Annotated in this window: 100 protein-coding genes and 1 pseudogene (1 of these 101 running past the window's edge); 37 read left to right on the top strand and 64 right to left on the bottom strand. The window is 62.2% G+C overall.

Annotation, left to right across the window (positions count from 1 at the left end):
* The 3 genes in view from ACW4TB_RS07690 to ACW4TB_RS07680 are tightly spaced (at most 18 nt apart) and all read left to right on the top strand, a layout consistent with a single transcriptional unit that may run on beyond the window.
* Positions 1–2,150 carry the 3' portion of a xanthine dehydrogenase family protein molybdopterin-binding subunit gene (locus tag ACW4TB_RS07690; RefSeq protein ID WP_012314684.1) on the top strand. 100 nt of this gene lie to the left of the window's left edge, so 2,150 of the gene's 2,250 nt are visible here — the last part of the coding sequence; its start codon lies off the left edge, out of view; its stop codon occupies positions 2,148–2,150.
* Between the two features lie 18 nt (positions 2,151–2,168).
* Complete coding sequence (locus ACW4TB_RS07685; protein ID WP_012314685.1) at positions 2,169–3,515, top strand: c-type cytochrome; 1,347 nt, start codon at positions 2,169–2,171, stop codon at positions 3,513–3,515.
* Between the two features lie 13 nt (positions 3,516–3,528).
* Positions 3,529–4,542 carry an XdhC family protein gene (locus tag ACW4TB_RS07680; protein ID WP_279931164.1) on the top strand — a complete coding sequence of 338 codons (1,014 nt, stop codon included), beginning with the start codon at positions 3,529–3,531 and terminating at the stop codon, positions 4,540–4,542.
* 33 nt (positions 4,543–4,575) lie between these two features.
* Here ACW4TB_RS07680 and ACW4TB_RS07675 read toward each other — a convergent pair whose 3' ends face one another.
* The 5 genes from ACW4TB_RS07675 to ACW4TB_RS07655 all read right to left on the bottom strand — a co-directional run bounded on the left by ACW4TB_RS07675 (position 4,576) and on the right by ACW4TB_RS07655 (position 9,024).
* Positions 4,576–5,391, bottom strand: coding sequence for a substrate-binding periplasmic protein (locus ACW4TB_RS07675; protein WP_012314687.1), 816 nt, complete (start codon positions 5,389–5,391; stop codon positions 4,576–4,578).
* A gap of 135 nt (positions 5,392–5,526) precedes the next feature.
* Complete coding sequence (locus ACW4TB_RS07670; RefSeq protein ID WP_012314688.1) at positions 5,527–5,847, bottom strand: hypothetical protein; 321 nt, start codon at positions 5,845–5,847, stop codon at positions 5,527–5,529.
* 291 nt (positions 5,848–6,138) lie between these two features.
* A complete protein-coding gene (gene ttdB / locus ACW4TB_RS07665; protein ID WP_254465867.1) occupies positions 6,139–6,747 on the bottom strand; it encodes a L(+)-tartrate dehydratase subunit beta in 609 nt (202 codons plus the stop codon).
* The gene (ttdA, locus tag ACW4TB_RS07660; RefSeq protein ID WP_042112009.1) at positions 6,744–7,604 is read right to left on the bottom strand and encodes a L(+)-tartrate dehydratase subunit alpha; all 861 of its coding nucleotides are present in this window, start codon (positions 7,602–7,604) and stop codon (positions 6,744–6,746) included. The genes ttdB and ttdA overlap by 4 nt, the downstream gene beginning before the upstream one ends.
* 88 nt (positions 7,605–7,692) lie before the next feature.
* Positions 7,693–9,024 (bottom strand): dicarboxylate/amino acid:cation symporter, encoded by a 1,332-nt coding sequence (locus ACW4TB_RS07655; RefSeq protein ID WP_012314691.1) that lies wholly within the window; start codon positions 9,022–9,024, stop codon positions 7,693–7,695.
* Positions 9,025–9,285: 261 nt separating this feature from the next.
* On the opposite strand from ACW4TB_RS07655, the gene ACW4TB_RS07650 reads away from it, so the two are divergent.
* The gene (locus ACW4TB_RS07650; protein ID WP_254465868.1) at positions 9,286–9,759 is read left to right on the top strand and encodes a YMGG-like glycine zipper-containing protein; all 474 of its coding nucleotides are present in this window, start codon (positions 9,286–9,288) and stop codon (positions 9,757–9,759) included.
* 6 nt (positions 9,760–9,765) lie between these two features.
* On the opposite strand, the gene ACW4TB_RS07645 is transcribed toward ACW4TB_RS07650, so the two are convergent.
* From ACW4TB_RS07645 to ACW4TB_RS07630, 4 genes and pseudogenes are all read right to left on the bottom strand, one after another.
* The gene (locus ACW4TB_RS07645) at positions 9,766–10,575 is read right to left on the bottom strand and encodes a sugar phosphate isomerase/epimerase family protein (RefSeq protein WP_279931157.1); all 810 of its coding nucleotides are present in this window, start codon (positions 10,573–10,575) and stop codon (positions 9,766–9,768) included.
* Entirely contained in the window at positions 10,572–11,312 is a 741-nt protein-coding gene (locus ACW4TB_RS07640; protein ID WP_279931155.1) for an SDR family NAD(P)-dependent oxidoreductase, read from the bottom strand. The genes ACW4TB_RS07645 and ACW4TB_RS07640 overlap by 4 nt, the downstream gene beginning before the upstream one ends.
* Positions 11,309–12,102: pseudogene (locus tag ACW4TB_RS07635) on the bottom strand (MFS transporter). Before ACW4TB_RS07635 ends, ACW4TB_RS07640 begins: the two are co-directional and overlap by 4 nt.
* A gap of 42 nt (positions 12,103–12,144) precedes the next feature.
* Positions 12,145–12,972, bottom strand: a complete 828-nt coding sequence (locus tag ACW4TB_RS07630) for an amidohydrolase family protein (protein WP_012314696.1) — start codon at positions 12,970–12,972, stop codon at positions 12,145–12,147.
* Between the two features lie 147 nt (positions 12,973–13,119).
* Here ACW4TB_RS07630 and ACW4TB_RS07625 point away from each other — a divergent pair, with 147 nt between their 5' ends.
* Both ACW4TB_RS07625 and ACW4TB_RS07620 read left to right on the top strand, forming a co-directional pair.
* A complete protein-coding gene (locus tag ACW4TB_RS07625; protein ID WP_279931152.1) occupies positions 13,120–14,073 on the top strand; it encodes a LysR family transcriptional regulator in 954 nt (317 codons plus the stop codon).
* Positions 14,074–14,200: 127 nt separating this feature from the next.
* Positions 14,201–14,902, top strand: coding sequence for a DUF3053 domain-containing protein (locus tag ACW4TB_RS07620; RefSeq protein WP_012314698.1), 702 nt, complete (start codon positions 14,201–14,203; stop codon positions 14,900–14,902).
* A 65-nt stretch (positions 14,903–14,967) separates the two neighbouring features.
* Here ACW4TB_RS07620 and ACW4TB_RS07615 read toward each other — a convergent pair whose 3' ends face one another.
* Positions 14,968–15,447, bottom strand: a complete 480-nt coding sequence (locus ACW4TB_RS07615) for an isochorismatase family protein (RefSeq protein ID WP_012314699.1) — start codon at positions 15,445–15,447, stop codon at positions 14,968–14,970.
* A 323-nt stretch (positions 15,448–15,770) separates the two neighbouring features.
* On the opposite strand from ACW4TB_RS07615, the gene ACW4TB_RS07610 reads away from it, so the two are divergent.
* The gene (locus ACW4TB_RS07610; protein ID WP_233100401.1) at positions 15,771–16,079 is read left to right on the top strand and encodes a hypothetical protein; all 309 of its coding nucleotides are present in this window, start codon (positions 15,771–15,773) and stop codon (positions 16,077–16,079) included.
* Positions 16,080–16,099: 20 nt separating this feature from the next.
* Here the strand turns inward: ACW4TB_RS07610 and ACW4TB_RS07605 are convergent, their stop codons facing one another.
* From ACW4TB_RS07605 to ACW4TB_RS07595, 3 genes are all read right to left on the bottom strand, one after another.
* Complete coding sequence (locus tag ACW4TB_RS07605) at positions 16,100–16,846, bottom strand: HvfC family RiPP maturation protein (RefSeq protein ID WP_012314701.1); 747 nt, start codon at positions 16,844–16,846, stop codon at positions 16,100–16,102.
* Positions 16,839–17,684 carry an HvfB family MNIO-type RiPP peptide maturase gene (locus tag ACW4TB_RS07600; RefSeq protein ID WP_279931148.1) on the bottom strand — a complete coding sequence of 282 codons (846 nt, stop codon included), beginning with the start codon at positions 17,682–17,684 and terminating at the stop codon, positions 16,839–16,841. Before ACW4TB_RS07600 ends, ACW4TB_RS07605 begins: the two co-directional genes overlap by 8 nt.
* A gap of 62 nt (positions 17,685–17,746) precedes the next feature.
* Positions 17,747–18,268 carry an HvfA family oxazolone/thioamide-modified RiPP metallophore gene (locus ACW4TB_RS07595; RefSeq protein ID WP_279931146.1) on the bottom strand — a complete coding sequence of 174 codons (522 nt, stop codon included), beginning with the start codon at positions 18,266–18,268 and terminating at the stop codon, positions 17,747–17,749.
* Between the two features lie 318 nt (positions 18,269–18,586).
* On the opposite strand from ACW4TB_RS07595, the gene ACW4TB_RS07590 reads away from it, so the two are divergent.
* The 3 genes from ACW4TB_RS07590 to ACW4TB_RS07580 are packed head-to-tail and all read left to right on the top strand — an operon-like array spanning position 18,587 to position 22,310.
* Positions 18,587–19,114: a (2Fe-2S)-binding protein gene (locus ACW4TB_RS07590; protein WP_012314704.1), complete on the top strand. Its 528-nt coding sequence runs from the start codon at positions 18,587–18,589 to the stop codon at positions 19,112–19,114.
* Positions 19,111–20,112, top strand: coding sequence for an FAD binding domain-containing protein (locus ACW4TB_RS07585; RefSeq protein ID WP_279931142.1), 1,002 nt, complete (start codon positions 19,111–19,113; stop codon positions 20,110–20,112). Before ACW4TB_RS07590 ends, ACW4TB_RS07585 begins: the two co-directional genes overlap by 4 nt.
* Complete coding sequence (locus ACW4TB_RS07580) at positions 20,109–22,310, top strand: xanthine dehydrogenase family protein molybdopterin-binding subunit (protein WP_279931140.1); 2,202 nt, start codon at positions 20,109–20,111, stop codon at positions 22,308–22,310. The genes ACW4TB_RS07585 and ACW4TB_RS07580 overlap by 4 nt, the downstream gene beginning before the upstream one ends.
* Positions 22,311–22,405: 95 nt before the next feature.
* Here ACW4TB_RS07580 and ACW4TB_RS07575 read toward each other — a convergent pair whose 3' ends face one another.
* Complete coding sequence (locus tag ACW4TB_RS07575) at positions 22,406–23,953, bottom strand: sensor histidine kinase (RefSeq protein ID WP_279931138.1); 1,548 nt, start codon at positions 23,951–23,953, stop codon at positions 22,406–22,408.
* Between the two features lie 150 nt (positions 23,954–24,103).
* Positions 24,104–24,568: a hypothetical protein gene (locus ACW4TB_RS07570; protein WP_455842935.1), complete on the bottom strand. Its 465-nt coding sequence runs from the start codon at positions 24,566–24,568 to the stop codon at positions 24,104–24,106.
* 256 nt (positions 24,569–24,824) lie between these two features.
* Here ACW4TB_RS07570 and ACW4TB_RS07565 point away from each other — a divergent pair, with 256 nt between their 5' ends.
* Together ACW4TB_RS07565 and ACW4TB_RS07560 are read left to right on the top strand one after the other, a co-directional pair.
* A complete protein-coding gene (locus ACW4TB_RS07565) occupies positions 24,825–25,682 on the top strand; it encodes an SDR family oxidoreductase (protein WP_254465876.1) in 858 nt (285 codons plus the stop codon).
* Between the two features lie 39 nt (positions 25,683–25,721).
* Positions 25,722–26,186 carry a hemerythrin domain-containing protein gene (locus ACW4TB_RS07560; protein WP_046786038.1) on the top strand — a complete coding sequence of 155 codons (465 nt, stop codon included), beginning with the start codon at positions 25,722–25,724 and terminating at the stop codon, positions 26,184–26,186.
* Between the two features lie 94 nt (positions 26,187–26,280).
* Here ACW4TB_RS07560 and ACW4TB_RS07555 read toward each other — a convergent pair whose 3' ends face one another.
* The 6 genes from ACW4TB_RS07555 to ACW4TB_RS07530 form a co-directional block, all read right to left on the bottom strand.
* On the bottom strand, positions 26,281–27,045 hold the full coding sequence (locus tag ACW4TB_RS07555; RefSeq protein WP_279931134.1) for a hypothetical protein: 765 nt from the start codon (positions 27,043–27,045) through the stop codon (positions 26,281–26,283).
* Positions 27,046–27,150: 105 nt separating this feature from the next.
* Positions 27,151–27,534: a fluoride efflux transporter CrcB gene (gene crcB, locus ACW4TB_RS07550; RefSeq protein ID WP_012314712.1), complete on the bottom strand. Its 384-nt coding sequence runs from the start codon at positions 27,532–27,534 to the stop codon at positions 27,151–27,153.
* The gene (locus ACW4TB_RS07545) at positions 27,528–27,707 is read right to left on the bottom strand and encodes a DUF2986 domain-containing protein (protein WP_012314713.1); all 180 of its coding nucleotides are present in this window, start codon (positions 27,705–27,707) and stop codon (positions 27,528–27,530) included. The genes crcB and ACW4TB_RS07545 overlap by 7 nt, the downstream gene beginning before the upstream one ends.
* Before the next feature lie 76 nt (positions 27,708–27,783).
* Positions 27,784–27,984: a DUF1289 domain-containing protein gene (locus ACW4TB_RS07540; RefSeq protein WP_012314714.1), complete on the bottom strand. Its 201-nt coding sequence runs from the start codon at positions 27,982–27,984 to the stop codon at positions 27,784–27,786.
* Between the two features lie 113 nt (positions 27,985–28,097).
* Entirely contained in the window at positions 28,098–30,266 is a 2,169-nt protein-coding gene (locus tag ACW4TB_RS07535) for a methyl-accepting chemotaxis protein (protein ID WP_279931130.1), read from the bottom strand.
* 178 nt (positions 30,267–30,444) lie between these two features.
* Entirely contained in the window at positions 30,445–31,371 is a 927-nt protein-coding gene (locus ACW4TB_RS07530; protein WP_455842949.1) for a LysR family transcriptional regulator, read from the bottom strand.
* Positions 31,372–31,502: 131 nt separating this feature from the next.
* Between ACW4TB_RS07530 and ACW4TB_RS07525 the strand changes: the two genes are divergently transcribed.
* Positions 31,503–31,778 (top strand): DUF2790 domain-containing protein, encoded by a 276-nt coding sequence (locus ACW4TB_RS07525; protein ID WP_455842934.1) that lies wholly within the window; start codon positions 31,503–31,505, stop codon positions 31,776–31,778.
* A gap of 1 nt (position 31,779) precedes the next feature.
* Here ACW4TB_RS07525 and ACW4TB_RS07520 read toward each other — a convergent pair whose 3' ends face one another.
* Positions 31,780–32,475 carry a tRNA (adenine(22)-N(1))-methyltransferase gene (locus ACW4TB_RS07520; RefSeq protein WP_012314718.1) on the bottom strand — a complete coding sequence of 232 codons (696 nt, stop codon included), beginning with the start codon at positions 32,473–32,475 and terminating at the stop codon, positions 31,780–31,782.
* 151 nt (positions 32,476–32,626) lie between these two features.
* On the opposite strand from ACW4TB_RS07520, the gene ACW4TB_RS07515 reads away from it, so the two are divergent.
* Together ACW4TB_RS07515 and ACW4TB_RS07510 are read left to right on the top strand one after the other, a co-directional pair.
* Positions 32,627–32,986, top strand: a complete 360-nt coding sequence (locus tag ACW4TB_RS07515; protein ID WP_012314719.1) for a RidA family protein — start codon at positions 32,627–32,629, stop codon at positions 32,984–32,986.
* A 154-nt stretch (positions 32,987–33,140) separates the two neighbouring features.
* Complete coding sequence (locus ACW4TB_RS07510) at positions 33,141–35,141, top strand: peptidase U32 family protein (RefSeq protein ID WP_279931125.1); 2,001 nt, start codon at positions 33,141–33,143, stop codon at positions 35,139–35,141.
* 116 nt (positions 35,142–35,257) lie between these two features.
* On the opposite strand, the gene ACW4TB_RS07505 is transcribed toward ACW4TB_RS07510, so the two are convergent.
* The 3 genes from ACW4TB_RS07505 to ACW4TB_RS07495 all read right to left on the bottom strand — a co-directional run bounded on the left by ACW4TB_RS07505 (position 35,258) and on the right by ACW4TB_RS07495 (position 39,071).
* Positions 35,258–36,640: an aspartate aminotransferase family protein gene (locus ACW4TB_RS07505; protein WP_012314721.1), complete on the bottom strand. Its 1,383-nt coding sequence runs from the start codon at positions 36,638–36,640 to the stop codon at positions 35,258–35,260.
* A gap of 22 nt (positions 36,641–36,662) precedes the next feature.
* A complete protein-coding gene (locus ACW4TB_RS07500) occupies positions 36,663–38,153 on the bottom strand; it encodes an aldehyde dehydrogenase (protein ID WP_279931123.1) in 1,491 nt (496 codons plus the stop codon).
* A 69-nt stretch (positions 38,154–38,222) separates the two neighbouring features.
* Positions 38,223–39,071 carry a helix-turn-helix transcriptional regulator gene (locus tag ACW4TB_RS07495; RefSeq protein ID WP_119687137.1) on the bottom strand — a complete coding sequence of 283 codons (849 nt, stop codon included), beginning with the start codon at positions 39,069–39,071 and terminating at the stop codon, positions 38,223–38,225.
* A gap of 123 nt (positions 39,072–39,194) precedes the next feature.
* Between ACW4TB_RS07495 and ACW4TB_RS07490 the strand changes: the two genes are divergently transcribed.
* On the top strand, positions 39,195–40,106 hold the full coding sequence (locus tag ACW4TB_RS07490; protein ID WP_012314724.1) for a LysR family transcriptional regulator: 912 nt from the start codon (positions 39,195–39,197) through the stop codon (positions 40,104–40,106).
* A gap of 48 nt (positions 40,107–40,154) precedes the next feature.
* On the opposite strand, the gene madM is transcribed toward ACW4TB_RS07490, so the two are convergent.
* Genes madM through mdcA form a run of 9 tightly spaced genes read right to left on the bottom strand, consistent with a single transcriptional unit; the run spans position 40,155 to position 47,449 of the window.
* The gene (madM, locus tag ACW4TB_RS07485) at positions 40,155–40,919 is read right to left on the bottom strand and encodes a malonate transporter subunit MadM (RefSeq protein ID WP_012314725.1); all 765 of its coding nucleotides are present in this window, start codon (positions 40,917–40,919) and stop codon (positions 40,155–40,157) included.
* Positions 40,920–40,924: 5 nt separating this feature from the next.
* Positions 40,925–41,326 carry a malonate transporter subunit MadL gene (gene madL / locus ACW4TB_RS07480; protein WP_254465883.1) on the bottom strand — a complete coding sequence of 134 codons (402 nt, stop codon included), beginning with the start codon at positions 41,324–41,326 and terminating at the stop codon, positions 40,925–40,927.
* 60 nt (positions 41,327–41,386) lie between these two features.
* Entirely contained in the window at positions 41,387–42,307 is a 921-nt protein-coding gene (gene mdcH, locus ACW4TB_RS07475) for a malonate decarboxylase subunit epsilon (protein ID WP_254465884.1), read from the bottom strand.
* Positions 42,304–42,918 carry a malonate decarboxylase holo-ACP synthase gene (locus tag ACW4TB_RS07470; protein WP_279931119.1) on the bottom strand — a complete coding sequence of 205 codons (615 nt, stop codon included), beginning with the start codon at positions 42,916–42,918 and terminating at the stop codon, positions 42,304–42,306. Before ACW4TB_RS07470 ends, mdcH begins: the two co-directional genes overlap by 4 nt.
* A 1-nt stretch (position 42,919) precedes the next feature.
* Positions 42,920–43,711 (bottom strand): biotin-independent malonate decarboxylase subunit gamma, encoded by a 792-nt coding sequence (gene mdcE / locus ACW4TB_RS07465; RefSeq protein WP_012314729.1) that lies wholly within the window; start codon positions 43,709–43,711, stop codon positions 42,920–42,922.
* Entirely contained in the window at positions 43,708–44,538 is an 831-nt protein-coding gene (locus ACW4TB_RS07460) for a biotin-independent malonate decarboxylase subunit beta (RefSeq protein ID WP_455842948.1), read from the bottom strand. The genes mdcE and ACW4TB_RS07460 overlap by 4 nt, the downstream gene beginning before the upstream one ends.
* Positions 44,539–44,548: 10 nt before the next feature.
* Complete coding sequence (locus tag ACW4TB_RS07455) at positions 44,549–44,848, bottom strand: malonate decarboxylase subunit delta (protein WP_012314731.1); 300 nt, start codon at positions 44,846–44,848, stop codon at positions 44,549–44,551.
* 1 nt (position 44,849) lies between these two features.
* Positions 44,850–45,788, bottom strand: coding sequence for a triphosphoribosyl-dephospho-CoA synthase (locus ACW4TB_RS07450; protein ID WP_279931114.1), 939 nt, complete (start codon positions 45,786–45,788; stop codon positions 44,850–44,852).
* The gene (gene mdcA / locus ACW4TB_RS07445) at positions 45,788–47,449 is read right to left on the bottom strand and encodes a malonate decarboxylase subunit alpha (protein ID WP_012314733.1); all 1,662 of its coding nucleotides are present in this window, start codon (positions 47,447–47,449) and stop codon (positions 45,788–45,790) included. The genes ACW4TB_RS07450 and mdcA overlap by 1 nt, the downstream gene beginning before the upstream one ends.
* A gap of 283 nt (positions 47,450–47,732) precedes the next feature.
* Here mdcA and ACW4TB_RS07440 point away from each other — a divergent pair, with 283 nt between their 5' ends.
* Together ACW4TB_RS07440 and ACW4TB_RS07435 are read left to right on the top strand one after the other, a co-directional pair.
* Entirely contained in the window at positions 47,733–48,803 is a 1,071-nt protein-coding gene (locus ACW4TB_RS07440; RefSeq protein WP_254465888.1) for an enoyl-CoA hydratase/isomerase family protein, read from the top strand.
* 16 nt (positions 48,804–48,819) lie between these two features.
* Complete coding sequence (locus ACW4TB_RS07435) at positions 48,820–49,971, top strand: acyl-CoA dehydrogenase family protein (protein WP_254465889.1); 1,152 nt, start codon at positions 48,820–48,822, stop codon at positions 49,969–49,971.
* A 94-nt stretch (positions 49,972–50,065) separates the two neighbouring features.
* Here the strand turns inward: ACW4TB_RS07435 and ACW4TB_RS07430 are convergent, their stop codons facing one another.
* A complete protein-coding gene (locus ACW4TB_RS07430) occupies positions 50,066–51,022 on the bottom strand; it encodes a helix-turn-helix transcriptional regulator (RefSeq protein WP_012314736.1) in 957 nt (318 codons plus the stop codon).
* Between the two features lie 314 nt (positions 51,023–51,336).
* Here ACW4TB_RS07430 and ACW4TB_RS07425 point away from each other — a divergent pair, with 314 nt between their 5' ends.
* Positions 51,337–52,221 carry an alpha/beta hydrolase gene (locus ACW4TB_RS07425; protein WP_279931109.1) on the top strand — a complete coding sequence of 295 codons (885 nt, stop codon included), beginning with the start codon at positions 51,337–51,339 and terminating at the stop codon, positions 52,219–52,221.
* A gap of 6 nt (positions 52,222–52,227) precedes the next feature.
* On the opposite strand, the gene ACW4TB_RS07420 is transcribed toward ACW4TB_RS07425, so the two are convergent.
* Together ACW4TB_RS07420 and hisN are read right to left on the bottom strand one after the other, a co-directional pair.
* Complete coding sequence (locus ACW4TB_RS07420) at positions 52,228–53,016, bottom strand: hypothetical protein (RefSeq protein ID WP_455842933.1); 789 nt, start codon at positions 53,014–53,016, stop codon at positions 52,228–52,230.
* Between the two features lie 115 nt (positions 53,017–53,131).
* Entirely contained in the window at positions 53,132–53,923 is a 792-nt protein-coding gene (gene hisN, locus ACW4TB_RS07415) for a histidinol-phosphatase (protein ID WP_046786399.1), read from the bottom strand.
* Between the two features lie 158 nt (positions 53,924–54,081).
* Between hisN and ACW4TB_RS07410 the strand changes: the two genes are divergently transcribed.
* Complete coding sequence (locus ACW4TB_RS07410; RefSeq protein ID WP_279931106.1) at positions 54,082–54,972, top strand: universal stress protein; 891 nt, start codon at positions 54,082–54,084, stop codon at positions 54,970–54,972.
* 200 nt (positions 54,973–55,172) lie between these two features.
* Positions 55,173–57,308, top strand: a complete 2,136-nt coding sequence (locus ACW4TB_RS07405) for a TonB-dependent siderophore receptor (RefSeq protein ID WP_279931104.1) — start codon at positions 55,173–55,175, stop codon at positions 57,306–57,308.
* Between the two features lie 31 nt (positions 57,309–57,339).
* Here the strand turns inward: ACW4TB_RS07405 and ACW4TB_RS07400 are convergent, their stop codons facing one another.
* Positions 57,340–57,861 carry an acyloxyacyl hydrolase gene (locus tag ACW4TB_RS07400; protein WP_254465891.1) on the bottom strand — a complete coding sequence of 174 codons (522 nt, stop codon included), beginning with the start codon at positions 57,859–57,861 and terminating at the stop codon, positions 57,340–57,342.
* 154 nt (positions 57,862–58,015) lie between these two features.
* A complete protein-coding gene (ptrR, locus tag ACW4TB_RS07395) occupies positions 58,016–58,900 on the bottom strand; it encodes a putrescine utilization regulator PtrR (RefSeq protein ID WP_039602520.1) in 885 nt (294 codons plus the stop codon).
* A gap of 105 nt (positions 58,901–59,005) precedes the next feature.
* Here ptrR and ACW4TB_RS07390 point away from each other — a divergent pair, with 105 nt between their 5' ends.
* On the top strand, positions 59,006–60,391 hold the full coding sequence (locus ACW4TB_RS07390; protein ID WP_279931101.1) for an aldehyde dehydrogenase family protein: 1,386 nt from the start codon (positions 59,006–59,008) through the stop codon (positions 60,389–60,391).
* 150 nt (positions 60,392–60,541) lie between these two features.
* Here the strand turns inward: ACW4TB_RS07390 and ACW4TB_RS07385 are convergent, their stop codons facing one another.
* Both ACW4TB_RS07385 and ACW4TB_RS07380 read right to left on the bottom strand, forming a co-directional pair.
* The gene (locus ACW4TB_RS07385; protein ID WP_279931099.1) at positions 60,542–62,455 is read right to left on the bottom strand and encodes an AAA family ATPase; all 1,914 of its coding nucleotides are present in this window, start codon (positions 62,453–62,455) and stop codon (positions 60,542–60,544) included.
* Positions 62,456–62,514: 59 nt separating this feature from the next.
* Complete coding sequence (locus ACW4TB_RS07380; protein WP_279931097.1) at positions 62,515–63,423, bottom strand: helix-turn-helix domain-containing protein; 909 nt, start codon at positions 63,421–63,423, stop codon at positions 62,515–62,517.
* A gap of 150 nt (positions 63,424–63,573) precedes the next feature.
* On the opposite strand from ACW4TB_RS07380, the gene ACW4TB_RS07375 reads away from it, so the two are divergent.
* From ACW4TB_RS07375 to ACW4TB_RS07365, 3 genes are all read left to right on the top strand, one after another.
* Positions 63,574–64,932, top strand: coding sequence for a glutamine synthetase family protein (locus ACW4TB_RS07375; protein ID WP_012314747.1), 1,359 nt, complete (start codon positions 63,574–63,576; stop codon positions 64,930–64,932).
* Between the two features lie 65 nt (positions 64,933–64,997).
* Positions 64,998–66,086, top strand: coding sequence for a polyamine ABC transporter substrate-binding protein (locus tag ACW4TB_RS07370; RefSeq protein ID WP_254465894.1), 1,089 nt, complete (start codon positions 64,998–65,000; stop codon positions 66,084–66,086).
* Between the two features lie 14 nt (positions 66,087–66,100).
* Positions 66,101–67,396: an NAD(P)/FAD-dependent oxidoreductase gene (locus ACW4TB_RS07365; protein ID WP_279931094.1), complete on the top strand. Its 1,296-nt coding sequence runs from the start codon at positions 66,101–66,103 to the stop codon at positions 67,394–67,396.
* Between the two features lies 1 nt (position 67,397).
* Here ACW4TB_RS07365 and ACW4TB_RS07360 read toward each other — a convergent pair whose 3' ends face one another.
* Positions 67,398–68,774: an L-serine ammonia-lyase gene (locus ACW4TB_RS07360; RefSeq protein ID WP_012314750.1), complete on the bottom strand. Its 1,377-nt coding sequence runs from the start codon at positions 68,772–68,774 to the stop codon at positions 67,398–67,400.
* A gap of 158 nt (positions 68,775–68,932) precedes the next feature.
* Between ACW4TB_RS07360 and ACW4TB_RS07355 the strand changes: the two genes are divergently transcribed.
* Positions 68,933–69,886, top strand: a complete 954-nt coding sequence (locus ACW4TB_RS07355) for a LysR substrate-binding domain-containing protein (RefSeq protein ID WP_455842932.1) — start codon at positions 68,933–68,935, stop codon at positions 69,884–69,886.
* Here ACW4TB_RS07355 and ACW4TB_RS07350 read toward each other — a convergent pair whose 3' ends face one another.
* From ACW4TB_RS07350 to ACW4TB_RS07295, 12 genes are all read right to left on the bottom strand, one after another.
* Positions 69,887–71,548, bottom strand: a complete 1,662-nt coding sequence (locus ACW4TB_RS07350) for a phosphoethanolamine transferase (protein WP_279931088.1) — start codon at positions 71,546–71,548, stop codon at positions 69,887–69,889.
* 43 nt (positions 71,549–71,591) lie between these two features.
* A complete protein-coding gene (locus ACW4TB_RS07345; RefSeq protein ID WP_455842931.1) occupies positions 71,592–72,959 on the bottom strand; it encodes an undecaprenyl-phosphate glucose phosphotransferase in 1,368 nt (455 codons plus the stop codon).
* Between the two features lie 220 nt (positions 72,960–73,179).
* Positions 73,180–73,929: a WecB/TagA/CpsF family glycosyltransferase gene (locus ACW4TB_RS07340; protein WP_279931085.1), complete on the bottom strand. Its 750-nt coding sequence runs from the start codon at positions 73,927–73,929 to the stop codon at positions 73,180–73,182.
* Positions 73,930–75,117, bottom strand: coding sequence for a glycosyltransferase family 2 protein (locus ACW4TB_RS07335; RefSeq protein ID WP_012314755.1), 1,188 nt, complete (start codon positions 75,115–75,117; stop codon positions 73,930–73,932).
* On the bottom strand, positions 75,114–76,316 hold the full coding sequence (locus ACW4TB_RS07330; RefSeq protein ID WP_254465898.1) for a glycosyltransferase: 1,203 nt from the start codon (positions 76,314–76,316) through the stop codon (positions 75,114–75,116). Before ACW4TB_RS07330 ends, ACW4TB_RS07335 begins: the two co-directional genes overlap by 4 nt.
* Before the next feature lie 79 nt (positions 76,317–76,395).
* Positions 76,396–77,352, bottom strand: a complete 957-nt coding sequence (locus tag ACW4TB_RS07325; protein WP_042111504.1) for a VirK/YbjX family protein — start codon at positions 77,350–77,352, stop codon at positions 76,396–76,398.
* A gap of 10 nt (positions 77,353–77,362) precedes the next feature.
* On the bottom strand, positions 77,363–78,340 hold the full coding sequence (locus ACW4TB_RS07320) for a glycosyltransferase family 2 protein (protein ID WP_012314758.1): 978 nt from the start codon (positions 78,338–78,340) through the stop codon (positions 77,363–77,365).
* A 58-nt stretch (positions 78,341–78,398) separates the two neighbouring features.
* On the bottom strand, positions 78,399–78,923 hold the full coding sequence (locus ACW4TB_RS07315; RefSeq protein WP_012314759.1) for a serine O-acetyltransferase: 525 nt from the start codon (positions 78,921–78,923) through the stop codon (positions 78,399–78,401).
* 8 nt (positions 78,924–78,931) lie between these two features.
* Positions 78,932–79,888, bottom strand: coding sequence for a glycosyltransferase family 2 protein (locus ACW4TB_RS07310; protein ID WP_279931079.1), 957 nt, complete (start codon positions 79,886–79,888; stop codon positions 78,932–78,934).
* Positions 79,881–80,474, bottom strand: a complete 594-nt coding sequence (locus ACW4TB_RS07305) for an acyltransferase (RefSeq protein ID WP_455842930.1) — start codon at positions 80,472–80,474, stop codon at positions 79,881–79,883. The genes ACW4TB_RS07310 and ACW4TB_RS07305 overlap by 8 nt, the downstream gene beginning before the upstream one ends.
* Before the next feature lie 137 nt (positions 80,475–80,611).
* Positions 80,612–82,078, bottom strand: coding sequence for an FAD-dependent oxidoreductase (locus ACW4TB_RS07300; protein ID WP_254465902.1), 1,467 nt, complete (start codon positions 82,076–82,078; stop codon positions 80,612–80,614).
* Positions 82,079–82,337: 259 nt separating this feature from the next.
* Positions 82,338–83,666, bottom strand: a complete 1,329-nt coding sequence (locus ACW4TB_RS07295) for an oligosaccharide flippase family protein (RefSeq protein ID WP_455842947.1) — start codon at positions 83,664–83,666, stop codon at positions 82,338–82,340.
* A 142-nt stretch (positions 83,667–83,808) separates the two neighbouring features.
* On the opposite strand from ACW4TB_RS07295, the gene ACW4TB_RS07290 reads away from it, so the two are divergent.
* The 3 genes from ACW4TB_RS07290 to galE all read left to right on the top strand — a co-directional run bounded on the left by ACW4TB_RS07290 (position 83,809) and on the right by galE (position 88,978).
* Entirely contained in the window at positions 83,809–85,335 is a 1,527-nt protein-coding gene (locus tag ACW4TB_RS07290) for an O-antigen ligase family protein (RefSeq protein ID WP_279931074.1), read from the top strand.
* A 4-nt stretch (positions 85,336–85,339) separates the two neighbouring features.
* Positions 85,340–87,940, top strand: a complete 2,601-nt coding sequence (locus ACW4TB_RS07285; RefSeq protein ID WP_279931072.1) for a glycoside hydrolase 5 family protein — start codon at positions 85,340–85,342, stop codon at positions 87,938–87,940.
* A 75-nt stretch (positions 87,941–88,015) separates the two neighbouring features.
* On the top strand, positions 88,016–88,978 hold the full coding sequence (gene galE, locus ACW4TB_RS07280; RefSeq protein ID WP_279931070.1) for a UDP-glucose 4-epimerase GalE: 963 nt from the start codon (positions 88,016–88,018) through the stop codon (positions 88,976–88,978).
* Between the two features lie 66 nt (positions 88,979–89,044).
* On the opposite strand, the gene ACW4TB_RS07275 is transcribed toward galE, so the two are convergent.
* The 7 genes from ACW4TB_RS07275 to ACW4TB_RS07245 form a co-directional block, all read right to left on the bottom strand.
* Positions 89,045–89,770, bottom strand: a complete 726-nt coding sequence (locus tag ACW4TB_RS07275; RefSeq protein WP_196996443.1) for a CpsD/CapB family tyrosine-protein kinase — start codon at positions 89,768–89,770, stop codon at positions 89,045–89,047.
* 93 nt (positions 89,771–89,863) lie between these two features.
* A complete protein-coding gene (locus ACW4TB_RS07270; RefSeq protein ID WP_012314768.1) occupies positions 89,864–91,432 on the bottom strand; it encodes a GumC family protein in 1,569 nt (522 codons plus the stop codon).
* A gap of 20 nt (positions 91,433–91,452) precedes the next feature.
* Complete coding sequence (locus ACW4TB_RS07265) at positions 91,453–92,412, bottom strand: hypothetical protein (RefSeq protein ID WP_455842929.1); 960 nt, start codon at positions 92,410–92,412, stop codon at positions 91,453–91,455.
* Positions 92,413–92,593: 181 nt separating this feature from the next.
* On the bottom strand, positions 92,594–93,151 hold the full coding sequence (locus ACW4TB_RS07260) for a polysaccharide biosynthesis/export family protein (protein WP_279931063.1): 558 nt from the start codon (positions 93,149–93,151) through the stop codon (positions 92,594–92,596).
* 303 nt (positions 93,152–93,454) lie between these two features.
* Entirely contained in the window at positions 93,455–93,631 is a 177-nt protein-coding gene (eppA, locus tag ACW4TB_RS07255; RefSeq protein WP_012314771.1) for an EPS-associated small membrane protein EppA, read from the bottom strand.
* 338 nt (positions 93,632–93,969) lie between these two features.
* Positions 93,970–95,088, bottom strand: coding sequence for a glycosyltransferase family 61 protein (locus ACW4TB_RS07250; protein ID WP_012314772.1), 1,119 nt, complete (start codon positions 95,086–95,088; stop codon positions 93,970–93,972).
* Positions 95,089–95,163: 75 nt separating this feature from the next.
* Positions 95,164–96,312, bottom strand: coding sequence for a hypothetical protein (locus ACW4TB_RS07245; RefSeq protein ID WP_279931058.1), 1,149 nt, complete (start codon positions 96,310–96,312; stop codon positions 95,164–95,166).
* A 313-nt stretch (positions 96,313–96,625) separates the two neighbouring features.
* Here ACW4TB_RS07245 and ACW4TB_RS07240 point away from each other — a divergent pair, with 313 nt between their 5' ends.
* Entirely contained in the window at positions 96,626–100,414 is a 3,789-nt protein-coding gene (locus ACW4TB_RS07240) for a leucine-rich repeat domain-containing protein (protein ID WP_279931056.1), read from the top strand.
* A 6-nt stretch (positions 100,415–100,420) separates the two neighbouring features.
* Here the strand turns inward: ACW4TB_RS07240 and ACW4TB_RS07235 are convergent, their stop codons facing one another.
* Positions 100,421–102,022, bottom strand: a complete 1,602-nt coding sequence (locus tag ACW4TB_RS07235; protein WP_279931054.1) for a putative bifunctional diguanylate cyclase/phosphodiesterase — start codon at positions 102,020–102,022, stop codon at positions 100,421–100,423.
* A 138-nt stretch (positions 102,023–102,160) separates the two neighbouring features.
* Here ACW4TB_RS07235 and ACW4TB_RS07230 point away from each other — a divergent pair, with 138 nt between their 5' ends.
* The 3 genes from ACW4TB_RS07230 (at position 102,161) to ACW4TB_RS07220 (ending at position 105,620) form a co-directional block, all read left to right on the top strand.
* Positions 102,161–103,780, top strand: a complete 1,620-nt coding sequence (locus ACW4TB_RS07230; protein ID WP_279931052.1) for an NADP-dependent glyceraldehyde-3-phosphate dehydrogenase — start codon at positions 102,161–102,163, stop codon at positions 103,778–103,780.
* 121 nt (positions 103,781–103,901) lie between these two features.
* Positions 103,902–104,369 carry a VOC family protein gene (locus tag ACW4TB_RS07225; RefSeq protein ID WP_012314777.1) on the top strand — a complete coding sequence of 156 codons (468 nt, stop codon included), beginning with the start codon at positions 103,902–103,904 and terminating at the stop codon, positions 104,367–104,369.
* A gap of 63 nt (positions 104,370–104,432) precedes the next feature.
* Complete coding sequence (locus ACW4TB_RS07220) at positions 104,433–105,620, top strand: hypothetical protein (protein ID WP_012314778.1); 1,188 nt, start codon at positions 104,433–104,435, stop codon at positions 105,618–105,620.
* A gap of 95 nt (positions 105,621–105,715) precedes the next feature.
* Here ACW4TB_RS07220 and ilvA read toward each other — a convergent pair whose 3' ends face one another.
* Together ilvA and ACW4TB_RS07210 are read right to left on the bottom strand one after the other, a co-directional pair.
* A complete protein-coding gene (ilvA, locus tag ACW4TB_RS07215; protein ID WP_012314779.1) occupies positions 105,716–107,278 on the bottom strand; it encodes a threonine ammonia-lyase, biosynthetic in 1,563 nt (520 codons plus the stop codon).
* 184 nt (positions 107,279–107,462) lie between these two features.
* Positions 107,463–107,894 carry a PACE efflux transporter gene (locus tag ACW4TB_RS07210; protein WP_012314780.1) on the bottom strand — a complete coding sequence of 144 codons (432 nt, stop codon included), beginning with the start codon at positions 107,892–107,894 and terminating at the stop codon, positions 107,463–107,465.
* 188 nt (positions 107,895–108,082) lie between these two features.
* Between ACW4TB_RS07210 and wecB the strand changes: the two genes are divergently transcribed.
* From wecB to ACW4TB_RS07190, 4 genes are read left to right on the top strand one after another with little or no spacing between them, the layout of a single operon-like run.
* Positions 108,083–109,237 carry a non-hydrolyzing UDP-N-acetylglucosamine 2-epimerase gene (gene wecB / locus ACW4TB_RS07205; protein WP_012314781.1) on the top strand — a complete coding sequence of 385 codons (1,155 nt, stop codon included), beginning with the start codon at positions 108,083–108,085 and terminating at the stop codon, positions 109,235–109,237.
* A complete protein-coding gene (gene nfrB, locus ACW4TB_RS07200; RefSeq protein ID WP_012314782.1) occupies positions 109,234–111,408 on the top strand; it encodes a cyclic di-3',5'-guanylate-activated glycosyltransferase NfrB in 2,175 nt (724 codons plus the stop codon). The genes wecB and nfrB overlap by 4 nt, the downstream gene beginning before the upstream one ends.
* Complete coding sequence (locus ACW4TB_RS07195; RefSeq protein WP_279931044.1) at positions 111,405–114,407, top strand: phage receptor; 3,003 nt, start codon at positions 111,405–111,407, stop codon at positions 114,405–114,407. The genes nfrB and ACW4TB_RS07195 overlap by 4 nt, the downstream gene beginning before the upstream one ends.
* On the top strand, positions 114,407–115,246 hold the full coding sequence (locus ACW4TB_RS07190) for a DUF4434 family protein (protein ID WP_012314784.1): 840 nt from the start codon (positions 114,407–114,409) through the stop codon (positions 115,244–115,246). Before ACW4TB_RS07195 ends, ACW4TB_RS07190 begins: the two co-directional genes overlap by 1 nt.
* The last annotated feature ends 97 nt before the right edge of the window (positions 115,247–115,343 follow it).

Here is a 115,343-nt window from a genome sequence, read left to right as displayed (position 1 = left end):
GCGCCCTGGTCCTTGGCTTTGGCCTGCCGCTGGGCGTCAGCCGGGTCCAAGCGGCGACGGCCGCCGCCCAGGAACGCGGCACCCAGGTACCTGCATTCCTGGAAATCCGCCAGGACGGCACGGTACGCCTGCTCTGCCCGTTCATGGAAGGCGGCCAAGGCACCTACACCGCCATGGCGCAGATCGTCGGCGAAGAACTGGACGCGGACCCTGCCACGTTCGTGGTCGACAGTGCCCCGCCGGGCGAAGCCTATGTAGTGATGGAAAACGGCATGCGTATCACCGGCGGCAGCATGTCGGTGCGCATGAGCTACCCGACCATGCGCCGCCTTGGCGCCCTTGCCCGGGCCATGCTGCTAGAGGCCGCAGCCGAGCAATGGGGCGTACCGGTGAGCGAGCTGTCCACCGAACCTGGCAAGGTGCTACACGCCGCTTCGGGCCGTTCGCTTGCCTATGGCGAACTGGCTGAACGGGCCATGGACCTGCCGGTACCGGACCCAGCAGGCATCAAGCTGCGCGACCCCAGCCAGTTCCGCTGGATCGGCAAGCCGGTGCGCCGTGTCGATGCCTACGACAAATCCACCGGCAAGGCGCTCTACACCATCGACATCAAGCTCGACGGCATGCTCCAAGCCGCCGTACAGCACGCCCCGCGCCTGGGCATGACCGTGGGCAGCCTGCGCAACGAAGCTCAGGTCAAGGCCATGAAAGGCGTGCACTCGGTGCATCAACTGCCAGGCGCGGTTGCCGTGGTGGCCGAACGCTGGTGGCACGCCAAGCGTGCGGTCGAGGCGCTTCAGGTGGACTGGCAGGAGCCGGGCGCCGACAGCAAAGTACGCGCGATGCCCGCCGACTTCTCCAGCGATGCCTGGCGCGAGCACCTGGCCGCTCAGACAGGCCCTGCCAGAGACGACGAAAGCGAAGGCGATGTGGCCGCTGCACTGGGCAATGCCAAAACCAAGGTCGAGGCCACCTACCACAACCAGTATCTCAACCATGCCCAGCTGGAGCCGCCGTCCGCACTGGCGCGCTTCAACCCCGATGGTTCGCTGGAGGTCTGGCTGCCCAACCAGGCGCCGGACATGTTCCGTGACGACATTGCCAAACGCACCGGCCTGGATCCTGCACAGATCACCCTGCACTCGCCGCTTTTGGGCGGGTTCTTCGGTCGCCACTTCCTGTATGACTCGGCCAACCCGTACCCGCAGGCCATCCTGCTGGCCAAGGCCGTCGGCCGCCCGGTCAAGCTGATCTGGAGCCGCGAGGAAGAATTCCTGCGCGATGTGCTGCGGCCGGTAGCGGTGGTCAAGTTCCGTGCAGGGCTGGATGCCGATGGCCTGCCAGTGGCCATCGAAGCAGTGAGTGCCACAGAGGGCCCCACCGAGGCCCTGGCGGGCAAGCAAGGCGAAAAAATCGACCCTACGGCGCTCGAAGGGCTATCGGGCAAATCCTACGCCATCGCCAACAAACGCATCGCACAGATCTACGTCAAAGGCCCGGCCATGCTGGGTTACTGGCGATCGGTGGGCAACTCGCTCAACGATTTCTTCTACGAGTCCTTCCTGGACGAGCTGGCTGACAAAGGCGGCAAGGACCCCTTTGAGTTGCGCCTGCACCTGCTGCGCGACAACCCGCGCCTGACCAACCTGCTGCGAGCGGTGGGTGAATTGTCCGGTGGCTGGAAGCGCGGGCCGTTCACCGCTGAAGACGGCAGCAAGCGGGCGCGTGGTGTGGCCATGGCTTCGCCGTTCGGCTCGGAGGCCGCCGTGATCGCCGAAGTATCGATCGAAGATGGCCAGGTCAAGGTTCACGACATCTGGCAGGCGATCGACCCCGGCAGCATCGTCAACCCAGCGATCATCGAAGCCCAGGTCAACGGCGCCGTGGCCCTTGGCCTGTCGCAGACGCTGGTTGAGGAAGCGGTATACATCGATGGCAAGCCGCGCGCGCGCAACTACGACCTGTATCCGATCCTGCCTGCCTCGCGCATGGCCCGGGTGCATGTGCGCATTGTCGAAAGCGGCGCGAAGATGGGGGGCATTGGCGAGCCGCCGTTGCCTGCGGTGGCGCCAGCAGTGGCCAACGCGGTGGCGCAGCTCACAGGCCAGCGCATCCGCAGCCTGCCCATGAGCCGCCATACCTTCAGCTGACCGGACAAGGACCGCCCCATGACCCACAGTCGATTCGCAAGAGCCGCAGGCTGGCTGGCGCTGCCGTGCCTGGTCGCCGCAGGCCTGCTGGCCTGGTATGTCACCCGTGAGCCCGCTTCGCCCTTCGTCACCGAGCAAAACGCCAGCTTCGACCCGGCGCTGGTCAGCCGTGGTGAGTACGTGGCCAGGCTCAGCGACTGCGTCGCCTGCCACAGCCTGCCCGACGGCAAGCCGTTTGCCGGTGGGCTGGAAATGGCCACACCGCTGGGGGCGATACACGCCACCAACGTAACTCCCGACCCCGCGACCGGCATCGGCAATTACAGCCTTGCCGACTTCGACCGCGCTGTGCGCCACGGCGTCGCACCAGGCGGGCGGCGGCTGTACCCGGCCATGCCCTACCCTTCATATGCCAAGCTCAGCGATGACGATGTGCGGGCGCTGTATGCCTTCTTCATGAAAGGCGTACAGCCTGCCCAACAGGCGAACATCCCCAGCGATATCCCGTGGCCGTTGAACATGCGCTGGCCGATCGCACTGTGGAATGGCGTGTTCGCAGCAGACGCTCCTTATGCGGCGAAACCGGCGCAGGACGCGGTGTGGAACCGAGGCGCCTATATCGTTCAGGGACCCGGCCACTGTGGCAGTTGCCATACCCCACGGGGCCTGGCCTTCAACGAAAAAGCCCTGGATGAAGGTGGCAAGCCGTTTCTGGCAGGCGCGCTGCTCGATGGCTGGTACGCACCCAGCCTGCGTAACGACCACAACACCGGCCTGGGCCGCTGGAGCGAGGCCCAGATCGTGCAATTCCTCAAGCACGGGCGCAATCAGCATGCGGTGGTCTATGGCTCGATGACCGAGGCGTTCAACAATTCCACCCAGTTCATGAGCGATGACGACCTGGCAGCGATCGCTCGCTACCTCAAATCGTTGCCGGGCGACCCCCAACGTGATGGCGAGCCGTGGCAGTACCAGGCCGTGTCTGCCGGTGAGCGCCTGAACAGCCCTGGCGCCCACACCTACGTGACCCGCTGCGCCACGTGCCATGGCCTGGACGGCAAAGGCCAGGCAGAATGGATGCCGCCGCTGGCGGGGGCCACCTCGGCGCTGGCCAAGGAGAATGCTTCGGCGATCAACATCACCCTCAATGGCTCGCAACGGATCGTCGCCGCCGGGCTGCCGGATGCCTACCGCATGCCTGCCTTCCGCGAGCAGTTGTCGGACCAGGAGATCGCCGAGGTGCTGAGCTTTGTGCGCAGTACCTGGGGCAACCACGGCGGTGCAGTCGACGCGCAGGCCGTCAGCAAGCTGCGCGGGGATACCGACCCAGCCAGCAGCAGCCCGATCATCTTGCACATGCGCTGAGGAAACACTGTCAATGGAAAGCATCGACCTGTTGGTCCTGCGCACCACCCGTGACTGGCTCAAGGCAGGCGAGCGGGTGCTGCTGGCAACCGTAGCCCGCACCTGGGGTTCATCGCCCAGGCCTGTGGGCTCGATGATGGCCCTGCGTGGCGATGGCAGGGTCATTGGTAGCGTCTCCGGTGGCTGCATCGAGGATGATCTGGTGCACCGCTACACCAGCGCCTACAACGGCGAAAGCATGCCGGAAGGACCGCCGCGCGTGGTGCGTTATGGCGTCAGCGCCGACGAGGCTCATCGCTTTGGCCTGCCCTGCGGCGGGACCCTGGAGCTGATACTCGAGTTCAGCCCTTCATTGCCCAGCCTTGAGCAGCTGCTGCCGCTGTTGGACGCTGGCAACCTGGTCCGTCGCGAGCTGGACCTTGGCACCGGTGGCGTAAGCCTGGCCGTCACGCACGCACTGGAGCAGTTCAGCTTCGATGGCCAGCGCATGGTCAATACCCTGGGCCCCGGCTACCGCATGCTGCTGATCGGTGCCGGGGTATTGGCCGAGTACCTGGCGACCATGGCGCTGTTCAACGGCTTCAAGGTGGCCGTCTGCGACCCTCGCCGCGAATACATGGATGGCTGGAATGTCGCGGGCGTGGAGAAGATAGTCGGCATGCCGGACGACGTGGTCAGGGCCTTCGCCCCGGACCTGCGCAGCTGCATCATTGGCCTGAGCCATGACCCTAAGCTGGACGACCTGGCCCTGCTCGAAGCCTTGCACAGTACAGCCTTTTACATCGGTGTGATCGGTTCTCGGCGTAATAGCCAGCTGCGCCGCGAACGGCTGATCGAGCACTTCGGTGAGACGCAAGCCTCACTCGAACGCCTGCATGGCCCCATCGGTATCTATATCGGCAGCAAGACCCCTGCAGAGATTGCGGTCAGCGTCATGGCGGAGGTTCTTGCCATCAAGAACGGCGTTGCCTTGCCCGGCGCGGCCAATGTGACCAAGGCCAAGCGGGCCCGGGAAGCCAGTGCATGACGTGAACGTGCGCCAACGACAGCACACGCGGCCTCAATGCTGCGCGCCCGCTTGCTCCTGCTTCCAACGCTTCAGGTTCTTCGCCAGTAGCTGCCCAGGAAGCGGCCCAGAGACGATTTCCTTCATTTTCTGCGCCAGTTGCTCACGCAGCCTGGGCTGGTTGCACGGCGATGCATGGGACAGGGCCAGGTACAAACCCTCACTGGACACCGGCGGATCAAGCACCTTCAACTGCTCGTCCATACCCAGCGTGCGCGCCAGCGCCATGCCGGGGTACTGCTCATAGATCAGGTAGTCGTTGCGCTTGTGCAGCAGCTTCTCGAACGCCTGCCTGGCGCTGGGAACCGCTTCGAGCGTAAGGTTGGCCCGGGCATAGTCGTCAAACTCTTGGCCATGACTGTTGCTGACCAGGGTGCCGCCCTTGCGCCCCTTCAGGTCTGACCAGCCACGGTAAGCAAAGGCAGCGTCCAGGCGCACCCAGACAACACTTGGCGTATGCAGGAACGGCGGGCTGATGAAGTCAGCCTCCTGCTGACGCGCCTGGGTCAGGAAGTAACCGGCCATCAAGTCGATACGGCCTTTGCGCACCTGCTCCTGAGCCCGCGACCATGGCCCGCCGTAGACCACCTGCATTTTCAGACCGAGCGCCTGGCCCAGGTAGTCAAGCAGGTCGGCGTTGGCACCGATCAGTCGCTGGGGGTCGTTCGGATCGCGCCACAGGTAAGGGGGATATTCCGGATTACCGGTGGCCGTCAGTTGCCGACAGACATCCTCCGCTGCCCAGGCCTGAGGCAACAGAAACAGGGAAAGCGAAAGCAGCAAAGACCGGCCGGACCACCGCTCGACCATCTACAACCCTCGGTGCATGCGGCCTTAGGCGGCCAGCCGTGGTCGCGAAAGGCTGCCACATCCTGTGCACGTCTGCTGTACTGCTGCCCGCATGCTCTACAGAGTCTGGACGAGAATCAGCTGGCTGCCAGAAATTTATCCGGGCATGCGCGCCAAAGACCGCTTCGCCGCCGCCTGGAACACGCCGCGCAGTGCCCTGACTTGCTCTTCGGTAAGCGTTTGCGCGCAGGTCAGCCCCTGCAGGAAGCCTATGCCCCAGTTTTTGGTCTGGTCCAGTTGCTGGCGGTTTTCGGCTTCGGCGATATCGCCCAGATGGAGCGCGGCGTGGTGTTCGTAACGATCACCCAGTGCCAACTTGCGCAGTTCACCCAGAGCGACCTTGAATTCAGCGGCGGCAACATCGTCCAGGCCCAGGTGCTCATACTGAAGCAGGCTCAGACGGTCGGTGGCGGTCATCTTCGAATCTCCGTTTCTCTATAAAAGGAGCAGTTGCAGGAAAATCACCAACCAACCCGGAACGCTTCCAGGCGTCAGGTGAGAGTGGTGTGGTAATAGGGCTTGTATACCATAGGTAAGGCCCATCGCCCTAGCGGTGTGCGCCGTCCGGTTGCCTGCAGCCGCCAGGGACGATTATCGATGCAATTGTTTGGCAGACAATGAACGCGCTCTAGTGCAGCTTTGCGCTGGCAGGCGTGCAACAAAGCCGACCTGGGGGCCTTGGTCGGCTTGTACTGGTGGTTGCGGGGGTTACTTGATGAACCGCACCTGGCTATTGATCTTCTCGATCACCGCCCCCTTGCGCTCATTGAACCGCGCCTTGTTCTGCTCGAACAGGTTATTGCCCTTGGTATCAATGGAAATGATCAGCGGCCCGAACTCGCGCACGCGGTTGACCCATAAGGTTTCCGGCATGCCCAGGTCCTGCCATTCGGCGCGCTCGATCTCCTCGACCTGAGTGGCAGCGAGCACTGCGCACCCCCCCGGAAACACCGCATGCACCGCTTTGTTTTCAAGGCAGCCGGTCGTGGTTTCCGGGCCCATGCCACCTTTGCCAACGATCAGTTTGACGCCGGTTTCTTCGATGAACTGCTTCTCGAACTTTTCCATGCGCATGCTGGTGGTCGGGCCGATGGAGACCATCTCGAAGCTGCCGTCTTCCTTCTTGCGCACGATTGGTCCGGCATGGAAGATCGCTCCGCCGCGCAGGTCCACCGGCAGCTCCCGCTTGAGTTCTATAAGGCGGCGATGGGCGACATCGCGGCAGGTGACCAACTGGCCGGTCAGGTAGACCACATCGCCCACGTTGAGGCCGGCCAGGTCTTCGTCTTTGATCGGCGTGCTGAGGATCTTTTTCACAGAACTACACCCTCGTGCGAAAGAATGTCATAGGACAGGTCGGCGTTGATGCGGATCTTGCCGCGTCGATGCGCCCAGCAACCGGTCGACACGGCAACGCCGATGGTCGACGGGTGGCGTGCCGAGGACTCGATGTTCACGCCCATCACGCTGCTGTTACCGGTCAGGCCCTGCGGCCCGATGCCGATTTCGTTGAGGCCGTCCTCCAGCAGCTTCTCCATCATCGCTGCGCTTTCGTTGGGATGGCTGGAGTCGACCGGACGCAGGATCGCCCGCTTGGACAAGCGCGCCGCCGTCTCAACCGAGGTCGACACCCCTACACCGACCAGCAGCGGCGGGCAGGCATTCACGCCGCGCGAGGTGATCACGTCGAACACGAACTCGGTCACCCCTTCGTAGCCCTGCCCCGGCATCAGCACCTTCGCCGAGCCGGGCAAGGTGCAGCCTCCCCCGGCCATGTACACATCGACGATGGCGTGGTCGGCGTCGGGGATGATTTCCCAGTCCAGCCACGGGATCTTCGACCCGGTATTGGTGCCGGTATTTTTCTCGATGAAGGTTTCCACCGCGTTATGGCGCAGCGGGCCTTTGATGGTGGCCTCGCGCGTCGCGTTTTCCAGGATGCCTTCAAGTTCGCTCAGCAATGGGAAACGTGCGCCGGCAGAAATGAAGTACTGGATGACGCCGGTGTCCTGGCAACTGGGGCGGTCGAGCTTGTCGGCGTAATCCTGGTTGTCGGCCATCGAATCGTAGACCGCGATGGCCAGCGGGTTGGTTTCTGCGGCGCGCAGTTTGGCGGTCTTTTCCTTAACGTCCTTGGGCAGGCGCTTGCCGATGTAGGCGGTGAACTTGGCCATCACGTCGGTCAGCGATGACACGGCTGTTTCTTTATCCACGGTTTATCTCCTCAGTGCATCTCAAGTCAGGTCATTCTCGTCAGCCAGGTCAGGCGCCTGTCGGTGTTGTCGCCGCCTGTACGGCGGGGGTGGGCGATAAATGCTTGGTGGTTTCTGGCACCGCCTGACCGTCGAGCACCTGGGCCACGCGGGTGCTGTCCAGCGCACCGACCCACTTGGCGATGGCCATGGTGCCGACCGCATTGCCGATGGTGTTGGTGATGGCGCGGGCCTCGGACATGAACCGGTCGACGCCCAGCAGCAGTACCATCCCGGCCACTGGAATGTTGTCCATGGTCGCCAGGGTCGCGGCCAGCGTGATGAAGCCCGAGCCGGTAACGCCCGCCGAACCTTTGGAGGTGAGAAGCAGCACACCGAGGACGAGCAGCTGATCCATCAGGGTTAGCGGCGTGTTGGTAGCCTGGGCGATGAAGATGGCTGCCATGGTGTAGTAGATGCACTGGCCATCGGGGTTGAAGGTCAGGCCCGAGGGGATCACCAGGCCCACCACCGGCTTGGATACACCGACCTTCTCCAGCTTGTGCATCAGTTGCGGGACCACCGATTCGGACGAGCTGGTGCCCAGCACGGTGAACAACTCTTCGCGCAGATACTTGAGGAACTTCCACAGGCTGAAGCCCGACAGCCGCGCAATGGCGCCGAGGATGATCACCACGAAAAGGAAGCAGGTCAGGTACATGGTCGCCATCAACTTACCCAGCGACACGATCGAGCCCAGGCCATACTTGCCGACGGTAAATGCCATGGCGCCACACGCCGCCAGCGGCGCGACACGCATCACCATCCCGACGATATGGAACATGCCGTGGGAAAACGCCTCAAGCACATCGACTACCGGCTTGCCCCGCTCACCCAGGTTGGCCAGCGCGATGCCCAACAATGTCGAGAACAGTAAAATCGGCAAGATTTCATTCTTGGCGAAGGCATCGATTACGCTGCCGGGAATGACGTGCAGGAGGAAATCGGTGAACCCACCGGAACCGCTGGCGGCCGCTGCGGTGTAGGTGGAGATGGCCTTGGTATCGAGGGTGGCGGGGTCGACGTTCATGCCCTGCCCCGGCTGCACCAGGTTGACAACCACCAGTCCCAGCACCAATGCGAAGGTGGACAGCACCTCGAAGTAGATCAAGGCCCGCACGCCAACGCGGCCAAGTTCCTTCATGTTTTCCATCTTGGCGATGCCCAGCACCACCGTGGCAAAGATGATCGGTGCGAAGACCATCTTGATCAGCTTGATGAACGCGTCACCCAGCGGTTTCATGTCGGTGCCGACCTGCGGCCAGAACACCCCGAGCACAATGCCCAGCGTTACGCCTATCAGCACTTGTACGTACAGCTTGCCTATCAATCGCTTGGCCATTGCCGTCTCCGAATTATTGTTGTGGTCGGATGAATGTGGCGGCTGGGCTAGCACCAGCGTGCAGGCAGGACGCGCTTTAGCCCAGGTTACGTGCGGTTGTCACGTGGACCTAAGGTAAGCGGTTTTCAGAAGTGCGGTAATACAATTGAATTCACGTCATTGTTTACCTGAAGTTATCAGTCGGCTCGTCGTCGACTGGGTCGCGGGCCGCAACCTGGGGCTATGCTGTCTTATGCAATTCCCATTCAGTGGAGGTGTGTGATGCGTCCGTTCACAGGGAGTTTCCTGCTGGTGCTGCTTTGCGTAGCCCCGGCACTGCAGGCCCAGTCGGTAGTCCCCTTAAAAGGCCAGAGCAGCCAGCAGATGCAGCTGGATATCAATGAATGCAATACCGTGGCAGCCAACGCCGCGAACAACGCCGCAACTACCTCCAGCCCGAATGTCGGTGGCCGGGTCAAAGGCGCGGCTGTGGGGGCTGCAGCCGGTGCCGCTGGCGCGCAGGTACGCAGCAACCAGCATGAAGCGTTGTCTGACCGGGCCGGCGACGACGCCAAACAAGAGTATCGGCAGAACCGTGCTGGGGAAGTGGCCGCTGCCGGAGCGGTCGTCGGCGGTTCCCGGCAACGCCAGGATCGCCGCGAGGATCGGCGCACCGAGGATCAGGCACAGAGCTCGGCGCAGGCCAGCGCCTACAGCGGTTGCCTGCAGGGGCGCGGATATCAGGTCAATCCTTGATCTGGGCTACCGGGTGGATGGCAGACAAACATTGCCTAACCAACCGTGCGTCGCTTCACGCACATGTTTCAACCGGTTTTCACCGCGAAGCGTTACCGACGGCGTTTCCACACTCACCTGCACATCCGCCGGCAACGCTCCCATCAACGCTGCCAGTGGCAACTGCCCCTGCCCGGGCAATAACCGCCCTTCACGCGCCTCCTGGATAATCAATGCCTCAGCCGGCGCCGTGAGCGGCGCATCGCACAGTTGCACCGCTCGCAGGTAGCGCGGGTCGACTTCGGCAAGTGCCGCTACATCCCCGCCCGAACGGAACAGATGCAGCGCATCCACCAGTACCCCGCTGTTGCCCTGTCCAGCCATGTTCAACACGGCCAGCGCCTGCTGCAGGGTCGCCACCGGCCTCCAGCGCATGAACTCCAGGTCCACACGCAAGCGATACTCCTTGGCCATTTCACACAGTGCCGCGAAGTTGTGCGCAAGCCGCACACCGTTTTCATCATCCCCGGACACCGTAAGGCTGGTGGCACCCAGTTCGGCGCCTGCCGCCAGCAACGCTGCACAATTGCCAACCTGCACCTGCGGCGTCAGCGAGACGAACTCGATTTCGGCAACGCCTACACCCTCACCTGCCATCACAGCCTTCAGCTCACGTAGCGCCTGGCCACCAACCGCAAGCGGATACGCTTGCGCACCCGGCATCACCGGGTGCAGCCGCAACCCAACAGTGCTGAAACCGGCCCGGCCGGCTTCACGCACCAGCGCTTCAGGCGCAAGGTCCAGCGCTGTCAGGTGGGCAACCCCTAGCGGCTTCAATAAGTCGCCCTCCCGCCACTGAGGTCGAATACGAAGCCTGTGGTAAAGCTGCACTCCGGCCCGGCGATCCAGGCCACCATGTTGGCAATCTCCTCAGCCTTGAGGAAACGCCCCATAGGAATCTTGGCCTTGCTCGCCGTGATATGCTCCGCAGTCATCTCGGCCATCAACGGGGTTTCGACCATCGCAGGGGCGATGCAGTTGAGCGACACGCCATCCTGCGCCAGTTCCTTGGCCGCGGCCTTGGTGAAGGCGATGACCCCGGCCTTGGCAGCCGAGTAGCCGCTTATGTACTGCACGCCATCTTTGCCCGCCATCGATGCCACATTGACGATCCGCCCATAGCCGCGCTCGCGCATATGCGGGATGGCCGTTCGACAGCAGTAGAAGACACCGTTCAGATCGATGGCGATGACCTTGTCCCAGGCTTCTGGCGGGTATTCCCAGGACGGTACCACCGGCCCATTGATGCCAGCGTTGTTGATCAGGATGTCGACCTGCCCCACACGCGCCAGTACATCAGCGAATGCCGCCTCGACCGAGGCCAGCGAGGCGACATCCACAGCCTGGCGCAGGACTGGCTCGAAACCGTTGCCGACACTGTCCCAGCCATCCACCGCGAGGTCCCAGATCACCACGTGGGCACCGGCGGTGTGCAGCCGTTGGGCGATGGCCAGGCCGATGCCACGCATGCCGCCAGTGACGATTGCAGTTTGCCCTTGCAGGGGTTGGCTCATTGTTCAGCTCCTTTTTCAACACAGGGAATATCCGGTAGGCGACGCAGGTCACGCACCATGAACAGGTAACACAGCGCGCCAAGCGCGGTAATCGAGGACACGAACACCAGGGCCCAGACGAATGACCCCGTGGCCGTCACGATCAGGCCGATGGTCAACGGGGTAACGATGCCGGCGGCGTTGGCGAACAAGTTGAACAGCCCGCCACTGAGGCCCAGCAAGCCTTTGGGCGCGATGTCGGAAACGATCATCCAGGCCAGGGCCGACATACCCTGGGCGAAATAGGCAATACAAAAGCAAGGCCGGTGTACTCGGCAAAGGTGTAGATACCCGTCGCCCTGGCCCGCTCGCTTTGCGGGAACCAGGTCGCCACCACGCGGCTGTTGGTGGGGAAGCATGGCGCTTCTGTCACACCGACTAGAAAGCGCATGCCCAGCAAGGACAGAAACCCCTGGGCCAAGCCCTGCAGACCGGTGAACAGCGACCACAACGTCAGTGCCAACCAGTAGGTGAGCTTGGTGCCCAGCCGGTCGATCAATATGCCGCCGGGAATCTGCGCAGCAGCGTAGGTCCATGAGAACGCCGAGAAAATCACCCCCATCATCGCCGCATTAAGGCCAAGATCGGCGCTGATGCTTGGCGCGGCGATGCCCATGACGCTGCGGTCCAGGTAGTTGATCATGGTGCCGCCAGAGATCAGCGCCAGGATCATGAAACGGGTACGGGTACGTTGCTGCTGGCGCGCAGGCGTGTCGAACACTCCGGCACCGATAGGCTGATCAGCATTCATGACAATTGCTCTCTTGTTATTGGAATGGCAAATGCGCAGGCGTCAGGCAAACCCGAACAGGCGCTTGGGGGTATCCCACATGATGGTTCGCCGCTGCTGCGGGTCTGGCATCAGGCGTTCGGCCAACTTCAGCAAGGGGCCGTAATCCACCCGGGTGTGCTGGCGGATGAACGGCCAGTCCGAACCCCATACACAGGCTTGCGGGCCAAAGGCGTTGATCAACTCGTGCACGTAGGCGCTGCTCTGCTCATGCAGGGCAGCAACAGCGGCGAATTTCTGCATGCCCGAGAGCTTCACGCAGGCCCGCCCATGCCGGGCCAGCCTGAGCAATGCCTGAAAGCCGGCCTGTTGGGTACCGGCCGCCGCATCCGGGCGTCCGCAGTGGTCGATCAATACCCGCACCGCACTGCGCTCAATCAGGCCCAGCAGTTCGACGAGCTGGTCTTCGCACACCTGGATCTGGGCGAACAGGCCAAGTTCGGCAAGCTTGCCGAACAACGGCCCGACGTCTTGCAGGCTCGCCACCCCGTACATTGCCGGGTTGAAGGCCACGCCAACCACGCCCTGCTCACGCAGTGCGGCCAGTTGCTCAAGGCTGACGTGACGATCGACTACCGCGATGCCCTTGAAGCGCCCCTGACCGCTGGCCAAGGCATGCAGCAGGCAGCTGTTGTCAGTGTGGTAGCCACTGTTGGGCCCAACCAACAAGGCATGGCGCACGCCATAGGCATCCATCACCTGGTTGAACTGCTCCAGCGGCGCGACCTCCTGACCGGAGGGTGCGTAGGGCGCATCGGGGTGATAGGCGAAGCGTGCAGGGTCAAACAAATGGTTATGGCAATCGATCTTCGGTTCGTCAAAGATGTTCAAAGGCGGTTCCTTCAAGCGCCACTGCGCTTGCCTGCAGATCTTGTTATTGTTCGCCACCAATGGCGATTTGCCTGGGGTCACGATACTGCGGGCGTAGCGATAGCGCTCATACCCAGATGGCGCAGACCATAACCTAAGGTAATACTCATGCTTCCCGGCAAAGAAGGTAGCGATGCCAGTGCACTGGTATTCAAACTGCGGCACATGGAGGTGTTCCGGGCGGTCATGCTGACTGGCTCGATCAGCGCCGCCGCAAAGATGCTCTACGTCTCGCAGCCGGCGGTGAGCAAGCTCATCGGCTACATCGAGGGGCGTCTGGCCTACCGCCTGTTCGAGCGCATCAACAACCGCCTGGTACCCACTGCCGAGGCGCAGATCCTGTTCCGTGAGGTCGAGCGGGTGTACCAGGCAGCGCTGCAGGTCAATGAGTGCGCTCTGGCGCTGGCCACCGGCGCGCACCGCAAACTTCGGATCTCCTGCAGCGCCTCGTTGTCGACGGTGGTGATCCCGATCGCCCTGGCTCAGCTCAAGCGTGAGGCGCCTGCGCTGCAGATCGAATGGCAGACCTCGCTGATGGGCGAGATGCCCAACCAGATCCTGTCGAAGAAGGTCGACCTGTCGATCGCTGCCTTGCCGGTGGTACACGACCACCTGCATTCGCAGGCCTTCATGCGTGGCCGCATGGTCGCTGTAATGCCCGCAGATCACCCCCTGGCACAGCAGCCCTCACTGACTTTGCAGCAGCTGGAAGGCCACGCGCTGTTACTGTTCCGTCCGGACATGCCGTTCGGCAAGCTGCTGGCCGAGGAGATAGCGCGCCGCGGCCTGCACCTGGACTCGCTGTTGTCGTTCACCAATGCCAACGAAGCCGTGGCACTGGTCAAGCAAGGCATGGGCATCACCTTGATCGATGAGTTCGTGGCACAGGACAGCGGCCTGGCCGTGGTGCGCCTGGCTGACGAAATTCACTTCGATATCAGCTTCGTCCATTCGCGTTTTGAACCGCCGTCGCAGGCGGCGCTGCACCTGATGCGCGTGCTGCATGGCCAGGCGCTCAAGCTGGGGCGGCAGATACCCGGGTTCGAGTTGCCCAGCATGTGAAGCCGGCGGGTCTTGATTTACCTTGGCTGCCAGATTGGATCCGCAGGCTGGAAAACGCTAACCTTGCACCGCCGCGCAGCGCTTGACGGTGCGCAGGCCTACCCATGCACTCAGGAGATTCACCGACATGAACGTCTCATTCCAGCCCCGCTGGCTGCTCGCCCTCGCCCTGCCCCTTGTTCTCGCCGCCTGTGGCGACAGTGAACCCAAGCAACGTGCCGCCTTCAGCGAATTCCTGCAGACCCGTATCGTCGACAAGCCAGGCGTTCATGTGCCCAAGCTGAGCGCAGACGAAACCAAGGCTTTTGGCCCCTACAGCGATCACTATGCAGTCATCACCCAGTTCAACGGCGCGATGGATGCCGCCGTGCAACCTCTGGGTAACCTGCTGCAAAAAGGCGCGGTTCGCTCGCTCAATGATGTCACTGCCCGCCGTGACGACATAAAGGCAGTGCAGACCGGCCTGAACGACATGGGCACCCAATTGCAGGAGCAAAAGGCCAAGGCGGACACCGCCCATGCCCAGCTCAAGCAGCCGGAAGACCTCAAGGTGGTTTACGACAAGGCCTTTGAGCGCACCGTCAGCGTCCCGGCCGACACCTTCCTGGACGTGCTGCCGCAAATCAACGGCACCCTGGACAGCAGCCTGAAGGTGGCCGACTACGTGGATGCGCACAAGGAAAAGATAGAAATCAACGGGGCCATCGTGAAGGTGTCCGACCCGACCGTTCAGGCTGAGTTGAATGCCTTGCTGGCGGACCTGAACAACCAGGCCAAGACCGTGCAGCAGGCCCAGGCAAGGCTGAAGACGGTGATGCTCGGGCGTTAGTCGGCTGTGATTCAGGCGGCGGGTGAGGGTTTGCTCACACCCGCTAGCGACCGGCCTGCACCGCGTCAGACGCAACCTTCGGCCAGCACCTGAGCCCGGGTGATGACATTGCCGAAGTGATGCTTCCACAACTCGATGCCCAGTTTCCCTGAGCGATCCAGGGAAGACCCCACCGTCAGGTCAGTGATCAGCGTCGGCATCAGCCCCGCGTCGAACAGGGCAAAGCCGGCGGCAAGCACGCACGTCTCGGTCTGCAACCCGCAGACCAATACCCGATCCACGCCCAGCCCCCTGATGTACTCGATGGTCTCGGCGGTTTGCCTGTAACCGTGCTTGACAAAGACCTTGTCGGCCTCGACCAGGCTCTCGTCTTCTGCTGCAGGGTGCCAGCCAAGCTGCCGCTCGAACGGGGTGACCTGTTCATCGTGCAACTGGACCGAGGCAACGGTCGGGATCGTCGCAGACAACGCACGCACACCATCGACCAGCCACTCGGGCGGGCTGAAGGTGGACTGTATATCGACGATGAGTAAAACCTGCCGCATGACTGTCTCCGGGACGCTGGCAAAGGCACGGAGTATATCGTTCCTGGCGGCCGATGACGCCCTTGGGTCAGCACCCAGCGTTGCACCCGAATGACTTAAGTTGCGGTTTTCCAGAACTTTTTCCTGTTTACGGGTCTATGTGAACAGGCAGATGAAGATTGCTGGCTCCCTCAGGGTTTGCCCGCGACGCCATGGCCCAACGTCCCAATGTCTATCAGAGGTTGTCTTCGCTCATGAAAATCCATGTCCCACGGATAGTGCTCCTGGGCCTGTTCGCGTTCGCGGCAATGGGCTCGGCATCTGCAACACCGGCGAAGGCATCAATGCCGCTACCCGCAACCAAGGCCACCGCTTCTCAGGCCCACATCGAGGGCGCCAACAGCCCTTGGCCAAGCCTGGCGAGCGTAGCGGCCGCACAATCCGCTACGCTGCTGGCCCATGATGACCGTTACCGGCGCGACGGCCACTGGCACGACCGTAGAGACGACTGGCGTCGTGACCAATGGCGCCGCGACCAATGGCGCCGCGAGCAGGCGCGCCGTGAAGCCGAACGCCGCCGCGACTGGCAGCGCCGTCATGAGCGGGCCATGCACCACCGTTACGAAGCCGATCACCACTACTATCGCCGCTGATTTTCGTTGGAATCAAAGCCTCAGGGCCTTTCGCACCGCGTGGTCCCCAGTACTACGCCTTGAGATTTGAGGTTTCTCAACAGTTCATGCCCCAAGGCTTCAATGGCGCCGGGTTCGATGCCGGCACACGCTGCCAACCCTGCCAGGTGTTCACGCCCGCTCAATTGCCGATCCTGCAATGACACCAGCAGCGCATGGGCCAGCGGCGCAAGGCGCGAGAAACGCACCTGGTGGTCTGCGCCGCGGCAGGCCAACAGAAGGGTCGGCGTTGTCGGCACCTGCGGTGGAATACGCCCAGGGCCGATATGGCTGACCGGCCACGCATAGGCCAGTGGTACAGCAAGGCACGACAATAGCGGCACGCCTTGAAGCAGGTCACCGTCAGGGTCATGCACCAGCTCTGTGCCGTCACTGAGCATCAGCAACGTCTCGATCCATTCGTAATGGGCCAGTTCGGCCACCCATCCCGGCTGGTCGGTACGCTTGTGCAAGTACTCGACCAGTTCACCAGCCACTTCGGTGAACAGCGGCGTCTGGCAGCGATGGTTGGCGTAGAAGCTTTCAATCAGCGCCAGCCACCGCTCAGGCCCCAGGCTGGCATGTAGCACCGGAAAGCTGCCGGCCAGCAACGACTGCATATTGCCGAAGAACAGCTGCCGATACACCGCCAGGCGCCGCGCCTCGATGCCCGGCAGCGGTGGGCTGGCCTGCGGGTCGCGGATGAAGCTGGCCATCCGCATCTGCTGCTCGCGCAAGGTTTCAGCCATGGCGCACCTGCGGCGCGCGCGCAGTAGTTTGCAGATCGCGAATGTACTCCACCTCAACCAGCAACTCCGCCAGTGGCGGGAGGTTGAAATCGCGCTCCAGCAGGGTCGGTACCGCCCCCAGGTGCTGATACGCGCGTGCCAGCAGGCACCACACATCCTCCTTCACACTCGCACCGTGTGTGTCGATTTTCAGGTCCGGTGCTTCATCGTAGTGCCCGGCCACGTGCAGGCATACCACCCGCTCGGCCGGCACGCGGGCCAGGAAATCGGCAGCCTCATAGCGGTGGTTGCAGGCATTGACGATCATGTTGTTGATGTCCAGCAACAGGTCGCAGCCGGCTTCTTCGAGCACCGCGCAGAGGAACTCGATTTCACTCATGGCCTGGTAGGGGGCGGCATAGTAGGAAATGTTTTCCACCGCGATGCGCCGGCCGAGCGCATCTTGCACCTGTTGGATGCGCTCAGCGGTATGGCGTACGGCTTCGTCGGTGAAAGGCATAGGAATCAGGTCGTAGAGATGACCGTCATCAGTGCAGTAGCTCAGGTGCTCGCTGAACAGGGGCACGCGATAACGGTCGAGAAAATCGCGGATCTGCCGTAGAAAAGCGCGATCCAGAGGCTCAGGGCCACCCAACGACAGCGACAGGCCGTGGCAGGCCAGTGGGAAGCGTTCGGCCAGGCGCTCCAGGCCATTGCCAAAGCTACCACCTACACCAATCCAGTTGTCAGGGGCACATTCTAGAAAGTCCACGGCGCCCGGGGCCATGGCCAGCAACTCAGGCAGTAGCGCACGCCGCAGACCAAGGCCCGCGCCTTGAAGGGAAAGGGAAGTGCTCATGGCGTCTCCTTGAAGCAGGCACCCTCCCCGGCCAGTTGGCGCAGGGAGCATGCCGCGGGTGGTCAGTTCTTTGCCTGGCTCAGTTTGCTGTACAGGTCGGACGGGAACGGGTTGCCGTTGGCGTCGAACTGATGCTTGCGGAACTGGTACACCTCACCTTCGGACAGGTAGCCATCCTGGTTGGCATCGATGGTCGCGAATTCAGCCTTGGCATCCGGCGCCACGGCCAGCAGTTCGGCGCGCGATACGCGGCCATCGTGGTCGGTATCGGTGCGGGCGAACGAGGCATCGCCGCACTTGCCTTCACCGCATTTGCCTTCGGCCTGGGTGGCCTTGGCAGCGCTGCCACCACACTTGCCCTCACCACATTTGCCTTCGGCCTGGGTGGCTTTGGCCTTGGCACCGCTGGCACCGCACTTGCCCTCGCCGCATTTGCCCTCGCCGGTCTTTTCGGCAGCAGCGAGCTGGTAGCCCTGCGGCAGTGCTTCGACAGCAAAGGCCGATGCGGTCAGGTTGATGCCGCCTACCAGTGCGATGCTGAGCAGGCCAAGGCGGGTCTTGTTGGGGAACTGGATACGGGACATGGTGCTTCTCCGGATAGGTGCGCGGCCAGGCCGCATGGTCATGCCTCAAGGGCGATTGCGCCAGAACTACAGGCCGTCGGCCTGTTCATTCGGGTTGGCTCATTGGGCCTGAGGCATGTATCCGTGACGTATCGGCAGAACGAGGCATTTGTAAGCCAGTGGCTTGGCAACGCGCCTTGATACAGAGTGATACACAGGTAACACCTGCTGCTGCGCTAGCAGACGGGAATAAAACCTGAACGTTTGCCGAAAACCTCCAGTCGCAGGGATTAGACGCACTTGATTGCGCGAATGCATTCCTGACCGTGAGGTTTTCCCATGAGCACCAACTCCCAACAGGGTGTCGATGGGCATCCCATCAGCCTGACACTCAACGGCGAACGCACGTCGTTACACGTCCAGCCATGGACGACCCTGCTCGATCTGCTGCGTGAGCAACTCGATCTGATCGGCAGCAAAAAAGGTTGTGACCATGGCCAGTGCGGCGCCTGCACGGTGCTGCGCGACGGCAAGCGGATCAATGCCTGCCTGACCCTTGCCGTGATGTGCGACGGCGCCGACCTGGTCACGGTCGAGGGGCTGGCCCAAGGCGAGCAACTGCACCCCATGCAGCGTGCCTTTATCACCCATGATGCTTTCCAGTGCGGCTATTGCACACCGGGTCAGATCTGTTCTGCAGTCGGGCTGGCCCATGAAGGTCGCGCCGTTACCCGTGAAGCCATTCGCGAACATATGAGCGGCAATCTGTGCCGCTGCGGCGCCTACAGCAACATCATTGCTGCGGTCGAAGAGGCATTGCCGCTGATGCAGGCTGCTGCCGAGCCGCAGGGAGGGCCGAATCCATGACCCCTTTCAGCTACTACAGGCCTGCATCGGTCAGTGAAGCGGTAACCATGGCGGACGAATCCGCCCGGTTTATTGCCGGCGGCACCAATCTGGTCGATCTGATGAAGGAGAACGTGGTTCGCCCACAGCGCTTGATCGACATAACCGCCCTGGACCTGCACGGCATCGAGCCCACCGCCAACGGCGGCGTTTTGATTGGCGCATTGGTCAGCAACGCCGACCTTGCCTGGAATGCTGTGATCGAACAGCACTACCCGTTGCTGTCCCAAGCCATCCTTGCGGGCGCATCACCGCAGTTGCGCAACATGGCAACCACCGGCGGCAACTTGCTGCAGCGTACGCGCTGCTATTACTTCTATGACACCGGCACCCCCTGTAACAAACGTGAGCCAGGAAGCGGTTGCCCTGCCCGCTCGGGTCTCAATCGCAGCCACGCCATCCTGGGCGCCAGCGATGCCTGTGTCGCCACCCACCCTTCGGACATGTGTGTGGCACTGGCCGCACTCGATGCCGTTGTCCACGTGCAAGGCCGAGCGGGAACGAGGCAGATATCCTTTGCCGAGTTTCATCGCTTGCCGGGCGACACACCACAACATGACAACCAGCTGTCAGCCGATGAGCTGATTACCGCGATAGAACTGCCACCTGCTGAGTTTGCGCAGCACGCCCACTACCTGAAGATTCGTGACCGTGCCTCGTACGCGTTTGCACTGGTATCGGTCGCTGCCGCGCTGAAGCTCGATGGCGACGTCATCCAGGAAGCCCGGGTGGCCCTGGGAGGCGTAGCGCACAAGCCTTGGCGAGACAAGGCTGTGGAGAAGACCTTGCAAGGTCAAAGGGTTTCCCACGCTCTCTTCGAGCGCGCTGCCCAGGCATGGCTGCAGGCGGCAAAACCGCTGAGCCACAACGCTTTCAAAGTGGAACTCGCCAAACGTGCGATCGTCCGTGCGCTCAGTGAAGCCGCAGGCGACGCCAGCATTCAGAGGACGACGCCATGACCCAGACGACCAATGTGGTGGGCAAACCCCTGGACCGCGTGGATGGCATTGCCAAGGTGACTGGCAAGGCGCGGTACGCCGGTGAGTACCCCGAAGCAGGGCTGCTTCACGCCAGTGTGGTATCGAGCACCATCGCCCGCGGTCGGGTGCGCTCCATCGACGCTAGCGAGGCACTGCAGTTACCCGGCGTGGTCTCGGTGCTGCACCACGCCAATCGCCCACGCATTTCCAGCTATGACGACGACTACAGTGATGCCGACTCGGCCGAAGGCTCCCCGTTCCGGCCGCTATTCAACGACCGTGTACTGTATAGCGGGCAACCGTTGGCACTGGTGGTCGCCGAGAGCCTTGAGTTGGCACGCCATGCCGGCGCCCTGGTGCGCATCGACTACAGCGAAGAGCCGCACCAGACCGACCTGTACGCGGTGCTCGACCAGACGCACCCGGCACCCGCTGAAACGCCAGAGCCTCGCGGTGATTTCCCAAGGCACTACGCACAAGCCGCAGTACGTGTAGATGCCACCTACGACACGCCCATCGAGCATCACAACCCGATGGAGCCCCACGCGTCGACCGTTTTCTACAAAGCTGGGGACTTACTGGAAATTCATGACAAGACCCAGGGTACCCAGAACTGTCAGGACTACCTGCACAAGGTGTTCGGCCTGCCCAAACAGAACATCAGGGTGCTCGCCGCTTTTGTCGGCGGTGCCTTTGGCTCCGGGCTGCGGCCGCAATACCAGTTGCCATTGGCAGTCATGGCAGCCCTGCACCTGAAACGTTCGGTGCGCCTTACCCTTACACGCCAGCAGATGTTCACCTTCGGCTACCGCCCCCGTACGCAGCAGCGGCTGCGCCTGGGTGCGGCGGCGGATGGCAAGCTGCTGGCGATTGCCCACGACGCGCTCGGCCAGACATCGCGCTTCGAAGACTTCACCGAACACCTGGTGGAGTGGAGCGGCATGCTCTACCACTGCGACAACGTTGCGCTCAATTATCGCCTTGCGCCGCTCGACGTCTATACCCCGCTGGACATGCGTGCGCCGGGTGCCGCGTCCGGCGTGCTCGCCCTGGAGTGCGCGATGGATGAATTGGCATGCGCAGCGAACCTCGACCCCCTCCAATTGCGTCGACGCAATTTTGCCAGCCACAATGGCAACGACGGCAAGCCCTATTCCAGCAAAGAGCTGTTGGCCTGTTATGACCAGGGCGCCGCACGCTTTGGCTGGGGTAAACGCACCCCACAACCGCGCAGCATGCGTGACGGTAACCAATTGATCGGCTGGGGCGTGGCCGGCGGGGTCTGGGAAGCGCTGCAGATGAACGCCAGCGCCAAGGCCTGCTTCGACAACCGCGGGCACTTGACCGTCAGTAGCGCCACCACCGACATAGGTACCGGTACCTATACGGTGATGACCCAGATTGCTGCGGATGCTGCGGGGGTCTTGCCCGAGGAGGTGACCTTCCTGCTGGGCGACTCCTCACTGCCGACAGCGCCGTTGCAGGGCGGCTCTTTCACGGTGTCTTCAGTGGGTTCTGCAGTGCAGCAGGCCTGCCAGCTCCTGCGCACCAAGGTGCTGGAACTGGCGCGCCAGAATTTCCCCGACATAGCTGCGATACCGGTGGAGAATGTGACGTTCGCGCAAGGCTACCTGCAAGCGGGGAAACACCGTATTGCTATCGCCAGCATCGTCGCAGGAGCCAAGAACGGCGAGCTGCAGGTACAGATCGACGCCGAGCCCGGTGCCGGACGCACGCCATTCGCCACCGCTACCCATTCGGCCGTGTTCGTAGAGGTACACGTTGACGAAGACCTGGGTACGATCAAGGTCATGCGCGTGGTCAGCGCAGTAGCCGCCGGCCGTGTGGTCAACCCGAAAACCGCCCGTAGCCAGATCCTCGGGGGCGTGGTCTGGGGGGTGGGCATGGCGTTGCAGGAAGAGACGCAAACCGATCATGAACTCGGTCGCATTCTCAACCACAACCTGGCCGAGTACCACATCCCGGTGCATGCCGATATCACTGACATCGAGGTGATGTTCGTGGAAGAGCACGACGACATCGTCAATGACCTGGGCTCCAAGGGTGTAGGCGAGATCGGCGTCGTAGGGGTCGCGGCGGCGGTTGCCAATGCCGTTTACCATGCTACTGGCAAACGCGTTAGAGCGTTTCCGATAACGCTGGACAAAGTGCTGTAGCAGCGGGCGAGGTTCTCGGGATCGGGCGCCGCACAGGCGGCGCTCAAGTCAAGGGTAGCGAAGAATTCCAGGTATACCTCCACCCCGCCTGAACATCAGAGTTTAAAGCGAACGTGAATGGTGCTTTTATCTGTGCCCCCATCAATCGAGATCGCTGAGCTTCCATAGCCTGAATAACTTCTGACAAGCCGCATGCCAAGGCCCGTTCCGCTGGGTTTGGGATAGTTCGCGGGAAAACCGTCACCCTCGTCGGTGACGGTGATCAACGCGTGGTCACCTGCATCCCGCACGCTGACCTCGATGGTGCCTTTGCCGTATTTCAAGGCATTGGTGATCAGCTCAGAAATGACCAGGCCCAACGGCGCCATTCTTGCTGGCAGCAGGGTGAACGCGTCAGCGTCCAGGACGATCTTCCGGTCGGCCAGTGCCCTGCCCAGGTCACCGAGCAAGGCACCGAGGTAGTCGCAGGCAAGCACCTCTTGATCGGCCGTCTGATAGAGCCGTTCATGCACGCTGGCAATGGTCACAACCCGACCCGCTGCCGTTTCCAGTTGCAGCTTGACTCCGGCATCCGGCGTCAGGTTCGCCTGCAATAGCAACAGGGTGTTCACCAGATGCAAGCTGTTCTTGACGCGGTGATGAATCTCTTCGAGATGCAGGTCGTTCTTGTTGAGCCTGGAGTTCTGTGCATCGATCAGCGACAGCAACTGAGCCTCGTAATGGTGCCGTTCGGTGATGTCTCTGGATACTGCAATGAGTTTTTCGACCTGCCCATCGGCGCTCAACACGGGGGCAACGGAGACATCCCACCATTTAGGCGCCTGCTGACCGGTAGGGCAGAACCCCTCAAAGCGGGTCGACTCGCCTCTGGCGACTCTTTCCAGAGCCTCCCGGGCGACCGGGCCCGACTCGGCAGGCCAAAGCTGCAACCATGGCAGCCCTTTGACCTCGGCCAAGTCGGCGATGTGCATCAACGCCAGCCCGGCCTCGTTCATGAACTCGATGTGACCGCTGCGGGACAACACGTACACACAATCCGGGCTGGCGTTGAGCATGCTTTCCGAATAGGGGTCGGCCAGCTGAGCATCATCACCAGCGGTCAACCGCTCAACCGCCATGGAGATAACGTTGGATATCCCTTCCAGGAACACCAGATCACTTTCGATGAAGTCCTCACCATCGCTACTGTCTGCCTCAAGTACCCCAAACGGCACCAATGCGCCCCTGATAGGTACGTTGATGGCACGCTCAATACCATACTTTTTCAGTAACTCTGGTGTTCTGAAGCGCTGTTCCTGGCCCAGGTGATTCGAAATCACAGGCCGATAGGTTTGAATGGCAAACCCGGCAGGGCTGGCCTCGTCGGCCCCCACTGTCGCATGGCCGATATCGGACTCATCCCACCCCACCCCATGCGACAGCAGAAACCTGTCGCTATCGGGAATCGGCATGAGGACCTTGGCGAATCGGGTGCGCATGCCTTCGGCCACCAGCGCGCAAGCCTGATCGAGGACGTCATCCAGGTTGGTGGATTTAAGCGACATGACCGCGTACTCGACCACCAGCTCGTGCTGCCTGTGCAGCCGGGCTTGGGATTTCCTGAGTGCGGCACGAATGGTCTCATCAGGGGGCAGTTGCTGCATCAATAATATTCCAGGGCGCTGAGAAATGCCGTTCTAAGGTTAGCCTTTGCAGAAACGGCCGTAGGCTACATCAGATCTGGTGTAACACCGCTGATCGCTTCGATGCAACTACCAACGTTTATGTATACATGCCCCTTGCCTGCGCTTTGATCATGCAAGCTGGATATAAACCGAATAACTGCCCAGCAATACCCAGAACGCAAGGAAGATCCAAGGCGTACGCAGCGAAAAAAGCAAGGACTTGCGATGCCCTGCACGAGAGGTTTCCGCCTCGCAAAAAAGCGGAGATTCGTCATAGGCCAGCCCCATCATGGGCTCACTTAGCAGTAGATGGCTTTGTTTGAGCTGCCAGTGATCAATGATCCGATAGGCCGCGCGAATGCCAGGCCAGGCATTGAGCGTACTCATCACGCCCAGCAAGGCGAGAAAGGCAGGCACCAGGAGGGTGAACATCTCACCCCAGCTCTGGTTCAAGTTGCCCATGGACGACACGAAAGCGATGACCAGAAAAGACTGGGCGGCCAGATAGGCATCGGTGCGGTTGGCCAAGATGGTGGTTTCGTACTGAATTTCCCTGCGGTAAAAGTCTAGCCGCTCCTTCGGCGAACCGAACATCCTCGCATTGTGTTCATCGATCTCGTGTTCAGGGGTGGTAGGGGTGATGATTCGAGGCACGTGGCAACTCCTGGCATTCACTGAGCCATACCCCGGATGGCGGTAGGCGCGTCAGAGGTAGAGCAGTGCGGGCAACGAAAATTCAGTCACCATCACCAGGCCAACCGTCCGTCGTTCGAACACGGGATCCAGCCCAACAAACCCTTGTCACATCATTCGAACAGGTATGAGCCTTCCAACTGCAGGAGCTTGCACCATGCGTGACTACCCTACCCCTCCGTTTCCCTCCCAGCCGCAAAGCGTCCCGGGTTCACAGCGCAAGATGGAGCCCACCCCTGACTGTGGCGAGCACACCTACACCGGCAACGGTCGACTCAACGGAAAAGTAGCGCTGATCACCGGCGCCGACAGCGGGATCGGGCGTGCAGTCGCCATCGCATACGCCCGCGAAGGCGCAGACATTGCCCTTGCCTATCTTGATGAACACGAAGATGCGCAGGAAACCGCCGGTTGGGTCCACGCTGCTGGCCGGCAATGCCTGCTGCTGCCTGGGGATCTGGCCCGGAAACAGCACTGCTACGACATCGTTGACAAGACCGTGGAGCAGTTTGGTCGTATCGACATTCTGATCAATAACGCGGCCTTTCAAATGGCGCACGACAGCCTCGATGATATCGACGATGACGAATGGGTAATGACATTCGACGTCAACATCACGGCCATATTCCGCATTTGCCAGCGGGCGCTGCCATCGATGCCCAAAGGCAGTTCGATCATCAACACCAGCTCGGTCAATTCCGATGACCCATCGCCCAAACTGCTGGCCTATGCCACTACCAAGGGTGCCATCGCCAACTTCACCGCCGGGCTGGCCCAATTGCTGGGAGACAAAGGGATTCGGGTCAACAGTGTGGCACCAGGCCCGATCTGGACTCCGCTGATCCCTGCCACCATGCCCGATGAGGCAGTGAAGAACTTCGGGGCGAGCTATCCGATGGGCCGGCCGGGCCAACCGGTTGAGGTAGCTCCGATCTACGTCTTGCTCGGCTCCGATGAGGCCAGCTACATCTCTGGCTCGCGCTATGCCGTTACGGGCGGCAAACCCATTCTTTGACCCGCAAGGCCGTGATCCCCAACCGCAATGAGGTGCAACATGAACGCAATCGATCTGCTGATTCAAGACCACAAACTGGTTAAAAAGCTGCTGGACGAACTGTCTTCAACCACCGAACGGGCTGTCAAGAAGCGTGCCGAACTCCTGCATCGTATCGAACAGGAGTTGCAGATCCACACCGCGCTTGAAGAAGAGATCCTTTACCCGGCCATCAAACAAGCCGGGGGCAAGGAAGAAGCGAAGATGTACTACGAGGCAAAAGAGGAACACCGCACGGTCGATGCGCTGGTGTTGCCGGACCTGCTGCACACCGAAACCGGCACGCTCGAATTCGCAGGCCGCGTCAAAGTGATGAAAGAGTTGCTTGAACACCATATCGAAGAGGAGGAAGACGAGTTGTTTCCCACGGCGAAAAAGCTGTTGAGCAAAGATCTGCTGGAAGAAATGGGCCAAGCCATGGAAGCGCAAAAAAAGATGCTCAAGGGTGAGCAGCGTGCCGCCTGAATTCAAAGCAGCAAAGCAAAAGGCGTGAAATGCTGCTGGCAGACGCTGCAGGGTGCCGCGGGCAGGATCATGACCCCATGCTCCTGCTCTGGCCTCAACGTTTACCTAGCATTCTCGCCAAGAGGAACGTTGCCACCACGGCCAGCACCACTGCGCCAGTAATGGACGGTACCGTACCCAGCGGCTCGATCGAGCTTTTCACGGCGAGGTAGAAGCCCAATACCCCCACAGCGCCAATGGCATTGCCACGCACGATCGCACCCAGCTCCTGATGGCCACCCTGAACATGGGCGAACACCGCCAGAGGCCAGGCAATCACCGGGATTGGTGCTAGCAGGCCGCTAGCCACCGGCCCAAGCCATTGGGCACTGGCAGTGATCGCCACCAACAACAGGGTTGCCGTGAGCATGCGCATGGGGATCACCCAGCGAGGCAGCGGCACAACCTTCGCTGCACCGACCTGCGCATTGTTCGAGGTAAGGATGATGATCAGCGTTAGCAGGAGCAACGTCACGCCGACTGACACCGCCACCATGCCCAAGCGACTCATCACAAAGGCTGTGGCCGCGTAAACCGCCACGCCCGTGATGCAGCCGATAAAAGCGGACACATGCCGGGTCACCAGGTAGTAGAACAGATAGGTTGCCTGTACGGCGGCCAACCCTGCCAAAGCGCCAGGCACCGCCTGCAACGCAAAACCAGGCCCCTGTTCGAGGCTGAGAAACAACATGACCAGGGCCGAGGTGACCGGCAATCCGGAGAGCAGCCCGCCGATCTGGGTGCCCCAGCGCCTGGCCGCCAGCGAGATGGCCAGCATGAGGGTCGGGGTGATCAGGAACTTGAGGTAGAAGGCAGTCATTGAGGGCAGCATCAGTTTCAAAAGACAGGAGTGGGCTTATCGTGCCTGGCAGGCGGCAGACAAGCGCCCAATGCTAATGGAACCGCTGAGGCTTTACTCAGATTATTAGCGCCCGCTGATAAAGTAGAACGTCGCAAGCCCTGCAGCGGTCATCAGTAGCGAACCAGAGACATGCAGCGCGATGGAACCCAGCGCCCACAAAATACGCCCCTCCTGAATAAGCGACACGACCTCCGCGGAAAATGTGGAGAACGTGGTCAATCCGCCGCAAAAACCGGTGATCAGCAGCAGGCGCCATTCGGGGCTGAGCGACGGCGATGCGGAGAAAAATGCGATGGCCAGGCCAATGATGTAGCCACCAATGAGGTTGGCCAACAGCGTACCTGGCGGCACGGCGGGGAACAGTGCATTGAGCTTCATGCCCAGGCCCCAGCGGAGCCAGGCACCGACCATGGCACCAAGCCCAATAGCCAATAGTGACTTCAACATACAGCATCGCGCTCCGGGCAAAGAGCTGGCAGGCTCTCGGTATCGGCATCAGCCGCCAGCTTGAGCCGATCGGCCTTGCAGATGTATTTGGGCTTGTTTCGCGGTGCCAGTTTGGCGGCGGCCTTTTTCTGATGCGCTTGCAGCAACTGTTTGATTTTCTTGCGACGGTTCATGGTGCAACTCGGTACGGGGTTGATCAGGTAAGCCACATCATAAGTGATGTATCCACGCCCTGGGCGCGCGGATGAATCACTCGTTGCCCTGGCGCTTGGCGTTTTTCTTGACGATGGCCTTCATCCGCGTCGCAGCACGCTGCACGGTGGCCATCTTCTCCGGGCGTTTCATGCCGCGCCACTTGCGGATTTCCTCACGGGTTCGGCCACAGCTCACGCACAGCTCGCTGTTGAGCTGGCAAAGCGAGACGCAGGGGTTTTCGATGTCTTTGGCCATGGGCTGCTCCGGTCATGGCCGCGAATGATAGCGCAAGGCGGCCTGATCCGGTGCAGGCACAAAGCCGCAGGGCGGCACACACCCACCTGCGACCGGGGCCGTACAACCGGACCTCAAGCCGCTGCGGCCCTGTCGGTATCGCTGCTGACCTCGAACTGCCCGACCAGCTTCTGCAGCTTGCTGGCATTGGCCTTCACCGTCTCGGCACTGCTCTGCAGCACCACCGCCGTCTGGCGCATTTCACTGGAAGACTGGTTGACCTGCTCAATGGTCTTGCCATAAGCCAGGCTGCGCTGGTTGAGCTGCTGAATGATCTGGAACATGCTCTCTACCGCCTGGTGCAACTGTACGTTCTCCGACGAGGCATCTTCGGCCAGGCGCAAACTGTCATCGACATTATGTACCCCCTCCTCCATGAAGCTGACGGCTTGCTGGGTTTCATTCTGCAGGCCTTCGACCATGTGCCGGATGTCGTCGGCGGCGCGCGCCGTGCGCGAAGCCAGGCTGCGCACTTCGTCGGCCACCACCGCAAACCCTCGGCCATGCTCGCCCGCGCGGGCGGCCTCGATGGCGGCATTGAGGGCCAGCAGGTTGGTCTGGTTGGTGATGTCGCTGATCAGCCCGCTGATGTTGCCGATCTGCGCCATCCTGCTGTCGAGCAACTGCACACTGGAAGCAGAACGCGCTACCACATCCCGAATCGACTGGGTGCCGGCCTGCACCGCCAGGTACTGCTCGCGGGCACGGCTGACCACCTCGTCCATGGCCTGCTTCATCTGCTCTGCGCTGACCGAAGCCTGCTGCAGTTCGCCCAGTTGCTCCTCCATGATGATCATCATCTGGTGCACCGCCTCGGCCACTTCGCTGGAGGTGACGCTCGCTTCGTGGCTGCGCCCGAGCATCATCTGATTGGTGGCGCCCACCGTGCGGCTGGCCTTGACCACTTGGCCCACCACCGAGTCCAGGCGGTCGATGAAGCTGTTGATCCAGCGCGCCATGTCGCCACTTTCATCGTTGGCCATGGTCGTGGTGTCCAGGCGTTGGCGCAGGTTGCCCTCGCCCTCGGCGATGGTGCGCAGTACATCGGTCATGCCATTGAACCTGGCTGCCAGCCGCCGGGGCCCCAGCGCACTGAAAAGCAGTGTGGCAGCCAGCATGCTCACGGCCAGCAGCGCATCGTTGATGCCTTGCGCCAAGCCCGCGTAGTGCTGCACCAGGAAGTTGCAACCAAACAGGCCGGCCATGATCGCGATGTACGGCTTCATCAACCCGTAGCTGAGTGAGCGTCGCCGGTAGACCTCCTCCAGATCGGCTTCGCACATCATGCCCCACCGGTCCGGCGAGCCCGGCAACTGGAATGTGACACCTTTGCCCACCACTGGCACATGGCGATAGTCCGAATAGCCAGGGTAAGTCACGAACAGGTTGGCGCCCTGGCGGATGGTTTCCCGAACGCCTGGATGAAGCTCACGGGTGGCAGGGTCGGTAAAGCGCAGCTCAAGCTCGGTATGGCGCTGGACCTGCACGGTGCTCCATGGCGTATGCACCCCGCTCTTGAGGTTTTCCCCGTGGGTGAAAGTGCCGTCCTCGAAACGCGAGCGCGACAAGGCGGTACCCGGTTTGATAGCAGGGTCGAAATGCGATTGCGCCATGAACAGGTAATTGTCACCGGACTCGGCATAGATATGCCCGGCCTCGCGCTGGATCAGGTCGCCCAATACGTCATTGGGCACCCGACCGCAGAGGCATCCGTAGACCTTCCCTTGCGCTTTGAGCGGCTGATAGAACATCAGTGTCACTTCGTCGTGAAACCGCGACGACGAGGGGCCGATCTGCAAGGTCAGCGGATCACTGTAGGGGCCGTGCAAAAACGGCGCCTTCAACCCTTGGGCCAAGGCGCCCAGTTGCTCGATGCGTTGGCCGTTACTGCGTTGGGCCCAACTCGACAACACAACCGTGCCACTGGTGTCGATGATGAACAGTTCCGAGAAGTCGTTCGCTTGGGCCAGCTTGTCCAGCAATGGCGCGCGGTCGACGTGAGCCAGAGCCGGGCCAAGGTTTTCAGCAAGTTCCGCCAGGTGTTCCCACTGTTCTCTCGCCCAGCTGTGCAGCAACTGCATGCGCGTCTGGGCAATGGCTTCGAAAGTCTGCTCGATGACCGGATAAGTCGATCGGTTGAGCCCGCAGGACCAGCGCATGCTGAGCTTGCTGGTTTTTCCGAACCACGGCAGCCAACGCTTCTCACCCGATGACAACTGCATGGAACCACTTGAAAGCGACATTATCTTCACCATAAGCGACATCACAATGGCAAAGTGATAGCAAATAATACGCCAACTCGTATGCAAGCTAATGATTAGGCAGGTAGCCATGCCCTCGGTACGCCATCTTCGCACCAATGACGGGCAGAAATTGCCACCCGCGCCAATATGGGTCGCCCGCCACAGGACCTGATCTCATTCACCGCCAGTACTGCGTGTCATCGACAATCTGTTCATGCCCTGCAAATAGCGCCGGCAGCTGCTCCTTGAGATAGTCGATCCAGGTCCGCACCTTGGCATCCAGATAGTGCCGCGACGGGTACATGGCATACAGCGCACACTCACGCAGACGGTAAGGCGCCAGCAAACGCCGCAAGCGCCCCTGCTCGATCGCCTGGCTGGCCGTATAGAACGGCAACAGCCCGATGCCCATGCCCAGTTCACTGGCCACCAGCATCGCGTCGGCAACGTTGGTCAGGAAGCTGTCGCGGGGCGCGATCACGCAATGGTCCAGCCCCTGCGGGAACACCCAGTCGCCCTCATACATCGGGTACGCCATGCGCAGGCAGCGATGCTCATGCAGGTCTTCAGGCCGCTCGGGCACGCCATGGACCTCCAGGTAACTGGGCGCGGCGCAGGGGATGCTGAAGATGGTGCCCAGCGGCACAGCGATCAATTGCGAGTCGGGCAAGGCTTCGTCCACGGTGATCACCACATCGTGCCCTTCGGCCAGCGGGTCGGGGTTGCGCTGGGACAGGGTCAGCTCCACCACCACCTCCGGGCATAGTGCGTTGTAGCCGGCCACCAGCGGCATCAGCAACAGGCCAAGGCCGTGCGGGCAATGCAGCCGTAGCCGGCCGCGGGGGGTCAGGTGCGCGCCGCGCGCCTCGCCCACCGCCTCTTCGGTCAACAGCAGGATCTGCCGCGAGCGCTCCAGAAACCGCTCGCCGGCCTCGCTCATGCGCAAGCGCCGGGTGGTGCGGTGCAGCAGGCGCGTCTGCAGCTGGTTCTCTAGCTCGGCGACGATCCGCGACACCTGCGCGGCAGAAATGTCCAGGGCATTGGCAGCCGCGGCGAAGCTGCCGCACTCCACTACCCGGGTGAAGGTACGCATGGCGTGCAGCATGTCCACGGGGCTCAGCTCCTTGTTCGTTCTTATTCGTACGTTCCAGGCAGGAATCTATCACGACTTAGCCCATTTATTGTGCACAGCCAAACAATACATCATTGGTAAAACATTGAAGAAAGGAGCCTGCCATGAACATCAAACGCTCGATCGCGCTGCTTGCGCTCTCTGCCACCTTCGCCTCGTTCGGCGCCGTGGCCGCCCCAGGCGCCGCCCAGCCGGCCGCCAACGACAGCACCAACTACGAATACGGCATGCCGCTGGATGTAGCAAAAGTGGTGTCGATCTCCCCGGCCAGCAACATTGCCGATTGCCAGGTGGGCACTGCGCACATGGTTTACATCGACCACCAAGGCCAGACCCACGAGGTCAACTACCGGGAAATGGGTAACTGCTCGCAGCAGTGATTCAGGCCAGCACCTGGGTGATCCAGCCAACCTGCCTGGCAAAGTCCTGCAGTTTGTGTGGCGCGATCGCATCCCGGGCACGTTCGAAGTTGGCCAGGGTCTGCTGCTTCTGACGCAGCATGCGCTGCCACTTGGTGACAAACGCCGGGCTTTTCTCCCGCATCAGCACCGGGCCAAAATACAGCTCTTCGGCGCTATAGACGACCGCCTCGCCCGGCTCGGCAACGATGATCTCGTAGTCGAAACGGTTCTCGCGCAACACCTCTTCGCAGACAATCCGGTAGCTGTTGGCCATCAGCCAGGCCCGTAGCTCACCCTCCCCCCCATTGGGCTGCAGGATCAGGCGCTCGCTGCCGCTCAGGCGCGCCTTGCCCCGCTCCAGGATTTCGCACATGGTGTCGCCGCCCATGCCGCAGATACTCACCGCCGAGATGCGGTCTTGCGCCTGGATCGCCTCCAGGCCATCGGCCAGGCGGATGGTGATGCGTTCCTGCAGGCCGTTGCGGCGCACATTGCGCTGGGCCGAAGCATACGGCGTTTGCGCCACTTCGCCGGCCACACCTGCTTCGATCGCGCCACGCAGCGCCAGCGCCACCGGCAGGTAGCCGTGGTCCGAGCCGATATCGGCCAGGCGCGCGCCCTGCGGTACATGCGCCGCCACACGCTCCAGGCGCATCGACAATGTCTGTTCGTTCAACTCAAGCCCCTTGCTCAACAATCGGCGCGATTCTGACCGCCGGGGCGCGCTATTACAATGCGTGCGGGCCAAGCGGTGCCCGGTGGCTCGACCCCTGCGCCATGCTCGCGTAGGCTTGCGGCTTTCCTTCCGTCGCAAGGCAAAACACTTTATGGCCAACATCATCTTCACCCCGGATTCCGATGCCGAGTCCATTTCTTCCGACGTCGCCGAGTTCAACGGCGTGCTGGTGACCACCCAGATTCCAGCCGATCTGGACGGCGATATCGTGCAGCAGAGCGAAAGCACCCTGCAGGCACTGAAAGAGGCCTTGGAAAAGGCCGGCAGCGGCATGGACCGGGTCATGCACCTGACCATCTACCTCACTGACATGGCCGACCGCGCCGCCTTCAACGAGGTGTACCAGCGTTTCTTCAGCAAGCCGTGGCCGGTGCGTGCTGCCGTGGGCGTGGCGGCGCTGGCGTACCCGCAAATGCGTGTCGAAGTGACCGCGATGGCGGCCAAGGGCTGACATAGCGGTTGCCTCACCGCCAGGGGCTGCAAAGCGGCCCCAACCCAAGCAGGACGCAGTACCGGCAAAACACCTCTGGGCAGCCAAAGCATGCCACCCGCCCATTTCCCCGCTACAATGCCGCCCTACTGTGACAGCCCGAACCTATAACGACATGTCCCTTCCAAAGAATCACCTGGAACTGCTCAGCCCTGCCCGTGACGTGGCCATCGCCCGTGAAGCGATCCTGCACGGCGCTGACGCCATCTACATCGGTGGCCCGAGCTTTGGCGCCCGCCACAACGCCTGCAACGAAGTGGGCGAAATCGCCGAGCTGGTAGAGTTCGCCCGGCGCTATCACGCCCGCGTGTTCACCACCATCAACACCATCCTGCACGACAACGAGCTGGAACCAGCGCGCAAGCTTATCCATCAGCTGTACGACGCTGGCGTCGATGCGCTGATCGTGCAGGACCTGGGGGTGATGGAACTGGACATCCCGCCGATCGAGCTGCATGCCAGCACCCAGACCGACATCCGTACCCTGGAACGGGCCAAGTTCCTCGACCAGGCCGGCTTCTCCCAGCTGGTACTGGCCCGTGAACTGAACCTGCAGCAGATCCGCGCCATCGCCGCCGAAACCGACGCGGCCATCGAGTTCTTCATCCACGGTGCACTGTGCGTGGCCTTCTCCGGCCAGTGCAACATTTCCCACGCCCAGACCGGCCGCAGCGCCAACCGTGGCGACTGCTCGCAGGCCTGCCGCCTGCCGTACACCCTCAAGGACGACCAGGGCCGTGTGGTGGCGTTCGAGAAGCACCTGCTGTCGATGAAGGACAACAACCAGACCGCCAACCTGCGCGACCTGGTCGATGCCGGCGTGCGCTCGTTCAAGATCGAAGGCCGCTACAAGGACATGGGCTATGTGAAGAACATCACCGCCCACTACCGCAAAGAACTCGACGCCATTCTCGAAGACCGCCCGGCCCTGGCCCGCGCCTCCAGCGGCCGCACCGAGCACTTCTTCGTGCCCGACCCTGACAAGACCTTCCACCGCGGCAGCACCGACTACTTCGTCACCGACCGCAAGGTGGACATCGGCGCGTTCGACTCACCAACCTTCACCGGCCTGCCGGTAGGTGTGGTGGAAAAAGTCGGCAAGCGTGACCTGCAGGTGGTCACCGAAGTGCCGCTGACCAACGGCGACGGCCTCAACGTGCTGGTCAAGCGTGACGTGGTGGGCTTCCGGGCCAACATCGCCGAGCCGCGCGGCGAGTTCGAAGAAGACGGCCACAAGCGCTACCGCTACCGGGTCGAACCCAACGAGATGCCCGAGGGCCTGCACAAGCTGCGGCCCAACCACCCGCTGTCGCGCAACCTGGACCATAACTGGCAGCAGGCCCTGCAGCGCACCTCGGCCGAGCGCCGTGTAGGTGTGGAGTGGCACGCCGTGCTCACCGAGCAGCGCCTGATGCTCAGCGTCTGCAGTGAGGAAGGCGTCAGCGTGCAGGTCGCCCTGGATGGCCCGTTCGGCGCAGCCAACAAGCCGCAGCAGGCCCTGGACCAGTTGCACGATCTGCTCGGCCAGCTGGGTACCACGATGTACCACGCCAATGCCATCGTGCTGGACGCACCGCAGGCGTACTTCATCCCCAACTCGCAGCTCAAGGCCCTGCGCCGCGAAGCCATCGAGGCGCTGACCGAGGCACGCATCAAGGCCCACCCGCGTGGCGGGCGCAAGGCCGAGACCACGCCGCCGCCGGTATACCCGGAGTCGCACCTGTCGTTCCTGGCCAACGTCTACAACCAGAAGGCCCGCGACTTCTACCACCGCCACGGCGTGCAATTGATCGATGCGGCGTACGAAGCGCACGAGGAGCACGGCGAAGTGCCGGTGATGATCACCAAGCACTGCCTGCGTTTCTCGTTCAACCTGTGCCCCAAACAGGCCAAGGGTGTGACCGGCGTGCGCACCAAGGTGGCGCCGATGCAGCTGATCCAGGGCGATGAAGTGCTGACCCTGAAGTTCGACTGCAAGCCTTGCGAAATGCACGTGGTCGGCAAGATGAAGAGCCACATCATCGACCTGCCGACACCCGGCAGTGCGGTGGCGCAGGTGGTCGGGCACATCAGCCCGGAAGACCTGCTCAAGACCATCCCGCGGGCACCGCACTGAGCGTGACACGCCCCTGTGCCGGCCTGTAGGAGCGGCCCTTTCCGACCGGTCCGGCGCCCCGGCAAGGCCGCTCCTACAACAACCGCGAGACCTGGGCAGCGGCCGCCTTTACACCATCACAAAATCCCCAGCCCCCGCGCCGTCCGGTCCACGGCAATGCGCGTCTTGTCCACCAGCTCATCGAGCTCGCCATGCGTGGCCACCAGCGCCGGCGCCATGATCATCCGCCCCAGCGTGGAACGAATGATCACACCTTCCTCGAAGCCGTACGTGCGGCACTGCCAGGCCAGGTCGTTCTCGTTGGCGTAACGCTTGCGGCTGCCCTTGTCCTCGGCGAACTGCAACGCCGCCACCAGCCCCGCGCCTTGCACCTGGCCAATCAACGGGTGGTTGGCAAATACCTCACGCAGGATACGCTGCAGATACGGGCCGGTATCGTCCTTGACCTGGCGCACGATGCCTTCGTCGCGCAGCGCCTTGAGGTTGGCGATGGCCACTGCGGCCGCTACCGGGTGCCCGGAATACGTCAGGCCGTGGGCGAACACCCCGCCACGCTCCACCAGCGCCTCGGCGATGCGCTTGCTCAGCACCAGGCCACCCATGGGTACATAACCCGACGTCAGGCCTTTGGCGATGGACAGGGTGTCAGGCTCAAAGCCGAAGTACTCGTGGGCGAACCATTCACCGGTACGGCCAAAGCCACCGATCACCTCGTCGGCGCACAACAGCACATCGTACTGGCGGCAGATGCGCTGGATTTCCGGCCAATAGCTTTCCGGCGGGAAGATCATGCCGCCCGCGCCCTGGAACGGCTCGGCCACAAAGCCTGCGACATTCTCTGCGCCCAGCTCGAGGATTTTCTCTTCCAGCTGCAAGGCGCAGCGGCGGCCGAACTCGGCCGGCGTCAGCTCGCCACCCTCGGCGTACCAGTACGGCTCATCGATGTGTGCCACGTCCGGAATCAGCCCGCCCATCTCGTGCATGAACTTCATGCCCCCTAGCGCTGTGGCGGCCAGGGTCGAGCCGTGGTAGCCGTTCCAGCGGCCGATCATGACCTTCTTGTTCGGCTGGCCGACCACCTGCCAGTAACGGCGCACGGTGCGGATCAACACCTCGTTGGCCTCGGAGCCGGAGTTGGTGTAGATCGCGTGGCTGTAGTGCCCGGGCAGCAAGCTGAATAGCAGTTCGGACAGCTCGATCACCGCCGGGTGGGTGGTGTGGAAGAACATGTTGTAGTACGCCAGCTGGTCCATCTGCGCGGCGGCGGCGGCGGTCAGGTCCTTGCGCCCGTAACCCAGCTGGGTGCACCACAGGCCGGACATGCCGTCCAGGTAGCGCCTGCCGTCGTTGTCCCACAGATACAGTCGTTCGCCGCGGGTGATCACCCGTGGGCCTTCGGCGTTGAGCGCCTTCTGGTCAAGGAAAGCGTGGATGTGGTGGGCCGCGTCGCTGGCCTGGTAGTCGCGGGTGTCGCGTTGCGGCTGGAAGGGGGCGTTCATTGTTGTTCTCCGTGAGTGAGGGTCAGCGCAGCTGGAACCAGGTTGTCTTGAGCTGGGTGTACTTGTCGAAGGCGTGCAGCGACAGGTCGCGGCCAAAGCCCGACTGGCGGCCGCCGCCAAAGGGCACCGCCACATCAAGGGCATCGACCGTGTTGACCGAGACGGTGCCCGCCTTCAACTGCCGGGCCACCCGGTGGGCGCGGTTGAGGTCGTCGCTCCACAGCGAAGCGGCCAGGCCATAAACGCTGTCGTTGGCCAGGCGTACGGCCTGCGCTTCGTCGTCAAAGGCAGTGATCGCCAGCACCGGGCCGAACACTTCCTCGCGGGCCAGGGCCGAATCCGGGCGCACGTCGGCGAACACCGTTGGCGCGATAAAGTTGTTCGAGCCGTTGAAGCTCAGCCGCTGGCCGCCGCACAACAGGCGGGCGCCGTCGCCCTGGGCCTGCTCGATGGCAGCCATGACACGTGCGCTCTGGGCGTCGTCGACGATGGCGCCGGCGCGGCTGGCCGGGTCCAGGGGATCACCGGGCAGCCACTGGCGGGCCTTGGCCAGCAGGCGCTCGACGAATTCGTCGTGGACCGAGCGCTGCACATACAAGCGCGAATTGGCAGAGCACACTTCGCCCTGGTTGAAGAAGATGCCGAAGGCCGCTTTCTCTGCTGCAAGGTCCAGGTCCTGGCAGTCGTCGAACACCAGGTTCGGGCTCTTGCCGCCACACTCCAGCCACACCTGCTTGAGGTTGGATTGCGCCGAGTACTGCATGAAGTGCTTGCCCACCTGGGTGGAGCCGGTGAACACCAGGCAATCCACATCCGGGTGCAGACCAAGGGCACGGCCAGCGCTTTCACCCAGGCCCGGCACCACGTTCAGGACACCTTCGGGCACACCTGCCTCAAGCGCCAGTTCGGCCAGGCGCAGGGCCGAGAACGGCGACTGCTCGGCGGGTTTGAGCACCACGCTGTTGCCGGCGGCCAGCGCCGGGGCGACCTTCCAGGCAGCCATGTCCAGTGGGAAATTCCAAGGCACCACGGCGCCGACCACACCCAACGCTTCCCGGGTGACCGTGGCCAGGGCGTTGCCTGCGGTTGGTGCGACCTGGTCGTAGACCTTGTCCAGCGCCTCGCCGTACCAGGCAAATACGTTGGCCGCGCCGGGCACATCGATGGTGTAGGCGTCCATCACCGGCTTGCCCATGTTCAGCGAGTCGAGCAGCGCCAGCTCCTCGCGGTGGGCCATCATCAGTTCGGCCAGGCGTAGCAACACGCACTTGCGTGCCGCAGGTGCCATGCGCGCCCAGAGGCCTTGCTCGAAGGCGCGACGTGCCGAACGCACAGCCTGGTCGATTTCGGTATCGCCGCAAGCGGCGACCTGCGCCAGCAACTGCCGGTTGGCCGGGTTGATGGCATCAAAGGTCACCCCTGACTGGGCCGCCAACGGGCGGCCGTCGATCAGCGCCGTGGTGATGAAGCTTTGCCTTGCAGCGCGCTGCTGCCAATCGCTTTTCGTATGCACGCAGGTCTCCCTTGCGGCCGCGCGGGCGGCCGGTCGCAGTTGTTGTAGGTGTGAGTGGCCGTGGCGCCGTCAGCGCCTTCGCAGGTAACTTTCCAGCGGGTCCTTGCTCAAGCCTTCCTGGGCCTGGGCCAGCGAATCGATGAACAGCGAGAACAGCTCGGACTGCTTGGCGATGTCGAGCTTGGTGTAGAGGTTCTTGCGGTGGGTCTTGACCGTGTCTTCACTGATGCCCAGGCGCTCGGCCAGCGAGCGCGTGGAGTGGCCGCGCAGCAGGTACTGGGCGATGCGGCATTCGCGCTCGGTGAGCAGTGAGGAGCCAAAGTTGTTCAGCGCGGCGTTGATCTGCCGGCCCAGAGCACTTTCGAAGCGCCCGCCCACGGCGTCGACATCCAGGTGGCTCCACTGGCGCCGCACCACGGCCACCACCCAGGGCGCCACACATTTGAGGTCGCTGACCTGCTGACGGTCCAGGCGGCGGGTACTGGCCAAGGCAACGGCGATGGTCAGGTGTTCATCCAGAGGGACGATGAAGTTCAGTTCGTCCTCAAGATGTGCATGCTGGTAGAACGACAGGTAGTACTCGCTGCGCTTGAAATGGTCGGGGGCAACGTCGCTCAGGCGAAAGCAGCCGGCCGCCACACCGTCCATGCAGGCACGGTAGAACGGGCACAGCAGGTAATAGCCTTCCAGGTAGCGCTGCACGTTGCCTTCCGGCAGCCATGGCCCCTCTTCGTCCTTGACGAACAACGCCGAGGGCAGGCCCTTGCGTGGGTAAAGAAACACCGTGATGGCTTGGCACGGCGCAAGCAACTTGAGCGCGGCGAACAGCGCCTCGACGAAGCCCGGCGTGCCTTGGGCGTCGATGACACGGGCCATCTGCGCGTACCAGTCGGGCGATTTCAGCCGGTCTTTGCTCATTGTCGTTGTCCCATGCCGGGGTGGTCATGGTTGGGATTCTTGCATGGGATGCCGGGGGCGGCCATCACCCTTCGGGGTGAGGTTGTGGCATGCTCTGCAGCTCTTTCATTTCAGGGCCTGAACATGCTGATCGACGAAGAACTGACCCTGAAAAAACTCGAGACCTTCCTCGCCTTCATGCGCAGCGGCAACCTCGGCCGCGCTGCCGCCGAGTTGTCCACCAGCGCGGTCAGCGTGCACCGGGCCATTCATTCGCTGGAAAGCGCCCTGCGCTGCCCGCTGTTCAAGCACGAAGGCCGTCAGCTGATTCCGCTGGAAAGCGCCTATGTGCTGGAAAAGAAAGCCCGCCAGTTGATCCAGGACGCTGAGCAGATGGTGCGCCAGACCCGCGAGGCCGCCGGTTTCTACGCCGAACGCTTCCGCCTCGGGGCCCTTTATTCGCTGACCGTGAAGACCGTGCCCAAACTGGTGATGGGCCTGAAGCTGCGGCGCAGCGAGCTGAATATCGACCTGACCCTGGGCTCGAATGTCGACCTGCTGCAGCGGCTGAAGAACCATGAACTGGAGGCGGTGCTGGTGTCGCTGGATGAAAGCGTGGCCGACCCTGCCTGCGAGCAGTTGCCGCTGTTCTCCGACGATATCTACCTCGCCGTGCCCACCGATTCGCCGTTTGCCGAGCAGCAGGAGGTGGACCTGGCGGACTTGGCCGAGTCCACCTTCATCACCCTGACCCAGGGCTTTGCCACCCACCGCGATGGCGCACGGGTGTTCCAGCAGGCCGGGTTCGAGCCGAAGGTGGCAATGCAGGTGAACGATATCTTCACCCTGCTCAGCATGGTCAGTTCGGGGGTGGGCTTTGCACTGTTGCCGGGGCGCATTGCCGCGGTGTACGAAAACCGTGTGAAGCTGATTGCGCTGCAACCGCGTTACCGGCTGCAGCAGCATATTGGCGTGGTGTTCCTCAAGGCCCGGGAGCGCGAGCCCAACCTGCTGGCGCTGCTGGCGGAATGCCGAATGTACAGCCGGGAAAACTGAGCGGCGCACACCGCGGCGGTTCGCCAGAACCACCGCGACAAGGCCGGCCTACGCCACCAGGCCACGCATGCAGAAGTACAGCAGCGAAGGCCCCAGCAGGCAGCCCAAGGCGGTGTAGAACGCTGCGGTCAGGCAGCCATAGGGCACCAGCTTGGGGTCAGTCGCCGCCAGCCCACCGGCCACACCGCTGGAGGTGCCCATCAAGCCACCGAAGATCACCGCAGTGCGCGGGTTGTTCAAACCGATCATCGGTGCCACGAACGGCGTCACCACCATGACCAGGATCGCTTTGACCAGCCCGGCGGCAATCGACAGCGCCATCACCTCGGAGCTTGCGCCAATCGCAGCGCCCGTCACCGGCCCTACGATATAGGTCACTGCCCCGGCGCCGATGGTGGTCAGGCTGACCGCATCGGTGTAACCAAAGGCCATGGCCACCCCTACCCCTGCGACGAACGAAGTGCCGATGCCGAAGAACAGTGATATCACCCCGGACACCCCGGCGCGCTTGAGTTCTTCGATGTTGACGCCAAAGGCCGTGGCGACGATGGCGAAGTCCCGCAACATGGCCCCGCCCAGCAGGCCGATGCCCGACAGCAGCGGAATGTCCACCAGCCCTTTCTGCCCGCCCGTCATCACCCCGCCGACGTAAGACAATGCCAGGCCCAGGAAAATGGCGATGGCAGAGCCGTGCAAACGCCCGCGGGTCAGCTTGTCGGAGAACCAGTAGGACAGCCACATGGTCACGCCGATCACCGCGAAACCACTGACCAGGCCATAACCGTTGATCACTTTCATCATGGATTCGTACATGGCGGTCACCGTTGCGAAGCAGTCAGGGGGTTGTCGGTGCCCGCCTCAGGCTTCTTTTGCCCGATGCGGTCCAGCAGCGGCACCATGGCAAAGCTTGCGACCACCGCCACGACGCCGGCCATTATCGCCATCGGCCCCCCGGACAGCGCGCCCAGCACATTCTGCTGGGCGGCCATGGCCACCACGATGGGGATATAAATGGCGCTCCAGAATTCCACGCCCTGTTCGGACTTGGCCTTGATCAGGCCACGCTTGTTGAGGTAACTGCCGATGAAGATCAGCAGCAGCATGGCGATGCCGACACCGCCGACGTTGGCTGGTACACCCAGGAGCTTGCCCAGGAGTTCGCCGATAAACAGGCCTACAAGGGTACACAGGGCCAGAAAGGCCACACCGTAGATGATCATTGTTGTTGTCCTCGCGTTGGGTCGAAGTTGCTTGTTGTTGTCCTTCGAAAAACACGGCATTTATGGGCGCTGGCTGACCTCCTGACGCAGCAGGGCGTCCACTGTATCGAGTCGGGTTTGCTCCAGGGCAAGCACGCGCCCCTGTTCGAACACCGGGCGGGCCAGGCCGGTCAGCACGCTGCCGGGCGGTAGCTCCAGGTGCAGGCGCACCCCGCGCTCATAGGCGTTGCGCAACGTAGCACGCCAGTCGACGAGCCGGGCCATGTTGCCGGCCAGGTCGTCACGCAGGCGTTGCGGGTCGAACAGCGGCCGCGCGCTGCTGCCACTGAGGTAGGTGATGCGCGGGCGGTTGATCTTAACGCTGGCAAACGCGTGGGCCAGCTCGGCCGCCGGGCAGTCGAGCAAGCGGCAATGGGAGGGCACGCTGACCGCCAGGCGCCTGGCCACGCCCTGGCCACGGCTGCGCGCCCTGGCGGCAACCTCGGCCATGGCCGTGTCGCTGCCGGCGATGACGATCTGATTCTCGCTGTTGAGGTTGGCCAGGTACACCTCGCCGCCCACCTGCGCCAGCAAGCGCTCGACACTGGCCAGGTCCAGGCCACTCAAGGCGGTCATGCCGTAGCCTTGGGGGTAGGCACGTTGCATGAGCTCACCACGCAGGGCCACAAGGCGTACAGCATCGGTAAATGCCAGGGCGCCCGCGGTGACGGCGGCAGGGTAGGCGCCGATCGACAGCCCTGCCACATAGTCGGGCGCCGGGCTGTGTTGCAACAACGTGCGCGCCCAGGCCACCCCGGCCATCAGCAGGCACAACTGCACGGCGCGGGTCGATTGCAATGCCTGCTGGCTGTCCAGGGCCAGCACCTGTTCATTGAGGGTGTCACTGGCCTCTTCCAGCAACGCTGCCGAGCCTTCGGGCAGGCGATGCAACATCCCCGCCTGCTGCGCGCCCTGGCCAGGGAAGGCGAACAGGCTGCTCACGCTGCGCACTCCAGCAGGTTCCACGGGTCGCCCACCAACCGTGCGCCAAGCGCCGACTTGAGCAGCACCCGCTGCGCCACCCCGGCCCATTCGCGCAGGGCGATGCCACCTGCTGGGGTTTGCAGTTGCACGTCGATACGGCAAGGGCTGCAGTCGAGGCTATCGAGCAACTCACGGGCCTTTGCCCGGCTCATGGGCCGCGGTGTGCGTAGCAGCAGGTCGAGGTCGCTGGCCGCGTGCAGCACCTCAACCCCTGTAGCCAGCTGGTAACCCACCCCACCCGTCGGCCCCCAGGCCAACCCGCAGGCGTCGAGCACCGGGGCCACGCTGGCCAGCGCCTGTAGCGCGGCCCAGGGGCTCGTGCCCTGCCCGCGCAAGGCTTCGGGGCGCAGTTGCCGGCGAATGTCCGCCAGGCGCATCTGAACACCCAGGCGCTGCGCGCGCCCCTCCCCGCGCAGCCCCACCGCCACCCAACCTGCCGCGCAGCAGGCACGGCGCACCACCACCGGCTGCCCGGCTGCCAGTACCTGCGTGGCCCAGGCAGGGGCATCGACAGGCAGCGCGGCCGGGGTCATCCCCCAGAGCAGGTCATGTGGCTGCGGCGCGCTCATCTCAGGCCTCCTGCCACTGGCTGCGCAAGCGTGCACGCACTTCGCGGGACGCGCTGCGGTGCTCGCCGGCCAAGCGTGACGTCAGGTCGGTCGTGTTGCCGATATCGCGCAGCGCTTCGGCCAGGCAAGCACGCACCTGAGCCAGGTCGCTTGCGCTCGGGGTATCCGCGCTATCCACGCTCAAGCGCCGCCACAAAAGGCCCAGCGAGGCATAGCTGGCCAGGTCGTAGGCCATCGGCGGAACCTCAGCGGCCAAGGCTTCCAGTTCCTCGACGCTGCGCAAGGTGATTCGCGCCGCCGCTGCCTTGCCCATCGCGTGCACCATCACCCCGCTGTCATCCAGTGCAATCAACCGCTGGGCCTGGTAGCCGTGGGCCAGGAACGCACCGGACATGGCCTTGCCCACCAGCAGGCCGATGACCGGGTGCCCGGCCAGGCGTGCCTGGGCATAGGCCTGCACCGCAGCGGCCAGCGCCTGGTGGATGCCCAAGGCTTCCTCGCGGCGGCCATAGGCCTGGCTGGGCACATCAATGACCGCGACGATGGCGCGTTTCTCGCCATCGCGGTCCAGCTCAATCGCTTCGCTCACCGCCTTGGCCAGGGCCCAGCCCTCGAGCAGGCCGACTTCACCGTTGCGCGCCCGCGGGAACGGGTTGTGCGCATCCGGCACCACGGCAATGAAGCGCGCCGTGCGATTGTCCAGCTCGCCGTCGATAACCCGCAGCGAGGCGGGATAGCCCGGCAGTGCTTCGCTGCCGGCCAGGCCAGGCAGCCAGTTCAGGGCACGGTTCATGGGGCATCTCCTTGGTAAAGGGCGCGCACGGCGGCGGCATCCAGTTGCGGGCAGTCGTTACCCAGGCTTGCAAGCCGTTCGAGGTACCAGGCGTGGCGGCCTGCGCGGTTGGCACTGGGTGCGTCGAGCAACTGCAGCAGCTGCTGGCGAATGCTGTCGACGTCATCGGCCACATAACCATCCACCAGGCCGCTGGCGTGGCGTTGCTCGCCACCGGTCAAGCTCCAGATGAAGGGGCGGTCCTTAGCGTCGTATTCGGCGATGCCTGCTTCCTGCTCGATCACCTGCGGGCCGTTGAGGCCCAGGCGCGCCTCGCGGGTCACCAGCAGGTGGCTGCAAAGGCCCGCTGCGATGGACATGCCGCCAAAACAGCCCACCGAGCCTGCGACCAGACCGACCACCGGCTGATGGCGGCGCAGCTCGACGATGGCTGCCTGTATCTCGGCAATCGCCGCCAGGCCCAGGTTGGCCTCCTGCAGGCGCACCCCGCCGGTCTCCAGCAGCAGCACGGCGCAGGTCGGGATGCCGTTGCGGTTGTCTTCGATCGCCAGCTCTAGAGCACCGGCAATCTTGGCCCCGCCCACTTCGCCCATGCTGCCGCCCTGGAAGGCGCCTTCGATGGCGGCGATGACCGTGTTGCGGCCACCCAGCAAGCCCTTGGCGATGATCACGCCGTCGTCGGCCTGGGGCACGATGCCCTGGCGTGGCAACCACGGCGACATCAGGCGCTCGAACGGGCCTAGCAGCTCGCGAAAACTGCCCGGGTCGAGCAAGGTGCGGGCACGCTGGCGCGCCCCCAGTTCGACGAAGCTGCGGCTTTGCAGCAAGCGTTCGGTGTCAGTCATGGGCGATCTCCTCGAAACCTTGCTCAAGGCGCAGGCGTACCACGCCAGGCGTGGCGCCGAAATCATGGATGTCGATGTTCACCGCCGGCCACGTACGGCCTTGGAACAGGCGCTGGAACAGCTGCTCCCAGCGTGCGCCGCTGCCGTTGACCGAAGTCACCACCTGAATGTTCAGGCTGCCGGCCGTGCCGGGCTCCATCAGGACTTCCAGGTCACCCGAGCTGACGCAACCCACCAGGGTGCGACCACGGCCAGGCTCGGCGGCCGGGAATTGAAAGGTCAGGGTTTCCATGTCACAGGCTCCCGGCTTTGTCGAGGAACAGGCAGGCGGCCAGCAGGTCGGCGGCACCGCCCGGTGAGGCGTTCAGTTGCAGCAGTTGGGTGTCCAGCAGGCGCAGATGGCGGCGGCCGTCGAGGGTGGCACTGCCACCGGCTGCGAGTACATGGCGGGCGCCCTGTTGTAGGGTTTGCAGTCCCTCGGGGCCGGTGCGCCAGAGCACGCAGGTGTCACTGAGCGCAGCCATGATCGCCAGCAAGGCATCGAGGCGTGCGTGGTTTTCGCTGACACCGGTGGCGCGGCTGCGGCGCAGTTGCGGCAGACCGTGTTCGATCACGGCAGGAAAGCCCTGTTGCGCCTGTTCGCGGGCACCTCCGGCGCCGTAACGGCGGCGTACCTGGGTGCCATGGCTGTCGTGGGCGGTGGCGGCCGGGTCATCGATCAGGGCGATGCGCCCGGCACGGGCTGCAATGGTTCTCGCGTCGGCCTGAGCATCCAGGGCCCGGGCGGCCACCAGCAAGCCAAGGGCCCATATCGCGCCGCGGTGGGTGTTGACTCCGGCGGTGGTGGCCAGCATCGCAGCCTCCCCTTCACGGCCGATACGGCCCAGCTCGATGCGCAGCGCCAGGCCAACCTCGCCATGAGCCTGGGCGGCGTCGGCCATTTGCCGCAAGCAAGGCCAAAGGGCAAGCGCCGAGGCATGCATAAGGGCCAACGTCATGTCGCTGTGCGCGCCGCTGCTGCGCCGGTCCACCAGGCCCGGCTTGGGTGACAGGTCGGCCTCGTCGATCAGGGCTTCCACCGCCAGGTCGGCCAAGTGGTCGGCAAGGGGAATTGCGGTTTCAGGTGCCGGCCTGATCGCCGGCAAGCCGGATCCCACAGGGATTGCGCAGTTTTCAAGCGAGCGGGCAGCCCCGTGAAGGGGGCCATACGGTTGCAGATCGAATAGTTGCATCACCAGCTCCTGAACCGTGCGGGCGGGTTGTACAGGCCACCGGACCACTCCACCAGGTCGGCGATGCTGCGCGCGGCGAGCAGTTCACGGCTGGCATCGGTGCGGCGGATGCCAAGGTCTTCGGGCAAGGCCACCAGGCCTTGCTGGCGCAGGCGCAGGGTGTCCTTGGGGTCATGGCGCAAGCCAATGGCGGTGACCCCAGCCACGGCGGCGATCATCTGCTGGCGCTCTTGCAGGCTGCGGGCCTTGTACAGGTAGGCGATACCCTCTTCGGTCAGCAGGTGGGTGACGTCATCGCCGTAGATCATCACCGGTGCCAGCGGCATGCCGGCCTTCTTCGCCACTTCCACGGCGTCCAGGGTTTCGACGAAGGTCGGTTTGCCGCCTTCCTGGTAGGTTTCGACCATCTGCACCACCAGCTTGCGGCCGCGTTCGAGCAAGGTCTCGGGCACCGTCATGTCGAGCCAGGCCGGCGTGGCGTGGCGCCGGCCGCGGGGGTCGTGGCCCATGTTGGGCGCGCCGCCGAAGCCGGCCAGGCGGCCGCGGGTGACGGTCGAGGAATGGCCATCACCATCGACCTGCAAGGTGGCGCCGATGAACAGGTCGACCGCGTATTGCCCGGCCAGCTGGCACATCATGCGGTTGGAGCGCAGCGAGCCGTCGCGGCCGGTGAAGAACACGTCCGGGCGTTGCGCGATGTAGTCCTCCATGCCCAGTTCGGTGCCAAAGCAGTGCACGCTTTCGACCCAGCCGGTCTCGATGGCCGGGATCAGCGTGGGGTGCGGGTTGAGCGTCCAGTTGCGGCAGATCTTGCCCTTCAGGCCCAGCGACTCGCCGTAGGTCGGCAAGATCAGCTCGATGGCGGCCGTGTTGAAACCAATGCCGTGGTTGAGCGACTGCACGTTGTGTTTTTCGTAGATGCCGCGGATGGCCATCATCGCCATCAGCACGTGCACCGGTTTGATGTGCCGTGGGTCGCGAGTGAACAGTGGCTCGATGTAGAACGGCTGGTCAGCGACCACCACGAAGTCCACCCAGGAAGCCGGAATGTCCACGCGCGGCAGGTCGTCGACGCGGTCGACCAACTGGTTGACCTGGGCGATCACCAAGCCATCGCTGAAGGCTGCCGGCTCCACCAGTGCCGGGGTGTCCTCGGTACTGGGGCCGGTGTACAGATTACCGTCACGGTCAGCCATGAACCCGGCGACCAGAGTGACATTGGGGATCAGGTCGACCAGCAGGCGCGAGTACAGCTCGATGTAGGTGTGAATGGCGCCGACTTCGAGCAGGCCGTCTTCCAGCAACTGGCCGATGCGCAGGCTCTGCGGGCCGGCGAAAGAAAAGTCGAGCTTGCGGGCAATACCCCGTTCGAACAGGTCCAGATGCTCGGCGCGGCTGACGCTGGGCATGATCATGTGCAGGTCGTGCAGGCGCTCGGGGTCGGCCTTGGCCAGCGAACGGGAGAGGAAGTCGGCCTGCTTCTGGTTGTTGCCTTCGAGCACCACCCGGTCACCTGGGGCGATTAACAGCTCCAGTGCCTCGACGATGCGCTCGGTCGGCAGCACCACACCGTCGGCCAAGTGACGGACCCGCTCCAGGCGGCGCTGCTTCTCGGCGCGCCGCCTGGACCACTGCGGCGGTGGATTCTTCGTTATGGTCATGGGTGACTCCACGGGTTCGCTGTCGTGGGGGCACAGTAGGACGCGGGGGTTTGGTGATCAATCAAGCTGGGGGTGTGATCGTTACGGTCAGGGTAATGGTTGCAATGGGGTTGCCTGCAGTGCACGACCCTGAAAAACTCAAAGCCGTAGCCATGGCAAAAACGCACGCCTCACCTGCAGATATATCCATTGTGCAGGGCAATTTTGCATGACAGGATCCACCGATCCTCCAGCGCACTCCAGACTTCACTTGGAAAATCAATAACAAAGCAGGGAGAACGCGATGACCGCGCACGCTTATACCTCGACAACGGCCCATGTTCTGGCCGAGGTCCGCAACCAGATTGGCCACCTCACCCTCAACCGCCCCAGTGGCCTCAATGCCCTGACCCTCGACATGGTGCGTAGCCTGCGCCACCACCTGGACCGCTGGGCCGATGACCCGCAGGTACAGGCGGTAGTGCTGCGCGGCGAAGGCCCCAAAGGCTTTTGCGCCGGCGGCGACATCCGCTCGCTGCATGACAGCTACAAGGCTGGTGACACGCTGCACGAAGACTTCTTCGTCGAGGAATATGCCCTGGACCTGGCGATCCACCGCTACCGCAAACCTGTGCTGGTGCTGATGGACGGTTTCACCCTCGGTGGCGGCATGGGCCTGGCCCAGGGCTGCGACCTGCGTATCGTCACCGAGCGCAGCCGGCTGGGGATGCCCGAAGTCGGCATCGGCTATTTCCCCGACGTTGGCGGTAGCTACTTCCTCTCGCGTATTCCCGGGGAGCTGGGCACCTATCTGGGCGTCAGTGGGGCGCAGATCCAGGCGGCCGATGCGCTTTATTGCGGGCTGGCTGACTGGTATCTGCCAAGCGAAAAACTCGCTGAACTGGATAAAGGCCTCGACCAACTGGACTTCGGCGCCCATGCGCTCAAGGCCCTGCAGGGTCTGCTGGCCAGGCTGGGCAGCCAGGTACTGGACGACGCGCCGCTGGAAAAGCTGCGCCCGGTCATCGACCACTTCTTCGCCCAGCCTGATATGGCAGCAATCATCGAGCAACTGCGGGCAGTCAGCATCGGCGACAGCCACCAATGGGCGCTGGCCACCGCCGACCAGCTGGAAAGCCGCTCGCCACTGGCCATGGCGGTTACCCTGGAGATGTTGCGCCGCGGCCGTCACCTGCCGCTGGAAGCGTGCTTCGCCATGGAGCTGCACCTTGACCGCCAGTGGTTCCAGCACGGCGACATCATCGAAGGCGTGCGCGCCCTGATCATCGACAAGGACAAGCAGCCACGCTGGAACCCGCCGACCCTGGCGGGCCTGCAACGCCAACGCGTCGACCAATTCTTCGAAGGCCTGTGAGCCGGGGAGTACACAGATGCAAGACCTGGAACTGAGCGAAGAGCAGATCATGATCCGCGACATGGCCCGGGACTTCGCCCGCGGCGAGATCGCCCCGCATGCCCAGGCCTGGGAAAAAGCCGGCTGGATCGATGACGGCGTGGTGCGCAAGATGGGTGAGCTGGGCCTCTTGGGCATGGTCGTGCCGGAAGAGTTCGGCGGCAGCTACACCGATTACGTGGCCTATGCCCTGGCCGTCGAGGAAATTTCCGCAGGCTGTGGCGCAACCGGTGCGATGATGAGCATCCACAATTCGGTGGGCTGCGGCCCGCTGCTGGCCTATGGCACGCCCGAGCAGCAGCAGGCATGGCTGCCGCGCCTGGCCAGCGGTGAAGTGATCGGCTGCTTCTGCCTGACCGAGCCGCAGGCCGGCTCCGAAGCGCACAACCTGCGTACCCGCGCCGAGTTGATCGACGGCCACTGGGTGATCAATGGCGCCAAGCAGTTCGTCAGTAACGCCCGCCGCGCGGGCCTGGCGATCGTCTTTGCCGTGACCGACCCGGAGCTGGGCAAGAAAGGCCTCTCAGCATTCCTGGTACCCACCGACAACCCGGGGTTCAAGGTCGATCGCAGCGAGCACAAGATGGGTATCCGCGCATCCGACACCTGCGCCGTGACCTTCGACAATTGCCGCATCCCCGCCGCCAACCTGCTGGGTGAGCGTGGCAAGGGCCTGGCCATTGCCTTGTCCAACCTGGAAGGCGGGCGTATCGGCATCGCAGCCCAGGCCCTGGGCATCGCCCGTGCCGCCTTCGAGGCTGCGCTGGTCTATTCCCGCGACCGCGTGCAGTTCGGCAAACCGATCAACGAGCACCAGAGCATCGCCAACCTGCTGGCCGACATGCAGGTACAGGTCAATGCCGCACGGCTGCTGATTCTGCATGCCGCCCGCCTGCGCAGCGCAGGCAGACCCTGCCTGTCGGAGGCGTCACAGGCCAAGCTGTTCGCATCGGAGATGGCCGAACGGGTGTGCTCGATGGCGATCCAGGTGCATGGCGGCTATGGCTACCTGGAGGATTACCCGGTTGAGCGCTATTACCGTGACGCACGCATCACGCAGATCTATGAAGGGTCGAGCGAAATCCAGCGGATGTTGATCGCCAGGGAGCTGAAGCACTATCCGTTGTGATGTTCCTCGCTGAGGCCCACAGGTAAAGCCCTGCCGCCAGGCTGGCAGGGCTCTTGTGGGAGCAACTGGCTTGCCAGCGATTACGCCCGTCAAGTCAGCGCCGTTGCTTGAAGGTCTGCGAAGGCAGCTGCCCAAAACGCTCGCGGTAGGTCTCGGAAAAACGCCCCAGGTGCAGGAAGCCGTAATCCATCGCCAGTTCCGTCACACTGCGCACCGCGCAACTGCCATCGCTCAGGCACGCATGCACCCGCTCCAGTTTGCGTTGGCGTACGTACTGTTTGGGTGTGGTGCCCAAGTGGCGATCGAACAACGCATACAATGAACGCACACTCATGCAAGCCTGTTCAGCGAGCGTCTCGGCTGCCAGCTCCAGTTTGAGGTTGCGGTCGATGTAGTCGAGGATCCGCTCCAGGCTGGCCCCCGGCGTAGCCAGGCTTTCCCGGCGGATGTTGGTGCTCATCAGCGTCAACAGCTTGCTGGCGACGATCTGGCTGTAGTGCCCCTGCACCCGCGGCAGCGAATCACTCACCTCGGCCTCATGGCAGACCATGGCCAGCAGGTTGACGAAACCATCCAGCTCTTCGAGCCGATAGTGGTTGCGCAAAAACCGTACCCCTCCCTCAGGCCGGTGCCAGCGCTGCTCCTCGCAGATCGAGTCGAGCATGTGCGTCGGTACCTTGAGAATGAACTTCTCGCAGTCTTCGGAATAGGTAAGGTCCACCGGGTCGTCGGGGTTGATCAGCAGCAGCTCGCCCGGCACCAGGTGATGCTCGCGCTGTTGCCCGCGCCACAGGCAGTTGCCGTTAAGCAGCACCTGCAGGTGATAGATGGTTTCCAGGGCCGGTGAGGTGACCCGCACGCTGCCACCGTAACTGATGCGGCACAGGTCGAGTTCGGCGAACTTGCGGTGGCTGAGGCTGGCCTGCGGATGGGTGCTGCGCGACAGGCCGATGCAGTGCTGGCCCACATGACGGTTGACGTAATCGGACACCGCATAAGGATCGGCGTGATGGAACACGCTACTGCGCTCGCTCAGCAGGCGGCTTTCCATAGGCAAGGCACTCGGCATCGTTATTGTTCTGGGCGCCGCGCCCTACTGGCCTGGGGCCTGTGGTTGCGGTCGTTCACGGTCATTCTACCGGGCCGGGGTCAGGTTTCTAAAGGCAGCTGACCGCCGGTGGCTTGGTCCCACACTAAGCAAAAGATGGGGGTTGGGCAATGCGATGTTCGGATTGGCCGGGCGGCTATCGGACAGGCGCAAGCAGCGCTTGGGCGGTTATCGAACGAAACAGCTTGCAATCAACCTGCACGTCCACCCGGTAACTTTTCCCACATCAGAAGCTGCGGATCTGTTAAAAAACCCGCATGCCCACTTACCTCCTCACCCACCTGCGCCGTCGCTGGCTCACCTGGCTGTGCGCCACCTTCCTGGTTGTCGGCCTGCCAGCCGGCTGCGCCGTGCTGCAGCACAAGGAACGCGAACTGGTGTTCCGTATCGAGCCAGGCCAGGCCAGCTGGTTCCGCGGCCTGCCCAGTGGCGTGCAGGAACTGGACCTGCGCCCGCGCAGCTTCGCCGCCAACCAGAGCCTGCACGCCTGGTGGTGGCCGGCCCGCCGCGCCGATGCGCCGGCCATCCTCTACCTGCACGGCGTACGCTGGAACCTCACCGGCCAGCTGTTTCGCATCGAACAGCTGCATGCCATGGGGTATTCGGTGCTGGCCGTGGATTACCGAGGCTTCGGCCAAAGCCGCGGCGGCCTGCCGTCCGAGGCGACAGTTTACGAAGACGCGCGCATTGCCTGGGAGCGTTTTGCCCAACTGCAACCCGATGCGGGCAAACGCCTGATCTTTGGCCATTCACTGGGCGGCGCAGTGGCGGTGGAGCTGGCTGCCGACCTTTCGCGCCAAGCGCAGAAAGACGGCGGTACAGCACCGGCGCGGGGGTTGATCCTGGAGTCGACCTTCACTTCACTGGGGGATGTCGCCGCTGCCGTGGCCGATACCACCCTCCCGGTACGCTGGTTGCTGTCGCAGAAATTCGATTCGCTGGACAAGATCAAGGACGTCGGCCTGCCATTGTTGCTGGTGCACGGGCTCGACGATCGTTTCGTGCCGCCGCGCTTCAGCCAGCAATTGTTCGAAGCGGCGCAGGAGCCCAAAACCTTGTTGCTGGTACCGGGGGCCAGCCACAACAACAGCATGAGCCGCGCCGGCCAGCGCTATCAGCGTGCGATTCAGGCGTTGCTATGACGGGTTTCACTGCACCGGCAGGAAATTCATCAGCAACAGGCTTTGCGCGTAGTTGAGCCCGATCCGCCGGTAGCGCTCATCCAACAGTTGCGCGAGCAAATCCAGCCGCGCCACGATCTTGCCGAACTCCACCGCAAAACTCAGGTTGCTGCCCTCCTCCGAAATCTCGTTGGAAAATAACAGCAATACCCCATTGGCATCCTGGCGCTGGCTGAGCATCCAGGTAGCCTTTTCGATGTTGCGAGCGGCGTTGTTGACGAACAAAGGGTCGATGGTGTCCGTCATGTAGAACTCGGTTCGCCCACCGTGCGCGGTAATCAGCATGCTGCCGATGGCGTAGATGAATGCACCGACCCGGTCACCGCGAAACTCGGGGCTAAGGGCGTAACTCAAGGCAGCGAGGTCGCGACGGTTGCCCAATTGCGCCAAGGGTTGCCGCTGTTCGATGGCGATGCGGATCTGCCGCTCTGCAGTGGCGGCATCGAGGTAACCGGACATCTTCCACTGGCTGGGGTTGCGCAGGTACAGCTTGTTCATCAGCAGGAACAGGCTCTGCAAGTTGTCGCGCATGGCCAGCGTCGCCATGCGGTCGACACTGGTCTGGAAGAGCTCGCTGGGCTTGCCGTTGCCGAACTGGCTGACGATGTCCTGGCCTTGCTGCTGGGTGCAGGCACTCAGGCAGACCAGTGTGCCTGCCAGCAGCAGGCGCGGGAAGAATACGGGTTTGCTTGCAACCATCGGCACCGGGTCGAAATCGGCGGCCGTGCCGGGGATCGGCGCGGCCTGGCCAAGCATAGAGCCCGCAAACCGGAAAAAGTGCGATGGTGGGGTTACCGCAGGTCAGTGCACCTGTTCGCCGGCGTGCTCAGGTCTGCCAGGCTGGCGCCCATGAAAGCCTTACAAGCAACAATCACATGGCGTGGCGCAGCAGCTCCACGACCTGCGCGTGAAGCACCGGATCACCGCACGCCACAACACAGCCGCCGTGCTGTGCCGAACTGCCATCCCAAGCGGTGATCACCCCGCCCGCCCCTTCGATGATCGGCATCAGCGCCTGCACGTCATACGGTTGCAGGCTCGCTTCGACAATCACATCGACAAACCCCGAGGCCAGCATGCAGTAGGCGTAGCAATCGCCGCCATAGCGCATCAGCCGCGCCTTGTCAGCCACGGCCTGGAACGCAGCCTTGCGCTCTGGGGTATCGAACATGTCTGGCGTCGTGCACATCAAGGTTGCCGCCGCCAGGTCTGCACAGGCGCGGGTCTTCAATGGCGTGCCGCTGCGCCACGCGCCTTCGGGGGTACCGACGAAACGCTCACCGGTGAAAGGTTGGTTCATCACCCCCAGCACGGGGCGGGTACCATCGTTCAGGGCGATCAGCGTGCCCCACAGTGGCAGGCCGGTGATGAAGGCGCGGGTGCCATCGATGGGGTCGAGCACCCAGGTCAATGGGCTGCTGCCGATTGCCACCCCCTGCTCTTCGCCAAGAATGCCGTGTTCCGGGTAACGCGCCTGGATCAGCGTGCGCATGGCGTCTTCGGCAGCCTTGTCGGCCACGGTCACCGGGTCGTACAGGCGCCCGCCCTTGTCCTCGACGTCCAGGCTGGCACGAAAGTACGGCTGGATCGCGGCTGCAGCGGCATCGGCCAACTGCTCGGCGAAGGCGCGGAATTCGCCGGTCTGTTCAGCACTCAGGGACATGAAACGGGCCTCGTGAAATGATGGGGCTGGCATCATACCCGACAAACCCTTTGGCGGTAGACGCCTGCGCATTCGCGGGCAAGCCCGCTGCCGCCTAGACTGAACAGACCAGATCAACAGGCATGAACCGGGGGGCTGCCCACACGTGGAGGTGTGCGATGAGCCAGTTCAAGCGTTTGTTAGTCATGCTCGGCCCGCAGATGCGTTATACACCCGCGCTGCAGCGCGCGGCGGCATTGGCCGAATCCAGCGGTGCCCTGCTGGATATCAATGTCTTCGTCGACGATGTCGATACCTTTGGCCTGATGAGCGACGGCCGTGAACGCGAGCGGCTACTCGCCGACAACCGCCAATGGCTGGCCGACGCCACCGAGCAATTGCGCGATGACGGCCTGGACGTGTCCACCGAACTGCTGCTCACCCGTGATCCGCTGGGCAGCGTAATCGAGCGCATCGAGCAGTTGGGCTGTGATTTGCTGATCAAGGATGTACAGCACGAACCAGTGCTCAAGCGCCTGTTGGTCACACCGCTGGACTGGCAACTGCTCAAGGACAGCCCGGTGGCCGTTCACCTGGTCAGTGACATTCGCCTGCCGCTGCCCCGGCAAATCGCCGTCGCCGTCGACCTCAACAGCCACGGTGCGGGCGAACACCTGGACGAGCAGGTGATCCACTGCGCACATGCCCTGGCCCTGCAGTGCAACGCCGAACTGCACCTGTTGCATGTGTGCGATGCGGCCAGAACCCATCTCGCCGACTTCGGCGCCGGCACGGTGACCATGCCCGGTTTCGAGGGCAGTGTGCGCACCGCACAACGGGCAGCGTTCAATCGCCTCGGTGACCATCACCAGATCCCGCTGGAACGCCGACACTTTCTGGAAGGTGCGGCGATTCGGGCGATTGCCCAGTTCGTCAACCAAAGCCGGGTCGATGTGATCGTGATGGGCAACCACCGGCATGACGCCATGCAGACGTTCCTGGGCGGGACCACGGCGCATGTGCTGGAGCATCCGCTGTGCAATGTGCTGGCGGTCAAAGGGGTGCGTTGAGGCATCAGCTGAAACTTTTGGGGCTGTCGGATTGATCGCCGGCTGCGCGGCGCTTGATCTGACAGCCCAGTCAATCGCACGACCAGCATCAAACTGGTACTCCCGACCCACTTAAAAATAATGCATTTGATAATGATTCGTAGTACTTTCGCGACGTATCACTCCCCTTCCTAGCGCCCTACTTCAGGATCGTACCGTCGATGCGTCGCACGTTCGTTTCGCTTTGTGTACTACATGCTGTCTGCCCGTTGGCTTTCGCCGAGTCCGAATCACTCGGTAACCCCGCCCAGATCGAACTCCAGGCCCTGAACATTAGCGGTGCCGCCGACACTGAACGCGCCGACGGGCCGGTCGACGGCTACAAAGCCAGTCGTTCGGCCAGTGCCACGCGCACAGACACCGTACTGCACGAAATACCGCAATCGATCAGCGTCGTACCCAAGGATGTACTCGAAGACACCGGTGCCACGCGGCTGCAGGACGGCCTGGACTACGCAGGCGGCGTCGGCCGCGCCAACAACTTTGGCGGCCAGGGCCTGACCACTTTCACGGTGCGCGGTTTCACCACGGGCGAGTTCTACCGCAACGGCTTCCCGATCAACCGTGGCTACCCGAACGCTCCCGATGCCAACAGTGTGGAGCGGCTGGAAGTGATCCGCGGCCCGGCCACCAGCCTCTATGGCCGTGGCGACCCGGGCGGGACCTTCAACGTGGTCAGCAAGCAGCCACTGGCGGACCCCAAGGTGACGCTTGGCAGCCAGCTCGACGACCAGGGCATGCACCGGGCAACGCTCGATGCCACGGGGCCGCTCAATGAAGATGGCTCGCTCGCCTACCGCCTGAACGTGCTGGGTGAAGGTGGTGATAGCTTCCGCGACGATGTCGAGAGCGAACGCTATGACGTTGCGCCCGTGCTCAGCTGGCAGGTCAATGACGCCACGAAGATCGTCTTCGAGGGCGACTTCATGCGCAACAACCACCCGCTCGACCGGGGCCTTACCCGCCTGCCCGGCCAGCGCGGCACCGCCTCGCGTGACACCAATATCTGGGAAAAAGGCAGCGACAACCTGCTGCACAACGACAACAACATGGCGCAGTTGCGCTTCGAGCACGCGCTCAGCGATGACTGGACCTTGGGCGGCGGCATGCAGTGGCTGGACGGCTCACTCAAGGGCAACGCCGTGGAAGCCAATGCTTTGCAGGCCGACGGCCGCACCCTGGGGCGCAACTTCAACTACCGCAAGCTCGAATGGACCGACCGTGACTACCAGCTCAACCTGACCGGACACTTCGACACAGGTGGCTTCGCCCACACCCTGCTGACCGGCATCGAATATGAAGACTACGACTACAGCTCGATCATTCAACGCTCGGCCGCCGGTGCCGGCGCCTATCCGATCGACATCTTCGACCCGGTGCTGGGCCAGCCCCGCCCTGCGCTGACCCGCACGACTACCCACGACAAAGAGAACCTCAAGACCTGGGCCGCCTTCATTCAGGACCAGGTCGCCCTGACCGAGCGCCTGAAGGCGCTTGCCGGGGTGCGTTTCGAGCGTTACGAGCATGACTACGACAACAAACTGAACAATGCCGGCGACTTCAGCAAGGGTGAGAACGGCGTCACCCCCCGTTTCGGCCTACTGTATGACCTCACCGACACGCTTGCCGTTTACGCCAACACCGCCCGCTCGTTCAAGCCGAACAGTGGCGCCAGCCTGCAAGGCAGTGGTTTCGACCCGGAGAAAGGCAAGTCGTATGAGTTGGGTGTGAAGTGGGAAGCGCCCGATCGCCAGCTAAGCATCGACGCAGCTGTCTACCACATCGTCAAGGAAAACGTGCTGACCCGCGACCCCAATGACCCTTCCGGTACCTACAGCATCGCCGCCGGTGAGGTGCGCAGCCGCGGGCTGGACATCAACATTGCCGGCAACCTCACCCCTGAGTGGCGTGTGATCGGTGGCTATGCCTATGTCGACGCCGAAGTCACTCAGGACAACACGGTGCCCACCGGCACGCGCCTGGCGAACATCCCGCGCAACAGCTTCAGCCTGCTGAACACCTACGAGTTTCAGGATGGTCTGGCCAAGGGCCTGGGGCTGGGGGTTGGGGTGAAGTACATCGATGACCGTGCCGGGCAGACCGCCGCGACGACTTACACCATGGCGAGCTACAGCGTGGTCGACCTGCACAGCTTCTACAAGGTCAACGAGCATGTACGGCTGAACCTGGACGTGAAGAACGTGTTCAACAAGGGCTATGACGAAGGGGCGTTCAACACTTACGTGTACCCGGGTGCACCACGCACGGTGCAAGCCGGGGTTTCCTACACCTTCTGAATGGCCGGGGCCGCTGGTGCGGCCCGCAGTTTCAGAACGCCTTGCTGTAGAACAGCGAGTAGGACTCGATGCCGTCGTTCGGCTGTTTGATACCGGCGTTGGAGTAGTGCATGGCACGGATGCCGACTTTCTGCTCGCCCGGCAACTTCAGGCCGAAACCGATGCGGTCCTCGAAATTGACCGACGAACCCAGGTGCTGATCGCCGACATCGGTCTTGGAAAATGCTGCCAGGCCGATGCCTGCCTCGATGTACGGAGTGTAGGTAAAGCCACTGAATTCGTAGGTGAACACCGGGCTGAACGACAGCGAGTGGGCGCCGCTGGCCTCGCCACCTTCCCAGTAGGTGTAGGCCGCATCCCAGTAACCGGTCACGAAGCCGGTGCTGCTTTGCAGCCATTTCTTGTCCCAGTCGAAGGCCAGGCCGATACGGTAGGTCATGTCGCCTTGGCTGGTGGCGCCCACGGCACCGGATACTTGCGCGGCCTGGGCCAGACTGGCCCCGGCAAAGGCCAATGCGGCGGCGGCCAGCATAGTGGCAAAACGGGTTTTCATCGATGACATCTCCTGATGGTCAACACGGGCAAGCGGGGGCTTTTTGCCCCTCGATTTCTATGGTGAACGGTGCATCCAACCGGTCACACGAGGTAATACTTTTCTGATTATTGTCCAAGTAATCAGAAAGTTGGAAGTAAATTGCCACTAATGGCTAATGTGCAGTGCCGTCTGAGCCAGCGCGCCGTTCCTCAAGCAGCTTGACGAACATGCTCAAGCTGCGCGAAACGGTACCCCGGCGCCACACCAGCCAGGTCTTGAGGTAGCGGAAATCCTCCGACATCGGCCAGGCGCAGACCGTGCTGCAGCCAGGCATGTTGTCGAGCATGCTGCGCGGCAACATGGCCAGGCCGGCACCTGCGCTGACGCAGGCGAGCATGCCGTGGTAAGACTCCATTTCATGGATCTTGCCTGGTACCGCCTGGTCTTGGACGAACCAGTTCTCGAAATGATGGCGGTACGAGCAGTTGGCACGGAAGGCGTAGATACTCGCACCGTTGACGTCCTGCGCACGGGTTACCGGGGCATGGTTGAGCGGCGAGATGATCACCATCTCCTCCTCGAAAACCGGCATGCCTTCGAGCGTGGGGTGCAACAACGGGCCATCGACGAATGCTGCCACCAGGCGCCCGGACAGCACGCCTTCAAGCATGGTCCCCGACGGCCCGGTGGAGAGGTCCAGGTCGACTTTCGGGTAGCGCTGGTTATAGGCGGCCAGCAATGCCGGTATACGCACCGCTGCGGTGCTCTCCAGCGAACCCAGGGCGAAGGTGCCTTGCGGGTCTTCGCCCGCCACCGTCAACCGGGCCTCGTGCACCAGGTCGAGGATGCGCCGGGTGTATTCGAGGAAGTTCCAGCCAGCCGGCGACAGGCGCAGGCGGCTTTTCTCACGGATGAACAACTCGACACCCAGGTCTTCCTCCAGCTGCTTGATGCGCGTGGTCAGGTTAGACGGCACCCGATGGATATGCTGGGCGGCGGCGCTGATGCTGCCCTGTTCAGCCACTGCCTTGAAGATCTCCAATTGCACCAGATCCACAGTCATTCTCCAAACGTGAATGTTTCGCTCATTATTATTCAGTTTTCATTAAACCCCTAGCCCACTAGTCTGGCCTCACTGATGAACAACAACGAGTGTGCAGCCATGAGCCAGATCAGCAGCCTGACCCACGCCATCTCCATCGACCCGCACAGCGGCGAGCAGATCGGCAGCTACCCTTTCGACACCGACGCCGCACTGGAAGCGGCGCTGCAACGTGCCAAGGTTGGCTATCGCCAGTGGCGCCAGGTTTCGCTGGGTCAGCGCAGCGAGTACCTGCTTGCCCTGGCCGACACCCTTGAGGCAAAAGCCGAAACGTTCGCGCAGATGATCAGCCGCGAAATCGGCAAGCCGATCAGCCAGGCCCGAGGTGAAGTGAGCAAGTGCGTCGGCCTGTGCCGGTGGTACGCCGAGCACGGCCCGGCGATGCTTGCGGCTGAGCCGACCCAGGTCGAAAAAGCGCGTATCGAATACCGCCCGCTGGGCCCGATCCTGGCCGTGATGCCGTGGAATTTCCCGATCTGGCAGGTGCTGCGTGGTGCCGTACCGGCGATCCTGGCCGGCAATACCTATGTGCTCAAGCATGCGCCGAACGTCATGGGCAGCGCCTATCTGATGGGCGACTTGTTCAAGGATGCGGGCTTGCCCGATGGTGTGTTCGAGGTGCTCAACGTGACCCCGGACGGTGTCACCCGCGCCATCAACGACCCGCGCATCGCTGCCGTGACATTGACCGGCAGCGTGCGTGCCGGCATGGCCATCGGCGCCCAGGCCGGTGCCGCGCTGAAGAAGTGCGTGCTCGAGCTGGGAGGCTCCGACCCGTTCATCGTGTTGGCAGACGCCGACCTGGATGCTGCGGTCAAAGCCGCCGTGGTCGGCCGCTACCAGAACACCGGTCAGGTCTGCGCCGCGGCCAAGCGCCTGATCGTGGAAGAGAGCATCGTCGAGGCGTTCACACGCAAGTTCGTCGAGGCGACGCGCCAGTTGAAGGTCGGTAACCCGCTGGAAGATGACACCTACATCGGCCCGATGGCGCGCTACGACCTGCGCGACGAGCTCGATGGACAGGTCCAGGCGACCCTCGCCGAGGGCGCCACCCTGCTGTTGGGCGGCAACAAGGTCGAAGGCGTGGGCAACTTCTATGCACCGACCGTGTTCGCCAACGTCACCCCGGACATGACCGCGTTCAAGCAGGAACTGTTCGGCCCCGTGGCTGCGATCATCACTGCCCGCGATGCCGAACATGCGGTGGAGCTGGCCAACGACAGCGAGTTCGGCCTGGCGGCGACCATCTACACCGCAGACTATGCCCTGGCAGAGCGCATGACGGCAGCGCTGGACACCGGTGGGGTGTTCATCAACGGTTATTGCGCTTCTGACCCCCGCGTGGCCTTTGGAGGGGTGAAGAAGAGTGGGTTCGGGCGTGAGCTGTCGCATTTTGGGGTGCGCGAGTTCACCAACGCCCAAACCGTGTGGCTGGATCGCAACTGATTTCGTGAGCCGGGGCTGCTTTGCAGCCCAATCGCCGGCAAGCCGGCTCCCACAGTGACCGTGCTGCCCGTACGGTTTTCAAAGCTGGCAGCAATTGCTGTGGGAGCCGGCTTGCCGGCGATTGGGCCGCGCAGCGGCCCCGGGGCACGCTCAATCGCGGACCTGGTCCTTGACCCAGTCCAGCATCCCCCCCGGCACGATCAGCTCGTGCCGCGCCCGCGAGCATGCGGTGTACAGCCCCGCCAGCATCCTTGCCCGCTCGTTGCGATTGCCGGCCGTTACCGGCGCAACCATCAGCTCCGTCGAGACCATTACACGGGCAAACTCCATGTTCTTCACATCGCGTACGCGGCCAAGGAAAAGCTTGGGCGCCTTGTCCCAGCGGTAGCGGCTCTTGGCCTTGGCAAAGTGCTCCGGGGTGTAGCCCTTGCGTAGCATGTTGGCCACGGCAACGAACGCCTTGTCGTCCCCCTTGTCTTGCTCAAGGGCCTGCCAGCTTGGGTAACGGAACAGCATCGGGTGACGCGGCCGCGTGCCGTAACGGTACAACTCGATGCAATCCTCGACGAACAGCTCGAAATCCTTGCGTGCGCTTTGCAGCAGCACGAACGGCACACCCTGGTGGGTCAGGCGCTGGAACCAACCGAACAAACCCCACTCGTCATCGACGATCAACGCGGTGGGCTGCGCGGGTACCGTCACAGTGTCGAAGAAACTGACCCGCGTGTAATGCTCGGCGCTGCCGCTGAAGGCTGCCTGGATGGCCGCCGGGTGCGCCTGGATCAGCGGGTTGAGCACGCTGTCCATGGCAGGCCCTGCGCGCAAGGAATGGTCGATGTAGCGTTGGCGGATGAAGCCGCCATGGTGAGGGCTCAAGCCATTGAGGTTCTGCAGCTCATCGCCCAAGGCAATGACTGATTGCGGGCTACGATCCAGCACGGCGACCATGGGTGCGGACAGCTCGTGGGCTTCATCGACTATCACATGGGTATAGCGGCTGTCGATCAGCTCGGCCGTCAGTGACAACAGCTTGACCCGGTGGTAATCGCGCACCGGCAACTGGATCTCGCGCGACGATGGGCGGATCAGTTCCTGCCAGTACAACCTGGCCTTTTCCAGCAGCACTTCCTGATCCAGCGGCGAGGTCCCCGGGCCGGCCCAAGGCAAGTGATGCAGCTGCAACTGGCTGTCGCCACTGCGGCAGAAGCTGCGTACGGCCTTGATACACAGGGCGACCACATCCCGAGCGGCCAAGGGGCCGATATCGGGGATGGCCAGCCATTTCACCACCTGTGCCTCCTGCGGGCGCCACGACAACTTGGTCCGGTACGGGTCGCGCAGGCGCCAACCGTTACTGGTGAGGTCACGGTTGAGAATCTCGTCGGCCAGTTGGCCAAAGGTCATCGCCGTGTACGCCTCAGCATCCTTGACCCGTGCCCGCAGTGCCCTGAGCTGGCCTTCGGTGAGGGCCAACAGCAAGGTGCGTTGCGGGTCGAGCAGGCGCGCGAACTGGTGGATCAGGAAGGTTTTGCCGGTACCGGCGAACCCCTGCACCGCCACCGACTCGTCCACCCCGGACAAAAACTCGCGCAGCAGGCGGTTCTGCTGGTCGCTGAGCATGAGGTCGCTGGCCAACGACGGCAGGTACACCGGGTGCAATGGCGTGACCCTTTGCCGGTAGCTGTCGGCAAACTGGAAGTTCCACTGGCCTTCGTCGTCCTGAAATTCTTCTTCCGGATAGTCGACTTCGGGTGATACCAGCGCGACGCCGTTCTCACCCAGCATGCCGAGCCCCATGGCAAACGCCTCACGGTCAAAATGCTGCGCTACCTGGCCCTGAAAACGGCCAGGCGCCGCCGTTTCGACCTCATTGGCGATGCGCACGATTTCGGCGAAGCGGCGTTCCTGTGCGTCAGCCGAAACGCTGGCAGGCTGGCGCGGCAGGTTCTGCACGAACAGCACGGCGGCCGCCTGCAGCACGCTGGCGCGGGGAAAAAAGTCGGTGGCAGGGGCTGCGCTGGCGAGGCGCTCGGCCTGGTCGCTGGGCAATGGCAGGTAGAACATCGGGACCTCGGGTGAACACTGCCGGGCACGATAGCAACTTTCCCGCAGGAATGCTGGGTTTAACCGCGAACCGACCGGCTCCGCTTGAGCGTCTCGCTGGGCAGTTCCCGGAACAACTGCCGATAGCTTTCTGAAAAGCGTCCCAAATGCCAGAACGACCAGCGCATGGCCACCTCGGCAACCGTCACCTCGCCACCGCGCAACAGATCGCGCCGTGCCCCATTGAGCCGGCGAAGCCGCAGCCAATGGGCCGGCGGCATACCGGTAAAGGCCTTGAATGCCTGCTGCAGCTGCCGTAGGGAAACGCCGGCAACGTCCGCCAACTCCAGCAGGTTAAGGGTTTCTTCGGGGCAGTCGGCAGCCCACTCACTGACCCGCTGCATGATCGCCCGCTCCTCTCCTCGCCGCCCCAGCGCTCCGCCCTGCAGCTGCTGGCAGGCGTTGTCCAGGATGAACAGGCAGTCTTCCAGCAACTGTTCGGCCAACGCTTGCCCCGCAAGTGGACAATCGGCTTCCCCCAACCGTGTCAGGGTAGCGCTGAGCCAGCTGCCGAACAGCGCATTCTGGCCGCTGCCCAGCGGCACCATGAACAAGCCGTCAAGGCGCTGCGGGTCGAGGGCGTGGCTGGCCAGGAAGGCCTGGTCGAACACCACCGCCACTTCCTGGTAGTTCTCCGGTGTGATCCAGATATTGCGGCTCTGTTCGTTGAGCAGGTACAGGCTGTTCTCACTGCGGTCGAAGCAGAACGCCAATGCGCCGCTGGGGGCACGGAAAAACTGCTCGACCCGCGTGTTGAGGCGCTCTTCGTACACCTGTACGCCATCCAGGCCCAGGCAACGCAGCTGGCCGCTGAAGTGGCCGGGCGACATCTGCCGGTACTGCTGCTGCCAACCGGGGGTGGCGCGCACCTGCTCGGTCACATCGCTGGTGTGGAAGGCCTGGACCTGCAAGGCATTGGGCGTTGTCACGCTGCGTCCTAATTGCACTCTTTTGGTGCATTCATTACCGAAGAAAGTGGATAGATTGCCCCTGGGGGCTGCGACCAAGATAGCCCTCAGCACGGCATGTGGGAAGGCTCCTGCACACCAGTGCCACAAAAACCCAACCAAGAGGTCTGTATGAACGCCCCCTTCGATCAGCTTTCCACCTGGCTGAAAGAACACCGGATCACCGAAGTCGAATGCGTGATCAGCGACCTGACCGGCATCGCCCGCGGCAAGATCGCACCGACCGCCAAGTTCCTCCATGAGCGTGGCATGCGCCTGCCCGAGAGCGTACTGCTGCAGACCGTCACCGGCGACTACGTCGACGATGACATCTACTACAGCCTGCTCGATGCCGCTGACATCGACATGGTCTGCCGCCCCGACCCGACTGCGGTGTATCAGATTCCCTGGGCCATCGAACCGACCGCCATCGTGATCCACGACACCTTCGACAAACAGGGCAACCCGATCGAACTGTCGCCGCGCAACGTACTGAAGAAGGTGCTCAAGCTCTATGCCGACAAGGGCTGGCGGCCGATCGTCGCTCCGGAGATGGAGTTCTACCTGACCAAGCGTTGCGAAGACCCGGACTTGCCACTGCAAGTGCCACTGGGCCGCTCCGGCCGCGCCGAAAGCGGGCGCCAGTCTTTTTCCATCGATGCCGCCAACGAATTCGACCCCTTGTTCGAAGACGTCTATGACTGGTGCGAGCTGCAAGGCCTGGACCTCGACACGCTGATCCACGAAGACGGCCCGGCGCAGATGGAGATCAATTTCCGCCATGGCGATGCGCTGGACCTGGCCGACCAGATCACCGTGTTCAAGCGCACGATGCGCGAGGCGGCGCTCAAGCACAACGTGACGGCCACCTTCATGGCCAAGCCGATCACCGATGAACCGGGCAGTGCCATGCACCTGCACCAGAGCGTGGTCGACATCGCCAGCGGCAAGCCGGTGTTCGCCAACGACGATGGCAGCATGAGCGAGTTGTTCCTGCACCATATCGGCGGCCTGCAGAAGTACATCCCCAAGCTGTTGCCGATGTTTGCCCCGAACGTCAACTCGTTCCGCCGCTTCCTGCCGGACACCTCGGCGCCGGTCAACGTCGAATGGGGCGAGGAAAACCGCACCGCCGGCCTGCGCGTGCCCACCTCGAGCCCCGACGCCATGCGCGTGGAAAACCGCCTGCCGGGTGCCGACGCCAACCCCTACCTGGCGATCGCCGCGAGCCTGCTTTGCGGCTACCTGGGCATGGTCGAGAAGGTCGAACCCAGTGCGCCAGTGCAAGGCCGCGCCTATGAGCGGCGCAACCTGCGCCTGCCGATCACCATCGAGGACGCGCTGCAGCACATGGAGGACTGCCAGACCGTACAGCGTTACCTGGGCAAGCAGTTCGTCCAGGGCTACGTGGCGGTCAAACGTGCCGAGCATGAAAACTTCAAGCGTGTGATCAGTTCGTGGGAGCGTGAATTCCTGCTGCTCAGCGTCTGATCTGCGGGGGCTGCCGTGCAGCCCCTCACACACCACTCAAAGAACAAGACCAACGAGGTGTCGACATGCGTCATCTGCAAGCCCTGATTCCTGCAGCATTCACCCTGCTGTTCGGTGCAGCCGCCCAGGCTCAGCCCACGGTCAGCGTGTACAACTGGACCGACTACATTGGCGATACCACCCTGGCCGACTTCCAGGCCAGTAGCGGGATCAAGGTGGTCTATGACGTGTTCGACTCCAACGAAACCCTGGAGGGCAAGCTGCTTGCCGGGCGCACCGGCTACGATGTGGTCGTGCCGTCCAACCACTTCCTCGCCCGCCAGGCGCAGGCCGGTGCCTTCCTGCCGCTGGACCGCAGCAAGCTGCCGAACTGGAAGCATCTGGACCCGAAACTGCTCAAGCAACTTGAACAGAACGACCCCGGCAACCAGTACGCGGTGCCCTACCTGTGGGGCACCAACGGCATTGGCTACAACGTTGAAAAGGTCAAAGCGGCACTGGGCATCGAGCGTATCGATTCCTGGGCGGTGCTGTTCGAGCCAGAGAACCTGAAGAAACTCAAGCAGTGCGGGGTGGCCTTCATGGACTCGCCCGACGAATTGTTCCCGGCCATGCTCAATTACCTGGGCATGGACCCGCGCAGCGAAAAGCCGGCTGACTACGCCAAGGCCGAAGCGCACTTGCTTGAACTGCGCCCCTATATCACCTACTTCCACTCGTCCAAATACGTTTCGGACCTGGCCAACGGCGACATCTGTATTGCCTTCGGCTACTCCGGCGATGTGTTCCAGGCCGCCAACCGCGCGGTCGAGGCGAAAAACGGCGTAAAGATCGCCTACAGCATCCCCAAGGAAGGCAGCAACCTGTGGTTCGACCTGCTGGCCATTCCCAAGGACGCCAGCAACCCCGAGCAGGCGCTGGCCTTCATCAACTACCTGCTCGAACCGCAAGTGATCGCCAAAGTCAGCGCCACCGTCGGCTATGCCAATGCCAACCTCGACGCCAAGGCGTACATGGATGAGTCGCTGGTCAACAACCCCGAGATCTACCCACCCCAGGAGGTGTTGGACAAGCTGTACATTTCCAGCACGCCGAGCCCGAAGATCATGCGTGTCATGACCCGCTCCTGGAGCAAGATCAAGTCCAACCGCTGAGCCGAGAGCGCGCCATGCCATTCGATACCCAACACACTGCGTCTTATTACGCCGCCACCGCGCGTGATACCGCGCCCTACCCCAGCCTGGACGGCGAACTGACCGCTGATGTGTGCGTGGTCGGCGGTGGCCTGACCGGGGTCAATACCGCGCTGGAACTGGCCGAGCGTGGCCTGTCGGTGATCCTGCTCGAAGGCCGGCGCGTCGGCTGGGGCGCCAGTGGGCGCAACGGTGGCCAGCTGATCCGCGGCATCGGCCATGACGTCAGCGGTTTTGCCCGCTATGTCGGCCAGGACGGTGTGCGCTACCTGAAACAGGCCGGCATCGACTCGGTGGCCCTGGTGGCAAAGCGTATCGAGCAGTACGGCATTGCCTGCGACCTGCGCTGGGGCTTCTGCGAACTGGCCAATACACCTGCCCAGTTCGCGGCGTTCACGGACGAGCAGCGCGAGCTGGCGGAGCTTGGCTATGGCCATGAAACGCGTCTGGTCGGCCCTGAGCACCTGCACGAAATCGTTGCCAGCGACCAGTACGCCGGTGGGCTGGTGGACATGGGGTCGGGCCATCTGCACCCGCTCGACCTGGTACAGGGTGAAGCGCGCGCGGCCCATGGCCTGGGCGTGCGCATCTTCGAGCAGAGCCCGGTGCTGCGCATCGAGCATGGCACCACGGTCACCCTGCACACCGCTCGGGGCAAGGTCAGGGCACACAGCCTGGTGCTCGGTTGCAACGCCCACCTGGACGACCTGGAGCCACGCCTGAGCGGTAAAGTGCTGCCTGCCGGCAGCTACGTGGTGGCCACCGAGCCACTGTCCGAGGCCGTGGCCAAGGCGCTTATCCCGCAGAACATGGCGATGTGCGACCAGAAGGTCGGCCTGGATTACTACCGCCTCACCGCAGATCGTCGGCTGTTGTTCGGCGGGGCCTGCCATTATTCAGGGCGCGACCCGAAGGACATCGCCGCCTACATGCGGCCCAAAGTGCTCAGGGTGTTCCCGCAACTGGCCGACGTGCGCATCGATTACCAATGGGGCGGGATGATCGGCATCACTGCCAACCGCTTCCCTCAGGTCGGGCGGCTGAGCCAGTACCCGAATGTTTACTACGCCCAGGGCTACTCCGGGCATGGCCTGAATGTGACGCACTGGACGGCCAGACTTCTGGCTGAGGGGATCGCTGTCGGGCATAGCCATGGGCTGGATGTCTTCAGCGCCGTACCCCACCTTACCTTCCCGGGCGGCAAGGCGTTGCGCTCTCCGCTGCTGGCATTGGGGATGCTGTGGTATCGGGTGCGCGAGGTGCTGGGTTGACTCAGCACTCGACGAACGCCACCGCCAAACCACCACGCGACGTTTCCTTGTAATTGGCATGCATGTCGGCGCCGGTATCACGCATGGTACGGATCACCCGATCAAGCGAGATGAAGTGCTCGCCATCACCGCGCAGGGCCATCTGCACGGCATTGATCGCCTTGACCGCGGCAATCGCATTGCGCTCGATGCACGGCACCTGGACCAGCCCACCGACCGGGTCGCAGGTCAAGCCCAGGTTGTGTTCCAGGGCAATCTCGGCGGCGTTTTCCAACTGCGGCGGTGTAGCGCCCAGCACTTGGGCAAGGCCGGCCGCGGCCATCGAGCACGCCGAGCCCACCTCGCCCTGGCAGCCCACCTCGGCACCGGAGATCGATGCATTCTTCTTGCACAGGATGCCGACAGCGGCAGCGGCCAGCAGGAATTCCACCACATCGTCGTCACAGGTAGCGGGGTTGAATTTCATGTAGTAGTGCAACACCGCGGGGATGATGCCCGCCGCACCGTTGGTCGGCGCTGTGACCATGCGCCCGCCAGCGGCGTTCTCTTCATTGACCGCCAGGGCGAACAGATTGACCCACTCCATCGCGCTCAGGGTCGAGCCGATCACATTGGGTTTGCCCAGTTCCTGCAGGCTGCGATGCAAGCGTGCAGCGCGGCGCTTGACGCCCAGCCCGCCAGGCAGGATGCCCTCATTGCGTAGGCCGTTGTCGACGCATTCACGCATTGCAGCCCATATCCGCAGCAGCCCTTCGCGCACCTCGGCTTCGGGGCGCCAGGCGCATTCGTTGGCCAGCATCAGCTGGGCAACGCTCAGCTGGTGGGCCTTGCACAGCGCCAGCAACTGGGCGGCACTGGAGAATTCGTAGGGCAGCGTGACTGCAGCCGCCTGGCTCTGGGGCGCGTCGATTTCACCCTGCTCGACAATGAAGCCGCCGCCAACGGAATAGTAGGTCTGGCTGAGCAGGCTGCCCTGTTCGTCCATTGCCTCCAGGGTCATGGCATTGGGGTGATACGCCAGGTTTTCGTCCAGCAGCAGCATGTCGCGTGCATAGATGAAGGTCAGCGGGTGGCTGGCGTCGAGCATCAGGCATTGCTCCTGCATCACCTGAGCGATGCGTGACTCGATGGTGGCCGGGTCGATCCGGTCCGGCCACTGCCCCATCAGGCCGAGCAGGCAGGCGTGGTCAGTGGCATGGCCCACACCCGTGGCGGAAAGCGAACCATAAAGCCGCACTTCGATACGCCTTACCTGGCCCAGCAAACCCTGGGTGCGCAATGCCTGAGCGAAGGTAGCGGCTGCCCGCATGGGGCCGACGGTGTGGGAACTGGATGGGCCGATGCCGATTTTGAAAAGGTCGAAAACACTGATAGCCATGCTAATGCCTGCCCGCGCCCGGCTGTATCACCGTTACGCGGTTGTCTGGATAAATTGAACGCTATTGCGGATTTGCGCGATACTGCCGCGCTGACCTGTTGATGACCAACGAAACTTTCTAAGCAAGGCTTTAGCAGAACTAAACGATGCGACGACAAATGAATGGCCAGATTTTCGTCTGGCTGCATGTTTTTTCCTGCGCGGCCCGGCACCTCTCCTTCACCCGCTGCGCCGAGGAACTGCACATCACCCCCGGCGCAGTCAGCCAGCAGATGCGGCAGCTGGAAGAGCGCCTTGGCTACCGCCTGTTCCTGCGCCGGGCACGCGGAGTGGAGCTGAGCGCCGAGGGGCAGCGCCTGGCGCAGACCGTGGCCGAGGCCTACGGCAGCATCGAAGCAGAACTGCTGCGCCTGGATGCAGGGGAGATCCGCGGCACCTTGCGCGTACGCTCGATTCCCTCATTCCTGGCCAAGTGGCTGACACCGCGCCTGCCGCGCTTCCAGCAGCGGTATCCGGATATCGAATTGCGCCTGGTGGCCGAAGACAGTGCGCAGGCGCTGAACCCGGGCGACTTCGACCTGGCCATTGACCTGAATGATGGCAGCTACCCGGGCATGCTCTCGACGCCGCTGCTGGACGAACAGATCTTCCCCGTCTGCTCGCCAGCCCTGCTGCGCGGCCGCCCGCCACTGCACGGGCCTGCGGACCTTGCCCACTATCCACTGTTGCACGACATCACTGCCTGGCGCGGCAGTTCGGACTTTGCCGAATGGGAGTTCTACCTGGAGGGCATTGGTGCGCCACGGCTGGATGTGCGCCGGGGGCATACCTTCAACCGCAATCACCTGACGATAGAAGCAGCAATTGCCGGGATCGGCGTGGCCATAGCCCGACGCACCTTACTCAATGATGAACTGGAACGGGGCGCATTGATCGTGCCGTTCGGTGTGCCAATCGCCAATCACAAGCGCTATGTAGTGCATTACCCACCAGGCGGGCTGAACCAGCCGGGCGCTCGTGCGGTGCACGACTGGCTGGTGGAAGAGGCCAAAAGCTTCCTCATGCAGCACCCTGTTCAAGCCCGTACCGCGACCACCCGTACACCCTCGTAATCATTCGACTGCAAGGCGCTTCACATCGAAATCAAACGAGGGAACGTACTCACCGGCCAGCAAATGTGGGCATTTGGACGAGACAAAGTTGTCGCTCAACAGGTCTTGGGCACTGTCATAACCCGGCATGGAAATGCCAGTGATGTTCAACAGCGTATGCGGTAGGGAGGAAATGCTGATGGTCTGCCCTTCCCTCTGTTTGAGCTTTTGCAGCGCTTGCGCCTGCCGCTGCAGCAGGCTGCCGGAAGCCCAGAAAAACGCCGCAACCGAAAGGTCGTACTCATTGCCCATGCCATGGCCTAACAGACCGCGGCTGTCATCCAGCAAATTCTCGCCATGGTCAGACGAATAGACCAACAGTGCCTTGCGCTGACTGCTTTTGAGTCGATCGATGATCTTCCCCAACAGCCAATCGGTGTACAAGATCGAGTTGTCGTAATCTGCGGTGATCCGGTCCTTCGCGCTGTCGGTCGCAGGCATGAATTTGCCGAACTCACGCGGGTAGCGGCGAGCGTAATCGAAATGGCTGCCCTTGATATGAATAAAGATCGCCTGTTTTTGCATGCCGCCTTGCTGGACGATGTCTTCGTAGGCCGACATCAATGCACCGTCGTAGCTGCGCTCAAAGTACTGGCGGTTCTGGGCCTCGGCAGCAATTTGCGGAATGATCCCGCCAAAACTGTCGACTTCCTGGGAAGATAGCCAGTACGTCTTGTAGCCGGCAGCGCGGTAGATGCCAACCAGCGACTTGGTCGAGGCGATCAGATCCCAGTGCCTGATCGGCTCCAGGCTCAGCATTGAGGGCACCGCGACCGACGTATGCGGCGCCGTGGTGCACATGCTGTTGAACTTGAACACCCCCGCCTCTTTGTCAAGGTTCGGCGTCGTGGGATGGTGGTAACCATAGAGCGACCAGTTATGTGGCCGTGAAGACTCGCCGATGACGAACACGAGGGTCTCTACGTCAGCGGCGTCCGATACTGCAGTTATTTTTACCTCGGACTCCAGGCGCTGTTTGATATAGCGCTTCGACTCGGCATACAACGTTACCGTCAACCCGATTTGCGACAAATAACCCACAGGGGTACTTTGATCCTTCGCAGCCAAGTCCAGGACAGCACTCTTGCCCAGCGAGTTGAGCTTCACGGTTTTATAAAAATAGGCGCCATACCCCAACACCAAGGCACTTATCGTCAAACTGAAAATCACCTTGCTTTGGTAAAACGTACGCCTGCGCAATCCTGCCAACCCAACGCCATAGCACAGCACGAATATCAGCAGCACCGCACTGATCGAATACCAGTAGGTGCTCAGGAAATCGGTAGCCTCTTTGTAATTGGTCAGCCCGATAAAAAGATAGGCCGCCGTCAAGCGTGAACCGAAGTTCAACACCAGAAACAGGTCCACGCTGGCCGCCAGATAAAATGGCAACAACAGAAGATGAACCTTGAATTGATTGGCTGAAACGAAACGCGTGGCCAGCAGCCATAACAGTGAAATGGCAAACGTATAGATAACCAGCAAATCTGTTTTCGAGCAATTGCACTCGGCCAGTAACCTTACGAACAACGGCGACAGCAGAAACGACCATAAAAGGAGAATCGGCCACTCTGCCTTCGCTACCCTCGACGCAACACCGCCCAGCCGGGAAAAGGTTTTCATTGATCACAGCCCCTCTGGATGGCGCGCGGTCGGGTACCGGCCTTCAATAAGCCTGCTTGCCGGTAAAGGCATTGAGCGTTCGTACCAGAATCACGAAGTCGAGCCAGAGCGACCAGTTGTTAATGTACTCGATGTCCGAGTTCACCCGCTGGATCATCTGTTCGATGTCCTTGGTTTCCCCACGGTAGCCGCGTACCTGTGCCAAGCCCGTCATGCCGGGCTTGATGTTGTGGCGAGCGAAATAATCGACGATGTCCTGGGAGTACAGTGTGTCGTGTTGCAACGCATGCGGGCGAGGGCCCACAAGCGACATCTCGCCCGTCAATACATTGAAAAGCTGCGGCAATTCATCCAGGCTGGTGCGCCGGATGAAGGCGCCGACTCGGGTCAGCCTGGGGTCATTCTTTTGCGCCTGCTGGACCACACCACTGTCGGGCTGGTCAACGCGCATGCTGCGAAACTTCCAGATGCGAAAAGACTCCCCTGTCCAGCCGGTACGTTCCTGGCGGAAGAATACCGGCCCGGGGCTGTCGAGTTTGATGATGGCGGCGACCACCAGCAGTACCGGCGACGCACAAAGCAGAATGAACGCGGCCAGCACACGGTCTTCGAGGTTCTTCAGAAACAGACTCATGCCCGTGAGCGGGGTTTCAGATAACGTCAGCACCGGAATTCCGGCAATTTCACGGACGCTATGGTTGATCAGGCGCAGCGAGAAAATGTCGGGCACCCAATTCACTGCAATGCACTTGTCCAAGAGTTTCAGGTAGACATCGTTGATCAGCTCAGAGCCGCCGAGCGGCGTCACCAGATACACCGTTCGAATAGCCTGCTTGGCGATGATCTCGTCCAGGTCGGCAATACGGCCCAATACCGGCAAGCGCAATTTTGCATCTGCAGTGTCCTGCCCGTCGAGCTGTTCATCGATCAGCACACAACCCACCACCCGCTCACCGAACCAGGGGTTATTGCTGATTTTCTGGTAGAGGAAGTTTGCCAGGTCGCCCCCGCCGATAATCAACGCATTGTCCTGGCGAGCATGGGCAGTAAAACGCTTTTGCAATTCGCGCACCACAATATGCAACAGCAACTGCACAGCGTAACCAAATATAAACAACTGCCCCACCAACAGCCGCGAATACGTTTCGCTTTGTTTGGTAAGAAAAGCGATAACCACCAGAAAACAAAACGTCGCGGACCACGCCTTGAACAGCCTGAAGGCTTTGACGGACAGGCCAACGTTACTTCGATAAATGGCATAGTGGTCATAAATGACGGCCAGCGCACCGATCAGCAGCAGCAGCATGATGACGTAGTCTGACGTAATATAACCAAACTGATCGTAAATCAGGTACCACGCAACACTGGTGACCGCTACACCGTCGAGGCCGGCTTGAATGGCGTTACTCACGCTACTTCTTCGCTGGAGCAAGGAACGGCTGCTTCTAGGCTCGAATACCATTATGAGGCCTCTTTTTATGTGCGTGACCCACGCGTCGCCATTACACCCGTGCGATAAAACCCACCTTAGGTTCAATACCAAATCATTAGATTGCTGCCACGCCACCCCACGCCGCTTGATATCACTGTAGCAGTACCCGGCAGCCTGTGCGGGGATGAATCCTCCTCGCTTACGGTGCTTGCAGGGTCGCTTTGCTGCACAGCAGCGCCCGCAGCAGGAACAGTGGATTGCCGACCACATAGCGCACGAACAGCCGCTTGGGCTCCCTGATCAGCCTGTACACCCATTCGCCGCCCAACCGGCGTAACCAGTCCGGCGCCCGGGTGACCTTGCCGCCCATGAAGTCCAGGATCGCTCCGCCGCAGACGATCAGGCAGGGCCTGCCCAATTCAGCCAGGCGGGCCGCAACGTTCTCCTGCTTGGGCATGCCCATGCCCAGCACGATCAGCTCCGGTTGCTGCTGCTGCGCCAGATCAATGTAGGTGTCGATACTGGCAAAACCGTTATGCAGCGACACGACGTTTACCCCGTAAAGCGCTTCGCCCCGTTCCGCTGCCTGGCTCAGATACGGCTCCTGGGTGCCCCAGAACGCTACCCGCCTGCCATTGAACGCAGCGAGCAACTCGGGAATGAAATCAGTGCCGTTCATGTTCAGCCCGGGCGCCAGCCCCAGGCGCCGATACAGTATCGCGATGCCGGACCCGTCGCGCAGCAGCACGTCCGCTGCCGCCAGCGCCGTGCAATAGTCGGGGTTGGCAGCCACCAGATTCATGGCGTGGGCATTGACGAAACCGAGCACCGTTGCCGTTCGCGGAGCGCTAAGTGCCTGCAGCACATTCTGCTCATCAGCTGCGTCCTCGACCACGCGCAGCTTGCCGATGATAGTTTTCCAGCGTTGCAACCAGGGCCATGCGTCCATTCAGTTGTCATCCCGTTTCGAGCGCACCCATTCAACCTGGCGCTTGAGCAGAAAACCGAGGTACAGGGGAATCTTCTTCGCCGCGTAGAACGGGGCATACAGCAATACGGAAAACGGGATCACCTCACGCGAGAAGCGCCACCAGGCCAACAATACTGCGGTCCCTAACAGCGCAAGATTGACGGTGGCAAGCACTGCCGGCAGTAAAATGCCGAAGAACAGAAATGCCAGCCATGCCACGCTGAAGACCACCATCATGGCCAATGCCAGCAACGCCAGCGGCGGAACCAGCAGGTCCACGGCCATGGCCAGCAAAGGCCAGTTACCCTGCGCCAGCGAGCGGCGGATCAAACCGGGGCCCTCCGTCAGCAGCAGGCCCAGATGGCCATGTTCCCAGCGGGTGCGCTGGCTGGTGAGGCCTTCCTGGCTGGTCGGGAACTGGCTGGTGACAATGGCAGCCGGGCAGAACAGCGGAGGTTTACCATCGCGGCACAGCTCCAGGCCCAGTTTGATGTCTTCGACCAGATGGCCGGTCGCCAGGTTGGCGGCTGTCACATCCTGCCAACTGAACGCCATGCCCGCCCCCATCAACTGGCACGGCAAGCCTGCCCGAGCCCAGCCACGCGGGCGCACGAGATTCTTCACGCGCCAGGCGAATTCGGCGACCTGCACTTTCAGCCCGGCGCCTGCAGGCGCATGCATCAGGTACAGAGACTGCACAGGCCGGCCTGACTCGATGCAACAGTGTGCCAAGCGCTCGACGGCACCGGCACTCACCTGGCAATCGGCGTCGATGATCAGCACCACCTGCGGCGGGTTGTGCGCCAGATGCCGTACACCGTAGTCCAGCGCATAGCCCTTGCCACGCAGGTGCGCGTCCTGACGCTCGATCACCTGTGCACCGGCAGCACGCGCCAATGCGGCGGTATCGTCGGTGCAGTTGTCCGCCACCACCAGCAATTGGTCGCCCTCGCGCAATTGCGCGCCGATGGTCGCAAGTGCAGACGCGATGACCAGCGCCTCGTTATGCGCCGGTACCAACACCGCCACCCGTGGCCGTGTGCCCTTGAGCTGAGGCACAGGCCGCGCCGGCAGGCAGGCCAACAACACCTGGACCAACAGCACCAGTACCGGCAGGAGCACAAGCAGTGCCACGATGCCCAGCAGCCAACTCAATAAAGTAATCATGCAATTGCCTTGAAATAGCGAACCAGCCTGGCCGCTTCGATATCGATATCATGACGCTGGAGCACGCGCTCGTAAGCAGCTTGCCCCATCCGCTGCAGGGTTTGCGCAGGTTGCGAAAGGCAATCGGCCATGGCTGCGGCCAGCTCCTGCACTTCGCCTGCCGGGAACAGCCAACCGTTCTCCCCTTGCCGAACCAACTCGGGTATGCCGGCCACATAGGTGGTCAGTACCGGGCGGCGAAGGGCCATGGCCTCCATGATGACCACAGGCAACCCTTCGGCGAAACTCGGTAGCACCAGCGCGCGGGCAGCAAGGATTTCTTCACGTACCTGAGCGCTGCTGATCCAGCCGGTTACGCGCACCTGTGCCTGCAAGCCATGGCGGGCGATCAACGCGTCGATCTGCTCACGCATTTCACCATCGCCGGCCAGCACCATTTCGAACGCCACGCCTTGGGCCAGCAAAATCCTGGCTGCTTCGAGCAACAGCAGCTGGCCCTTCTGCTCGCACAGGCGCCCTACGCACACCAGCCGCGGCGTTGCCGGGGGCGCAACGGCCGAGCCTTCATGGAAACTGCGCTCCAGGCCGCAATGCACCACCTTCACCTTGACCCAGTGCTCATGCGCCACCCAGCGAAACAACTGGCTGCGCCCGTATGAGCTCACCGCAGCGACGAATGCTGCGCGGCGGACCTTCTCCCCCATGTGCAGGAATTGCGGCTTGTCGAACTCCTCCGGGCCATGCACGGTGAAGCTGTAGCGGGGACCACCAAGCGCGTTGGCCAGCATGACCACTTCGGTGGAGTTGGTGCCGAAATGCGCGTGCACGTGCTCAGCAGCAGCACCTTGCAACCACTGCACGACACGGCAAGCTTCAGCCAGGTAGACCAGATGATAGGGCCAGGGTCGATCGGCGCGCACCCCCATGCGCAACGCCAGGCGCAACGCTGACATAAAACGCCGCGGCTCGCCGCGAGCTACCTGCAGCATCGGCTTGAGCAGGCTCTTGACACCCCCTTGCAGCACGTAGCGGGTCTTAGCCCGCTCGGCGATGTCTTCATCGTCCTGCAACTCGGCGTCCCAGCCCCGCAGGGCGATGCGTTGAACCTCCATGCCTTGACGTTCGAGCGCCAGAATTTCGCGACGAATGAAGCTGTGACTGACCTTGGGATACTGGTTGATGAAATAAGCAATGCGCATACGCCCCCAAATCGAAATCCGTTTACTGATAGGGTCGGGCCGCTTCGGCGACGCCCTGACCTTTACCTCATGCTGTGGCTCACTGACTACAGGCTAGCTGAGGATGCAACGGCAGCTCTTTTTGCGCGACGGTGCCGGGCAGTGCTGCTTCTAACTTGGCGAAAACGTCGTCCAGTAACGCGTTGCGCCGTCGGTACATGGCCCGTTTCTTCGGCGCGATGTCCTCCGGATTACGCTTGGCAGCCGCCAGGGGGATCGCAAAGAAGTCCTCGCGCGCCGACGTTTCGGCACCGCTCTCCTGCCATATCACATCATAGTTGGCTGCCAGGTCTTGAGCCTTCTCAACCCCGAAATACGGGTGACGGTGGTGCCGGCACTGATCGCCGACAGCATAGATGCGGGCGACCCCGGCCGTTCTGGCCAGGCACTTGAGGGCTTCGAGCAGAAAGCTTCTGGGGCGCAACCCTTCGAAATCCTTGGTCAGGTCGCGGTAGATGTCCAGCGAGGTTTCGCTGTCGATGCCTTTATGGATGCCCTGCACAGCACCAATGAACAGGCACAGTTCGCCCTCAGTGCGGCACAGCGTGAACGCCAGTGACGCCACACGCAGGTCACCTTGGAACAGGTTGATCACCAACTCCCCTTCACGCTTGAACCAGATGGGCCGATCCAGCACCAGGGTGCACTCTTTGGAGTAGGCGGACAGGTCACAGACCGCTCTGCTTTCCTCGCGCCCCAACAGCAACAACGCCGGGAACTGCCTGGCGACGACCTCATAGTGCGATGCCACCACATCGAGCCGTTCACGGGCGTCCCAGCATTTACTGATGTAGGGCCACTGCACCACCCCGATGCAGTCCACGCCCAGCCTGGCGAAGCGCTCGTTGCCCAGCGCACCTGACATGCGCTGCATGAACGAGCGCAAGTCCGGCCACTGCCTGATCATCGCTGCGGCCAGCTTGTACTTGTTGTTGAGCGCCCGCAGCGAGTAGCCGGGTTGCAAGGTGAGTACGCTTTTGGCTAACGATCCGAGCATCTTAGGCATCTCATTTGTACTCGATCAACGCGGGGTTGCCGGCTGTGTACCTGTTCAGCACAAACCTCATCTGACCCAGCATCTCCGGGAATTTTCCCAGCACCAGAAATACCGCCTGTGCTGCGTTTTCACGCGCCGACCTGCCGCCACGGCGCGCCAGACGCAGCATCTGCAACGGGTAGGCCAGCAGCAGCAACAGTGCCCACAGGCCCACCCAGAAGCTTGCGAGCGCAACCAGCAGTGGAATGCCCAGGCCCCACAACCAGGCACGGCGCGACTCACGCAGCCAATGCCGCTCCGGCGGCGCCCCATGCAGGGAGGCGCCCTCGGCATATGCGTAACCTGCGCGTACGCTGCGCCTCCACCACTGGCCGAAGCGCGTCATGGCTGCATCGTGCAAGGTCATTTCAGCAGCCAGGCGCCAAACCTTCCAGCCGGCCGCCCTCAGGCGCACGCACAGTTCGGGCTCTTCCCCGGCGATCAGTGCAGAGCGATAACCAGCGACGGCCACGAAGGCATCGACACGCATGAGCGCATCACCGCCACAGGCCTTGGTTTCGCCCAGCGGTGTGTCCCATTCCAGATCACACAGCCAGTTGTAGATAGAGTGCTGGGGAAAGCGCTCGCGGCGCCGCCCACACACCACCGCCACCTGCGGGTGGGCGTCGAGAAAGGCTTGCGCCGTGTCGATCCAGCCGGCATCCACTTCGCAATCGCCATCGACGAACTGCACATGGCGTACTGCAGGCAGGGCCTTTTGCAGGCAGGCAAAGCCCTCGTTGCGTGCCCGCGCGGCCGTAAAAGGTATGGTCAGGTCCAGCGTCAGCACCTCGACGCCCAAGGCCGATGCCCGTTGCACAGAGCCATCCGTGGAACCTGAGTCCACGTACACCACCTTGTCCGCACGACCCACCAGCGACGCCAGGCAGCGCTCCAGACGAAGGCCTTCGTTACGGCCGATAACCACCACGCCAATGCCTGTCACCATGGACCTCACTCGCTGCGCTTGATGAAACCACCCCGGGTACGGTCAGCCATTGCCTGGCTCATGTGAACTCCATCGCTTCGCTGGGTTTTCGGGCCTTGATGGTCGCAGGCACGCCCACAGCCAGTGAATTGTCCGGCACGTCGATCAACACCACAGCGTTGGAGCCGATGGCGACGTTGTTGCCGATGCGAATGTTGCCCAGCACCTTGGCCCCGGCGCCGATATCGACGTTGTTGCCAAAGACCGGAGCAATCGGTTCATTGACGTTCTTCAGGCCGACCACCACACCATTGCGAATCCGACAGTCGTCGCCGAAACGCGCATAGCCGCTTATGACGATGCCGCCGAAATGATCGATGACGAAGTTGCGACCGATCACCACTTCACACGGTAACTCGACACCGGTGATGATTTGCACGAACTTGAACAGCACCTTGTAGACAAACGACAGCAGTTTGCGCAAAAGTGCCGGCCGCACGCCGTAGCGCCAGCGGCCAAAACGATAGACCACCAGCACCCAGAAGCCCTGGGCACCCCAATCTCCACCGTGTGCACGCAAGTCCGCGCGTATGTTCTGGAACATGGCTTCACCTACCGTGTGGGTTGGCTGGCAAACTGGGTCTTGAACAACAGTGACCAGGTGGCGCGCGTGTGCAGCCAACAGGCCTTGATCGCGCCCCAGCCTCGCCCCTTGAGCAATGCCTTGAGCGCCAGTACCAGGTCACCCAGGCTCACCAGCAGCATGTGCAGGATCAAGCCCGACACGCCATGATGCTTGCGAAAGTACAGCAGCTCACTCTCGATCTGGTAGCTGGAGATCTGCCGGCTCGCGGCCTCCAGTTCGGCGACCGACTTGGAGCTCTCCCCGCCGATGTGCACGACGGTAGTATGTGGGTAGAACACCACCTTCCAACCGGCATCCTTCACCCGCTTGCAATGGTCGACCTCCTCGTAATAAAGAAAGTAGCGCGGGTCGAACAGGCCTACCTGATCGAGCACTTCACGACGCACCAGGTAGAAGCAGCCCGGTAGCCAGTCACATTCACGCACCGAGGCATGGTCCCAGGCCATCTCATCGACCATCTTCAGCCCTGGGAAAAAGCGCCCAAGCCCGGTACGCGCGACAAACACATTCAGGGGCGTGGGGAAGTAACGGCAACTGGGTTGCAGGTCACCGTCGCGCCCCACCAGGCGGACGCCCAGAACGCCGCAGTCCGGGTGCGCGTCCATGTAATCGACGGTTTTTTGCAGGCTGTCGGCAGCGACGAAGGCGTCGGTGTTGAGCAGCAGCGCGTACCTGCCCTGCAGGTGCGCCAGCAACTGATTGTTGGCGCGGCCAAAACCGACATTATGCGTGTTGCTCAGCAGCACAGCTTCCGGGCAGACCTCGGCCAGACGCTGCACCGAATCGTCGACGGATGCGTTGTCAACTACCAGATAGCTGGCCAGCCGTTCACTCCCGGCCTGGCGCAGCGCATCGAACATCGGCTGCAGCAACGATGCGGTATTGAAGTTAACGACCATCACGTCGACGGGTTTACTATCCATTGCTGCCGTCTCCGAAGAAATATTCGCTGCGTTGGCGTGCCAGTGCAGGTTCCACCGTCGGGTCGTAAGCGCCTTTGCGTTGCTTGACCGTCTCTATCCAGGGGTAGGCATTGCAGCGCGCCTCGACCCGGTTGATCAGTTCTTCAGTCGTACAGATGACTTTGGCCGGGTTGCCTCCGACTACCGTACCGGGCGGTACATCCTTGGTGACGACAGCCCCGGCAGCAACCACCGAGTCGGGCCCGATGGTCACGCGCGGCATGACGATCGCGCCATGCCCGACAAAACAGTTGTCCTTGATGTCGATGTAGCCAACCGAATCCAGGTGCTTGCCGTAACAGATCTCGATCAGCGCAACCACACCGTCGTGGCCGATCAAGGTACAGTCCGACAGGCCCACATTGCTGCCGATGCGCACCAGAGTGGGGTCGGTAACATTGCAGCCGCAGTTGATATAGACATTGTTGCCCACCGAGTGGAATTTGCCCCACCGTGCCAGGTAGGTGCCCCACTCCAAGGGCGTAGGGTTGCAGAATTTCTTGTAAGCCGAACCTCCCCTTCCTGTTGAGTGGACATACTGCGTCATGGCATTGCGTATCCATCCAATCATTCTGCTACCCTCGCACGTCAAGCGGTCCTGGACTGTCCCTGAGGCGAACCGGTCTCGTTCTTCTTTATGCTGACCGTATCGCGCTCAACCCTTTCCCCACATTGCTGATCCCTTCAAACCATTGCTCCACTGGCCGCTTTCATCTTCGCATCGAGGTGGTCGGCCAATCTGAGTGCGAACTGCAACAGCGGCATCGTCGGGTTCGAGGCGCCGCCTGTGGCAAAAATGCTGCTGCCGGCTACATAGAGGTTTTCACTGCCGAACACCTTGCAGTCGGCATCGACCACGCCGAACTCAGGGGATGCCGCCATACGTGTGGTGCCCATGTGATGGGCATGGGGCGACAGTTTCAAGGGCAGCTCGGTGTCATAGACAAAATCGTTGAGCTTGACGAAACCGAGCCCTGCCTGGGCGAACTGCTTGGCCAGTTCAGCGCCGATGCACTTGATGGTATGCCTGTCGGTGGCACTGAGTACCCAATTGACATTAACCTTGGCGACGCCCAGCTCATCTGTTTCGTCGAGCAGCGAAATGCGGCTCTGGGCATCCGGGAATTGCTCGATCATCGTGGTCATGACGCCATCGCCGGGGCAGCTGAACTTGGCGACGAACTCAATCTTGCTGGCCACCCCCAATTGACACGCCAGGGTTTCCAGAAAATATTTGACCTCGGCCGTTCTGCCGTAGGTTTGCACATCGGAGAGCACCGTAGCGGAAACATTGCCCTTGCCGGCATGGTACTCAGCGACGAATGCATCGGTGGTGTAATACTGGCGTGGCTCGATGCCCAGGCCATCTTTGAGTATGAAGGTACCCAAGTCGATGTTCAGGTGCTCCATCAGGCAACGTCCGGTAAGGCCCTCCTTTTTCACCACGCCCGCACCCACCAGTGAAGCGCTGTTGAGCAATTGCCTTGCATTCTCGATCGCCCCCATCGCCAGGACGAACTGATTGGCCACGACACGTTCGCGATGCTGGTCGTAATCGGACACTACCGCGGCCTTCAACTGTCCTGAGGCCTGATCGAATTCGAGATCGACACAGTTGCAGTGGATGAACACTTCCAGCCCAGGCGTTTGCGTGAGCGCCGATGCGTACTTTTGCGCGAACCGTGTTGGCGGGCTCAGCAGAAAACGGTCAGCATCGAATTCGCCACCGTTCAGGCCTGCGTTCACGGTTTTAAAGTCAGCCCCGTGCGGCAGGTCAACGATCGCCATGGCCGCCGGCAGATAGCGCTCGATCTGCGCATAGTCGATCGGCCAGCCCGGCATGCCGACAGGCGGTGCTACGGCAAAATCCGAAGCAGTGAAAGGGCGACAACGGCCTGCCCAATGATTGGAGGTGCCGCCCAGGTAACGCAGGCGGGTCTGTTCGGCATACAGCTCAAGGCCGGTGGAGGTGCACGCGTAGAGTTCCTGCGAGCGCGGTTCATACTCACGCCCTCCCCCCTCGAGCAGCACCACGCTCCACCCCGCCTGCGCCAGCTGCAGGGCCAGGGTGATGCCGGCCGGGCCGGCACCGATGATGCACACGTCGTAGGCCTTGCGCAGGGTTTTCTCAGCCTGGAAGTCCTTGATCATGCTCCACTGTCCTTGAAGTATTCGCTAGGCAAGACCCACCCGTTGATCAAGACGAACCCGCCCTGTTGCGCAGTTTTGCGCACAACGCGGGGGCCGGTACCGAAGACCGCTACGCCGGCACCCAGTAACATCCCATTGCGAAGAAAGCTGCGACGACCCAGTTGTCGATCAAGAAACTGTAGCTTCCCCATGATCACAAGACCTATGCCGTTGATTTTATCCAGCCCGATATCGTTATGTGCAGCCTGCCGGGAAGGCTTCAGAGCCATTCGAAAAAGCGCGTGATCAGGAACCCACACAATGCACCGACCGCTATCATCGGTAGCACCATAAGTTCACGCTTCATACTCCAGATATTCAGCTTGGAATTGACATAGACGATCAGTGCCAGCGTCGGGAAGGTATGCAGAGCGGCACCCCAGATGGCGTACTTCACTCCGCCAATGGCAAGCAACAACGGTATCAGTGTCCACAAAGAGACGAGCCGGATGATGTTGTCCATCGCCTGGTACTTGGTATGGCCCAACGCGATCCACAGCTGATGTGCCAAGGTATAGCGCAAGGTGAAGAACGACAGCGAAAGGATAGCCAGCATTGGGCCTGCGTCGGCATAGCGCTCATCGTACATCCAGCCGATCAGCAGTGGGCTGGCAGTCAGGAATCCGCCACACAGGAACAGCATGACCAGATCGACCAGGAGCCTGAAGTGGAAATAGAGTTTTTTCAGGCGCGCTTGGTCACCGGCCCTGGCAGCCTCGCTGAAGGCCGGAAGCGCCACTGACCCAACCAGTTTGAGCAAGCCGGTCTGGATCGACCCAAGAATCAGCACGGCAATGGAATACACCCCAAGCTGCGCCACCGTCATCGTGCCGCCGAACCAGATGCGGTCGCCATACATGGCCAATACCCCGACCATCGAAGACAGCAGTATCCAGCGACCGAACACGATCAGTTCGGTCAGCGCTGCACGGTCCCATTGCAGGCGGTTGTGCGGGCCTTGCAAGGCGAAATGGCCCAGCAACGTGCCAAACAGCGCCGATGCCAGGCCGGCAATCACCAGTGACCAGATGGACCGGGTGAAATACCCGATCACCAGCATCGTGATCAACCCGACGACCTGCGATGCGAGTTCTATCAGCACCACGCGCTTTTGCTGAAAGGCGCGGACCGCGACGTCTATCTTGGTGGATTGGAAACCCCAGATGATCGCAGAAATGCCGGTCACCGCCAGCACCAACGGAAGCTCTGGCGCTGCATAGGTGGAATGCGCCGGCCACAGATCGGCCAGTTGCGCCCACCAGGCGCCGAGGGCCAGCAGCAGCGTCAGCGTGAACAGCACAAAGCCGCGCACGATCTGCACCGTCCAGGCGGTGTTGAGGAACAATGGGTCGTCGCCGCGGTGGCTCTGGATGATGTTCTGCCGCAGGCCGACATCGGACAGCAGGTGAAGCAGCACAGAAACGGTCGTGGCAATGACCATGACCCCAAACATTTCCGGCAGCAGTATCCGCGCCATGATCAGGTTGCCGCCCAGGCGCAGCACCTGCGAGGCCACCAGAGAGACCAGGTTCCATGCGCCTGCGCCCATGGCACGCTTGCGCAGACTGGCAGGTGCTTGCACATCAATCGACGGCATGACTTGAATCTCTGACTGAATGGCTAGAAGTCACTATAGTTTCAATTAGCCATGATGCTAGTGCCCATCCACCCAGGGACAGGTGACCTCTCCCATGCCCGAACATTTACGTGCGCTGATCGTTATTTTGTTCCTGGCTTGCGTGGTGTTCTTTCTCGCACGCAGCCCGGCAACGGACCTGATTGCCGAGAGCGACTTCAAGCGGCGCCGCAACCTGTGGTTCGCGTTGACACTGGTGGCCTTTTTTGCCCACAGCTACTGGATCTACACAGCCGTTGCCGCGGTCATCCTGCTCACGGCCAGGCGCCGCGAGCGCAACCCCATGGCGCTGTTCTTCCTGTTGCTGTTCGTCATTCCGCCCGCGTCGAAAGAGGTGCCCGGCTTTGGCGTGGTCAACTACCTGATCGAGCTGAACCATCAGCGCATCCTGACCCTGTGCGTGCTGCTCCCCGCCGCACTGGTGCTGAGCAAGCAGAGCGACACGCTGCGTTTCGGCCGCCTGTGGGCCGACAAGCTGCTGGCCGCCAGCCTCTTGCTGATGGGGCTGTTGTATCTGCGCGAGACCACGATTACCGATACCCTGCGCCAGGCGGTGTACCTGTATGTCGACGTGTTCCTGCCCTACTACGTCGCCAGCCGCGGGTTGAGGGAGCTGAGCGACTTCAAGGACGCGATGCTGGCCTTCGTCATTGCCGCTTTGGTCCTGTCGCTGCTGGCCGTCGCTGAGTACGCGCGCCACTGGCTGCTGTACAACGCCTTGCTCGACGCCCTGGGTGTGCAATGGAGCATGAAGGGCTATCTGAGCCGGGGCGGTTCGTTGCGCGCCAGCGTCACCGCCGGCCAGGCAATTGCCCTGGGCTATGTGATCACGGTTGCGATTGGTCTGTTTCTGTTCGTGCAGGGCTTTGTGCGCAGCCGGCTGCAGCGCAACCTCGGAGCCTTGCTGCTGGCCGCCGGCCTGTTTGCGCCACTGTCACGCGGCCCCTGGGTGGGCGCGGTGGTGATGATTGTCGTGTTCATCGCCATGGGCAAGCGCGCAGTCACGCGCCTGTCCCTGCTCGCACTGGCGGGGGTGCTGAGCATTCCGCTACTGACCATCGTGCCCGGCGGCGAAAAGATCCTCGACCTGCTGCCGTTCATCGGCAGCGTGGACAATGAGAACATTACCTACCGCGAGCGACTGCTCGACAATTCGTGGATCGTCATTCAGCGCTACCCGTTGTTCGGGTCGTTCGATTTCCGTAACACCCCGGAAATGCAATCGATGATCCAGGGCGAAGGCATCATCGACATCGTCAACACCTACATAGGGCTGGCGCTGAGGATCGGCCTGGTAGGGCTGGCGCTGTTCGTGGGGTTCTTCGCCTGCGTCCTGCAAGGTATCAACAAGTCCCTGCGCACCTTCCCCGACAAGGATGACCCTTACCGTCAGCTCGGTCGTGTACTGCTGGCGACATTGCTGGGCATTCTGGTGACCATCTTCACCGTCAGCAGCATCACGGTGATCCCGGTGGTGTACTGGTCGATTGCCGGGCTCGGCATCGCCTACATCCAGATGGTCCGCAGGCACGCTTTTGCCGATGCCGAAGACCCTGCCAACGCCAGCCTGCAACCGAGGTAGTTCGATGACCGACTCTTCATTGCGCCCCATCACCCGGGCAACGGCCCTCGTTGGTCTGCTGATGCTGCCGTTGGCCGGCATGGCCTCGGACTGGGTCGTCAGCGTCGACGAACAGAACGGCCTGCCCAACCTGACGCGCGGCGGCGGCCCGGCCTTTGTCTCAAGCTTCGACTTCTGGGGTGAAGACTGGAGCTGGACGGGCTTCTACCCGACACTCAAGGTTGAGGGGCCTTACCGCTACACCTTGACGGGGCGGAACAAGGACCTTGATTTCGACCTGAAAGCCGATATCCAGAAGGAGCAGGTGCAAACCTTGACCTGGCACTTCGACCTGCAGGCACAGAGCAAGCAGGCCGATGTGATGGGCGGCGGCATCGTCTGGCGCTTCGACCCGGCGCTGATCGCCGGGGAAATGGGCGACCCGGTGCTTTTGCCCGGCAACCGTGGCTGGGCCTGGGGCAAGAACAGCGGCGGGCCGCGAGTGCAAATGCGCTTCGATCCCGCGTTGGCCAAGGTCTATTTCGAGCGGGGCGATACCAGCCAGGTACGTACCTTCTTCTACACCGACCCGATTCTGCCTGGCCGCCAACAAATAAAGGCGGTGCTGACCGTTGCCGGGGATATCGCCATAGGCCCCACTCCCAGCGAACGCTTCGGCCTGGCCGACCCCACGCAATGGCCGGACGACCAGCTGGACTGGCGCACCTCACCTGTGGACCTGTCGTTCCTCAACGCAGGGGAAAAACCAGCCGGCAAACGTGGTTTCGTCAAAGCATCCGGTGAACAACTGGTGTTTGCCGACAACACCACGGCGCGCTTCTGGGGCACCAACCTGTCGGCTTATGCGCTGTTCAAAACCCCTGACGATGAAATCAAGGCGCAGGCCAAGCGGCTATCGGCACTGGGCTTCAACCTGGTACGGCTGCACCACCACGACTCCCCGTGGGTGAGCCCGAACATCTTCGGCGATCTCACACAGCTCAAGAACACCGAGCAGCTCGACGCCGAAGCGCTAAGGAAGATCGACTGGTGGATCAAATGCCTCAAGGACGAAGGCGTGTATGTCTGGCTCGACATGAACGTGTCACGCATCCTGACCGCCAACGACAACATCTACGCCTTCGATGAACTGCCCAAAGAGCAAGGCGTTGCCGGCGTGAAGGGCTATGCCTACGTCAACGTCACGATTGCCCAGGCAATGAAGCGCTTCGCCGAACGCTACATGACCCACGTCAATCGCTATACGGGGCTTGCCTACAAGGACGATCCGGCAATCGCGGCCATTTTGCTCACCAACGAAAACGACATCACCCAGCACTTTGGCAACGCGCTATTGCCGGACAAGGGTGTGCCCCGCCACAGCCGGCTATACATGGACGAAGCCAAGGCCTTCGCCGCCCGCCAGGACCTGCCGGCGGACAAGACCTGGCGTGCCTGGGAGCACGGCCCCTCCAAGCTGTTCCTCAACGACCTGGAGCACCGCGTTTTCGCTGACATGATCAAGGATCTGCGCAACATCGGGGTCAAGGTGCCCATCTCCACCACCAGCACCTGGGGCGGCAACGGCTTGTCCTCACTGCCGTCGCTGACCACGGGTGACGTCATCGATGCCCACAGCTATGGCGGCATCGGGCAACTGGAGAAAAACCCGTTGACCAGCGATGGCATGATCAACTGGCTCGGCGCCGCTCAGGTGGTGGGGCTACCGATGACGGTCACTGAGTGGAACGCCGAGCCCTTCCCACTGCCTGACCGCCACTCATTGCCGCTGTACGTGGCAGCGACGGCCAGCCACCAGGGCTGGGACGCAATCATGCAATACGCTTACAGCCAGCAGGCCTTCTTCAGCCAGTGGCGCCGCGCAGACAACTGGAATGCCTACAACGACCCGGCGCTCATGGCCACCCTGCCCGCCGCCGCCCTGCTCTACCGCCGCGAGGACGTGCAGCTGGCGAAAACCCGTTACGTCTTCGCACCCACTCCAGACACCTTGTTCAACAGGCCGATCACACCCAATAGCTCGGTGCTGCTGCGCACCGCCATGGAAAAGGGCCAACTGCAGATCGCCATGCCCCAGACGGCGCAACTGCCGTGGCTTCAGGCCAGTACCATACCGGCCGATGCGCAGGTGCTGCACGACCCAGACCACTCACTGCTCGATGCCAACGCCAGCGAGTCGGTCACCGATACCGGGCAACTGCGGCGCAACTGGCAACGGGGCGTCTACACCATCGACACGCCCTCGACCCAGGCCGCGACCGGCTGGCTCGGTGGCCAGGCCATGGACCTTGGCGACATCAAGCTGCAGCTGAAAACCGCGTATGCCAGCGTGGTGGTACAAAGCCTCGATACCAAACCGCTCAACCAGTCGCGCAGCCTGCTGATTTCACTAGGTACCCGTGCCGTGCCCCGGCCAGACGACATGACTCCGTTTCACGTCGAGCCGCTCGAAGGCACCCTGAGTGTCAAGGCGCCAGCAGGCTTGAAACTCTACGGCCGTACGTCCGAGGGGCAGGAGCAGGTGTTGGCGTCGACCTACGAAAAGGGGCGGTACATCATCCGTTTCAATGGGCGCAGCATGGCCAACTGGCTTTTCTTGAAATAGGGCATATCGCCATCTAGAGTCAATTCAGACCTGTATTCCAGGCATTCGACGCTGCTTCTGTTCCAGGAGGATTGGATGAAGTACTTGGTTGTCGGGGGTTCAGGCTATATCGGCTCACACATGGTCAAGCACCTGTTGGCCGCCGGGCATGATGTAGTGGTAGCGGATACCGTGGCCACCGGCCCTGATATCGAATGGGTCGAGCTGGATATCGCTGATGCGCACGCGCTTGATGCGCTGTTCGACGACTGTCAATTCGATGCCGTTTTCCATTTCGCCTCGTTCATCCAGGTGGCAGAATCGGTCACCGACCCGTGCAAGTATTACCAGAACAACGTCGCAGCCACGCTAAACCTTCTCGATGCCATGGTGCGAGCCGGGATCAGGCACCTGGTCTTCTCTTCTACAGCAGCCGTTTACGGCGACCCACAGTACATCCCCATCAATGAGCAGCACCCCAAGGCGCCGATCAATCCCTATGGGCGCAGCAAGTGGATGGTGGAGCAGATCCTTCAGGACTTCGACCGTGCCTACGGATTGCGGTCGGTGTGCCTGCGTTACTTCAACGCAGCGGGCGCCGACCCGGAAGGTTCGCTGGGTGAATGCCACGAACCGGAAACCCACCTGATCCCGTTGATCCTGCAGGCGGCCTCTGGCCGGCGCGAGGCGATCACCGTGTTCGGCCATGATTACGACACACCCGACGGCAGCTGTATTCGTGATTACGTGCATGTGGCCGACCTGGCGTCGGCACACGCGCTGGCGGTGGACTACCTGATGGCGGGAGGCGCAAGTACCGCGTTCAACCTGGGCAATGGCCTTGGGTTTTCGGTGCAGGAAGTTATCGATACCGCCCGGGTCGTGACCGGGCAGCCGATCAACGTGATCGAGGCAGCACGCCGCGATGGCGACCCGGCCAGGCTGGTGGCGGATGCTGCCAGGGCCAGGGGGGTGCTGGGATGGCAGCCACGGTTCGATTCACTGGAGCAGATTGTGCGGCACGCCTGGGAATGGGAGCTTCAGTACCCCTGGCAATAACGTGAGCGCAATAGCAAGCAAGGAGCAAGCATAGCTAGCCAGCTCCGTGCATCAGCAATCAAAGGCTCAGTAGTAAGGCCGCGGTTGCTCATCCGCCTTGTTCAATACCGCCCCGATCAAATTCGCCGTCGCCAGATGATGCAGGCAATCTTCGATATCCTTCTTGCTGTTCACCCCGTTGGCCACTACCAGCAGCACACAGTCGAATTTCGGCAAGACAGTCAATGCATCGTCGGAACTCAACAGCGGTGGCAGATCGAAAATGCAGATACGCGAGTCGTAGCGGTCGCGCAGGTCGCTGATCAGGCTGTTGACCTTGGGCGATGACAACATCTCGGTAGACATCGGTATCGGTTCACGCGTCGGCAGCACCACAAACCGGGGCAAGGTCGGGTTGACCAGTACCTCTTCCAGCCAGGCCTCGCCTTTGAGGAGCTCGTTCAGCGCTTTGTCCATGGGCAGGCCCAGGCTGCTGCCTACCCTTGGCCGACGCAGGTCGAAGTCCACCAGCAGTGCGGTCTTGGTAGTGTGATGGGCGATGCTCATGGCCAGGTTGACAGCCAGCACCGTCTTGCCCGCCTCAGGTGTCGGAGATGTAATCGCCAAAGTCCGCCAGCCGTTTTCTTCCATGGCCTGCAGCACTTGCGTACGCAGCAGGTCGATGGCCCCGCTCATGTTCGAGTTCTTGTTGTAGGAGACGATCCGGTTGCGTTCCAGATGCTCCGCACGCAGCGGCACCACCTTGGTCTGCACGTAATCGAATTGCCCCAAGGCTTCGGGCTGCTCCGACACGAGCGGCGCCTTTGGCGTTTCAGCGGGAGTGGGAGAAACCTGATGAATGTTCTTTCCGATAGCCGGCGTAATTCTGTCCATCGCTGCGCTTCCCTATTCAAACCGAGCCATAGCTTTAAACAGCAAGAGGTCCAGTGGCATATAGAACACGTGGACGACCACCATCAGCATAGCAACCAGTAACAACCCGGCGATGACCAGCAGCACCCGCCACTTGCGGCGCCTGGCCACATCGGCCTGCGTGGTAATGTACGGTACGGCCACCAGCACGCGCTTGCCCAGCACGCTTTCCAGCGCGCCGACACCCCGTACACGCTGGTTCAGCATTTCCAGTAGCATCACCAGCGCGCCACCCACTGCCGGCGCCAACACCAGGCCCAGTGCGACGATTTTCTTGCGGTTGGGCTTGACCGGTTTTTCCGGCATCAAGGGTGGCTCCAGCAACACGAAGCGCTCAGCCTTGTTTTCCTGCTCCAGGCTTTCTGTGATCTTCGCGCCCATTTCCTTGTTGCGGATTTCCTCATACTTCTTGCGTGCGTTGTCATGGTCACGCATCAGGGTTACCAGGCCGCGCTCCACCTGCGGTGCTTCGAGAATATCGGCCTCATAGCCTTCCATCTTGGCCGTCAGCTGACGTTTCTGTTCGGCAAGCGATGCGATGCGCGATTGAGTAGCCGCCATTTTGGTGCGTACCCTGGCAGCATCCAGATTCATGGCCGCCGCAGCGGCGATGCCCTTCTCGCCCGACGCCTTGAGCGCGTCGATCTTGCGTTTGACGGCCACCACATCGGGGTGCGCCGAGGTGTACTTGGTCAACAGCCGTGCATACTCGGCCTTGAGGCTGGCCAGATCCTGCGGTTGGTCCGCCGAGGCAGGCCTGCCGCCAGGCGTCTGCGCGGGCACCCCCGCATTGGCGGCCGCCAGCTCCAGTTCGAGGTATCGCAGCTCTTCCTGGGCTGCCTTGTAGTCGCGATCGACCTCGCGGAATTCCAGCTCCGAGCGCGACAACATGCTCATGCGCAACTGCTGGTTCTCAGGCAAGGCATTGGCATGCGCCTGCTTGAAATCCGCCAGCTTGTTCTCGAGCTCAGCCAACTCGGCGCCCAGCTTGTTCGCCTCTTGGGTAAGGAATTCGGTGGTTTCGGTCGCCCGTTCGGTGCGCTGCTTCATGTTTTCGTTGAGGAACAACGTCACCAGTTCGTCGGCCACTTCCTTGGCAACTTCAGCGCGCTTGTCCTCGTAGGAAACCGTGAACGCGACCGTCGCCTCGCCGCGCCCTTTGACGTAGGTACTGAGCGTGGCCACGACGATTGCACTGCGCATCTGCTCGATCTTGTCGGTTTCACTGAACCGCCTGCCCTTGTCGGCGAACAGGTTGTACTTGTCGATGATCTTCAGCAGGTTCTCGCGGGTCATGACGCGCTGACGAATGACCTCGATGCGCTCATCGGCAAAACTGTTGTTGTTGGCCGAGACCAGGTCCGGTGAAATCTGCTGCGACTCCACCAGGATGGTGCCGGTCGACTGGTAAAGGGGCGGCACCGTGACGGCGACCCCGATGGTTGCCGCAATCACGACCACGATGCTCACCCCCAGCAACAAGGCGCGGTCCTTGATGATGGCGATGTAATCTTTAAGGGAAAGCTCGTAGTCCGATTTCATGGTGGCCACCCGTGCGAGAGTCAGATGTCGGGATATCTGTACGTCAACGTCAATCCGGCAATGGTCGCGTCAGCATCGGGCAAGCCGTCTTGCTGGCGCTGCTTGTACATCAACGAGAAACGCAGGTCCCAGGCCGGTGAGAATGCGCGGCTCGCCCAGATGCCATACGTTTGTAACGTGTTTGGCGAGACCCCTTTGCTGTCCTGCCAGGAGGCGTCTACACCGACGCGGTCGACCTCGGTGACCAGGTAGCTCCAGCTGCCGCGTACCATGTCGAGTTCAGCAAAGCCGCCCTCGGCGTTGGCAACAGTGCTGCGCTCTGCGCTGAAGCTTGCGTCGGCACGATCGCCCCGGTAGAACAGCGACATGCCACCTTCACCGCGGCGCCCGCCGCCAGGACCGGTGGTCTTGTTGACGCCGATATGCATCTCGCCTTCAAACCGTTCGGAAAAACGGTGCCTGACACCGATATTAGGGCTGTAGCTGTTGGAGGACACCGCGGTGGTATCGTCCTGCGGTTCATAACGCCTGGCGTCGAAACCGGTGATGATGTCGGTGCGCTCGCTCCAGGCGTAGGTCCATGTCGATGTGTTGTACAGCTCGTCGTAACCGGTCAGCGAACTGATGTCATAACGGGCATGCGAATAGGTAAGGACGTTGGCCAGCGTGCTGCGCTCGGTCACCGCACTGCTCCAGTTGCCCTCGAGCGTGGACATCTCCTGCGTGCCGTCGGTGGTGACCACACCGGTGTCCTGCACAGCACCGGACAGCGTGGAACTCTCCTCGTAGCGCGCCAGCAAGCCAAAGCCACCAGTCTCGGTCTCGCGCTGCCAGCCCAGGCTCACCTTGGGGTCTTCTCGGTCATCGACGATCGACCGGTCGGATGAGCGCAGCACGTTGACACCCAGGCCCAGACGCAACTGGTCGCGGTCGAACTGACCGATCAGGCTGTAGTCGGGCGCAATGATGGTACGCGTCACACCTTTCTCCTCGGACGTCAGGAGCAATGGGTTGCTGTCGTACTCGACAGACGTGGGCACCACGACTGAAGATTGCCAAATGGCGGCGTGAACCACCCCAGACAACGGCAACATCATGATTGCCGTTGCAATATTCGTTGGTCGAAAAATAGGCACTAGAGATTCTTATATATTGGAAGGGTCAAGGTACGACCAGCGTATCGCCAGCCTGGAGTTGGAAGTTGGTGGACATGTCGCGCCCAGAAACCAGATCCTTGTAGCGCACCGGCAATACCTTTTGTGATGGGCCGCTGCCGCGGATGACCTTGATGGCGCTTTCGTCGGCGAATTTGTCCATTCCACCCGACATGCTCAGCGCCTGAAGCACCGCCGTAGGGCCTGCCATGGGTACCGGGCCTGGCTTGATGACTTTGCCTTGCACATACACAAGGTTGCCCGCCGTGCCCGTAACAACGACGCTTACATTAGGATCGGCCAAGTAGGGCTTGAGGCCGGCAGTGACCTTATCGGCAACCGCTGTGACGTCCAGGCCGGCCACGTCGATTCGGCCTGCCAGAGGGAAGGTGATGCTGCCATCGGGAAGTACGACGGTTTCCTGGCGAAGGGTATCCTCCTGCCAGACCGAAATCAGCACCCTGTCACCGGGGCTGAGCAGATAAGCCGAGTTGCCCTGATCAGCAACACTGCTGCCGGACCAAGCAACGAAAACGCAGAATATGGAAATCAGCAAACGCGCCATGAGGGATCCCTCCGGCCTTGCGGCCCAGGTTCAAGAGCACTGAATGAGAACGACACTAAACCTCTCGCTCCACTTCGCAGCCGTTACAGCGCTGCGACGGCCTCAAGCATCCAGGAGGCCCTTTACCGCAATGCCGCGTCGCCTGCCACTGCCAATGTGCGCCTGGGGCGTCAGCTACTGGAATATAGCAACAGCTGTAAAATTGACAAGCGGCTGACTCCGTCTTCGACGTAAACACCCTTTATTTAGCGTCAATTCACTGGCAGCACGGTTAAGTTGATCGTAAATGCAACAACAACGGCCTCAAATTTTCTTTCTGTTGGCAACTGCGACAAAACCGATCACCGCAAACGCAAACACCCAGCCTGCCGTCGCCAAAGGAACGATATTTGTTTGGCTCATATAAGAATCAGCCGCCCGTGCCGCGCCACTCAATAACACCAACAGAAAGATGGATTTGATGAACAGTGTTGAGCGCATGGTCCCCTCCTACGAAGAGGAAAATTTATTATGGGTTTTTGGCGGAGGAATGAATCGCTGTTGATTGGAGCTTATGGGCACGATGCCATTACGTCAACGTTCCGACACCATAATAAATCTCAATCGACTGCCCCTCGACTCGTCAAATAATCGACATGCAGAAGATGCTGGTATCTTTCAACCTCTGGCGCTTGAAGCAACTCATTGATATCACATAAAAATAAACATTCATCAGTGTCCCACCACGGCGAGCGTGCGGGTAGTCGCACCGGGGCGCGACTTGCACGATGTGTTTCATAGGCGAGAAACATTGAGAATCATTGCGCTTAGCGTCACGCTTATGACGGAAAAAGATCAAGGGTACGTTCGACCTCATCAATATCGATCGTGAAGCCATCACCCTGCGGCGTGCCGACAACGAAGCCAAAATGCTGGTGGTCACGGTCAGTCAGGTACTTGTAGTAACTGACGAAGCGGTTCGGTGGCTGCAGCGCCAGCAACGAACCGCCTGAGCGCAGTACATTGACACCGTGAACCAGCTGGCTGCCTTCTACCCCAATCACCGTCCTGGCCCCCGCGCAAGCCGCAACGATGGTGGGCACATCGCATCTGAGTGGGTCGATGACACGAAAGCCACGGTGCCTGCGCAAGTGTTCGGCGACCTCAAGTTCGTTGCGCATCAACCGCAATTGGCCTTCACAGCCACGCAGAATGAACACGCCAGGGTGCGTTACATGGTCCACATGCGACAGCAACTTGTCGCCCATGGCGCGGTAGCGGTGATGCCGGCTGCGGTTGTTGCTCACGTCGTCGAACAGCACCAGCTCCTTGAAAAATGCGCTGCGCAAGCGCAAGGGCTGCATGTCCAGCCACGCCTCGTAGCCGGGGGCTTGGGTAAACAATGGAAACCTGGCCGACGGCGCCGTCGTAATAGGAATGCCCTCATTGCAGGCCAGTGCGTAGGTCGGGCAATCTTCCATCAACCAGGTACCAAACCAAGTGTTGCCGTTTTGCGTGCAATACACCGCTCCCCGCTCAATTTCGTAGTCCACCGTTACCCGCGGGAAGGTGCTGGGCTTCAACGACAGCCAATGGCTGGCGTCGTCTTTGTACAACGCCCCATCAATCAGCCAGACATCCTTTAGCAGGTAGCCGCGCGTCGGGCCTTGATGCGCACGGATACCCCCTTCCATGGTGCTCGCGGGGTGAACATGGGGGAAAAAACGCTTGGCTTCCCAACCGGTCACGCGTTCCAACTGGTTGGGCAGGAAATACGCCGGTGGAGAGACGGTGGTTTCACCAGGTGCGATGTCCCAGGTTTTAACCGCCCGACTTTTTATGTCGATATCGGTTTTACGGGCAATCCGCTTTCTCGCCATGTGTTTGTAGGCGGCCAGCGTCCAGACAGTTTCGCTGGTGATCAGCGTCGAACTGAACTTAGAGATATCACTACCCATGGAAAGCCCCCTTATAATAAGAACGCCATAAAGCTCGCAAGCGACGTCCTTATCCAGGCCGGCTCTGACGCTAGGTTAGTTGGACAACACCCTTTCCATCGTGGGCGGTGATTTCAAGTTGGCATACCGTTCACGCAAGTTCTCGAAGAACAACTCACCCGAACTTTGAGCCCCATACAGGTATATCTTGTGCAAGCCGCCAAACACCATTTCGTGATAACGGCTTGCAAGCGCTTCATCACTGGACCCTTCCGGCAAACCCAGGTGCAGCGTCAACTTGTTGCCCTCAACCGCAAACAGCGGCGTGTCCCAAAGAAAACGGGCCACTCCCGTCTTCGGTAGACGGATGAACATGTAAGCGTGGTTGCCCAGCGAGTCGATATCCCCCCCGCGCCGCCGCTTCCACTTCAGTAACCCGTCATCCGGGCGCGCCAGACAAAGACCGATGTCGTAATAGTCGAAGCCATTGGCCAAGGCCCACTCCAACGCCATGTAGGTGGTGATGGAATTGACCTCACGCAGTTTCTTGGCATCGGAAAACACGGCTTCGCAGTAGCCGAAACGCAAGGTGCTCCAGTAGCGCTTGCCAGCCCGGGTTATCTCACAGCCAAGGTGACAGGCCACCACCTCGCCGTTCAAGGTGATCAAGTCCAGGCGGCCTACGCCCTTGGCCAAGCGAAAAACCTCTTCGGTGGGGAACTGTGCTGCATGAATGCCCTGCCGTGCGCTCGCATAAGGCCGAAGCAGATCACGGTCGGCCATGGCTATTTCGTCATCAGATAGCGTTTGCCTCATCTGGTACAGCGGTCGGTTCTTGCGGATACTGCGGCGCAACTCACTGTCATAGCGCGCGGTGATATCGTCCAGCGAGCGCCCAAGAGGCACAACGGCACTCAGGTAGTGCGGGACGGACAGTGCCCCGAGAGTGGGTAACTCACTGACTACTACGCGGCTGGGCAAGCTGCCCGCCGGGCCCTCGGGCTCTGGTGCCTGCTGTTGCACCTTGCCGCCTATCAACAGCTTGGCCATTTCGCGCTGTTGCTTCCTGCCGATGTAGAGAATTTCGTAGGGGCTTTCCTGCTGCAGCCTGAACCGGGCGACCTCCCAGTGCCAGAAGCACGCCCGCCCAAGCATGTCGCGTAACACGTTTGATACTGTTCTGATCTCGTAACGCAGCGAAGGCGAGATAAGTTTTCGAGCTACGGCCATCATGTGCGCTTTCATGTCTTCTTCGACGTCCTTTGAATTCAAACGGCCTTATCGGAAGAGAAGCGGGTTATTGCTCAAGACAGTGACGTAAGCGACTGATTAGACGACAACATTGCCCCTTGCCGGCCTAACATTCAGTAACAATTTAAGATGCAAGCTCGCGTATTAGCAAGCGGCGTTTTGCAATCGCCTGCCTTCATTTCATGACGTCAATTTTCTTTCCTGCACGCGTTGAGCCATTGATTGCTGCAATGGGTAATTAACTACCTCACCGCTGCGGTGCAAACGGTGCCTGCTATCGGCTCTTTCTCTTATGCAGGTACCGACGATGACTGATCTCGCCCTCCACAACCCTCATCAGCAACTGATCCAGGATCAGCTACCGGCCTGGGCCGGAACTGTGCAACCTGAGCACTGGCAGCGCTTGCGCGAGAGCGTGTTGCCCGAGCAAGGCCTGGATGGTCAAGCGCCATGGTTCGCCAATGCTGCACCTGACCTGCGCGAAGCAGTGCTTGCCAGCCAGCGCCGCCTGGACAACTCGCAATACCAACTGGCGCGTGCCCTTGCGGGGCTGCAGAACGTTGCCGAATTTGCCGAAGCCTTGCTCGATCAACGACTGAAGGCCGCGCACCAATTGTCAGTCCCGCTGCGCACCACCCAGCTCATCCATATTCAGCACAGGTTCAGTTTCGGCACCTACGTCAGCGACCACAAAGCGACCAGCCTGCTCGAAGCCGCCCTGCACAACTTTGAAGAACAGGCCACGTTCAGCCATGACAGTGCCCTGGCACTAGCCGGTGATGCACAGTGCGAAGCCACCACGGTCGTCGGCCAGACCACATTGGGCGACAGCGACACGCTGGTTGATATCGACCTACCGTCCGAGTCATACCGTCTCAAGCCGCTGCCGCTCACACCCAACGACTTCGCCCGCAGTTGCCGTGACCTGGATATTGGGCAGCGTTATCAGGAACACCTGCAGACGATCTTCGAAACCCCTTCAAGCCCGGTACGTGCAGACTCGATGACGACCCTGCGCGATCGCCTGCACCTGGCCGCCGACATGGCTTTCCTGCGCCACACCATCACCGGCACCGGCCGTGATGTCATCGAAGAGCTTTTGGCCGAGGCTCCCGTGCGCTGCTGGCAGCCATCGCTGTTCGGCATCACGCTCCACGAAGTACTGATCATTGACGCTGGGCAGGCGGGGCTGTTGTTGTACCTGCCGGGTGATGAGCAGCGCCTGCTGCAGTTCCCCGGCCTTGCAGGCGTGCATGCGCATCTCGCCACCCATTTGCTGCAAGCAGATTACCGACGCGGTTTCCAGCGATACGTATCATCATTGCAGTGCTATCGCTTCCTCGACCTGCTGCACCAGAACCTCGACGCCGCAGGTACCAGCCCCACGGATCAACTGTGGTCGATGCGCGAGGGAGCCGACCTGCACCTGACCCTTGCCCCCATCGAGGCGCCACTGCTGGCTTTCCTCTATGACGACCATGTGGCACGCCTGAAGGCCGAGGCCGCAGCCGTGGCAGTGCCTACCGCAGAGGTCGACAAGCAAGCGCACCAACGGCGCATTGCCCAGTGGCAAAGCATGGGCATGGACGCGCTGATGGTTGCAGGTTTCTTCATACCCGGAGTTGGCACCCTGTTGACAGGGGTAATCACCTGTCAGTTGCTTGGGGAGGTGATCGAGGGTTACCAGGCGTGGAGCATCGGCGACCGCCATCTGGCTTTGCAGCACATCGAGACGGTCGGTTTGAACCTTGCTGCCATCGGCGGGTTGCATGCAGCAGGCAAGGTGCTGCCGAAGCTGTTCAACAGCGCGCTGATGGAAAGCCTTGAACCGGTGAAGCTGCAGGACGGCAGCAAGCGACTCTGGCGTGCGGACCTGACAGGCTATGCGAGTACAGTACAGTTACCTGCAGAACTCGAAGCTAACCCGCAAGGGTTACAAGCCCATCAAGGCAGGCAGTTCATCCGGATGGATGGCCAACAGTACGAAATTGCCCAGGATGGTACCGACCAACGCTGGAGGGTTGTCCACCCAAGTGATCCCGAGGCCTACCGACCGTTGCTGGAACACAATGGCGAGGGCGCGTGGCGGGGGGAGCACGAGACACCTCAGGACTGGTCCGACAGCCAGTGCATACGTCGCCTAGGCCTGCCCGTGGATACGCTGGACGACGTGCAACTGCAGCAGGCGATGGTGATTAGTGGCGTGGACCGGGCACGTTTGCAGGCAGTACATCTGGCCGGCGAGGCCACGCCTGCACTGCTTGCCGATACGTTGGAGCGTCTTACGCTGGCCCGGCAAATGCCCAAGCTGGACGGTGCGGCACTGACGAGCATTTACCGGCGTACGGCGAGCACCGCCGAACAGCGGTTGTGCGAGACCTATGCGCAGTTGACCCCACCCCTGGCCAGGCGCCTGCTGACACGACTCTCGCCAGAGGCGTTGGCCGATTGGCACTCGCAGGGTGCACTACCCGCCTGGCTACACCAGCAAGCCGAGCAGATTACCCGCGATTTACCCCTGGCCCGTGCCTTGGAAGGTCTATACCAGCCACGCCTGGCCGACAGCAACAGCGAGCGCCTGCTACTCGCCTGCATTGAGCGGCACTCCAGCTGGCCAGAACACTTGCGCCTGGAAATTCGCGAAGCCAATCCCGAGGGTCGCGTACTGGCGGCCATCGGTGAGGAACAGGCCAGCGAGCGTTGCGTGTTGCTCAGGTCTGGCATGGGGTACGAAGTCTTCAAGGGCGAGCGCCCGGAAGCCGGGCCCGTGCATACCGACGCATACCAGGCGCTGTACACCGCAGCGCCATCGCAACTCAAAGAGGTGTGGGGCAGCGCTGAAGCGTTGGGTGAGCGCACGCAACGCCTGGCCGCTGCCGAGCGGGAGAAATGGCCAATGCGCCTCTGGGGGCCGCAGGCCAAGCGCCCTACCCTGCGTCACAGGTTGCGCGGTGGCGCACCTGTCGCTCCACTGGCACCCAGCTCACCGTTCTTCAACCAAAGCGTGCCGGCGCGCTTGCGCAGGCTCTACCCCAGCATCACCCAGGAGCAGGTCGAGCGCTTACAGGCAGACTGGAGTAACACGATGCGCTCTGCGGAGACAGAATTGCGCATTCGTGAAGACGCCTTGAGACAGTTACGCTCCGACCTCGATCGATGGGCAACGGCCGTTCCCCGGCGCCAGCCCGCCGTGCGCAGGATGCTCAACGCCTGGCAGCAAAATTCGATACGTGTGTTGTCCACCGGCCAGCGCATCCACTCCCTCGACCTGAAAAACTTCGAACTTGAAAACAGCGACTTGGCGGCCCTCGCGCTGCCAGCGGGTTTCAGCCACATCGCGGACCTTGACCTCAGCGGTAACAGCGCACTGAGCGAGTTGCCCGCACAATGGCTGCATTGCATGCCCGAACTGCAGCGCCTGACCTTGAGCCGTTGTCGCTTCGCCGCGGTTCCAGAGGTTCCGGTACCCGGTAACCTGCAATGGCTTGACCTTGAATATAACCGCATCAGCTGGGACGCACGCGCGCAGGCAGCACTGGAGCGACTGAGTGGGTTGAGGGTGCTGGATCTGTCCCAGAACCCGTTGCTCCACGCGCCGAACCTGCAGAACCTTCCAAGGCTCGGTTCGGTGTTCATGGTCAACTGCGACCTGACCGAACTCCCCCAAGGCCTTCAACGACTGGAGTCGGTGTTGATCATCGACCTGTCCGAGAACCAGTTCCAGCGCCTTCCACGGGGGTTTACCCTGCCTGTGGCCAGCGCCAATGCCTTGGCCCTGGAAAGCCCGGGGCTAGGCCTGCCCATTCGCGAGCAGATTGAAGATTATTACCAGCTACATGGTGCCGACCTGCTGGTGTCCGATATCGACTACCAGCCACTGCTGGCCGAAGCCAGTGCCCGGCGACTGCAGCTCTGGTCGCGGGTGCCATTGCACTACCGTCGAGAGTTGCGCCAGCTGATCGAGGACATTGCTGATTTCGATGACTTCGATGCAGGCCTGGAGGCACTGTGGCGCTGCCTCGAACGCATGGATGCAGACCCCGCATTCCGCGAGCTGGCGCTGGATTCGCCGGCTGCCATGCTGCTGGATCTCTGAACCGCTTCAGACACTGCCCTGGCGACCCCGCTCGGCACGGGTCGCCAGCCAGCGAGCAAGATCCGCCGCCGGCATCGGCCGGGCCAGCAGATAGCCCTGCCCCTGGTCGCATCCGGCATTGCGCAAGAAGTCATACTGTTCCTGGGTTTCAATGCCCTCGGCAGTGATCCGGAAGCCCAGCGCATGGCCCAGGTCGATGATCGCCCGGGCGACGGCCACTGCATCGTCATCGTCCGGCAGGTCCTTGATGAACGCACGATCGATCTTCAGGTGATCGATCGGCAGCGCTCGCAAATAAGCCAGTGACGAATAACCCGTGCCGAAGTCGTCCACTGCCGTGGTCACGCCCATGGCCTGCAATTGGGCCAGTACCTCACAGGCCTGTTGCTGGCTTTCCATCAGCAGACTTTCGGTGATTTCCACTTCCAGCAGGCTTGGCGCCAGGCCGTGACACTCTAGCGCCTGGGCCAGGCTGGAGACATAGTCGCTGCGTTCGATCTGCAGCGCCGCCACGTTGATCGCCATTGGCCCGGGTATACGGTCCTCGTCGCGCCAGGCAGCCATCTGCGCGCAGGCAAGCGCCAATACCCGCTCGCCCAGCGGAATGATCAAGCCCGTGCGCTCTGCCAACGGGATGAACTCGGCAGGTGACACCAGGCCATGTACAGGGTCGCGCCAGCGCAACAATGCCTCGACACCCTGCAGGCAGCCGCTGAACAGGTCAACCTTGGGTTGATACCAGAGCTCGAACTCGTTCGCCTGCAAGGCACGGCGCAGATTGCGCTCAAGCTCCAGGCGCTGCTGCAGGCGGGCAGTCATATCTGTGTGGTAAGGGCGCCATGCGTTGCGCCCGCTTTCCTTGGCTGCATACATCGCCGTATCGGCGTGACGCAGCAGGCTGCCAACATCCTCACCGTGCTGCGGACACCTGGCCAGGCCGATACTGCCGGTGACCAGTGCGGTACTGCCATTGAGGTCGAACGGGCGTTGCAGGCAGCGCAGTAGGTGGGCCACCTGGTGGCTGACTTGGCCCTGGGTGCCGCGCAACATGAAAACGAACTCGTCGCCGCCAAGGCGGCACACCCGGTCAGCCGAGTCCAGCTCCTGCAGGAACCGCGCGGTGGCTTGCTGCAGCAACAGGTCGCCCATGGCATGGCCGAGGCTGTCATTCACCTGCTTGAAACCATCGATGTCCAGCATCAGCACAGCCAGACCATCGCCTTGGAGAATTGCATCCGCCAGTTGCTGCTGGAACAGCACGCGGTTGGGCAAGCCGGTGATCGTGTCGTAATGGGCCAGCCGCTCAAGTTGCGCCTGGGAGCTGCGCAGTTCTCGGTTGCGTTGCTGCAGCTGGCGTTGCTTGCGGTTGATCAGGGCCAGGAACAGGCTGGTCAAGCCCGTACAGGCCAGGGCGAACCAGAGCAGCGGCGAGACCAGCGGGCTGGCCATCAGGCCGTCAGGCTGGCGTTGCACATCCAGTTGGCCCAGCAGCACCGACAGGGCGATACCGGCCAGGGCAAAACCCACCGGCATCAGGCTGCCAAGGGAGCGGCGCAGCAGGCCGGTGGGCGGCGGCTCATCAGGTAGTGGGGAATTGGACGGGATCATAGGCCTTCGTATGCGCTCGATTGCTTCTGTATCGGCGCACTGCGGGCAATATTGAGCCAGACTGGTATTTTTCTTTCGGCGGGTGCATCCTCGAAGCTGAAGCGATTCACCTACCCAGACTTGTGAGGTGCAGTACACATGGACCACCTGCTCGATTCGCTATTTCCTGCTGCCGGGGATGTACCCACCCCCTGGCAGCTGGGTGAACCCTTGGAGCAACGCGATTACCTGGTCAATGGCGAGCTGAGGCGCTGGGACGGCCCGCTGGCCACCGTGCGCAGCCCGGTTTGGCTAAAGGAAGGTGACGGCGAGCGACAGGTCATCCTCGGCAGCGCCCCGTTGCTCGATGCTGATACGGCACTGACGGCACTGGACGCCGCCGTGCAGGCCTATGACAAAGGCCGCGGTGCCTGGCCGAACATGCGTGTTGCCGAACGCATCCAGCATGTCGAAACCTTCCTTGCGCGCATGCGCGAACAGCGTCAGGCCGTGGTCAAGCTGCTGATGTGGGAGATCGGCAAGAACCTCAAGGACTCCGAAAAGGAGTTCGATCGCACCTGCGACTATATCGTCGACACCATCAACGCCCTGAAAGACCTCGACCGCCGTTCCAGCCGCTTCGAACTCGAACAGGGCACGCTCGGCCAGATCCGCCGCGCGCCGCTTGGCGTGGCCTTGTGCATGGGGCCTTACAACTACCCGCTCAATGAAACCTTCACCACGTTGATCCCCGCGCTGATCATGGGCAACACCGTGGTGTTCAAACCGGCCAAATTCGGCGTGCTGTTGATTCGCCCGCTGCTCGAAGCGTTCCGTGACAGCTTCCCGCCGGGGGTGATCAACGTCATCTATGGCCGCGGCCGCGAAACGGTCAGTGCCTTGATGGCCAGCGGCAAGGTCGACGTGTTCGCCTTCATCGGCACGCACAAGGCCGCCAGCGACCTGAAAAAGCTCCACCCGCGCCCGCACCGCCTGCGCGCCGCTCTGGGGCTCGATGCCAAAAACCCCGGCATCGTGCTGCCCCAGGTAGACCTGGACAATGCGGTCGAAGAAGCGGTCACCGGCGCGCTGTCGTTCAACGGCCAGCGTTGCACCGCACTGAAAATCCTGTTCGTCCATGAAGACGTGGTCGAACCGTTTCTCGACAAGTTCCAGCGCAAGCTCGCCGCACTCAAGCCTGGCATGCCCTGGGAGCCGGGGGTGGCCCTGACGCCGCTGCCGGAGCCGGGCAAAGTCGATTACCTCGACGCCCTGGTGGCCGATGCCACGGCCAAAGGCGCGCGGGTGGTCAACGAGGGGGGCGGGAACAGTCGCGGTTCGTTCTTCTACCCTGCCCTGCTCTACCCGGTAACCGGTGACATGCGGGTGTACCACGAAGAGCAATTCGGCCCCGTGGTACCGGTGGTGCCCTACCGCGACCTGCAGACGGTGATCGACTACGTGCTCGATTCCGACTTCGGCCAGCAGTTGAGCCTGTTCGGCAACGACCCGAAGACCATCGGCAGTCTGGTCGACATCTTTGCCAACCAGGTCGGCCGTATCAACCTCAATGCCCAGTGCCAGCGCGGCCCGGACACCTATCCCTTCAATGGTCGCAAGAACAGCGCCGAGGGTACCTTGTCGGTGCATGACGCCCTGCGCGTGTTCTCTATACGCACCTTGGTCGCCACCCGCTTCCAGGAGTCCAACAAGGAATTGATCAGCGAGATCATCCGTAATCGGCAGTCGACCTTCCTCACCACCGATTACATCTTCTGAACGGGCCCTGCCTATAGCCAAACGATCTACCTGAGCTGTCGATTTTCGAGCTGCCTGACCGACTCCATGCAACAGGGGCGCAACCTGCCCCTTTCGCATCCATTTCAGAGGAGTGTCGAACATGGCAGCCCGCCCGATTCCAGAAGGCCAGCACAGCATTACCCCCTACTTGGGCATCAAGGATGCCGCCAAGGCCATCGACTTCTACAAGCAAGCCTTCGGCGCGGTCGAAATGTTCCGTCTCGAAAGCCCGGACGGCCGCGTAGGGCACGCCGAGCTGAAGATCGGTGATTCTTCGCTGATGCTCGCCGACCCGTGCGACATGGCTGGAGGGCTGACGTCCAGCCAGTCACTCAGTGGTGTCGCCGTTGGTCTGCACCTGTACGTGGAGGACTGCGACAAGGTCTACGCCCAGGCCATCGCAGCAGGGGCCACCCAGCTGCATGAGGTAAAGGACCAGTTCTACGGCGACCGCAGCGGCACGTTGCAAGACCCGTTCGGCAACATGTGGTTCGTCTCTACCCACAAAGAAGACCTCAGCCCCGAAGAAATCCGCGCCCGCGCCGCCAAACTGTTCGCAGGCAACTGAGCGATTGGTTGAAAGCGGCGCGACTTTGCCTGAAGCTTGTGGCTCGTAGCTTGGAGCTGCTTCATGCGAATCATCGACAAAACCGCCGCGCAGGTACGTAGCCTGACCCCGGCCGAAGAGGAACTGCTGCAGGCATTCGCCACCGGCACCCTCATTGGCCCCGGCCTGTTACAGGCCAACCAGCTGCTGATGAAGGTGCGCAGCGCCAACCAGTGGCTGGCCTGCGATTGCCGCAAGGACGCCCTGCCGGTGCTCAATGTCACCCTCAATGGCAGCACCGGCACACTGTTTCTCAAGAACAACCCCGGCACCGCCGAGCATGCGCCCGGCTGCCCGTTCAGCAAGGACGAGCGTGAGGCCGCCGAACGCGAGCAAGACCCGGCCCCGCCCGCCGCCTGGCTGCCCCCTGACACGCCACTGCGCCTGCTCGGTGACTTTCGCAAAGCTAGCGAAAACAGTGGAGCTGCCCAGGACGGCAGCGAACGCCGAGAGCAACAGCGCCTGCTCTCGCTGTTGCTGACCTGGATTGAAACCAGCGGCCTGAACCTGTATGCCACGCACCTGAAAAAGGACCTCACCGCGCAGTTTGCCGAGTTGCGCAGTGTCGCCAGCCGTTACCCCCTGCTCGAACGCGTGCCCGCCAGCAACTACCTTGAAACCCGGCTGGACATGAAGCACATGATGATGCTCAAGGCCCGCCTGCGCGAAGCTACCGTATTCGGCAACCATCGCCGCCATGGCCTTTTGCTCGACTGCGTCGAGCAGATCAAGGGGCGCAAGCTGTTCAACAACCGCAGTGAGGATGGCTTCGACTTCCAGGGGCATCACCTGTACTGGGGTGGCAGCCGGGTGTCTGGGCCGCTGCTGGCGCTGATCCTGTACTCGCCCACCACCGCAGGCAGTCACTTCTACGAGCTGATCCACGTGGCCAGCGTGCCAGTGTTGTCGCGCGCTCACCTGTTCCCGGTTTACCGCGACGAGGAACGTGAACCGCTCAAGGCCTTGGTGTCGTTGATCGACTGGATGGCCAGCAAGGGGGTCAAGGTGCAGATGCGCAGGCCGGTGATCGGTGGCCAGGTGATGGATGAACTGGTGCTGACCTCCGACCAGGACCGCGTGCTGTCGGTGTCGCTGCTGGAGCAGCCAGTCGGGCCGGAACCGGATGCCGAGAATTTCAAGCGGTACGCCGACTTCAAGAGTTTGGAGACATTCCGCAAGTTTGTGGCCGGGTTCTTCATGCGCGAGCGCTGAGATAGCAGTTGAGGCGGCTGGCGTATGGATTGGATGTTGCGGGGCTGTTGAGATCGGGCGCCACCCGAGCAGCCTTCGATCTCAACAGCGTCCGATCACCCAAGAAACAGCTTGTAAGCGGGATTCTCGGTCTCATCCCAGTACCGATAGCCCATCTCGTCCAGCGCCAGCGGCAGCCCTGCCTGCTCATCCTCGGGCACTTCCAGCGCGGCAAACACCCGCGCCTCGGCCGCGCCATGGTTGCGGTAATGGAACAGGCTGATGTTCCAGCGCTTGCCCAGCCGCTCCAGGAAGCCCAACAATGCGCCCGGCCGTTCCGGGAACTCGAAGCGCAGCACCCGCTCATCGGCCCCCGACGCCGCATGGCCACCCACGGTATGGCGCACATGCAGCTTGGCCAGCTCGTTGTCGGTCAGGTCGAGCACGCTGTAACCCTGCTCGGCGAGGTTTGCCAGCAGTTTCTCCCTGGGGTCGTGCAGCGGGTGCGTCTGCACCCCGACAAACAGGCGTGCTTCCTTACCGGGGTAGTAGCGATAGTTGAACTCGGTGATCTGGCGCTTGCCCAGCGCCTGACAGAAGGCCCGGAAGCTGCCTGGCTGCTCGGGGATGGTAACGGCAATGATCGCCTCGCGCTGCTCACCCAGTTCGGCGCGTTCGGCCACATGACGCAGGCGGTCGAAGTTGACGTTGGCACCGGAGTCGATCGCCACCAGCGTCTGTCCCTGTGCGCCTTCGCGGGCCACGTACTTCTTGATGCCCGCAACAGCCAGCGCGCCAGACGGCTCGGTGATCGAACGGGTATCGTCATAGATGTCCTTGATTGCTGCACACAGCTCATCGCTGCTGACGGTCACCACCTCATCGACGAAATGCCGACACAGTTCAAAACAATGCGCACCGACCTGGGCGACCGCCACGCCATCAGCGAAGGTGCCCACCTGCGGCAAGATCACCCGCTCGCCCGCAGCCATGGCGGCCTGCAGGCAATTGGAGTCTTCCGGCTCGACGCCGATCACCTTGACCTCGGGGCGCAGGTACTTCACGTACGCGGCGATCCCTGCAACCAGGCCACCGCCCCCGACCGGCACGAAGATGGCATCCAGCGCACCCGGCTGCTGGCGGAGGATCTCCATGCCCACCGTGCCCTGCCCGGCGATCACGTCAGGGTCATCGTAAGGCGGCACGAAGGTCGCGCCTTCGCTGTCGGCCAGGGTCAGTGCATGGGCCAGCGCATGGGGGAAGCTTTCACCGTGCAGCACCACATGCCCACCCCGTGAACGTACACCTTCGATTTTCAGCGAAGGTGTGGTGGTCGGCATGACGATGGTCGCCTTGATGCCCAGATGGGAGGCCGCCAGCGCCACACCCTGGGCGTGGTTGCCTGCCGATGCGGTGATCACCCCACGCTCGCGCTGAGCGGGGGTCAGGCGCGCCAGCCGGGTGTAGGCACCGCGGATCTTGAACGAGAACGTGGGCTGCAGGTCTTCGCGCTTGAGCAATACCTGGTTGCCCAGGCTGGCAGACAACGCTGGTGCCGCTTGCAGGGGGGTCTCGATGGCCAGGTCGTACACCGGCGCAGACAGAATGCGCCGCACCTGCTCCGACAGCAGCTGCTGAGGGGTAAGCGGGGTACGGGGGCTGACGTTGAGGCTGGTCATCGGGTGCAACTCCTTGGCTGTTTTCACGTTGCCCAGGAGTCGAAGAGTAGAAACCCGCCTCCAGGGCGGGTTCGGTGCACGTACGCGCTAGCCCGCCAAACTGATAATGGCGGTAATAATAATGGCGTTCACATGCGGGAGAGTGTTCATGGGGTGGGAACTTATCCCGCTGAACCTCGGCGTGTCAACACTTGGCTTGCTGTGCCGAGAGCGGCACATCGAACACCTTGTCGAACCCCCACTGGAACACGAACGCATAGACGAAGAAGAACACGAACAACGCCATGTTGGTGAGCAACGCTGCCCACAGGCTGACATCCAGCCAGTACGCCACCAGCGGCAGCAGGATCACCACCAGCCCGCCTTCGAAGCCCAAGGCATGCAGCAGCCGGCGCATGAAGGTACGTTCACGCTGGCGCTGGCGCGCCTCCCAGCGCTCGAAAGCCCAGTTGAAGCCCATGTTCCAGCTCATCGCAATGCCTGACATCAACACTGACAGCACGGTCGACTGGGCCATGCCGGCACCGAACGCCAGTTCCAGCGCCGGCGCCACACAGGCCACGGCGATGGCCTCGTAGAGAATGGCCTGGACGATCTTGCGTGCCTTGCCTTGCATGTTCGGCTCCCTATCGAAAAGGCTTACCACGTTACTAGAAGCCGCAGGCAAGCAAAAGCCTGAATACCTGGCCTGTCCCCGCACGAGCGTGCATTGGACAACCCGGCACCTGACTGCTTGTATCTATCCATTGCAAGCGGCGCGAGGTCGCGCACCTTCGTCCAGGGAATCGTACGAGGAACAACACGATGGCCAACACCGTCATGATGGTATTCGGTACCCGCCCAGAAGCGATCAAGATGGCCCCACTGGCCAGGGTCCTGCGTGAGTGGCCCGACATCGACCTGCACATCTGTTCCACCGGCCAACACCGCGAGATGCTCGAACAAGTGCTGACCGCCTTTGGCCTCAGCGTCGATCAGGACCTCAAGGTGATGACCCAGAATCAGACACTGAACGGCCTTGCCCGTGACCTGCTGGACTCGATCGACAAGGCCTATGAACAGGTCAGGCCAAAGATCGTTCTGGTCCACGGCGATACCACCACCAGCTTCATCGCCGGCCTTGCCGCATTCCACCGGCACATCCCCATCGGCCACGTCGAGGCCGGGCTGCGTACCGGCAACCTGCAGCAACCTTGGCCCGAGGAAGCCAACCGGCGCCTGACTGGCGTGATCACCGACCTGCACTTTGCGCCCACCACCAAGGCCCGCGACAACCTGCTGCGCGAAGGCGTGCCGCTGGAACATATCGAGGTGACCGGCAACACCGTCATCGACGCCTTGCTGTGGATGCGCGAATACCTGAAGGAAACTGCGTGGCACCCCGCCGCCGAATCGCCCTTGCACAACCTGCACGACGATCAGCGCATGGTGCTGATCACCGGCCATCGTCGGGAAAACTTCGGCGCCGGTTTCGAACGTATCTGCCTGGCCCTGGCTGAACTGGCCCTGCGCTACCCCGATGTGCAGTTCGTCTACCCCGTACACCTCAACCCGCAAGTGCAGAAAGCGGTCTACGGCCTGCTCTCGGGACGTGACAATATCCACCTGATAGCACCGCAGGACTATCAGCACTTCGTATGGCTGATGAACCGCGCCCACATCATCCTCACCGACTCCGGTGGCATCCAGGAAGAGGCCCCGGCTCTGGGCAAGCCGGTACTGGTGCTGCGCAAGGTCACCGAACGGCCGTCAGTGCTCGAAGGCGGGACGGTGAAGCTAGTCGGCACGCAGACCGAGCGCATCGTCAAGGAAACCAGCCAATTGCTGGACGATGACCAGGCCTACGCGCGCATGGCCCGCGTATTCACCCCATTCGGTGACGGCCACGCCAGCGAAATCATCGCCGAGCGCCTGAGCCGCTGGTTCGAGGAAAGCGTAATCAAACGGGATGACGCATGAGCCTGGCTTTCATCGATTTTCTTACCTACGTACTGTTTGGCCTCAAGATCCTGGCGATCATCCTCGCCGCACTGATGTTCCTGCTCGGCCTGGACGACCTGTTCATCGACCTGTGCTACTGGTGCCGCAAGCTTTTCCGTCATTTGCGTATCTATGACAAGTACGCCAGGGCCGACGAGAAGCGGCTGTTCGAGGTGCCGGAAAAACCCCTGGCGATCATGGTCCCGGCCTGGAACGAAGTGGGCGTGGTGGGAGAAATGGCGCGCCTGGCGGCCTCGACCATCGACTACGAGAACTACCAGATCTTTGTCGGCACCTACCCCAACGACCCACAAACCCAGGCCGACGTCGATGCCGTGTGCCTGCACTACCCCAACGTGCACAAGGTGGTCTGCGCCCGCCCCGGCCCCACCAGCAAGGCTGACTGTCTGAACAACATCATCGATGCCATTCTGCGCTTCCAGGACGACGCACGCATCGAGTTCGCAGGCTTCATCCTGCATGACGCCGAGGACGTGATCTCGCCCATGGAGCTGCGGCTGTTCAACTACCTGCTGCCCGCCAAGGACATGATCCAGATCCCGGTGTACCCATACGCGCCGCAATGGAAGGGCTTTACCGCCGGACACTACGTAGACGAGTTCGCCGAGAACCACGGCAAGGACGTCATTGTCCGCGAGGCGCTTACCGGCCAGGTGCCCAGTGCCGGTGTCGGCACCTGTTTCAGCCGCCGCGCCATCAGCGCCCTGCTCGAAGACGGTGACGGTATCGCCTTCGACGTGCAGAGCCTGACCGAGGATTACGACATCGGCTTTCGCCTGAAGCAAAAAGGCATGAAGTGCATCTTTGCCCGCTACTCGGTCACCGACCCTGCGCTGGCCCTCAAGCACGAATGGCGCCCCGGCATGAGCCGCGAGTTCGCCCAAGTGATCTGCGTGCGCGAGCACTTCCCGCGTGACTGGCAGCATGCCATTCGGCAAAAGTCTCGTTGGATCGTCGGCATCGTGTTCCAGGGCACCAGCAACCTGGGCTGGAGCCGAACAGGCGCGCTCAACTACTTCCTTTGGCGGGACCGCCGGGGCTTGTTCGCCTACCTGCTGGGCTTTTTGGTCAACCTGTTGCTGCTGGTGCTGCTGGCCATGTGGCTGGTTACGGTGATTGCGCCGCAGTCCTGGCGCTTCATGTCAATCCTCAGCGACAGCCAGCTCCTGACCACACTGCTCTGGCTCAACGGCCTGATGCTGATCAACCGCCTGTTCCAGCGCGGCTGGTTCGTCACCCGCTATTACGGCATCGGCGAGGGGCTGCTGTCGGCACCCCGGATGATGTGGAGCAACTTCGTCAACTTCTTTGCCAACCTGCGCGCCCTGCGCCAAGTGATGGAGATGGGCGATTCACGCCGAGTGGCCTGGGACAAGACCACGCACGAGTTCCCCGCCATCGCCTCACCGGCCCGCACCCCGCTGGGCCACCGCCTTGTCGCCAAGGGCTACATCAGCGAAGCGCAGCTCGAGCAGGCCATCACCAGCCCGGTGCGGCGGCGCCTGGGCCGCGAGCTGCTGCTGCGTGGCTGGCTGACCAGCGAACAGCTGGTGCAGACCCTGGCCGAGCAGCTCGACCTGCCATGGGCACCGCTCAACCCGTTCAAACTCGACCCGCAACTGATCGCCCTGCTGCCGCGCCGGCTGGCCACGCACTACGGCGTGCTGCCGGTGGCCGAAGACGGCAATACGCTGGTGCTGGCCAGCGAGAGCCCGGTCAGCCAGGTCTCGCTGGGGGTGATCAGCCGCCAGCTCAAACGCCCGGTCAGCTGCCGCCTGGCACCCCAAGGCCGGGTGACCCTGGGCCTGCGCTACCACTATCCCAGCCCCTGGCAGACAGACCAGACCCGGCAGATGCTCGAAGTGCTCGAACGGCACCAGGACAACGCCGAACTGATCGAGCAGGTGAGTATCCACCAGGTCATGCTCGGTGCGTTGCTGCAGGTGCGCGGCATGGTCCCGGTGACCCTGTTCAACCAGGCCCTGATCGACTTCGATCCCGAGCAACAGAGCCTTGGCGAACACCTGATCGCGCGCGGCATCATCACCGAGCTCGTGTTGCAGCAGGCGCTCGAAGAACAGGCCAGCGAACAGCAGGCCGCCTTTGACCTGATCAGGGAGGTGGCATGAAGCCGCGCGTTACCCTCACATTCACCGGGCTATTGCTGTGCACCACCGCCCTGCCTGCCTTGGCCGCGCCCATGACCGATTTCCAGCGGTTCACCAGCTATCCGTTCATGGAACGCAGTTACCGCGAAGCGAAGAGAGACAACTGGGCCGAAGTCGAGCGCCTGACACGCCATGTACTGGGGCGGGTGCCGAACAACGATGAAGCGCGCGCGCTGCTGGTCGAGGCCCTGGCCCACCAGCGCCGCTACAAGGAAGCAGAAGCACTGGCCGAGCAGCTCGGCAGCGGCACGGAGAATGCCGACGCCCTGCTCGAGCTGCGCCTGACCTGGATCGAGCAGGACCCACCCGCGGCCAGCCAGGTGGAGGGCTGGTTGGCCACAGCTGACGGCGCACACCGGGTACGCCTGTGGCAGGCCTACAGCCTGAGCCTGGCCAAATTCGGCGGTGCCGGCAGGGCCCTGGACTGGCTGAGCCAGTTGCCACCACGCGGCGATGGCCAGGTGCTGCGCCTGGCCAGGGCCAATTTCGCCGAGCAACTGCGCAACTGGAATGCCACCATCGATCAACTGCAGCCTCTGGCCGACAGGGGGCAATTGCCGGCCGATGCCTGGCAGCGCCTGGCCAACGCCTACGTCCAGCAGGTCGATGAAAAGGGCCTGACCCGCTTGCTGCAAAGCGCGCCTTCCCCCGAGATGGCCAGCCAGACCCGGCTGGCCATGGCCAACCGCGCAATCGCAATGGGCTACAACAAACAGGCACAGCGCTGGCTGCAAACACTGCCCACCGAGCAGTTGCAACAGCCCGAGCAGCGCCAGCAGCTCTGGGAGCTGGCCCGCGAAGGCAACGATGCGCCGCTGCTCAGGCGCCTGAGCAACGAGCTGCAGCGGCCCTGCCTGGAGACGGTCGACTGGCTTTCACGGCACGACCCGAACATTGCCCGCGAACAGTTCAAAGACTGCTCTGCAGGCGCCGAACCACGAGCCTACGCAATACTCAAGCAGCGCCTATACGGCAACCCGGCAGCGCCGCCCCAACCGCGCACCGCCGCCGAGTGGGAGCAACGTTACCGGCGCACGGGCGAGCTGGCCGCGCTTGAACAAGCAACCTTCCTGCTGGTGCGGCAAGGCCACGACGAGCGCGCCCGAACCTTGTTGGAGCAGGCCTACGACCGGCGCCAGGGACGTCTGACACCCTCACTGCTGCAGCGCCTGGGCAACCTTTATGCTCGCCAGGACGGCCAGCTGGACAGCCGCAGAATGCTCAGCCTGATCCCCCAGGTGGATGCCAATACCCGTGGCCAGCTGCTGGGCCGCCTGGCCGAGGCCGGGCAATGCGACACCGTACGCCGGGCCATGCCGGCAACCCCCAGCGAAGCCGGGCAATACCGTGCACTGGGGCGCTGCGCCATGCCCGAACAGCCGGGTGAAGCGGTGGTCTACTACCAGGCCGCCGAGCGCCTGGGCGACAGTGGCAACCGCTTGCCACTGGCCTATGCCCTAGAGGCTGCAGGTGACTCCACCGCAGCCCTGCCAATCTGGCGCAGCCTGCCGGACAGCGCCTGGAACGACAACGCCCGCCTGACCGCCGCCGCAGGTGCGCTGAACGCGGGCGACCCGCAAGCTGCCCGCCGCTACTGGGACGCCGCCGCGCATACCCGCGCCGACGACTGGGCACTGGGCGCCGCCATCGCCCAGCGCCAGGGGGACCTGCAGGCCGCCCTTGGCTTTCAGCGCCAGGCGCTGGCACACACCCCTCGCGCCGACCACTACTACGCGGCCGCCGGCACCGCACAACAGGCCGGCGACAGCGCCCAGAGCACTGCCTGGCTAGCCGAAGCGGTGCGCCTGGCCCCCAACCAACCACGCTATCGCGCCGACTACGGCATGCGCCTGGCCAGCTCGCCAGACAAGGCCGAGCGCCGCCAGGCGATCCCGTATCTGGAGCGCGCCACCGTCGATTTCCCCGAGGATTACCGCCTCGGCGAGACCCTGGCCGTGCGCTATGACGAAGCCGAAAACAGTGCATCTGCCCGCCGCGAGCTGCGCCGGGTGATCGATGTGGAGCAGGACCTGGTCGACGGCGACGATGAATACGGCAGCCTCGATGCCCGTAAATACCGCCAGCGGCGCGCCCACGAAACCCTGTCGCGGCGTGACACCGTGACGCTGGCCAGCACCTGGTCGCCAGCTGGCACCTCGACCAACGACCGGTTCCTCGAAAACGGTGTGCGCAGCGGCAGTTCGCGCCGTGCACAGTCGCAAAACGTTCAACTGGCCATGTGGGACCATGCCCTGGGCGAAGAGCCCAGCCGCAATGGCAGCACATTGTCGGTGTACGGCCGCGTTCTGTTCGGCGGCCAAAGCCGTACCGACTACGCCCAGAGCATGGGCACCGGTGTCGGCCTGCGTTACAAACCGTTCGGCCAGGCCAACCTCAACCTGTACGCCGAGCTCTACCATCAACGGCAGATCGATGCCGAGCATTACAGCGGCCTGAGCCTCGGTGAGCTGCTCAGCCCGGCCAAGATCGGTGGCAACTGGGGTGATCTGCGCCACAACGCAGAGTCGAGCAACGACCTGCTGCTGCGCGCCACTGCCTCGTTTCTTGACCAAGGTGACTGGCGCAACGATTGGCGGGTAGACGAGGACGACTGGAACGAGCGCTTCCTCTACCTCGACGCTGCCTGGTGGACCCGTGCCGGTGACCATGCCTGGCTGTCCCGTTACCAGCAGGGCCATGCCTGGAAATTGCCCGGCACTTCGCCGCAAACCCTCATGCCCTATGGCTTCCTCGAGTTTTCCAGCCAGGATCCCAGCAACGACTGGCGCCAAGATGCCCGCGCCGGCGTGGGGGTGCGCTGGCAATGGTGGTTCGACGATGACCGCTACAACGCTTACCGCGGCTCGCTGAAAGTACGCGCCGAGTATCAGCAGTCGTTGGGTGGCAACCTTTACCAGCGCGCCAATGGTGTGCTGGTCGGCGCGGAGATGAGCTTCTGATGCGTACCTTTCTGGCCATCTGCCTGTTTGCACTGAGCCTGCCGGTCCTGGCCGACCAGCGCCTGTTCTATCAACCGCTGAACAGTGACGCCAGCGTCAGCCCCGCCCAATGGCAGCAACTGTGGCGTGCCACCGTGGCTCAGGGCGGCAAGACCGTGATCGTACAGTGGAGCGCCTATGGCGACAGCGACTTCGGTGGTGCCCAAGGCTGGCTGGCCAACAGCTTGCGCGAGGCGCATACCCAGGGCCTGCAACTGGTGCTCGGGCTGTACATGGACCCGGCCTATTATCAGCGCATCGAAGCACTCGATGGTGATGGGCTGAGCAGCTACTGGAAAGCCCAACTGGGCAGATCCCTGAGCCAGTACCGGCAGGTGCGTCAGCACTGGCAAATAGAGGTGGCTGGCTGGTACCTGCCGATGGAGCTGGACGACCTGCACTTTCGCGACACAGCCCGTCGCCAGGCGCTGTACAGCCAGTTGCAAGCATTCAACCAACAGTTGGACAAACCGCTGCACATCAGTGCCTTCACTGCCGGCAAACTGGCGCCGCGGGTCAATGGCGCGTGGCTGGACCAGCTCGCAGGCCTGGGTGTGAGCGTCTGGTGGCAGGACGGCACCGGCACCGGGCGGCTACCGGCGCTGGTGCGCCAAAGCTATGAACAGGCTTTGCCTTGCCGCGTGGGCGTGGTGCGTGAAGCGTTTCGCCAGGTGAGTGCGCCGGGGCAGGCGTTCAAGGCGCAGGCTGCGCAACCGAAGCTGACCGGCGGATGCCATGCCGAGGCAGTGTTTGCCCTGCGCTATCGGCCTTGGGCTCGGGGTGTTCTGCAGCAGAACTGAGACTGCCTGCACCTGCCTCATCGCCGGCAAGCCGGCTTGTATGGTAGGACTCGAAGGGGTGGGTGGGACCTAAAGCCGGCTTCTGACTGTTCGCAGC

Source organism: Lelliottia jeotgali (assembly GCF_977070485.1).
Note: the sequence above shows the minus strand (reverse complement) of the source record. Positions and strands in the feature narration are given on the sequence as shown.

Coding starts and splice junctions, on each gene's coding strand:
- ACW4TB_RS07685 (WP_012314685.1), top strand. CDS start 2,169: ATGACCCACAGTCGATTCGCAAGAGCCGCAGGCTGGCTGGCGCTGCCG.
- ACW4TB_RS07680 (WP_279931164.1), top strand. CDS start 3,529: ATGGAAAGCATCGACCTGTTGGTCCTGCGCACCACCCGTGACTGGCTC.
- ACW4TB_RS07675 (WP_012314687.1), bottom strand. CDS start 5,391: ATGGTCGAGCGGTGGTCCGGCCGGTCTTTGCTGCTTTCGCTTTCCCTG.
- ACW4TB_RS07670 (WP_012314688.1), bottom strand. CDS start 5,847: ATGACCGCCACCGACCGTCTGAGCCTGCTTCAGTATGAGCACCTGGGC.
- ttdA (WP_042112009.1), bottom strand. CDS start 7,604: ATGGCCAAGTTCACCGCCTACATCGGCAAGCGCCTGCCCAAGGACGTT.
- ACW4TB_RS07655 (WP_012314691.1), bottom strand. CDS start 9,024: ATGGCCAAGCGATTGATAGGCAAGCTGTACGTACAAGTGCTGATAGGC.
- ACW4TB_RS07650 (WP_254465868.1), top strand. CDS start 9,286: ATGCGTCCGTTCACAGGGAGTTTCCTGCTGGTGCTGCTTTGCGTAGCC.
- ACW4TB_RS07640 (WP_279931155.1), bottom strand. CDS start 11,312: ATGAGCCAACCCCTGCAAGGGCAAACTGCAATCGTCACTGGCGGCATG.
- ACW4TB_RS07625 (WP_279931152.1), top strand. CDS start 13,120: ATGCTTCCCGGCAAAGAAGGTAGCGATGCCAGTGCACTGGTATTCAAA.
- ACW4TB_RS07620 (WP_012314698.1), top strand. CDS start 14,201: ATGAACGTCTCATTCCAGCCCCGCTGGCTGCTCGCCCTCGCCCTGCCC.
- ACW4TB_RS07615 (WP_012314699.1), bottom strand. CDS start 15,447: ATGCGGCAGGTTTTACTCATCGTCGATATACAGTCCACCTTCAGCCCG.
- ACW4TB_RS07610 (WP_233100401.1), top strand. CDS start 15,771: ATGCCGCTACCCGCAACCAAGGCCACCGCTTCTCAGGCCCACATCGAG.
- ACW4TB_RS07605 (WP_012314701.1), bottom strand. CDS start 16,846: ATGGCTGAAACCTTGCGCGAGCAGCAGATGCGGATGGCCAGCTTCATC.
- ACW4TB_RS07600 (WP_279931148.1), bottom strand. CDS start 17,684: ATGAGCACTTCCCTTTCCCTTCAAGGCGCGGGCCTTGGTCTGCGGCGT.
- ACW4TB_RS07595 (WP_279931146.1), bottom strand. CDS start 18,268: ATGTCCCGTATCCAGTTCCCCAACAAGACCCGCCTTGGCCTGCTCAGC.
- ACW4TB_RS07590 (WP_012314704.1), top strand. CDS start 18,587: ATGAGCACCAACTCCCAACAGGGTGTCGATGGGCATCCCATCAGCCTG.
- ACW4TB_RS07585 (WP_279931142.1), top strand. CDS start 19,111: ATGACCCCTTTCAGCTACTACAGGCCTGCATCGGTCAGTGAAGCGGTA.
- ACW4TB_RS07580 (WP_279931140.1), top strand. CDS start 20,109: ATGACCCAGACGACCAATGTGGTGGGCAAACCCCTGGACCGCGTGGAT.
- ACW4TB_RS07575 (WP_279931138.1), bottom strand. CDS start 23,953: ATGCAGCAACTGCCCCCTGATGAGACCATTCGTGCCGCACTCAGGAAA.
- ACW4TB_RS07570 (WP_455842935.1), bottom strand. CDS start 24,568: ATGTTCGGTTCGCCGAAGGAGCGGCTAGACTTTTACCGCAGGGAAATT.
- ACW4TB_RS07565 (WP_254465876.1), top strand. CDS start 24,825: ATGCGTGACTACCCTACCCCTCCGTTTCCCTCCCAGCCGCAAAGCGTC.
- ACW4TB_RS07560 (WP_046786038.1), top strand. CDS start 25,722: ATGAACGCAATCGATCTGCTGATTCAAGACCACAAACTGGTTAAAAAG.
- ACW4TB_RS07555 (WP_279931134.1), bottom strand. CDS start 27,045: ATGACTGCCTTCTACCTCAAGTTCCTGATCACCCCGACCCTCATGCTG.
- crcB (WP_012314712.1), bottom strand. CDS start 27,534: ATGTTGAAGTCACTATTGGCTATTGGGCTTGGTGCCATGGTCGGTGCC.
- ACW4TB_RS07545 (WP_012314713.1), bottom strand. CDS start 27,707: ATGAACCGTCGCAAGAAAATCAAACAGTTGCTGCAAGCGCATCAGAAA.
- ACW4TB_RS07540 (WP_012314714.1), bottom strand. CDS start 27,984: ATGGCCAAAGACATCGAAAACCCCTGCGTCTCGCTTTGCCAGCTCAAC.
- ACW4TB_RS07535 (WP_279931130.1), bottom strand. CDS start 30,266: ATGTCGCTTTCAAGTGGTTCCATGCAGTTGTCATCGGGTGAGAAGCGT.
- ACW4TB_RS07530 (WP_455842949.1), bottom strand. CDS start 31,371: ATGCTGCACGCCATGCGTACCTTCACCCGGGTAGTGGAGTGCGGCAGC.
- ACW4TB_RS07525 (WP_455842934.1), top strand. CDS start 31,503: ATGAACATCAAACGCTCGATCGCGCTGCTTGCGCTCTCTGCCACCTTC.
- ACW4TB_RS07515 (WP_012314719.1), top strand. CDS start 32,627: ATGGCCAACATCATCTTCACCCCGGATTCCGATGCCGAGTCCATTTCT.
- ACW4TB_RS07510 (WP_279931125.1), top strand. CDS start 33,141: ATGTCCCTTCCAAAGAATCACCTGGAACTGCTCAGCCCTGCCCGTGAC.
- ACW4TB_RS07505 (WP_012314721.1), bottom strand. CDS start 36,640: ATGAACGCCCCCTTCCAGCCGCAACGCGACACCCGCGACTACCAGGCC.
- ACW4TB_RS07495 (WP_119687137.1), bottom strand. CDS start 39,071: ATGAGCAAAGACCGGCTGAAATCGCCCGACTGGTACGCGCAGATGGCC.
- ACW4TB_RS07490 (WP_012314724.1), top strand. CDS start 39,195: ATGCTGATCGACGAAGAACTGACCCTGAAAAAACTCGAGACCTTCCTC.
- madM (WP_012314725.1), bottom strand. CDS start 40,919: ATGTACGAATCCATGATGAAAGTGATCAACGGTTATGGCCTGGTCAGT.
- madL (WP_254465883.1), bottom strand. CDS start 41,326: ATGATCATCTACGGTGTGGCCTTTCTGGCCCTGTGTACCCTTGTAGGC.
- ACW4TB_RS07470 (WP_279931119.1), bottom strand. CDS start 42,918: ATGAGCGCGCCGCAGCCACATGACCTGCTCTGGGGGATGACCCCGGCC.
- mdcE (WP_012314729.1), bottom strand. CDS start 43,711: ATGAACCGTGCCCTGAACTGGCTGCCTGGCCTGGCCGGCAGCGAAGCA.
- ACW4TB_RS07455 (WP_012314731.1), bottom strand. CDS start 44,848: ATGGAAACCCTGACCTTTCAATTCCCGGCCGCCGAGCCTGGCCGTGGT.
- ACW4TB_RS07450 (WP_279931114.1), bottom strand. CDS start 45,788: ATGCAACTATTCGATCTGCAACCGTATGGCCCCCTTCACGGGGCTGCC.
- mdcA (WP_012314733.1), bottom strand. CDS start 47,449: ATGACCATAACGAAGAATCCACCGCCGCAGTGGTCCAGGCGGCGCGCC.
- ACW4TB_RS07440 (WP_254465888.1), top strand. CDS start 47,733: ATGACCGCGCACGCTTATACCTCGACAACGGCCCATGTTCTGGCCGAG.
- ACW4TB_RS07435 (WP_254465889.1), top strand. CDS start 48,820: ATGCAAGACCTGGAACTGAGCGAAGAGCAGATCATGATCCGCGACATG.
- ACW4TB_RS07430 (WP_012314736.1), bottom strand. CDS start 51,022: ATGGAAAGCCGCCTGCTGAGCGAGCGCAGTAGCGTGTTCCATCACGCC.
- ACW4TB_RS07425 (WP_279931109.1), top strand. CDS start 51,337: ATGCCCACTTACCTCCTCACCCACCTGCGCCGTCGCTGGCTCACCTGG.
- ACW4TB_RS07420 (WP_455842933.1), bottom strand. CDS start 53,016: ATGCTTGGCCAGGCCGCGCCGATCCCCGGCACGGCCGCCGATTTCGAC.
- hisN (WP_046786399.1), bottom strand. CDS start 53,923: ATGTCCCTGAGTGCTGAACAGACCGGCGAATTCCGCGCCTTCGCCGAG.
- ACW4TB_RS07410 (WP_279931106.1), top strand. CDS start 54,082: ATGAGCCAGTTCAAGCGTTTGTTAGTCATGCTCGGCCCGCAGATGCGT.
- ACW4TB_RS07405 (WP_279931104.1), top strand. CDS start 55,173: ATGCGTCGCACGTTCGTTTCGCTTTGTGTACTACATGCTGTCTGCCCG.
- ACW4TB_RS07400 (WP_254465891.1), bottom strand. CDS start 57,861: ATGAAAACCCGTTTTGCCACTATGCTGGCCGCCGCCGCATTGGCCTTT.
- ACW4TB_RS07390 (WP_279931101.1), top strand. CDS start 59,006: ATGAGCCAGATCAGCAGCCTGACCCACGCCATCTCCATCGACCCGCAC.
- ACW4TB_RS07385 (WP_279931099.1), bottom strand. CDS start 62,455: ATGTTCTACCTGCCATTGCCCAGCGACCAGGCCGAGCGCCTCGCCAGC.
- ACW4TB_RS07375 (WP_012314747.1), top strand. CDS start 63,574: ATGAACGCCCCCTTCGATCAGCTTTCCACCTGGCTGAAAGAACACCGG.
- ACW4TB_RS07370 (WP_254465894.1), top strand. CDS start 64,998: ATGCGTCATCTGCAAGCCCTGATTCCTGCAGCATTCACCCTGCTGTTC.
- ACW4TB_RS07365 (WP_279931094.1), top strand. CDS start 66,101: ATGCCATTCGATACCCAACACACTGCGTCTTATTACGCCGCCACCGCG.
- ACW4TB_RS07360 (WP_012314750.1), bottom strand. CDS start 68,774: ATGGCTATCAGTGTTTTCGACCTTTTCAAAATCGGCATCGGCCCATCC.
- ACW4TB_RS07355 (WP_455842932.1), top strand. CDS start 68,933: ATGAATGGCCAGATTTTCGTCTGGCTGCATGTTTTTTCCTGCGCGGCC.
- ACW4TB_RS07350 (WP_279931088.1), bottom strand. CDS start 71,548: ATGAAAACCTTTTCCCGGCTGGGCGGTGTTGCGTCGAGGGTAGCGAAG.
- ACW4TB_RS07340 (WP_279931085.1), bottom strand. CDS start 73,929: ATGGACGCATGGCCCTGGTTGCAACGCTGGAAAACTATCATCGGCAAG.
- ACW4TB_RS07335 (WP_012314755.1), bottom strand. CDS start 75,117: ATGATTACTTTATTGAGTTGGCTGCTGGGCATCGTGGCACTGCTTGTG.
- ACW4TB_RS07330 (WP_254465898.1), bottom strand. CDS start 76,316: ATGCGCATTGCTTATTTCATCAACCAGTATCCCAAGGTCAGTCACAGC.
- ACW4TB_RS07325 (WP_042111504.1), bottom strand. CDS start 77,352: ATGCTCGGATCGTTAGCCAAAAGCGTACTCACCTTGCAACCCGGCTAC.
- ACW4TB_RS07320 (WP_012314758.1), bottom strand. CDS start 78,340: ATGGTGACAGGCATTGGCGTGGTGGTTATCGGCCGTAACGAAGGCCTT.
- ACW4TB_RS07315 (WP_012314759.1), bottom strand. CDS start 78,923: ATGTTCCAGAACATACGCGCGGACTTGCGTGCACACGGTGGAGATTGG.
- ACW4TB_RS07310 (WP_279931079.1), bottom strand. CDS start 79,888: ATGGATAGTAAACCCGTCGACGTGATGGTCGTTAACTTCAATACCGCA.
- ACW4TB_RS07305 (WP_455842930.1), bottom strand. CDS start 80,474: ATGACGCAGTATGTCCACTCAACAGGAAGGGGAGGTTCGGCTTACAAG.
- ACW4TB_RS07300 (WP_254465902.1), bottom strand. CDS start 82,078: ATGATCAAGGACTTCCAGGCTGAGAAAACCCTGCGCAAGGCCTACGAC.
- ACW4TB_RS07295 (WP_455842947.1), bottom strand. CDS start 83,666: ATGGGCGCAGGCGCATGGAACCTGGTCTCTCTGGTGGCCTCGCAGGTG.
- ACW4TB_RS07290 (WP_279931074.1), top strand. CDS start 83,809: ATGCCCGAACATTTACGTGCGCTGATCGTTATTTTGTTCCTGGCTTGC.
- ACW4TB_RS07285 (WP_279931072.1), top strand. CDS start 85,340: ATGACCGACTCTTCATTGCGCCCCATCACCCGGGCAACGGCCCTCGTT.
- galE (WP_279931070.1), top strand. CDS start 88,016: ATGAAGTACTTGGTTGTCGGGGGTTCAGGCTATATCGGCTCACACATG.
- ACW4TB_RS07270 (WP_012314768.1), bottom strand. CDS start 91,432: ATGAAATCGGACTACGAGCTTTCCCTTAAAGATTACATCGCCATCATC.
- ACW4TB_RS07260 (WP_279931063.1), bottom strand. CDS start 93,151: ATGGCGCGTTTGCTGATTTCCATATTCTGCGTTTTCGTTGCTTGGTCC.
- eppA (WP_012314771.1), bottom strand. CDS start 93,631: ATGCGCTCAACACTGTTCATCAAATCCATCTTTCTGTTGGTGTTATTG.
- ACW4TB_RS07250 (WP_012314772.1), bottom strand. CDS start 95,088: ATGGGTAGTGATATCTCTAAGTTCAGTTCGACGCTGATCACCAGCGAA.
- ACW4TB_RS07245 (WP_279931058.1), bottom strand. CDS start 96,312: ATGAAAGCGCACATGATGGCCGTAGCTCGAAAACTTATCTCGCCTTCG.
- ACW4TB_RS07240 (WP_279931056.1), top strand. CDS start 96,626: ATGACTGATCTCGCCCTCCACAACCCTCATCAGCAACTGATCCAGGAT.
- ACW4TB_RS07235 (WP_279931054.1), bottom strand. CDS start 102,022: ATGATCCCGTCCAATTCCCCACTACCTGATGAGCCGCCGCCCACCGGC.
- ACW4TB_RS07230 (WP_279931052.1), top strand. CDS start 102,161: ATGGACCACCTGCTCGATTCGCTATTTCCTGCTGCCGGGGATGTACCC.
- ACW4TB_RS07225 (WP_012314777.1), top strand. CDS start 103,902: ATGGCAGCCCGCCCGATTCCAGAAGGCCAGCACAGCATTACCCCCTAC.
- ACW4TB_RS07220 (WP_012314778.1), top strand. CDS start 104,433: ATGCGAATCATCGACAAAACCGCCGCGCAGGTACGTAGCCTGACCCCG.
- ilvA (WP_012314779.1), bottom strand. CDS start 107,278: ATGACCAGCCTCAACGTCAGCCCCCGTACCCCGCTTACCCCTCAGCAG.
- ACW4TB_RS07210 (WP_012314780.1), bottom strand. CDS start 107,894: ATGCAAGGCAAGGCACGCAAGATCGTCCAGGCCATTCTCTACGAGGCC.
- wecB (WP_012314781.1), top strand. CDS start 108,083: ATGGCCAACACCGTCATGATGGTATTCGGTACCCGCCCAGAAGCGATC.
- nfrB (WP_012314782.1), top strand. CDS start 109,234: ATGAGCCTGGCTTTCATCGATTTTCTTACCTACGTACTGTTTGGCCTC.
- ACW4TB_RS07195 (WP_279931044.1), top strand. CDS start 111,405: ATGAAGCCGCGCGTTACCCTCACATTCACCGGGCTATTGCTGTGCACC.
- ACW4TB_RS07190 (WP_012314784.1), top strand. CDS start 114,407: ATGCGTACCTTTCTGGCCATCTGCCTGTTTGCACTGAGCCTGCCGGTC.